The 115,343-nt window shown below is 49.5% G+C and carries 106 protein-coding genes (2 of these 106 cut by a window edge); 63 read left to right on the top strand and 43 right to left on the bottom strand.

The genetic code is table 11. From position 1 onward, the window contains the following. The 6 genes from ACKU4E_RS06395 to ACKU4E_RS06370 all read right to left on the bottom strand — a co-directional run. Nucleotides 1-1,708, bottom strand: the 5' portion of a protein-coding gene (locus tag ACKU4E_RS06395; protein WP_320170246.1) for a PEP/pyruvate-binding domain-containing protein. The gene continues 242 nt to the left of window position 1, outside the view; only the first 1,708 of its 1,950 coding nucleotides appear in the window; the start codon lies at nt 1,706-1,708; its stop codon lies off the left edge, out of view. A gap of 20 nt (nt 1,709-1,728) precedes the next feature. Next, complete coding sequence (locus ACKU4E_RS06390; RefSeq protein WP_320170245.1) at nt 1,729-3,684, bottom strand: ATP-binding protein; 1,956 nt, start codon at nt 3,682-3,684, stop codon at nt 1,729-1,731. Further along, on the bottom strand, nt 3,677-4,639 hold the full coding sequence (locus ACKU4E_RS06385) for a phosphate/phosphite/phosphonate ABC transporter substrate-binding protein (RefSeq protein ID WP_320172621.1): 963 nt from the start codon (nt 4,637-4,639) through the stop codon (nt 3,677-3,679). Before ACKU4E_RS06385 ends, ACKU4E_RS06390 begins: the two co-directional genes overlap by 8 nt. A 58-nt stretch (nt 4,640-4,697) precedes the next feature. Beyond that, nucleotides 4,698-5,330: a hypothetical protein gene (locus tag ACKU4E_RS06380; RefSeq protein WP_320170244.1), complete on the bottom strand. Its 633-nt coding sequence runs from the start codon at nt 5,328-5,330 to the stop codon at nt 4,698-4,700. Between the two features lie 255 nt (nt 5,331-5,585). After that, entirely contained in the window at nt 5,586-6,746 is a 1,161-nt protein-coding gene (locus tag ACKU4E_RS06375; protein ID WP_320170243.1) for a sulfite exporter TauE/SafE family protein, read from the bottom strand. Between the two features lie 167 nt (nt 6,747-6,913). Further along, complete coding sequence (locus ACKU4E_RS06370; RefSeq protein ID WP_320170242.1) at nt 6,914-7,687, bottom strand: DUF169 domain-containing protein; 774 nt, start codon at nt 7,685-7,687, stop codon at nt 6,914-6,916. Nucleotides 7,688-8,122: 435 nt separating this feature from the next. On the opposite strand from ACKU4E_RS06370, the gene ACKU4E_RS06365 reads away from it, so the two are divergent. Both ACKU4E_RS06365 and ACKU4E_RS06360 read left to right on the top strand, forming a co-directional pair. Further along, on the top strand, nt 8,123-8,875 hold the full coding sequence (locus tag ACKU4E_RS06365) for an N-acyl homoserine lactonase family protein (RefSeq protein ID WP_320170241.1): 753 nt from the start codon (nt 8,123-8,125) through the stop codon (nt 8,873-8,875). A 404-nt stretch (nt 8,876-9,279) separates the two neighbouring features. Then, on the top strand, nt 9,280-11,019 hold the full coding sequence (locus ACKU4E_RS06360; RefSeq protein ID WP_320170240.1) for a carbon starvation protein A: 1,740 nt from the start codon (nt 9,280-9,282) through the stop codon (nt 11,017-11,019). A 96-nt stretch (nt 11,020-11,115) separates the two neighbouring features. Here ACKU4E_RS06360 and ACKU4E_RS06355 read toward each other — a convergent pair whose 3' ends face one another. The 6 genes from ACKU4E_RS06355 to ACKU4E_RS06330 form a co-directional block, all read right to left on the bottom strand. Continuing rightward, nucleotides 11,116-11,580 carry a phosphatidylglycerophosphatase A gene (locus tag ACKU4E_RS06355; protein ID WP_320170239.1) on the bottom strand — a complete coding sequence of 155 codons (465 nt, stop codon included), beginning with the start codon at nt 11,578-11,580 and terminating at the stop codon, nt 11,116-11,118. Nucleotides 11,581-11,670: 90 nt separating this feature from the next. Continuing rightward, entirely contained in the window at nt 11,671-11,919 is a 249-nt protein-coding gene (locus ACKU4E_RS06350; protein WP_320170238.1) for a phage regulatory CII family protein, read from the bottom strand. A 174-nt stretch (nt 11,920-12,093) separates the two neighbouring features. Next, a complete protein-coding gene (locus tag ACKU4E_RS06345; protein ID WP_320170237.1) occupies nt 12,094-14,253 on the bottom strand; it encodes an EAL domain-containing protein in 2,160 nt (719 codons plus the stop codon). A 109-nt stretch (nt 14,254-14,362) separates the two neighbouring features. Then, the gene (locus tag ACKU4E_RS06340) at nt 14,363-15,010 is read right to left on the bottom strand and encodes a cyclase family protein (RefSeq protein ID WP_320170236.1); all 648 of its coding nucleotides are present in this window, start codon (nt 15,008-15,010) and stop codon (nt 14,363-14,365) included. Between the two features lie 52 nt (nt 15,011-15,062). Then, a complete protein-coding gene (locus tag ACKU4E_RS06335) occupies nt 15,063-16,238 on the bottom strand; it encodes a GGDEF domain-containing protein (protein WP_320170235.1) in 1,176 nt (391 codons plus the stop codon). Between the two features lie 221 nt (nt 16,239-16,459). Continuing rightward, on the bottom strand, nt 16,460-16,978 hold the full coding sequence (locus tag ACKU4E_RS06330; RefSeq protein WP_320170234.1) for a GNAT family N-acetyltransferase: 519 nt from the start codon (nt 16,976-16,978) through the stop codon (nt 16,460-16,462). Between the two features lie 355 nt (nt 16,979-17,333). On the opposite strand from ACKU4E_RS06330, the gene ACKU4E_RS06325 reads away from it, so the two are divergent. Beyond that, nucleotides 17,334-18,410 carry a choloylglycine hydrolase family protein gene (locus ACKU4E_RS06325; protein WP_320170233.1) on the top strand — a complete coding sequence of 359 codons (1,077 nt, stop codon included), beginning with the start codon at nt 17,334-17,336 and terminating at the stop codon, nt 18,408-18,410. A 134-nt stretch (nt 18,411-18,544) separates the two neighbouring features. Here the strand turns inward: ACKU4E_RS06325 and ACKU4E_RS06320 are convergent, their stop codons facing one another. The 4 genes from ACKU4E_RS06320 to ACKU4E_RS06305 form a co-directional block, all read right to left on the bottom strand. Further along, nucleotides 18,545-19,753 (bottom strand): MFS transporter, encoded by a 1,209-nt coding sequence (locus ACKU4E_RS06320; protein WP_320170232.1) that lies wholly within the window; start codon nt 19,751-19,753, stop codon nt 18,545-18,547. 49 nt (nt 19,754-19,802) lie between these two features. After that, entirely contained in the window at nt 19,803-20,240 is a 438-nt protein-coding gene (locus ACKU4E_RS06315; RefSeq protein ID WP_320170231.1) for a MarR family transcriptional regulator, read from the bottom strand. A gap of 138 nt (nt 20,241-20,378) precedes the next feature. Continuing rightward, nucleotides 20,379-20,834 (bottom strand): GNAT family N-acetyltransferase, encoded by a 456-nt coding sequence (locus ACKU4E_RS06310; protein ID WP_320170230.1) that lies wholly within the window; start codon nt 20,832-20,834, stop codon nt 20,379-20,381. A 75-nt stretch (nt 20,835-20,909) separates the two neighbouring features. Then, complete coding sequence (locus ACKU4E_RS06305; RefSeq protein ID WP_320170229.1) at nt 20,910-21,332, bottom strand: N-acetyltransferase; 423 nt, start codon at nt 21,330-21,332, stop codon at nt 20,910-20,912. Between the two features lie 331 nt (nt 21,333-21,663). Here ACKU4E_RS06305 and ACKU4E_RS06300 point away from each other — a divergent pair, with 331 nt between their 5' ends. From ACKU4E_RS06300 to ACKU4E_RS06290, 3 genes are all read left to right on the top strand, one after another. Beyond that, nucleotides 21,664-23,490 carry an ATP-binding protein gene (locus ACKU4E_RS06300; protein WP_320170228.1) on the top strand — a complete coding sequence of 609 codons (1,827 nt, stop codon included), beginning with the start codon at nt 21,664-21,666 and terminating at the stop codon, nt 23,488-23,490. Nucleotides 23,491-23,693: 203 nt separating this feature from the next. Further along, on the top strand, nt 23,694-24,326 hold the full coding sequence (locus ACKU4E_RS06295) for a CatB-related O-acetyltransferase (protein ID WP_320170227.1): 633 nt from the start codon (nt 23,694-23,696) through the stop codon (nt 24,324-24,326). 377 nt (nt 24,327-24,703) lie between these two features. Next, nucleotides 24,704-25,486, top strand: coding sequence for a transporter substrate-binding domain-containing protein (locus ACKU4E_RS06290; protein WP_320170226.1), 783 nt, complete (start codon nt 24,704-24,706; stop codon nt 25,484-25,486). Nucleotides 25,487-25,654: 168 nt separating this feature from the next. On the opposite strand, the gene ACKU4E_RS06285 is transcribed toward ACKU4E_RS06290, so the two are convergent. From ACKU4E_RS06285 to ACKU4E_RS06275, 3 genes are all read right to left on the bottom strand, one after another. Continuing rightward, a complete protein-coding gene (locus tag ACKU4E_RS06285; protein ID WP_320170225.1) occupies nt 25,655-26,242 on the bottom strand; it encodes a hypothetical protein in 588 nt (195 codons plus the stop codon). A 70-nt stretch (nt 26,243-26,312) separates the two neighbouring features. Next, nucleotides 26,313-26,783, bottom strand: a complete 471-nt coding sequence (locus ACKU4E_RS06280; protein ID WP_320170224.1) for a MarR family winged helix-turn-helix transcriptional regulator — start codon at nt 26,781-26,783, stop codon at nt 26,313-26,315. A gap of 80 nt (nt 26,784-26,863) precedes the next feature. After that, the gene (locus tag ACKU4E_RS06275; protein WP_320170223.1) at nt 26,864-27,283 is read right to left on the bottom strand and encodes a GNAT family N-acetyltransferase; all 420 of its coding nucleotides are present in this window, start codon (nt 27,281-27,283) and stop codon (nt 26,864-26,866) included. A 246-nt stretch (nt 27,284-27,529) separates the two neighbouring features. Here ACKU4E_RS06275 and ACKU4E_RS06270 point away from each other — a divergent pair, with 246 nt between their 5' ends. Then, nucleotides 27,530-27,847, top strand: a complete 318-nt coding sequence (locus ACKU4E_RS06270) for an antibiotic biosynthesis monooxygenase (protein WP_320170222.1) — start codon at nt 27,530-27,532, stop codon at nt 27,845-27,847. A gap of 20 nt (nt 27,848-27,867) precedes the next feature. On the opposite strand, the gene ACKU4E_RS06265 is transcribed toward ACKU4E_RS06270, so the two are convergent. Further along, a complete protein-coding gene (locus tag ACKU4E_RS06265) occupies nt 27,868-28,470 on the bottom strand; it encodes a Maf family protein (protein WP_320170221.1) in 603 nt (200 codons plus the stop codon). A gap of 210 nt (nt 28,471-28,680) precedes the next feature. On the opposite strand from ACKU4E_RS06265, the gene ACKU4E_RS06260 reads away from it, so the two are divergent. The 6 genes from ACKU4E_RS06260 to ACKU4E_RS06235 all read left to right on the top strand — a co-directional run bounded on the left by ACKU4E_RS06260 (nt 28,681) and on the right by ACKU4E_RS06235 (nt 35,111). Next, the gene (locus ACKU4E_RS06260) at nt 28,681-29,637 is read left to right on the top strand and encodes an MBL fold metallo-hydrolase (protein WP_320170220.1); all 957 of its coding nucleotides are present in this window, start codon (nt 28,681-28,683) and stop codon (nt 29,635-29,637) included. A 236-nt stretch (nt 29,638-29,873) separates the two neighbouring features. After that, nucleotides 29,874-30,596, top strand: a complete 723-nt coding sequence (locus tag ACKU4E_RS06255; protein ID WP_320170219.1) for an OmpA family protein — start codon at nt 29,874-29,876, stop codon at nt 30,594-30,596. An 11-nt stretch (nt 30,597-30,607) separates the two neighbouring features. Then, nucleotides 30,608-31,471 (top strand): MotA/TolQ/ExbB proton channel family protein, encoded by an 864-nt coding sequence (locus tag ACKU4E_RS06250; protein WP_320170218.1) that lies wholly within the window; start codon nt 30,608-30,610, stop codon nt 31,469-31,471. A 239-nt stretch (nt 31,472-31,710) separates the two neighbouring features. Then, the gene (locus tag ACKU4E_RS06245; RefSeq protein WP_320170217.1) at nt 31,711-32,664 is read left to right on the top strand and encodes a glucokinase; all 954 of its coding nucleotides are present in this window, start codon (nt 31,711-31,713) and stop codon (nt 32,662-32,664) included. A 239-nt stretch (nt 32,665-32,903) separates the two neighbouring features. Beyond that, nucleotides 32,904-33,707, top strand: coding sequence for a transporter substrate-binding domain-containing protein (locus ACKU4E_RS06240; protein WP_320170216.1), 804 nt, complete (start codon nt 32,904-32,906; stop codon nt 33,705-33,707). Nucleotides 33,708-33,791: 84 nt separating this feature from the next. Continuing rightward, on the top strand, nt 33,792-35,111 hold the full coding sequence (locus ACKU4E_RS06235; protein WP_320170215.1) for a deoxyguanosinetriphosphate triphosphohydrolase: 1,320 nt from the start codon (nt 33,792-33,794) through the stop codon (nt 35,109-35,111). 43 nt (nt 35,112-35,154) lie between these two features. On the opposite strand, the gene ACKU4E_RS06230 is transcribed toward ACKU4E_RS06235, so the two are convergent. Beyond that, a complete protein-coding gene (locus tag ACKU4E_RS06230) occupies nt 35,155-36,234 on the bottom strand; it encodes a GGDEF domain-containing protein (protein WP_320170214.1) in 1,080 nt (359 codons plus the stop codon). 342 nt (nt 36,235-36,576) lie between these two features. On the opposite strand from ACKU4E_RS06230, the gene gpt reads away from it, so the two are divergent. The 6 genes from gpt to ACKU4E_RS06200 all read left to right on the top strand — a co-directional run bounded on the left by gpt (nt 36,577) and on the right by ACKU4E_RS06200 (nt 43,008). After that, nucleotides 36,577-37,050: a xanthine phosphoribosyltransferase gene (gpt, locus tag ACKU4E_RS06225; RefSeq protein WP_407944124.1), complete on the top strand. Its 474-nt coding sequence runs from the start codon at nt 36,577-36,579 to the stop codon at nt 37,048-37,050. Nucleotides 37,051-37,217: 167 nt separating this feature from the next. Then, a complete protein-coding gene (locus ACKU4E_RS06220) occupies nt 37,218-38,294 on the top strand; it encodes a BMP family ABC transporter substrate-binding protein (RefSeq protein WP_320170212.1) in 1,077 nt (358 codons plus the stop codon). Between the two features lie 6 nt (nt 38,295-38,300). Next, a complete protein-coding gene (locus tag ACKU4E_RS06215; protein WP_320170211.1) occupies nt 38,301-39,359 on the top strand; it encodes an ABC transporter permease in 1,059 nt (352 codons plus the stop codon). Nucleotides 39,360-39,403: 44 nt separating this feature from the next. Continuing rightward, nucleotides 39,404-40,324, top strand: coding sequence for an ABC transporter permease (locus ACKU4E_RS06210; protein WP_320170210.1), 921 nt, complete (start codon nt 39,404-39,406; stop codon nt 40,322-40,324). A gap of 9 nt (nt 40,325-40,333) precedes the next feature. After that, a complete protein-coding gene (locus ACKU4E_RS06205; protein ID WP_320170209.1) occupies nt 40,334-41,875 on the top strand; it encodes an ABC transporter ATP-binding protein in 1,542 nt (513 codons plus the stop codon). Between the two features lie 638 nt (nt 41,876-42,513). Beyond that, nucleotides 42,514-43,008 (top strand): cytochrome c3 family protein, encoded by a 495-nt coding sequence (locus ACKU4E_RS06200; protein WP_320170208.1) that lies wholly within the window; start codon nt 42,514-42,516, stop codon nt 43,006-43,008. A 94-nt stretch (nt 43,009-43,102) separates the two neighbouring features. Here ACKU4E_RS06200 and ACKU4E_RS06195 read toward each other — a convergent pair whose 3' ends face one another. The 5 genes from ACKU4E_RS06195 to ACKU4E_RS06175 all read right to left on the bottom strand — a co-directional run bounded on the left by ACKU4E_RS06195 (nt 43,103) and on the right by ACKU4E_RS06175 (nt 48,598). Continuing rightward, a complete protein-coding gene (locus ACKU4E_RS06195) occupies nt 43,103-43,894 on the bottom strand; it encodes an amidohydrolase family protein (RefSeq protein WP_320170207.1) in 792 nt (263 codons plus the stop codon). 453 nt (nt 43,895-44,347) lie between these two features. Then, entirely contained in the window at nt 44,348-44,758 is a 411-nt protein-coding gene (locus ACKU4E_RS06190) for a thioesterase family protein (RefSeq protein ID WP_320170206.1), read from the bottom strand. Between the two features lie 2 nt (nt 44,759-44,760). After that, nucleotides 44,761-45,942: a cofactor-independent phosphoglycerate mutase gene (locus ACKU4E_RS06185; RefSeq protein ID WP_320170205.1), complete on the bottom strand. Its 1,182-nt coding sequence runs from the start codon at nt 45,940-45,942 to the stop codon at nt 44,761-44,763. 9 nt (nt 45,943-45,951) lie between these two features. Continuing rightward, nucleotides 45,952-47,241, bottom strand: coding sequence for a homoserine dehydrogenase (locus ACKU4E_RS06180; protein ID WP_320170204.1), 1,290 nt, complete (start codon nt 47,239-47,241; stop codon nt 45,952-45,954). A 181-nt stretch (nt 47,242-47,422) separates the two neighbouring features. Then, nucleotides 47,423-48,598, bottom strand: a complete 1,176-nt coding sequence (locus ACKU4E_RS06175) for an aminotransferase class I/II-fold pyridoxal phosphate-dependent enzyme (RefSeq protein WP_320170203.1) — start codon at nt 48,596-48,598, stop codon at nt 47,423-47,425. Nucleotides 48,599-48,936: 338 nt separating this feature from the next. On the opposite strand from ACKU4E_RS06175, the gene ACKU4E_RS06170 reads away from it, so the two are divergent. The 6 genes from ACKU4E_RS06170 to ACKU4E_RS06145 all read left to right on the top strand — a co-directional run bounded on the left by ACKU4E_RS06170 (nt 48,937) and on the right by ACKU4E_RS06145 (nt 56,071). Then, nucleotides 48,937-49,245, top strand: coding sequence for an isoamylase early set domain-containing protein (locus tag ACKU4E_RS06170; RefSeq protein WP_320170202.1), 309 nt, complete (start codon nt 48,937-48,939; stop codon nt 49,243-49,245). Nucleotides 49,246-49,488: 243 nt separating this feature from the next. Continuing rightward, the gene (locus tag ACKU4E_RS06165) at nt 49,489-50,412 is read left to right on the top strand and encodes a branched-chain amino acid transaminase (protein ID WP_320170201.1); all 924 of its coding nucleotides are present in this window, start codon (nt 49,489-49,491) and stop codon (nt 50,410-50,412) included. Nucleotides 50,413-50,529: 117 nt separating this feature from the next. Further along, nucleotides 50,530-52,437 (top strand): DNA polymerase III subunit gamma/tau, encoded by a 1,908-nt coding sequence (gene dnaX, locus ACKU4E_RS06160; RefSeq protein ID WP_320170200.1) that lies wholly within the window; start codon nt 50,530-50,532, stop codon nt 52,435-52,437. 54 nt (nt 52,438-52,491) lie between these two features. Then, nucleotides 52,492-52,803, top strand: coding sequence for a YbaB/EbfC family nucleoid-associated protein (locus tag ACKU4E_RS06155; protein ID WP_320170199.1), 312 nt, complete (start codon nt 52,492-52,494; stop codon nt 52,801-52,803). A gap of 343 nt (nt 52,804-53,146) precedes the next feature. Further along, nucleotides 53,147-53,752, top strand: coding sequence for a recombination mediator RecR (recR, locus tag ACKU4E_RS06150; RefSeq protein ID WP_320170198.1), 606 nt, complete (start codon nt 53,147-53,149; stop codon nt 53,750-53,752). Nucleotides 53,753-53,878: 126 nt separating this feature from the next. Then, complete coding sequence (locus ACKU4E_RS06145) at nt 53,879-56,071, top strand: ATP-dependent RecD-like DNA helicase (RefSeq protein WP_320170197.1); 2,193 nt, start codon at nt 53,879-53,881, stop codon at nt 56,069-56,071. 232 nt (nt 56,072-56,303) lie between these two features. On the opposite strand, the gene ACKU4E_RS06140 is transcribed toward ACKU4E_RS06145, so the two are convergent. Next, the gene (locus ACKU4E_RS06140) at nt 56,304-58,574 is read right to left on the bottom strand and encodes a bifunctional diguanylate cyclase/phosphodiesterase (RefSeq protein WP_320170196.1); all 2,271 of its coding nucleotides are present in this window, start codon (nt 58,572-58,574) and stop codon (nt 56,304-56,306) included. Nucleotides 58,575-58,777: 203 nt separating this feature from the next. Here ACKU4E_RS06140 and ACKU4E_RS06135 point away from each other — a divergent pair, with 203 nt between their 5' ends. The 16 genes from ACKU4E_RS06135 (at nt 58,778) to ACKU4E_RS06060 (ending at nt 80,500) form a co-directional block, all read left to right on the top strand. Beyond that, the gene (locus ACKU4E_RS06135; protein ID WP_320170195.1) at nt 58,778-59,875 is read left to right on the top strand and encodes a glycosyltransferase family 4 protein; all 1,098 of its coding nucleotides are present in this window, start codon (nt 58,778-58,780) and stop codon (nt 59,873-59,875) included. Nucleotides 59,876-59,935: 60 nt separating this feature from the next. Next, on the top strand, nt 59,936-61,192 hold the full coding sequence (locus ACKU4E_RS06130) for an O-antigen ligase family protein (protein ID WP_320170194.1): 1,257 nt from the start codon (nt 59,936-59,938) through the stop codon (nt 61,190-61,192). A gap of 157 nt (nt 61,193-61,349) precedes the next feature. Further along, on the top strand, nt 61,350-62,858 hold the full coding sequence (gene xrtD, locus ACKU4E_RS06125) for a VPLPA-CTERM-specific exosortase XrtD (RefSeq protein ID WP_320170193.1): 1,509 nt from the start codon (nt 61,350-61,352) through the stop codon (nt 62,856-62,858). 31 nt (nt 62,859-62,889) lie between these two features. Continuing rightward, entirely contained in the window at nt 62,890-65,265 is a 2,376-nt protein-coding gene (locus tag ACKU4E_RS06120) for a tetratricopeptide repeat protein (RefSeq protein ID WP_320170192.1), read from the top strand. Nucleotides 65,266-65,400: 135 nt separating this feature from the next. Next, nucleotides 65,401-66,789, top strand: a complete 1,389-nt coding sequence (locus ACKU4E_RS06115; RefSeq protein WP_320170191.1) for an undecaprenyl-phosphate glucose phosphotransferase — start codon at nt 65,401-65,403, stop codon at nt 66,787-66,789. Between the two features lie 116 nt (nt 66,790-66,905). Next, entirely contained in the window at nt 66,906-67,481 is a 576-nt protein-coding gene (locus ACKU4E_RS06110) for a polysaccharide biosynthesis/export family protein (protein ID WP_320170190.1), read from the top strand. 51 nt (nt 67,482-67,532) lie between these two features. After that, nucleotides 67,533-69,284 carry a hypothetical protein gene (locus ACKU4E_RS06105; RefSeq protein WP_320170189.1) on the top strand — a complete coding sequence of 584 codons (1,752 nt, stop codon included), beginning with the start codon at nt 67,533-67,535 and terminating at the stop codon, nt 69,282-69,284. A gap of 14 nt (nt 69,285-69,298) precedes the next feature. Continuing rightward, nucleotides 69,299-71,050 carry a lipopolysaccharide biosynthesis protein gene (locus tag ACKU4E_RS06100; protein WP_320170188.1) on the top strand — a complete coding sequence of 584 codons (1,752 nt, stop codon included), beginning with the start codon at nt 69,299-69,301 and terminating at the stop codon, nt 71,048-71,050. Between the two features lie 21 nt (nt 71,051-71,071). Next, entirely contained in the window at nt 71,072-71,950 is an 879-nt protein-coding gene (locus ACKU4E_RS06095) for a polysaccharide biosynthesis tyrosine autokinase (RefSeq protein WP_320170187.1), read from the top strand. 11 nt (nt 71,951-71,961) lie between these two features. Then, nucleotides 71,962-72,945, top strand: coding sequence for an AAA family ATPase (locus ACKU4E_RS06090; RefSeq protein ID WP_320170186.1), 984 nt, complete (start codon nt 71,962-71,964; stop codon nt 72,943-72,945). Between the two features lie 121 nt (nt 72,946-73,066). Next, nucleotides 73,067-75,001 (top strand): DUF4962 domain-containing protein, encoded by a 1,935-nt coding sequence (locus ACKU4E_RS06085; RefSeq protein WP_320170185.1) that lies wholly within the window; start codon nt 73,067-73,069, stop codon nt 74,999-75,001. A gap of 137 nt (nt 75,002-75,138) precedes the next feature. Beyond that, on the top strand, nt 75,139-76,593 hold the full coding sequence (locus tag ACKU4E_RS06080) for a polysaccharide biosynthesis C-terminal domain-containing protein (protein ID WP_320170184.1): 1,455 nt from the start codon (nt 75,139-75,141) through the stop codon (nt 76,591-76,593). A gap of 482 nt (nt 76,594-77,075) precedes the next feature. After that, nucleotides 77,076-77,303, top strand: a complete 228-nt coding sequence (locus ACKU4E_RS06075) for a hypothetical protein (protein WP_320170183.1) — start codon at nt 77,076-77,078, stop codon at nt 77,301-77,303. A 336-nt stretch (nt 77,304-77,639) separates the two neighbouring features. Next, nucleotides 77,640-78,617 carry a tungstate ABC transporter substrate-binding protein WtpA gene (gene wtpA, locus ACKU4E_RS06070; RefSeq protein ID WP_320170182.1) on the top strand — a complete coding sequence of 326 codons (978 nt, stop codon included), beginning with the start codon at nt 77,640-77,642 and terminating at the stop codon, nt 78,615-78,617. A 60-nt stretch (nt 78,618-78,677) separates the two neighbouring features. Further along, nucleotides 78,678-79,466, top strand: a complete 789-nt coding sequence (locus ACKU4E_RS06065; RefSeq protein ID WP_320170181.1) for an ABC transporter permease — start codon at nt 78,678-78,680, stop codon at nt 79,464-79,466. Next, the gene (locus ACKU4E_RS06060) at nt 79,463-80,500 is read left to right on the top strand and encodes an ABC transporter ATP-binding protein (RefSeq protein WP_320170180.1); all 1,038 of its coding nucleotides are present in this window, start codon (nt 79,463-79,465) and stop codon (nt 80,498-80,500) included. The genes ACKU4E_RS06065 and ACKU4E_RS06060 overlap by 4 nt, the downstream gene beginning before the upstream one ends. Nucleotides 80,501-80,517: 17 nt before the next feature. On the opposite strand, the gene ACKU4E_RS06055 is transcribed toward ACKU4E_RS06060, so the two are convergent. Both ACKU4E_RS06055 and ACKU4E_RS06050 read right to left on the bottom strand, forming a co-directional pair. Next, complete coding sequence (locus ACKU4E_RS06055) at nt 80,518-81,405, bottom strand: DMT family transporter (RefSeq protein ID WP_320170179.1); 888 nt, start codon at nt 81,403-81,405, stop codon at nt 80,518-80,520. A gap of 45 nt (nt 81,406-81,450) precedes the next feature. Further along, on the bottom strand, nt 81,451-82,107 hold the full coding sequence (locus tag ACKU4E_RS06050; RefSeq protein ID WP_320170178.1) for a TIGR00730 family Rossman fold protein: 657 nt from the start codon (nt 82,105-82,107) through the stop codon (nt 81,451-81,453). Nucleotides 82,108-82,280: 173 nt separating this feature from the next. Here ACKU4E_RS06050 and ACKU4E_RS06045 point away from each other — a divergent pair, with 173 nt between their 5' ends. The 7 genes from ACKU4E_RS06045 to ACKU4E_RS06015 are packed head-to-tail and all read left to right on the top strand — an operon-like array spanning nt 82,281 to nt 88,504. Then, the gene (locus tag ACKU4E_RS06045; protein WP_320170177.1) at nt 82,281-83,888 is read left to right on the top strand and encodes an MBL fold metallo-hydrolase; all 1,608 of its coding nucleotides are present in this window, start codon (nt 82,281-82,283) and stop codon (nt 83,886-83,888) included. A gap of 4 nt (nt 83,889-83,892) precedes the next feature. Further along, a complete protein-coding gene (gene rsmD / locus ACKU4E_RS06040; protein WP_320170176.1) occupies nt 83,893-84,453 on the top strand; it encodes a 16S rRNA (guanine(966)-N(2))-methyltransferase RsmD in 561 nt (186 codons plus the stop codon). Beyond that, nucleotides 84,441-84,953 carry a pantetheine-phosphate adenylyltransferase gene (coaD, locus tag ACKU4E_RS06035; RefSeq protein ID WP_320170175.1) on the top strand — a complete coding sequence of 171 codons (513 nt, stop codon included), beginning with the start codon at nt 84,441-84,443 and terminating at the stop codon, nt 84,951-84,953. The genes rsmD and coaD overlap by 13 nt, the downstream gene beginning before the upstream one ends. Further along, the gene (miaA, locus tag ACKU4E_RS06030; protein ID WP_320170174.1) at nt 84,946-85,875 is read left to right on the top strand and encodes a tRNA (adenosine(37)-N6)-dimethylallyltransferase MiaA; all 930 of its coding nucleotides are present in this window, start codon (nt 84,946-84,948) and stop codon (nt 85,873-85,875) included. The genes coaD and miaA overlap by 8 nt, the downstream gene beginning before the upstream one ends. A gap of 34 nt (nt 85,876-85,909) precedes the next feature. Beyond that, on the top strand, nt 85,910-86,941 hold the full coding sequence (locus tag ACKU4E_RS06025; protein ID WP_320170173.1) for a hypothetical protein: 1,032 nt from the start codon (nt 85,910-85,912) through the stop codon (nt 86,939-86,941). Between the two features lie 21 nt (nt 86,942-86,962). Further along, nucleotides 86,963-87,925 carry a hypothetical protein gene (locus ACKU4E_RS06020; protein ID WP_320170172.1) on the top strand — a complete coding sequence of 321 codons (963 nt, stop codon included), beginning with the start codon at nt 86,963-86,965 and terminating at the stop codon, nt 87,923-87,925. 12 nt (nt 87,926-87,937) lie between these two features. Then, entirely contained in the window at nt 87,938-88,504 is a 567-nt protein-coding gene (locus ACKU4E_RS06015) for a CDP-alcohol phosphatidyltransferase family protein (protein ID WP_320170171.1), read from the top strand. Between the two features lie 73 nt (nt 88,505-88,577). On the opposite strand, the gene ACKU4E_RS06010 is transcribed toward ACKU4E_RS06015, so the two are convergent. Next, nucleotides 88,578-88,763, bottom strand: coding sequence for a twin-arginine translocase TatA/TatE family subunit (locus tag ACKU4E_RS06010; protein ID WP_320170170.1), 186 nt, complete (start codon nt 88,761-88,763; stop codon nt 88,578-88,580). Between the two features lie 197 nt (nt 88,764-88,960). Between ACKU4E_RS06010 and ACKU4E_RS06005 the strand changes: the two genes are divergently transcribed. From ACKU4E_RS06005 to infA, 12 genes are all read left to right on the top strand, one after another. Further along, complete coding sequence (locus ACKU4E_RS06005) at nt 88,961-89,329, top strand: hypothetical protein (RefSeq protein ID WP_320170169.1); 369 nt, start codon at nt 88,961-88,963, stop codon at nt 89,327-89,329. Between the two features lie 84 nt (nt 89,330-89,413). Beyond that, entirely contained in the window at nt 89,414-90,205 is a 792-nt protein-coding gene (locus ACKU4E_RS06000; RefSeq protein WP_320170168.1) for a hypothetical protein, read from the top strand. Nucleotides 90,206-90,227: 22 nt separating this feature from the next. After that, the gene (locus ACKU4E_RS05995) at nt 90,228-90,911 is read left to right on the top strand and encodes an HAD family hydrolase (RefSeq protein WP_320170167.1); all 684 of its coding nucleotides are present in this window, start codon (nt 90,228-90,230) and stop codon (nt 90,909-90,911) included. Between the two features lie 273 nt (nt 90,912-91,184). After that, the gene (locus tag ACKU4E_RS05990; RefSeq protein ID WP_320170166.1) at nt 91,185-91,475 is read left to right on the top strand and encodes a YggT family protein; all 291 of its coding nucleotides are present in this window, start codon (nt 91,185-91,187) and stop codon (nt 91,473-91,475) included. A 16-nt stretch (nt 91,476-91,491) separates the two neighbouring features. After that, complete coding sequence (locus tag ACKU4E_RS05985) at nt 91,492-91,995, top strand: DivIVA domain-containing protein (RefSeq protein ID WP_320170165.1); 504 nt, start codon at nt 91,492-91,494, stop codon at nt 91,993-91,995. Next, nucleotides 91,992-92,312 carry a DUF167 domain-containing protein gene (locus ACKU4E_RS05980; RefSeq protein WP_320170164.1) on the top strand — a complete coding sequence of 107 codons (321 nt, stop codon included), beginning with the start codon at nt 91,992-91,994 and terminating at the stop codon, nt 92,310-92,312. The genes ACKU4E_RS05985 and ACKU4E_RS05980 overlap by 4 nt, the downstream gene beginning before the upstream one ends. A gap of 28 nt (nt 92,313-92,340) precedes the next feature. Then, a complete protein-coding gene (locus ACKU4E_RS05975; RefSeq protein WP_320170163.1) occupies nt 92,341-92,559 on the top strand; it encodes a DUF465 domain-containing protein in 219 nt (72 codons plus the stop codon). Nucleotides 92,560-92,573: 14 nt separating this feature from the next. Next, on the top strand, nt 92,574-94,265 hold the full coding sequence (gene ilvB, locus ACKU4E_RS05970) for a biosynthetic-type acetolactate synthase large subunit (protein ID WP_320170162.1): 1,692 nt from the start codon (nt 92,574-92,576) through the stop codon (nt 94,263-94,265). Nucleotides 94,266-94,274: 9 nt separating this feature from the next. Continuing rightward, nucleotides 94,275-94,757: an acetolactate synthase small subunit gene (ilvN, locus tag ACKU4E_RS05965; protein WP_320170161.1), complete on the top strand. Its 483-nt coding sequence runs from the start codon at nt 94,275-94,277 to the stop codon at nt 94,755-94,757. Nucleotides 94,758-94,875: 118 nt separating this feature from the next. Then, nucleotides 94,876-95,865, top strand: a complete 990-nt coding sequence (gene ilvC / locus ACKU4E_RS05960; RefSeq protein WP_320170160.1) for a ketol-acid reductoisomerase — start codon at nt 94,876-94,878, stop codon at nt 95,863-95,865. Between the two features lie 288 nt (nt 95,866-96,153). Beyond that, nucleotides 96,154-96,420 carry an RNA-binding protein gene (locus tag ACKU4E_RS05955; RefSeq protein ID WP_320170159.1) on the top strand — a complete coding sequence of 89 codons (267 nt, stop codon included), beginning with the start codon at nt 96,154-96,156 and terminating at the stop codon, nt 96,418-96,420. A gap of 188 nt (nt 96,421-96,608) precedes the next feature. Further along, entirely contained in the window at nt 96,609-96,827 is a 219-nt protein-coding gene (infA, locus tag ACKU4E_RS05950; protein ID WP_320170158.1) for a translation initiation factor IF-1, read from the top strand. Nucleotides 96,828-96,962: 135 nt separating this feature from the next. Here infA and tsaA read toward each other — a convergent pair whose 3' ends face one another. From tsaA to ACKU4E_RS05920, 6 genes are all read right to left on the bottom strand, one after another. Beyond that, nucleotides 96,963-97,349: a tRNA (N6-threonylcarbamoyladenosine(37)-N6)-methyltransferase TrmO gene (tsaA, locus tag ACKU4E_RS05945; protein WP_320170157.1), complete on the bottom strand. Its 387-nt coding sequence runs from the start codon at nt 97,347-97,349 to the stop codon at nt 96,963-96,965. 97 nt (nt 97,350-97,446) lie between these two features. Then, complete coding sequence (thiL, locus tag ACKU4E_RS05940) at nt 97,447-98,421, bottom strand: thiamine-phosphate kinase (protein WP_320170156.1); 975 nt, start codon at nt 98,419-98,421, stop codon at nt 97,447-97,449. Nucleotides 98,422-98,441: 20 nt separating this feature from the next. Continuing rightward, nucleotides 98,442-100,562 carry an ATP-dependent helicase gene (locus tag ACKU4E_RS05935; protein WP_320170155.1) on the bottom strand — a complete coding sequence of 707 codons (2,121 nt, stop codon included), beginning with the start codon at nt 100,560-100,562 and terminating at the stop codon, nt 98,442-98,444. Between the two features lie 224 nt (nt 100,563-100,786). Further along, nucleotides 100,787-102,082, bottom strand: coding sequence for an alkaline phosphatase family protein (locus tag ACKU4E_RS05930; RefSeq protein WP_320170154.1), 1,296 nt, complete (start codon nt 102,080-102,082; stop codon nt 100,787-100,789). Between the two features lie 64 nt (nt 102,083-102,146). Further along, entirely contained in the window at nt 102,147-103,031 is an 885-nt protein-coding gene (locus ACKU4E_RS05925; RefSeq protein ID WP_320170153.1) for a phosphatidylglycerol lysyltransferase domain-containing protein, read from the bottom strand. Next, nucleotides 103,024-104,418, bottom strand: coding sequence for an MATE family efflux transporter (locus ACKU4E_RS05920; RefSeq protein ID WP_320170152.1), 1,395 nt, complete (start codon nt 104,416-104,418; stop codon nt 103,024-103,026). The genes ACKU4E_RS05925 and ACKU4E_RS05920 overlap by 8 nt, the downstream gene beginning before the upstream one ends. 207 nt (nt 104,419-104,625) lie before the next feature. Between ACKU4E_RS05920 and ACKU4E_RS05915 the strand changes: the two genes are divergently transcribed. Further along, a complete protein-coding gene (locus ACKU4E_RS05915) occupies nt 104,626-105,033 on the top strand; it encodes a LysR family transcriptional regulator (protein WP_320170151.1) in 408 nt (135 codons plus the stop codon). Between the two features lie 243 nt (nt 105,034-105,276). Here the strand turns inward: ACKU4E_RS05915 and ACKU4E_RS05910 are convergent, their stop codons facing one another. Next, nucleotides 105,277-105,489: a zinc ribbon domain-containing protein gene (locus ACKU4E_RS05910; RefSeq protein WP_320170150.1), complete on the bottom strand. Its 213-nt coding sequence runs from the start codon at nt 105,487-105,489 to the stop codon at nt 105,277-105,279. 271 nt (nt 105,490-105,760) lie between these two features. Then, the gene (locus ACKU4E_RS05905) at nt 105,761-106,168 is read right to left on the bottom strand and encodes a hypothetical protein (protein ID WP_320170149.1); all 408 of its coding nucleotides are present in this window, start codon (nt 106,166-106,168) and stop codon (nt 105,761-105,763) included. 480 nt (nt 106,169-106,648) lie between these two features. Between ACKU4E_RS05905 and ACKU4E_RS05900 the strand changes: the two genes are divergently transcribed. After that, a complete protein-coding gene (locus tag ACKU4E_RS05900; protein ID WP_320170148.1) occupies nt 106,649-107,818 on the top strand; it encodes a hybrid sensor histidine kinase/response regulator in 1,170 nt (389 codons plus the stop codon). Between the two features lie 19 nt (nt 107,819-107,837). Then, nucleotides 107,838-109,406, top strand: coding sequence for a DUF3369 domain-containing protein (locus ACKU4E_RS05895; RefSeq protein WP_320170147.1), 1,569 nt, complete (start codon nt 107,838-107,840; stop codon nt 109,404-109,406). A 204-nt stretch (nt 109,407-109,610) separates the two neighbouring features. Here ACKU4E_RS05895 and plsY read toward each other — a convergent pair whose 3' ends face one another. The 5 genes from plsY to ACKU4E_RS05870 all read right to left on the bottom strand — a co-directional run. Next, nucleotides 109,611-110,198: a glycerol-3-phosphate 1-O-acyltransferase PlsY gene (plsY, locus tag ACKU4E_RS05890; RefSeq protein WP_320170146.1), complete on the bottom strand. Its 588-nt coding sequence runs from the start codon at nt 110,196-110,198 to the stop codon at nt 109,611-109,613. A gap of 213 nt (nt 110,199-110,411) precedes the next feature. Further along, nucleotides 110,412-112,475: a ribonuclease catalytic domain-containing protein gene (locus ACKU4E_RS05885; RefSeq protein ID WP_320170145.1), complete on the bottom strand. Its 2,064-nt coding sequence runs from the start codon at nt 112,473-112,475 to the stop codon at nt 110,412-110,414. 252 nt (nt 112,476-112,727) lie between these two features. Beyond that, nucleotides 112,728-113,243, bottom strand: a complete 516-nt coding sequence (locus ACKU4E_RS05880; protein WP_320170144.1) for a hypothetical protein — start codon at nt 113,241-113,243, stop codon at nt 112,728-112,730. An 85-nt stretch (nt 113,244-113,328) separates the two neighbouring features. Continuing rightward, nucleotides 113,329-113,946: a TetR family transcriptional regulator C-terminal domain-containing protein gene (locus ACKU4E_RS05875; protein WP_320170143.1), complete on the bottom strand. Its 618-nt coding sequence runs from the start codon at nt 113,944-113,946 to the stop codon at nt 113,329-113,331. Nucleotides 113,947-114,163: 217 nt separating this feature from the next. Then, nucleotides 114,164-115,343, bottom strand: the 3' portion of a protein-coding gene (locus tag ACKU4E_RS05870) for an IMP cyclohydrolase (protein ID WP_320170142.1). It continues 95 nt past the right edge of the window; 1,180 of the gene's 1,275 nt are visible here — the last part of the coding sequence; the start codon falls outside the window, past its right edge; it ends in the stop codon at nt 114,164-114,166.

Here is a 115,343-nt window from a genome sequence, read left to right as displayed (position 1 = left end):
GTGTCCCGCTCCCTCCCTTGAACCGGAAGTGAATGTGGTTGCGGCTGCTTTCCTGATCGCTGACCGCGTCAACTTCAATCAGGTCTTTTTCTGATTTCAGAGTTACGTTCATATACGTTTTGGAGAGGATAGCGTATCCTTCCATGGCATTCTGATCTGTCCATCCCGGCCTGTCTGCACCAAGGCCGAACCAGAGCGCCCACATGGGAGCGGACTCGATATCATCCGGGGAGATATCCAGTTTCCCGGCAGCCGTTGTGAAAAGGGCGTCCGCAAGGTTAAGAACCGTAAGCGATATGGGTTGACGGGCCTTGAGATGCTTTGCTCCGTCCAGCCCCAGTCCCTTTTTGCTGACCAGTGAAAACATTTCCTCTATTCCTTTTTCATTGGCAAAGCGAACCAGATCGTAAATGGACCGGCTTTTTTCCGGTAGAAACATTTCCGTGTTGCGTGGGGAGATATTGAGGCCGGCTATGAACGGCAGTGCCCGTTTGATGCGATTCTGTTCCTTGATTTCCACCGGAGGATGAATAAATGCCGAGGTGATCATAACCCGGTTGCGGGTGTCCAGAATCCATCCGCATTGCAGCGGGGCCTTGAAAATTTCTTCTGCCTGCCTGCCGAGTGCCGCGATTGTCTTGATCGAATGAGAAGACAGCGGTGACGGGTCGGGCTTCTGCAGAATTCTTTGTTTCTCTCTACGTGAGAGGAGGATTTCTCCTTTTATTTTCGAGCAGATGATTGCCGAGCAGCCTGTTTCTTTGTCCTTGGGAGGCAGTTCGGTGTCGGTTGTATATGCGGTTGAAATAGTACCATCGAAGTTACCCCCTCGCGTCGGCTGGATAAGCACGGCCACAGGAGATTCCCGGTCAGAGTATCCTGTTTCGATACGGGCTTTCAAGGAAGCTGGGGTAAATTTGCATAACGCCGCTTTTTTCCATTCCTCAACTATGTCCTGAGCCTGCACCTGGCTTATCGTGCACCTGTTTTCAGGGAGAGGGTGGGTGCTGTCTTCGGGCGTAACACCGGCCGAGAGGGTCAGTGTCCCACTGCCGCGCGAAGCTTCAAGTGCGGCTATTTCGACTTCGTTGGCAATTACCGGGGGCATTATCCCCTTCATGAAGACGTCAATTATGCGTTCGGATGCTGATTTCAGGCATGGCATTTCCGTACTGTCCACCGAAGTCAGTATCTCGTCGATGGCTATTCGCAGGTTGTTTGCCTCAATGAAATAGTTGTAAATGTCGGTACCGAGCACCATTCCGTCCAAGACAGGGACATGCTGCTCTTTCAGTCTGGCAAGGTTTACGGCGAAAGCTCCGGATTTCGCTTCATAATCCGGGGCATCTTCCAGCGCGAAAGTAAAAGGCTTCGAAATTTCCGGGTCAGGGACGGTTACGGACATTCTCAGGTAGAAGTTGATCTTGTTGTAGTAGTCCATGATATCCATGAACTTGACCGGGTTCATTTCCTGAAGCTGTTCAAGCATTGCCCTTGCCTTAAGTCCCAGATCAGCGGAAATCTGTTCCACATGAGTCCAGTCGGTGCGGATTTGCCCGAATCCTATATTTTCAATCTCCGCGATGATGCCGAGACACTCTTCCTCAAGTTCCATAAGTTTTTTGAAGGAGTTGTATCTACGGCGCAACAGTCTTCCCGGAGGAAATGTTTCATAAGTCCAATGATCGAATACGTGACGGAATTTCATGATATTGTAACGATAGCATATTAAGCTGATAAGAAGGAAGAGTCCTGAACTGTGGAAATGGTCTCATCGGACGAATTTTCATCAAGCGGCAGGACGACAGTGAACATGGTTCCCGGGCCGGAATCCTCGGGAAGATCGAATTCTTTGAGAACAGATACGGGCAGGGGGCTGATTACTTCTATGGTGCCGCCATGATCCTTTATTATGCCGAATGATACCGACAGGCCAAGGCCGGTACCTTTGCCTACCGGTTTGGTTGAGAAGAAGGGGTCGAAAATGGCGTTGATATCCTTGGCGGCCACTCCGTGTCCTGTATCGGCGAAAATCGCGGTGATGGTCATGGCTACAGTATCCAGTCTGGTGGAAATATGGATGCCGCCCCTGTCCCTGATTGCTTCCATGGCATTGGAAAGCAGGTTCAGCCAGACCTGCTTGAGCTTTTCCGGGTCCCCGTGGATTATGGGAAAGCGGTCATCAAGGCTGGTGGATATATCTATCTGTTCCAGCTTGAAGGTGTGGCTGACCAGTTGGACAACTTCCATGATGGAATTGTTGAAGCACATGGTTATCTTTTCACTCTCGCTCTGGCGTGAGAATCCGAGCAGGTCGGCCACGATTTTTCTGCACACGCGGGTCTGTTTTTCAATTATACCCAGATCTTTGTAGACCTGATCATCCGGAGAAAAATCGTCCTGCAGCAGTTGGGCATAGCCCAGGATAATTCCAAGGGGGGTGTTTATTTCGTGGGCTACGCCACCTGCCAGCTTGCCCACTGATTCCATTTTCTGCGACTGTATGAGCTGGGCCTGATAGCTCTTGAGTTCGGTAATATCCCTGGCGGTGGAAAGCACCCCGATAATCCGGTTGTTTTCACCATAGACTGGAACGCGAATGGTGTGGAACCAGCGGGATGAAGTTTCAGCAGTTCCCTCTTCGCGGTTTTCCTTATTTATGGGCTGTCCTGTTGCAAGGACAAGACGGGCTTCTTCCGTTTTGAGGGCCGCTTCTTCGGGAGGGTAGAGGTCTTCATCGGTAAGGCCGATTATTTCCTCTTCAGTCCGGCCCAGATGTTCGGCAAAGGTTTTGTTTACGGCCAGGTATGTGAGCTGCGGGCTGAGCAGGGCAACAAAATCCGGTGTTACGTTTATAATTGTCCGCAGCAGTTCCTTCTGCCGAGTAAGATCGGTCTCGGTTATCTGCAGGTCTTCTATGTGGCATTCTAGCGACATAGCCATAGCGTCAAATGTTTCCGTTAGCTGGCTTATTTCATCTCCTTTGCGGAATCCGCGCATGAACCCGCCGGTTTCCGCATCAGAACTGTCAGCCTCAATCGCCGGGCCGAGGTGGGTTCTTACGATGTCCCGGGCATGCTTGCGCAGAGCGCCGAGCTGCATGGTCATACGCCTTGCGAAATGAGTGGAGACCACCACGGCGAGCAGAAGAACTGCACCGGTGAGGGCGCATATGGCGAAGACCAGACTCTGGACCACGGAATGAATCCCGGAACTGGAAAGTCCCAGCCTGACCGTACCGAGCCTTTTGTCACTTATGAATATGGGGGCCGCAAAGTCGAATATGCGTTCGGTCCCGGTATCTATTGTCACTACGTTGATTGATTCGCCGTGCTCGGGGTTGGCATCCTTGAGCTGGATGGGAAATCCATCGCTGAAGGTGTTTGCGATCACTCTGTTGCGGTTGTCCATTATGAAGGCGTAAACGATTTCATCGTCCACCTGATCCAGTTCATTTACCATGGATTCCAGCCGCAGGAGATCCATGGACAGAAGCGGGTCTTCCGCGCGCAGTGCAAGGTTCCCCGAAAGCACTTCGCCCCTTTTGCGCGACTGTTCAATGAGTGCATCCGAAGCCATGCGGATAACGAAAATGGTTATGATAAGCGATGTGAACCCTACTATAAGAGTCAGGCCGATATTTATTTTCGTGCGGAAACGCAGCCTGTTGAGCAGATTAGTCATTCTGCCCTCCCTGCCAGCCATAAAGGTTGCGGAGACCCAGTTCCCGAATGAGACTCCTCACAGAGTCGTAGTCGCTGTCTTTGGCCGGGATTATTCCGCGCATTCCGGCCTGCCGCAGAATCCCGGCCTGAACCGGGTGATCCATTGACAGATTGAACATGGCTTTGGAAATCTTGCGTATCACCTCTTTGTCCAGTCCGCGTCTGGCGGCGTAGACCCAGCCCGGGTAGGATTTTGTCTCGGCCACTATCCTGATCTTGTCGACATTGATTTTATCGCGGACAACATCAAGGGTTCCTTCGCGGATGGAACCGAAATCGTATTTACCGGCATAAACAGCCAGGGCCACCTTTTCCTGTTTGCCTCCGGGGCCGGGGGCAAAAGAAATATCCTTGAAATCCGTGGCATTGATTCCGTTGTCGATAAAAAGACCCAGCGGATACAGGTATCCTCCGGCTGAAAGCTGATCAACGGCAATCCAGCTTTTGCCTATGCAATCCTTCAGTTTGTGGATGTAGCGGTTGTCCCTGCGGGTTATTATCTGTCCCTTGAATGTAGGACTGCCGGAAGGCTCGATTATACGTGCAAAGGCCCGGGCTCCGCTCTGGGCTATCCGGGTGTAGGTCACCGGGTTGGAAAAGGATATGTCTATCTCTCCGCTTTCTACCATGCGCCGGTGTTCCTCGAAAGTATCTGGAAAGACCTGACGGATGGAAAGTCCGGTTGTTTTGGATAGATATTCGATAAGCCTGTTGTGACGCAGGTACGAAATCCTGTGCGAATATTGCGGAAGATATGCGTAAGTTATGGCCGGTTCCGGTTCCGGAACGCGTATCTCAACACGTTTGGACATGTCCACACGCACAACTTCTTCTTCCGGCGGAGGACCGAAAAAATAGAGGGCGATACCCAGTAACAGCAGGACCGCCGGAATTATGAATTTGAGCTTCTGCATGGTTTCCCCGCCGAGAGCGGAAAGGTCGCCGTGCAGCTCGCCACGGTCCGGACCTGAATCAGATCCTGCCGTGGACCGGAGTTTCTTCTGTTCCTGCAACTTCATCATCTGCGTTACCTTGCGGGGCAAGTTCGCTCCAGGAAGTCAGTTCACCGGCCTTTTCGGCATCTTCCGCTCTCATTCCATCAATTTTTTTGAGCACAGGTATGAAATGCCTGATCTTAGAGAAGGTGAATCGTACAATAATATAAGAGGAAATGAAAACAAAAGGATAGCTGAGTGAAAAATCCGTGAAAGGCACAGTGTGAATGGTTATGCCAGCAAAACGCTCCTGCAGCCAGCCCATGGCAAAGGGAACCGGCCACAGCGAGACAGCAAACAGCGCCGCCTGGGAAAAGAAGACCTTGCCGAAATATTCGTTGGCCCAGGTGTTGGCGGATTTGAAGGTTTCCTTTTCCTTGTGCCGGACCGCTTCGACAGAAATATTGTGCATGCGGGTCATTTTGCAGTTGAGATCGGTGTAGTAATCCCGGTTCCAGATATAGACAAGAGTCATGCTCAGTTCGCCGCCAAGTGTGCACCACAGTGCCAGAACTGCAGATCCGAGCCAGAAAGCGGCCACCGCAGGCAACCCCGTGCGGTAAGGCCCTATGAGCAGGGCGTCAACAATCGGGTAAATTGATTCCAGCATTTTATGACTCCGGTAATGTTTGGTCCATGGGCTCTTTCAATTTCCGCCCGTTAAGCCGATCTCGGTGCGGCCTTCCTGATAAATCAGTATCTGCCGCGTTTGTAAATTCCGTCTTTGAAAGTTCAAATGGACGTATCCGTACGTCCTTTCGGGTGCCCGGAACCTTCCTGAGTGGAGTGCGCGGAAGGCCCCGGGACTTTGTAGTGTAATTCCTTCCGCACCGTTGTGGGTCCGGTGCGGAAGGCGTGCGTCGGTTTAGAACGGAGGCAGCAGGCTGTATCCCAGGAATCCCTTGGAGGAGTAACGGATACCTACGTACAGAGCCAGTATTACGAACAGGCGTTTCAGCCAGATGTCCGGGATGTACTTGGAAGTACGGGGTCCGATGAAGGAGCCTACGAGGATACCCAGAAGTTCAATGCCGATCAGGGGCCAGAAAACCGGGGTATCTTTGACTACCATGTAAGTGAAAATGGAGGTGGTCATACCTACCAGAACAGCCAGAGCGGAGGTACCTGCAACGAGGTACATGGGCAGGCCTGCAACACTGGTGAGGAAGGGAACGAGCAGGAAGCCGCCGCCAACACCCAGGAAGGAAGCCAGAGCTGCGATGATGAAACCGCCGACTACCGGAATCAGGGGGTTGAAGGAGAATTCAACGCCGTAGAAGGTGAAAACGCATTTGGACATGGAAAAGCTGATAACTTTTACGCCCATGGCTGCGGTGTCTACCTTTCCGCCTTCTTTTTCTGTTTTGATGGAAGCTTCGAAAGCCTTTGCAGCTTCTTTGGCCTGTTTCTTACCGGCCTGTCCTTTGGGAGTGGTTTCATAGAACAGGTAGCAGCCGAGGCCGAGGACAAAGAGGCCGAAGAAACCGATGTAGGACTTCAGCGAGATTTTTCCGGCGGTGAGCCAGGGAACGAGATATGAACCGGCAATGGAGCCTGCTGCCAGGGAAAGAGCAAGGGGGAGAACCAGGCGGCCCATCTTATAATAGTTGAAGGAGGACATGGCTGCGGAGGTACCGACAAGCCACTGGTTGGATACGCGGATGGAGTCCGTTACCAGCTTGTTCATGACCGGAGAGGTCTTTTTGAAGCTGGAAGCGTAGTTACCGAAACCATAGATGGTAATGTGACCGACACCGGCCATGATTCCGCCGAAAGCTCCGACAGTGGAGAAGATCCAGCCTACCCAGAGGGCCCAGAAAAAGCCGACAACGAGGTTGACGTTGGGAGCGCCGTTGATTCCCAGAAAACCGGTGGCGAGATCAGTGTTGATCTGGCCTGCATCAGGGCCTTTGGGGGTTGAACTGATTGCGTCAGACAGTCTGTCGGCAAAAGCGGGTTGGAAGAACACCGCCACAGCCAGCGCCGCGAGAGCCAGAATCAAAAGGCTTTTGCGTGATTTGAACATTGAGTTACTCCTTGAAGCGAAAGTCAGTTTTGCCGAACCCATCACCTGCTTCCCCTGGCTGTTGCAGCCGCCTGACCCAATCAGGCCGGATCCGGATTCAGCGTCATCATTCATATTTCACGGATTTGCGCTTCTATTTGCGCAAATCCGTTAATTGCGTCGGTTGCTTATTTTTCTTTCTTGAAGATGATCAGCGGACAGTTCTTGCAGACATCCTGACCGGGGAAACCGTCACCGGGCTTGGTGATGGAGGAGCTGGCCAGTTCGATGCGGTCAACAAGTCTCTGAACAACGGCCTTGAACTTTTTGCCGGGGATCATGACGTTGATTTCGCCGCGTTCGGTCTTGCCTGCGTTATAGCTGCCGGAGCAGGCCGGAACCATGTTGAATTCCTGATTCAGGTACGAGAATACGTTTCCTGCACATGCCGAGGAGTTCATGGTGATGTTGGAGCGCAGAGGATGCGTGTCTGTTGCTGCTGCGTAGTCTACTGCCAGGTGGTATGCCTGCATGTTGTCACAGTAGAAGTGTACAGTGTCGGGCTCGAAAATGCCGTCAATGGAACCGAGCGGAGCAACTGCGATGCCTATGAGTCCTTCCGGCAGGCGGGGCTTGCTGAGAACAAATTTCTTGGCCTGTTCCATATCCTTTACATATTTCATATGTCCCTTGATCTCGCCTTCATCAAGTTCCTTCCATGCAAAAGCGTATTTCGCATTGCCGCAACCCAGCCCGTCAACATCAGCGTAAACTGTCTGACCTTTCATGCGTGCTGCAATTTCCCACTGACAGAAGGTCATAGCCTTAACCGGTACGTGGTATTCTGCTTTTTCCTTGAATTCGTCGACTTCGGCCTGATCATAGAAATATTTCACTGCCACGGGATAGTGGTACAGTCTCATTTCCTTCATCAGCAGTTCCTGCATCTCCTTGTAGGTCATCGTGTCCTCCTCGCTTTCCGGGTTAATGATATTTTTGTCACAACCGGGTTTTCCCGGTTAATTTTTAAAGTAACACTTAATTAGAGTGAGGGGGATAATTAAACAATGAAATTTGAGATAAAGAAAAAAATAACTTTTTCACAATTTAAGTTTGTTTAACGAGAGCTATTTTCTGCAAATATTGTGAAATAAATAACAATAATTTTTAAATAAAGAAAAAATTTAACTAGTTAGAAGATATTATTTGATTAAGTAGGAACTGAATTTATTTATTTTAGTTTTAAAATAATGTTACAAGTTTGTGATTGTTTTCTTTTTCACTTATATCAAGTTATATATTCGTAACCAGAAATTTACTTTTGGTCGCATACAGGAGTAATGTCTTGCCTGCTACATATATATACATCAAGTGCAGTTTCAAATTCGGGAGAAACCATGAGCAAGTACAGAATACACCCCATAGTCATGGGGACCAAACGTTTTGACAAGGGCATGATGACTTACCAGCACGGCTACGGAGAGCCTTATATTATCCCAATATACTGCTGGTATCTGGAGGGCGGAGACAAGAACATAATAGTCGATACCGGAGAGATGCAGCCCATCATTTCAGCTGACAGGGAAGCTGATCTCGGCGGTAAGATATATACTTTTGAGGAAGGACTCGGCAGATACGGGCTCAAACCGGAAGACATAGATATTGTTATTCATACCCACCTTCATAACGATCATTGTGAAAACGATTACAAGTGTTCCAATGCCAGATTTTACGTGCATCGCAAGGAACTGGAACATGTCCACAATCCTCATCCTCTGGATTTCCGTTACCTTGAGGACTATGTGGAGGATGTGGAAGAAGCCGGTCAACTGGAGGTGCTGGATGGTGATTTCGAAGTCGTTCCCGGCATACGCATGATGCATACGCCTGTGCATACCGAAGGCGGTATGACTGTGCTGGTGGATACTGAAGGCGGGCTTGCGGCTATTACCGGATTTTGCGTGATTATGGAAAATTTCAACCCGCCGCCGGAAATTACCGGTATGGAGATGGAGGTTATTCCTCCGGGCACACCTGTCAATACTTATGAAGCATACGATATTATGCTCAAGGTGCGGGATATGGCTGATATCCTGATTCCTTTGCATGAGCCGTCCTTTGCAAAGGTTGATGTCGTTGAAGGGACATAGAAATGATGGTGTCGCCTGTTTCAAAATTTAATTATATGACTTAAATTTTCGTGAAATATAGTTTCTGATGCTTTGTTGCAGTAAAAATGTTTTCAGCAGGCGGCATTATTTCGCGTAAAATAAATTTGCCGATAGGTCGTTGCGCAATATTTTAAGTTGAACTGGTAATTTGCGGTAAAATAATATAGGTAGGGCGGACTTAAATGGATTATAGATTCCGTAGATCAGACCGAGGGGTATCGCTGCAGTAAATATTTATATTTACACTGCTTCCGTTAAAAACGGTGCAGTGGGCGGGCTGAAGCGTTAATGGGTCCTGACTGCGGTTTTTATAGCAGTGTGTGGGTTCGGAAACGCTTTGCTTTTCCGCTGTGTGTTGGTTCTTTTTTATCGGAGGTGTTTAGGTGAACTCTCTTGTCATCGCCGGGCTTTGTTTTGTGGGCTACATCATTGCCTACAATACTTATGGGAAATTCCTGGCAAAAAAAATTTTTCAGGTAGATGAACAAAAAGTCTGTCCCAGTTGTGAATTTGAGGACGGAAAGGATTTTGTCCCCACAAAGAAGGAAGTCCTTTTCGGCCATCATTTTACTTCCATAGCCGGGCTTGGACCTATTGTCGGTCCTGCAATTGCCATTATCTGGGGATGGGTTCCTGCCGTTATCTGGGTCTTTTTCGGCGCGATTTTCATGGGTGCTGTGCATGATTTCGGTTCTCTCGTCGTCAGCTTGCGCAATCAGGGGCGGTCCGTAGGGGACCTGGCAGCCGGCCTTATAAACCACCGTGTCCGCACTCTGTTCCTGATAATAATCTTTTTTGAACTGCTGATAGTAATAGCCGTATTCGCGCTTATTATCGCCATTCTCTTCAACATGTATCCGGCTGCGGTAATACCGGTTTGGAGCGAGGTTCCCATTGCCATTGCTCTCGGGTGGATAATGTATACCAAGAAGGCCGACCATACTGTGTGGAGTATTGTGGCGCTTCTGTTAATGTATGCATTTGTTGTCGTGGGTGTTTATGTTCCGGTTAAAATGCCCACAATCATGGGAATGAACCCGATTGTAGTCTGGACCGTGATCATGCTGATCTATGCCTTCATCGCGTCCGTTCTGCCGGTCACTACACTGCTTCAGCCGCGAGATTATATCAACGGCCACCAGCTTCTGGTTGCTTTGGTTCTGCTCGTGGTCGGTGCGGTTGTGGCTCATCCTGTCTTTGTGGCACCGACCATTGATCTTGCTCCTAAGGGGGCTCCGCCGATGTTGCCGTTCCTTTTTGTTATCGTTGCCTGCGGGGCGATCAGCGGATTTCATTCCCTGGTCAGTAGCGGGACTTCCGCCAAGCAGTGTGAAACCGAGCGCGACTCACGCATGATCGGTTATGGTTCCATGCTGATGGAAGCCGCTCTGTCCGTGCTGGTAATCGTTGCTGTCGGTGCCGGAATCGGCATGGGCAAGCACACCCCGGACGGACAGCTGCTTACCGGAACAGTTGCATTCACCACCCATTACGCATCCTGGGCATCTGCCGCAGGTCTGGGGGCAAAGCTGAGTGCTTTTGTCGAAGGCTCCGCCAACCTCATGGCCAGCTACGGCATTCCCGTCAATATTGCTCTGGCTGTCATGGGAGTCTTTCTAGTCAGCTTTGCGGCAACCACTCTTGACAGTGCAACCCGTATTCAGCGGTATGTAGTCAGCGAACTGGCCCAGGCGTACAAGGTGCCTTCGCTGGCCGGTGCTATTCCTGCTACCCTGATATCTGTGGGAACTGCGGCCATACTCTGCTTTAACGGCGGATTCTCAGTGGGCGCATTGAAGAAAGGAGCACTTGCTCTCTGGCCGCTGTTCGGTACTGTGAACCAGCTTCTGGCCGCACTTGCTCTGCTCATCATTACTGTTTATCTCGCTCGCAAACGGGTTAAGGTTATTTATACCGCCATTCCCATGCTTTTCATGGTTGCCATGACCGGATGGGCGATGGTTTTCAACCTCCAGAAATTCTATGCGGGCGAAAAGTGGCTGCTGTTTGTTGTGGGGCTGATTGTTTTTGTTCTTGAAATATGGATGATTGCCGAGACCTATCTCGTAATGAAGAAGGTTTACGGGTGCGATAATCCTGTAACGGCAACTGAAAATGCCTAACAAAACCGAAATATGACGTAAGAATCCCCCGGCAGCGTTGGCTGTCGGGGGATTACTTTTGGTGCTCTTCTAAGCATGAAATTGTTTCATCGAATGTTATGTCAGATAGCGCAGCAGCCACAGGACGAGCATGGCGTATATTCCGGCAAACAGGTCATCTACCATAACTCCGTAACCGTCCTTGAGCCATTTCTCCGAGGCGCGAACCGGCCATGGTTTGAAGATATCGAAGATCCTGAACAGCACGAACCCTGCTATTGCCTGCCAGCCGACTATTCCCGGAAAAGGCAGAAACACGACCCATTGCCCTAATAATTCGTCTATTACCACGCAACCCGGATCTTTCTTCCCCAGTTCTTTTTCAGCGGCAGTGCATGCCTGTGCACCGAAATAGAACAGCAGTCCCAGCACAATTACTCTCAGCGGAATCGGGAGGGGGAAAAAAATGAACGGAGCAACTATCAGCGCAGCTGCTGATCCCCATGTTCCGGGGGCTTTTGGCAGTAATCCGATCGGTCCCAGAGTTGCGATCTGAGTGAGATTTGGTTTTAAATTTTTCATCTCCCCATTATCCAACGATCCTTGAAAAAAGTCCATACCACACTGAAGTGGATACTCCGGTTTATTCCGGCCAGGATGGTCGTGATGCGATTAGTTCGTTCTCGGTTTCAGGGTGTAGCCGATGCTCCGGGCGATGTATTCAAGGGGTTTCACCTCGTTCGTGGCTCTTAGGATATCCATCAGTGTTTCCGCGCCGAGTTTGGCGTTGTCATCAAAGGGATTTATTTCCCTGAGAAGAGTGGAATATGGCTTGCCGATGCTCTTGGCTACTTCTTTTGCCGGCTTGTTTCCTTCGAGGACTATATCCTGAGTAACTTTTGTAATTGATAAAAGATGCATTTAAAACTCCTTCATGTAATGCGTCCTTTCAGGTGATTGTTAATCATCCTTTGAGTTACATTATTGACGGAGTCCAGTATGTTGTAAACGCCATGCTCTTTGTATTTGCAGTGCGTTTACCTGTATATGTAGGTAGGGTTTTTGAGGGTGTTGGGAGGGTTTTGCGGTTTACCCCTACTCCTGGAGAAATATGTTGTCTCTTCTGCCGTTCAGAAAATTCAGAAATTCAGATTTTGAAAGGGGCTTGCTGTAATAGAACCCCTGAATAAGGTCGCAGCCCTGACTTTTGAGCAGTTTCACCTGTTCCGCATCTTCCACCCCTTCTGCCACCACCTTAAGCCCCATATGCTTGGCCATGCTTATAATGGCGCAAACGATAGCCAGATCATTTTTATCTGTCATTATGTCGTTTACGAAGGAACGGTCTATTTTCAAGGTACTGATAGGCAGTTTTTTCAGGTAGCTCAGCGAGGAATAGCCTGTACCGAAATCGTCTATGGAGCAGGAAATACCTGATGAGCATAGAGAATCCAGTATACCGGCATTCTTTTCAACATCCTGCATCAGCAGGGATTCAGTTATTTCAAGATCAAGTTTTTCCTTGGGCAGGTGGCTCTCTTCAAGGATTGCAAAAATATTTTCAGCAAAGGCAGGAGTGTCCAGCTCCTTGGCAGAGACGTTCGCGGAAACAACAAGGTCCGTGTATCCGGCTTCTTCCCAGACAGTCATATCCTTTACGGCCTGCCTTATTATCAGGGTGTCAACTTCATGGATAAGGTTCAGTTCTTCGGCAATAGGTATGAATTCAGATGGTGGAATAATGCTGCCATCAGGCCTGACCCATCTGGCAAGTGCCTCCATTCCCATGACCTTTCCTGTGCTTGTGCTCACTTTGGCCTGATAGAAGGGAACGAATTCTCCGTTTACTATCCCTTTTCTGATTGCAGACTCCATATCTATCTTATGCTGGGCCTGCGTCTTCATCTGTGAGGTATAGAATCTGAAATTGTCGAGGTAACTGCTTTTTACCTGATGCATTGCCGTATCCGCGTGCAGCACCAATTGTTCGGGGCTTGTTGTGTCTTCAGGATAAGTGGCAATTCCGATGCTGGCGTTGATGAATATTTCGTGTCCTTCAATGTGAAACGGACTGGAGAGCTGTTCACCTATTTTCTGGGCGAACGAAATGATATTATTGATTTTCTTATATCCGACCAGAGCGACTGCGAATTCATCACTTCCGAGTCTGGCCAGCGAGTCCTGCTCTCCGAGCATGGGCTTTATGCGTCCGGCCAGTTGTTTCAGGAGCTCGTCACCGACTGTGTATCCAAGCGAGTCATTGACTTTTTTAAAGTCGTCAAGGTCCATGTAAAGCAGAGCTATTTTGACTCCTGTTTTTGCCGATTTTTCAATCTCGCGTCTCAGTCTGTCACTGAAGAGCTTACGGTTTGGAAGGTTGGTCAGCGCATCGTGATAGGAATAGAAGTGTATTTTTTCTTCTTTGCGTTTGAGTTCGCTGATGTCGTTGTTTACACCCACGTAATGAGTGATGTTCCCCTTCTGGTCATATATGGCGCTTATGTTCAGGCGTTGCGGGTAGATTTCTCCGCTTTTACGTCTGTTCCATAGTTCTCCTTCCCAGAATCCCTTACTGGCCAGACTTGCCCACATCTCTTTGTAGAACTCAGCATTATGGTAGTTCGATTTAAGAAAGCGCGGGTTTTCTCCCCGTATTTCATCAAGCGTATAGCCTGTGATCTCGGTAAAGGCGGGGTTGATCTGCAGAGCTTTACCATCCTTGTCGGTAATTATGATTCCATCAAGGGTGTTTTTGAAAACATGACGCATGAATTGAAGGTTTTCATTTGCGTCCCGGAGAATTTCAGCCTGTTCCTTGAATTCCTGTGTCAGCGCATGGTGAGTATCAATGAGTTCCTGTTCCCGCGATTTCAATTGCGAAATATCGGCGGTAAGCACGCCAATGCCCAGCAGGCTTCCGGATTTGTCTCTGATTGGAAATTTGTATGACTTAAGGATAACTGTTTTCCCGCAGGGGATGGTCAGTTCAAATTCCAGCGACAGGTGTTCACCTGCTGCCAGGGTGCAGGCCTTGCGGTCTGTGGAGGCAATTTCAGACAACTGTTTTTCAGACGCTATTCCTGTGAGTATGTCTGCATCTGTTTTTCCCGTGATATCGGAGTCACGGTCCATATCAAGCAGGTCAAAGAATGGTTTGTTTGTATATATGAAGCGGAATAGGGGGTCTTTGATGATTGCAATATGGCTGGCATTGTCCAGGAATCTGGCCAGAATGGCGGAGTGTTCGTCTGTCATATGATTCAATCCGGTCTTTTCTGTATGTATTGGTGAGTTGGGGTCAGACGATAGAAAAATAGCATCGGGCCCGGTAAACTGCAATCCAATTTAGAGCGCATAGCTGCATTTAAGAAGTAAGTAACGCTACAGCCCGGACCGGAGAACCGTCAGCGCCTGCAAATTTGAGAGGCATGCAGGAAAATATGAAATCAAGGCCGATGAGTGCGTTCAGCCCTGTCAGGTTTTCAATGATGATTGTGCCGTTTTCCAGCAGTATGGAATGGACCGGTAAGTCCTGGGAATCGGCCCGGTCAGCAGAAATAGTATCAATGCCGATCCCTTTCAAACCAAAATCAGACAACCATACCGCGGCATCTTCGCTTAAGGCGGGAAATCCGGAATAATATTTTTCAGTCCCCCAAAAGGTGTCCCATCCCGTGTAGAGCAGCAGGAAATCGTTTTCGGAAATTATTTCCTCAAATTCGCGCAGATCGTCGATCTCAATCTGTCTTCCTTCCGTTGCCGGTCTCCTACAGTCAAGCACAGCAGCAGAGCCGAAAAAACAGCCGATGTCCATTTGGTCGAGTGTAAGTCCTTCGTTGAGGATATGGGCAGGGGCGTCTATGTGAGTGCCTGTGTGGGTCGTTATGGAAATGCTGTGTTCCCTGTAGCCTTCGGTCTCAACTGCTGCGATGGGTTGCAGTTTCGGTAGGGGAGATCCCGGAAATACCGGCATGTTTTCAGTTATGGGATGGGTAAGGTCTAGTAGTTTCATGGTGCTACCAGCGAATGCTGCAAAGTTGTGATGAAGATTTTTTTGTAACTATTCAAGTTGTCGGAATAGTCATAACCTTATTGCGGCCGGTTCGTTTAGCCTTATAAAGTGCCGCGTCTGCCCTTGAAAGAAGAGAATTTTCTGTTTTGTCTATCGTATCAAATTCTGCAATGCCGATGCTGGCAGTGCAGTTAAAGGGCATTTTGTCAGGACCATGCATCACAGTCTTGGCAATTTGGGTTCGGATTCTTTCGGCAACATTTCCGGCCTGTTCCAGATTACTGCCTACCAGTAAAATGGAAAACTCTTCCCCTCCAATCCGGGCAACCACATCAATATCCCGTGACAAACGATCACAGATTTCTGCTACACGGCAGATAACTTGATCCCCGGTAGGGTGGCCGTAGCGGTCGTTTATGCTTTTGAAGTCATCTATATCAAGCAGCAGCAAGGACAGATTCTGTTTGGTCCTGGCTGCTCTGCGGGTTTCATGCTCAAGCTGCGGCATGAAATAGCGTCGGTTTCTTATGCCGGTCAAAGGGTCCGTGTTCGATAGATTTTTGAGCTTTTTTTCCAGTCGGTAGCGAAGCAGATAGTTGCGTGAATGTATTGTTTGCGAGATAGCAGCCAGAGCTGCTGCCGGCCAGATCAGCATTGCATAATGCCGGTGGGGGAAACCCTGCACTATCCCGACCATGCCTGCCAGGTGGGGCAGGGCAGAGGAAAGGAGCGTAAATGCATAATTTATCCGCAGTGAAAAGCATTGGAAAAGCAGCACCGCAACCAGCATGCTGTACATGAACCCGGCCAGTCCGTAGACCAGCCCACCATTGAGGCGGGTCAGGATTTCAATAAATACGGCCTCGCTGCTCAGGCTGCCTACTAAAACGAACGAGGCAATCCAACTGTTCAGGTCCTTGCAGATTATGAAAACTACCGAACAGGAACCAATTGCAATAAACAGCAGGCGTAGCCAGAGTGTGTTTGCCGCACCAATCGGGTCAACTGTTATGTCCCAGGCCCACAGGGACGCCCAGATAAGAGAACAGACTGAAATTATGACAAGAGCGTTTAGCCGGTAATCCCTGTATCTTTTGTGTAAAAAATCCTGTGTGGGGAAAAGCAGGTATCGAAGATCCTGGAAAAATCCGGTGGTTGCAGCAGACTCATCAGAGGATGATTGATTTGTCTGGTTATCGAAATCCTGAATCTCGCGCGTTTTTTTCATTTTGCTCTTCTGGGTAAATAAATTCAATCCAGAGAGTTGGATAGCAGTAATTGCGGGCTATATCCAGCGGATTTTCATATCGCCGGATTGATTTATATTCAGCAGTAAAAACGGTATTCCGCTGCGTATTGGTAAAAATTAACCTGTTGTGCTTAATGTTGTCGATATGTTGTATTTAACTGGTCAAATTATAAGAACAAAATCAGTTGTAAGTGTTGGTGTCAGTATACATGCTTAAAGAATAGTGTAGTTCCATGCAGTTTCCCGTTCGGGCTGCATGCATAGTCCGGAATTACACCCGCTTTCTGCCACCCAAGCTTTTCGTAAAGCTTTTCAGCAGAGCTGTTTTCCTGTGTATCAAGTGTGAGTAGAGTCTTTCCTTTTTGGGCAGCCCTTTTTTCGGCTTCAAGCATTAATCTGGTCGCAACCCCATGCCTTCGGTTGCTTTGCAGAACAAATAGTTTTTGTACCTCGCCTCTATGTGCACCATTTTCTTTGGTACAATATACAATCTGAACAGAGCCGACTGTTTGTCCGTTTTTTTCAGCAACAAGAAGGTCGGTTGCTGATTCCAGTTCGGATTCAACTTTGAGCCAGTAGCTTTTGGCCGTGTCCATGGCAATCGGGCTCAGGAAACCAACGGAAGCACCGCCTTCGACGGTATCAATAAGGAGGGTGCACAATTCATTCAGCCGTGAGGTTGAGATGGATTCAAGCTGCCGTATGGTGATATCTGTCATGATCTTGTACTGTCCTTGTTGTGTTCTTCTCTTCTGTTGGAGAAATTTTAGTCGGGAATTTTTTCAATGTAGAGAAAAGCGCTTTTGATATTTCCTGAAAATATATGCGCAGAATGCTCTCGTTTATGGAAATTGTACAGTAATATGCTGCTGTTATAATGAATATGAATTATACTCAGCTGCAGTTGATTATCTTTTTTGCCGAACTCAAAGGAAAGCAGGTGTTTACTGCCTGCTTTCCTTTTTTATGTCATAAAAATGTCTTACTTTCGTGTCGACAACATAAGGTCGGTGGCCTACTCTGGTGCTTAGCTAACCGGTTTATACTGTATCAAAATTTACCTTAGGAGATATCATGTTCCGCATCATAATATTATTCATCCTGACTTTGACATTCTGTGCCGCTCCGGCCATGGCCTGCACCGATTTTGTGGTCAAGGCTGCAGACGGTACCGTGGTTAACGGCCGGTCCATGGATTTTGCCATTGATGACCATGCCCTTGTAACCGTTTATCCGAGAGGTAAACAGTGGGTTTCTGAAGCCCCCGGTAAAAAGAAGGGGCTCAAATGGAAACAGCGTTACGGATTCGTCGGTTTATCCGTTCTCGGACAGGAAAAGTCATCGGACGGAATGAATGAAAAAGGCCTCTCGGCCAAGTTCCTGTGGCTCCCTTCAGTCGGTTATCAGACCGTTCCCAAAGGGAAAGAAGACCGGGCGCTTGATGTAGCCCTTTTGCCGGACTGGATACTGGGCAACTTCAGTTCCGTGGCTGAAGTACGGAAGGCATTACCAACAATTTTCGCCTGGGGAAATGAGCTTCCCGGACTGGGAGGCATTCCGGTTCTGCACGTTGCCGTGCACGATGCCGCAGGCAACAGCATTGTGGCCGAATGGATTGATGGAAAGCTTAATCTTTATGATAATCCACTGGGCATCATGACAAACGAACCGCCCCTGCCCAAGCAGTGGGCCAACCTGCGCAACTACGTCAACCTTTCGCCCATGATTCAGAAAGAACTCAAGCTCGAAGGTATGACCGTTGCCGGCACCGGCAACGGCTCCGGCCTGCTCGGATTGCCGGGCGACTGCACTCCGCCTTCCCGGTTTGTGCGCACTGCCATCCTCAGACAGTTTGCCTACAAGCCTAAGGATTCCGCCGAGGCTGTTGTGTTGGCGCGTCATCTGCTTGAGCAGATATTTGTCATCAAGGGGATCAGTAGAGATAAGACTCCCAAGGGAGAAGAGGCCGATTACACCCAGTGGACCGCTATTGAGGATCTGACCAATCGTGTGCTTTATTTCGCGGACTATAACGATCAGACCCTGCGCACTGTAGACCTCAAGAAACTTGATTTTTCCCGCGCCGATTACAAACCCATCCCTGTTTCAAGGGACACGGGTAACGCGATACTGGATGTGACGCCCCGTTAATCCGCCACAACATGCTTGCTAAAAAACAGTCAACATGGCGTGTCCTTTCCGGTGCTTGCATATGCTTTCATCGGCTGGACTCCATGTTGACTGTTTTAAAGAATGTCCTTTTTACCAATCCGGGGCATGCCCGCTTAGCCGATGGGGTCCGTCAATTGCCGGGTTTTGAGGCCTATTTTCGGTTGACGAATCTTCATCAAAGCAAGCGGCTGGAATAATGCCATAACAATCGCCAGCAACCCGACCCATTGCATATTTATAAGCCGTCCATCCGGACCGATGCTCAGGATTGCAGACGAGAGCAATGCGCCTATGCCGTTTCCTATATGCTGCAGGGAAGAAAACAGTGACATGAAAGCCGCTCTTTCATACGGCTGTGGAAGTTTGGACGCTTCCGTAGTGGCAGAAACATTTCTGAAGCAGACCATCCCCATAAACATAATGAAAATAACAAGGCAGGATGAAAACGGCGGATGCATGAATCCGTCATAGATGAAAGCCACCAGTAGAACTGTGCCCAGTATATTGGTAGGTATAGGGCCGATTTTATCTGAGGCTCTGCCGCCGACCTGCATCAGAATCAAGCTGAAAACCCCGCCGATGAAGTACAGAAAGCTTAACGAAGATCGTTCAAATCCAAGATTGACCTGAAAATAGGCCGAGAAGTTGGGGATTATGGCGAAAGAAGATATCATGGCTGTCACCATCATAAAGAAAGCCAATTGATATTTTCTGTTAGCCAGAATGCGAATGAGTGAAACCGGTTCGCTATGTCCTTCCATATGAGTTTTCATGGGGGGAGTGAAGAACAGGATCATTGAAAGAACGGCAAATCCCAGAATGGCAATAGCATAGAAAGGTGTGCGCCAGGAGCCTATTTCGGCTAATTCCAGTCCGAAAGGGATAGCTGCAATGGAGGAGACAGAAAAACTTCCCATTACAATCCCCATCGCCCGTCCTCTTCTTTCAGGCGGTACAGCATCGCAAACCATCGAAAAAGCAATGGCGGCGGCAGGTCCTCCGAAAAATCCCGCCAGAATTCTCGCGCCGAGCATTGAATATAAATCCCAGCAGAAAGCGGCAGACAGGGTAGCAATCGACAGACCAAGTACCGCCACAATTGCTACGGATTTACGGGCAAACCTATCTAAGAATTTAGCGCAGGCAATTCCTGAGAATCCAACTGCCAGAGTATATACACCGCAAATAAATCCAATATCGGCATTGCTGATAGGCAGGTCCTTCGATATGTCCGGCCCGAGCGGCATCACCATCATAAAGTCTATAAGATTGATAAGCTGGATCAACGCTGCGATCCATACAATTTTATTTTCCTGTTTCATGATTAATCCCTTCTGAACGTATGGTGTCCATACGTTATGGTTAAAAAAATTATAGATGGTCCTCGATCATATCATATGCCTTGGTGAGAAACGTATCCAGAACAGCCTGCTGCTCTTCAGTTAACGACACTATAAACGAGTTCATTTCCGCGTGTTGACGGCTATGAAATTCTACGTGAGCCTTGTATGCGGTCTTACCCTTGTCCGTAAGACTGGCCAGTTGACGGGTGTTGTTCGCTTTGTCGACGATTTTTTCCACCAACCCTTTACCTTCCAGTCTTTTGACTATTTGGGAAACGGTTCCTTTTGTAACACCTATCAAGCGCGATATCTGAGAGATATGGATGCTTCCGCGATCACCTATCAGCTGAATGACGTGGATCTCGCTACGATAAATATTCACATCCGTACCGAATGATTTGTACGCTTTAGTCGTGTTTGAAATCTTTTCAAGCAGCAGCATATATTTTTCTATGACTGGATTCATTCAAACTATATCGTATGGACACCATACGTTTGTCAACTGAAATTTTGAATTCCTTATCTGCAGCCTGACAGAAGATCCACTGCGTGGAGCTTGGAAGGTGAACCTGGTCTCTTTAAATTATTACAGAAGTGCAGAGTGTTACTGACCGGTGGGTAGGTTTTTTCTCAACTTCATGTGCAACAAGGGGAAAGGATTCCCCTGCCCATCCACCGGGGACCTGCCGGTGATTCCAAATCCGATGTGTTCATAGAATCCGACGGCCTGCGGGTTCTGCTCGTTTACGTCTACGGCTGTGACATGCATATTATCAATCACATGGCGGCACAGGGCGGAACCGATACCTTGTCCCCGGCTTTCCGGTGCTATGAACAGCATTTCAAGTTTATTTTCAGTCACCCCGCAGAACCCCGTAATTTTATCCTGATTGTCCCTTGCACATCGTAATTCTACCGCATCAAAGTATTGATTGAGAATCAGCGGTAGCAAAAACACGATATCTTCTTCTTTCAGGAAAAAATGTGTTGCTCGTACGGAAGCTTCCCATATTTTTATCAGTTCAGGGTAATCCCTTTTATCAGCAATTTCGATTTTCATAATACTATGTTTAAATTTGAATAATTGAACATTTTCGGTCGATAACTCGTTTCTGTCACTCAGACCATGACCGTGTCAGGGGAAAATCATCAGCAGTTCCGGATGCCCTGTGTGCTCATCAATCTGTTCTTTTGCCACTCTGAAACCGCATTTCCGGTAAAATCTGATGCCGTTTGAGTTTGCCTTGTAGACTGTAAGATTCAAGTTTGGAATCATACTCTTGGCCTCCTCCAGCAGTTGTGTGCCGATACCTTGTCTCTGGCTGTCCGGTGAAACGAATAAAGCGGCTACAGTGTTATGGTGGAGTGCTATGAATCCTTTGACTGTTCCATCTGCTTCATACACATACGTTTCGCTGTTTGGAATGTATATATTTCGCATATCCGATACTTTTGACTCCCAGAAGTCACGTGATATGAAACAATGTGCCTGAATGGAGGCTTCAAGCCAGATGTTGAGGACCATGTCCATATCCTGAATATTGAATTTGCGTATCACTCTCCGGCATCCTTTTTCCTATTATACATTTTTACAATGTGTACGATATTGAACGCTTTTCACAGCCTAGTCGCGGCACAGGTTTTTCCAGTCAATCACTAGTTGCAGAGTGCTCAAATGATACACCTGCATGCTTATAGGATTATTTTTAATAATAGTCTGGTTGTCAACCTGCTGCAAGTCTTATCTATCTAAAATAGTTGTCTTTTAAAGCTGTAACCTGTGATATAAACAGTTTTATTATGGATTTTGTTGCCTATAGTAAAACGCTTGGGGTAGAGTAATAGAATGGTGTCAGGCAATGCGTGCAGGCTTTGATCATGGAGGAGTGATGAGTTCCATAATATCCGGTAAATCGTATCAGGAAATCCTCGTTGTTTCTGATGGAATTCTTGAGCGTTGGCAGTCAATAGTTGATCTTCTTGCCGAATTTTCAAATGTACCGGCCGCACTCATCATGCGCGTTGGAGAAGGATTGATTGAGGTTTTCCGGACCAGTGCATCCGAAGGTAATCCATATCCACTCGGCGCGACCGAGCATTATTACCAGAAATGCGGATTGTACTGCGAGCACGTCATAAGGACGGATCGAAAGCTGCTGGTTCCCAATGCTCTGGAAGATCCTGATTGGAAGGACAATCCGGATGTTGCTCTGAACATGATTTCTTACCTCGGCTTCCCAATCCTGTACCCGGATTCCACTCCCTTTGGAACGATCTGTGTATTGGACAACAAATTCAATGCCTATTCTCCGAAGATTGAGAACCTGATGATTCAGTTTCGCGATATTATCGAGTTTCAGCTTGCTCAGCTTTGTCATTGTGTAAATCTGGAAACGGAGCTTGAGGGATTCAGAATTTCAGAACGTTTCGATATGACTTTTCCGGAAGAGTCTTCAACTGATCCGCAGGAAAGACTGCAGGGGCTTACGGGGGCGCTGGTGCAGGCCAACAGGCAATTGCAGGATGAAATCCAGATGCGCATGCAGGTGGAGAGAGAATTGAAGCGGGCGCAGCAGGGAGCTGTTGCCGCAAGCAAGGCAAAAAGTGAATTTCTGGCTAACATGAGCCACGAAATCAGGACCCCTCTCAATGGAATTATGGGAATGCTTCAACTTCTGCAGCATTCGGAACTTGATGACGAGCAAAAACTGTATGCAACGAACGCGGCTGAAGCCACAATCCGATTGACAGCATTACTCTCAGATATTCTGGATTTATCACGCGTTGAAGCCGGTAAACTGGTAATACGGTCCGCCCCCATGAATCTCCGGGATTGTATTTCGGCTGTGGAAACAATTTTCAGACCTACTGCCATGGGCAAGAATGTAGTTCTGACATTTGACGTGAGCCCGGACATTCCTGAAACCATTTTGGGTGATGCCACCAGGGTGCAGCAGATATTGAGCAATCTTCTTGGAAATGCAGTGAAATTTACGGACAAGGGGGGCATAAATATTGATGTTCATCCTTTACCTGTTCGAAAGGATGGCAGGCTTTGGGTTTTATTTACCGTTGCTGATACCGGCATTGGGATTTGTGAAGATAAGCTGGATAGAATTTTCAGTGCCTTTGAGCAGCAGGCCGAAGGATATCAGCGGAAAAAACAGGGGGCAGGGCTCGGTCTGGCAATCTGCAAGAAGCTGCTGGGCCTGATGGGTGGAACCATGTCGGTGGAAAGTATCGAGAATAAGGGTTCAACATTTTATTGCTGCCTTCCTTTTCAACTGGCCGGGGAATCCGAAGAAGTAGCCCCTCCTGAGCCTGTGAAGAATAAAGGTAAGGCATCTGTCCTGTTGGTAGAAGATGACTGCCTGTCGAGGCTTGCAGTGCATAAGTATATACAATCCATCGGGCTGGATGTGCAGATGGCCGGCAACGGAAAAGAGGCCCTTGAAATTTTATTGAAACACAGTTTTGATTTGATTCTTATGGATATACAGATGCCGAAAATGGACGGTGTTTCCGCGACCAGAGCCATACGCAGCGGCAAGGCGGGAAGAAGGAATATGAATATCCCCATAGTTGCTCTGACGGCATACGCAATGGCAGGGGATAAGGATAAGTTCCTCGCATCCGGTTTCAACGGATATCTGGAAAAGCCATTCACAATGGAAGATCTTGGGGAAGAGGTTCAGCACTTCCTCGCCAGTGCTTAGGGGAAGTCTCCGGAAAAACACAGCAATAAGATTTTATGAAATTCGGGCAATGGTAATCGGATACATAGGATGTTGATCGATGTGGAGTGGGTGGCAAGGCAACCGGTTATCTTGATTGGTGCCGGAGCTTAACCTGCTTGGTCGGTTGTAAAGAGGTTACTGTTTGTGTTGCGGGGCTCCAGAATCTGCCCTAAAGAAAAGCCATGAACGGACCACATCCTGAAACAAAGCACCCCATGGAAGGATTCCCTCAGGTTTCCTTTATAAAAAATTATTGCACCAACCCCAATGTCATCATCGGAGATTACACATATTATGATGATCCTGATGGCCCTGAGCGTTTCTTTGAAAACATACTCTACCATTTCGATTTTATCGGGGACAAACTCATCATAGGGCGGTATTGCTCAATAGCCAGGAAGACCACGTTTATCATGAACGGCGGTAACCATGCGTTAAGCTCTTTTTCAACGTATCCGTTTTTTATTTTCGGCTCCGGGTGGGAGAACGGCAGGCCTGAAGATGATCTTTTTCCAGCGGTAAAAGACACACACATCGGTAATGATGTCTGGATCGGTTACGACGCGACAATTCTTCCCGGTGTGAATATAGGGCATGGTTGCGTTATTGGAGCCAAGTCTGTGGTCACCGGGGATTTCCCACCGTACAGCATCATTGCAGGCAACCCTGCACGGCTGATCCACCCCAGATTCGATGAACTTGTCATTGAAAAACTTTTGGAGATTGCCTGGTGGAACTGGTCACCTGAAAAAGTTACCCGTAATTTGAAGGCAATTACCGGTTGCGATCTGGCCGCTCTCGCCAGCCCAAGATGATGTCTAATCCTGCTATGGGTGTAATTCTAGCGTGTGCGGGAGGGACGAAACCCTCCCGTTTGAACTATCGGTTTTTGTTTTTCAGAAACATGCAGATTCGGTCCAATGCCTGAGAAGGTCAGCATTCGAAGGTTCAATCCACTCAGCAGGCAGCAGGTCTACCTCCACCCGGCGTGATGATACCCCCTTGGGAAGTGTTCCTAAAAATCGGGCTGTTGTGATATTGTTTCTCTCTGGAGTATGCTAGGAGAATGGATAAAACATAATTGCAGCAACCATATTTAAATTGTGAAAGAAATTCGCCCAGCATTTTGGAGTTGTCGACGAAATACCTTTCAAGATGTTACGATTTTTATTTAATTCACTGAAGGGGAAAAATGCGAATAATAATTGTAGCTCTCATGTCGATTTTCTTGTTTACGGCAAGTTCTTTGCCTCCTCGTTCAGGCAGGACAATCGTATTTTCCTTGGCTGATCATGGCAATCAGGAACTGGTTAATTTTATTCAAAAACTATACTCCGAAGCCTTTAAAAAAATTGGGTGTAAGTTCGAATTGCAGGTAGTTCCCTGGGAACGCGCACTATTGATGGCGAATGCAGGAATTGTTGACGGCGATGCGGCCAGAGTTGACCTGCATAAGTACTATCCATTCCAATATCAGAATCTCATAAAGGTGCCTGTTCCTATTTTGGATGACTATGTGGCTGTCTTTGCGAGTAAATTGGCCGTGCAAAATGGAAGTGTTCCGGTCAGCAGCATTGAAAATTGGGCTGATCTGGCACCGTTGCGGGTAGGTTATATTCGTGGACATAAACTGGTTGAAGCAAAATTAAAAAATAACGTTCCAAACATAAGAACTATGTCTGCAACTTCTATAGAGCAGGGACTGCGGATGCTTTTTTCAGAAAGGTTTGATGTTTTTGTGTCGTCATATCATTCTGTAATGACTATTTTAAATCAGAATAAAAAAATAAAATTTGATATTGTTAAAATCGGTATCCTTGATGATGCCTGCTCTTATCCCTGGATAAGTGTTAAGTATGGAAATCTAGTGGCAAAATTAGCCGACATACTTACTGAAATGAAGAAAGACGGGACTTATGACAAAATTTTCGGAGAAACTTTGGGTAAGAAATCTCCTGTGCTGAAATCTCCGTAAAACTTATGGCGTTTTGATTTAAGGAGGCTGCTTTCAATGCAACCCCCTTAGTCCTCTTATTGGTCGTTATAAGATGGATTACCTTGTGAACAGATTCAATCAGGGGAAACAGTTTAAGTGGATGTGGAGAATATCCAGCTGAAATCAAACGTATTTATATGCCGGCGGTCACGCTACAGTTTTGCTGGCCTGTATGGAGGGCTCGATTGATTTGATCAGCCCTTTTACTTTTTCAGCGATGGAAGCCAGATCGTTCTCATTAGGGCGGTTACTTATGTCCCCCAGTCTTCCCTGGGTATTGTGGTGGTGCAGTTTTGGAACGTGGTACGCGCCCGGTACATACCATTCTGCGGCATTGGTAAAACCCAGGTGATCGAACAGCTGCCCCATATACTTCACTGCCGGAACGGCTTCATTTATTCCGGTGTGGCTTCCTCCATACGTGCAGTATACCGCAACGTATTTTCCAGTCAGGCGAGGCGATCCGGGCTTGAATAGACCCGACCCTCCGAATTCTTTCATATTTTCCTTTGCGCGCTCACCCAGCCATTCAATCATGGCTTTGCCAGGGAGCCAGCCGTAAACACCCGAGCCGATAAAAATCAAATCAAAATCGAGTAGCTGCACCGGTTCTGCCCCCGGCTTCGCCTGCATGGTTTTGACCTCGCAACCAGCACTCTTTGCCGCCTGTTCAATTGTTTCCGCTACCTTCAATGTGTTTTGTGTCTGTGAATGGTAAAGGCTCAATACTTTCATGTCAGTTCTCCTCTTTTTTTGTTAGCATACCTAACAAATGGTTCAAAAAAAACTCAAACGGGTTCTGGTTTCAGCCCTTTTTGCAACTGAATTCTACTGCGAGTTCGCGCATTTCTTTAAATGCGAAAGAAAATTTACGCAGCACAGCTTCCGCGTCATCTCCGTATTTCCCCACGAACAGATCGAACATCTGCTGGTGGTGATCCGCATGACCTTTATAGGCTGCATTGCCGGATTCGGTGAGGCACAGCGGCACAGCCTTGGCATCGCCTGCCTTGGTTCCCTTGCTGACAAGTCCTTTCCGGGATAGTTTGTTGATGCGTTCAGATATGGTGGGTTTGGATACTCCCATACGTTCCGCCAATCTGGTTACAGTAATTTCCGGCGAATCACCGATGGCCTCAATGGTGTGAATCTCTGCGGGATACAACCTGTGGCCTGTGCCGAAATCCACCCCTCCCTTATGTTGATCGTTGATGGTATCAATCAAATCCATCAGGGAGCACTGCACTGCTTCAAAACGTTCTTTCAGTTCATTCATGGATTTATTGTAAGGTTTCCTAACAAAAGGTCAAGAGGAATTATAATCTTTTCCTTATGCCGGCCAACAAGCGTGGGCCATTAAATAAAGCCCTTGTTGTGCATGGTATTTTCATCGATAAATCTTGCCATGCCCGTCTTCATTTGTTTGAATCCGTGTTTTACGTAGAAACCTTCTTTTCCCGGAGCCGCATAAAGAAGGACATTACACCCTTCAAGTTGTTTCAGAATGTGCGTCATTATCAGGGAACCGACCTTCTGTCCCTGATACTCGGGAATAACTGCGCAATCATATATGGCAGCCTGATATGCTCCATCCGAGATTGCTCTGCCGAAACCGATCATTTTATCCTTATCGAATATAAATACTGTCGTATGGCTTGCCTCGAAGGCTTTTGCGTGAATTTCAGGTTTATAGTGAGCCATTCCGACTGTTTTGAGTATGCTGGCTACGAGGTTCCAGTCTATTCCACTACAGCTATATTTTACTTCAAAGTTCATTTTTTGTTCCTTTTTTTACGTGGTCATACATACCACCAGCCATGCCTGTTTATTAGAATTTATCTAATGTGTAATATGGTATGAATAATATACTATTTTATTGGGTTATGTTCTAGAGTGGGTTTTTCATACACATCCAGATGGACTGGACATTACGTATTCGGGATAATAAGTTATATCCATGTTACGGTATATTGAGTAAATATTATAATCAAACTATGTCTTTATAGAAAAGGATGGCCTGAAATGGGAGTGATAGCGAAAACTCCGGCTCCTCCATATTACGCTGTGATCTTCACTTCACTGCGTACGCAGGGAGATAATGGATACAGTTCTATGGCAGAAGAAATGGTTGATCTGGCGGTTGAGCAACCTGGATTTCTCGGCGTAGAGTCGGTTAGAGAGGAACTGGGCATAACTATTTCCTATTGGAAGGATATGGAGTCCATTGTTCAATGGAAAAATGATCCGCGGCACCAAAAAGCACAGCAGCTTGGCCGTTCAAAATGGTATGGTTCTTTTAAAGTACGGGTAGTCAAGGTGGAACGGGATAGCGAATTTTAATATGTTACGTTTATAGTGGTTTATTCATCCCCCGGAACAACCACACCCCACTGAACCAGTGTCTCAATTACCCGCGCCAGCGGCAACCCCACAACATTCGTATACGACCCGCAAATCCCTTTGACCAGAAAGGCTCCAAGTCCCTGAATGGCGTATGCCCCGGCCTTGTCGTCCGGTTCTCCTGTTGTGACGTAGGCCCGGATGCATTTCTCTTCGAAATCTATGAATTCCACATCGGTTGAGACGGAGAAGTTTACGGAATTACCGTCCGGCCCAATCAGCGCGCAGCCGGTGATGACTTTATGGGACCTTCCGCACAGGCTTTTGAGCATCCCGAAAGCTTCGTCCTGATCTGCCGGTTTACCGAGTATATCCATGTCCCGCACAACTATCGTGTCTGCACCCAGAACATAGTTTCCCGGATGTGCTTCGGAAACTTCCAGAGCCTTCAGCAGTGCGGTCTTTTTTGCGTACTCTTCCGGATTCTGGCCGGGTAGCGGTTTGGGTTCTTCGCCGCAGGCAGGCTGTATTTTGAATTCAATGCCTGCCGAACCGAGAAGGTCTTTTCTTCTTGGGGAAGCTGAACCCAGGATCAGCGGTTTGGTTGTGGTGTATATTTTCATTTATATATCCTTTTGTGTAAGTGAATTCCGTATTACGTATTGCGGTATTTGCCTTTTCTATGTGCAAAGGTCAACGTATAGGTGTTCTTCACAGTGTTAACGATGCGTGTTTTTGTTTTGTTCTTTTACCGATTATTTATATACAGAATTGTTGCCCTTTAATGGAACTAACGGTAATGATAATCGAGAAAATCAGAACAGGAGTTTTTAATGAAGGTATGCATCTGGGGGGCACGAGGGTCCCTGCCGGCCACGTTCAATGCAGAGAGGGCCAGGGACAAGGTCAAGGCGGCTCTGGAAATTGCTGTGGCTAAAGGGATAGATTCCACTACCGATCTGGATTCTTTCATTGATAATGAGCTTCCGTTTCCTGTAAGGGGGTCATACGGGACCAACACGCCCTGTATTCAGATAGAAGGGCGGGGTGATGAGTACATTATCTGCGACTGCGGTACAGGGCTCCGTGATCTGGGCAATAAAGTCATGCAGGAGCGTCAGGGTAAGAACGGTGCTCATTTCCATATTTTTATGTCGCATCTGCACTGGGATCACCTTCAGGGATTTCCTTTTTTCGTTCCGGCATACATTCCTGGAAACAGAGTCACCTTTTACGGCGGGCATCCCAACATTGAAGCTGCATTGCGTACGCAGCAGAGTGAACCCGGTTTTCCTGTGCATTTCGACAATCTCGGATCAGAAATAGATTTCGTGCGGCTGAAAAACGGTCAGGAACTGGAATTGTGCGGGGTCACTATCCGGGTCAAGGCTCAGTATCATCCCGGCGGCTCATTCGGATACCGTTTCGAAAAGGACGGCAAAGCGGCCGTCTATTCAACGGATTGTGAACACAAGAGCGCCACAGCCCTTACGGATGAGGGATTTGTTGATTTTTTCAGGGATGCGGACCTGCTTATCATGGATGCCCAGTATTCGTTTGCGGAAGCAAATTCCATAAAAGAGGACTGGGGCCATTCCAATAATATAATCGCTGTTGAAATGTCGGGTATGGCCGGCGTAAAGACCTTGTGTCTGTTTCATCAGGAACCGGTCCTTGACGATTTTCAGCTTCAGAAATTTCTTGATGACACCATCGAGTTTGCCGGGTTTGTGGAGAAAAAGCCGGGGAACATCATCATGGCTCAGGACGGTCTTGTTCTGGATCTGTAATAGCTTAGTGAAATATTTGTGCTTTTCCATATGCCCGCCTTACCGGCGGGCTTTTTTGTGCCCGGCGTTTATGTCTTCTTTTTGACTTTTTCAATTTTTATCATTTCCGATAGTCGGCTTAATGCTTGTTAATTCCTTTAATATACACTTTTTTGGGGATTGGCATTACCCTTGCTTCCATGTCGGGTGAATATTCCGGGCAAATATCCCGGTGCATCTGAATCATGGAGCGGCGTATGAAATTTGACGACTTGAAAGAAGAACTGGGGCTCATGGATTTTGAGTCTGGAAGTTCCGATACATCCGGGATGAACGGCTGGTCCGTGCCCTGGGCGGACCTGATGATGGTCATGTTCGTCCTGTTTGTGGTTCTGTTTATCTACAGCCAGTCCAAGGAAAATATCAAAGTCATTTTCAGCGGCAATGCCCGCAGTCAGGTTTCCGTCAGTCCGGCGGACGATCTTATCGATATGATTTCCTTTCATAGAGATGCCATGAGCGGATCAGCCAAAGTGCTGCTTACTCCGGAGGATACCCTTTACCGGAGCACAGACGGTGCCGTCAGCATGAAAGAGGAAAACGGCGAGCTCAAAATTGTCATGCGCGGGGATGCTTTTTTTGCGCCGGGAGAAAGCAGGCTGGAAGAAAAAACCAGACAGTATCTGGCCGAAGTGGCCGATGTTTTGAAAACAAATACACATGCCATCCATGTTGTGGGGCATGTGGATGATAAGGATGTGGCAAAAATCGGGCAGAGTGCAGCCTTTGAACTGTCCACTGCCAGAGCTGCCCGTGTGGCTCGATACCTGTCATATGAAAAAGCGATTGATCCTGTGCGTATCATCGTCAGCGGGCGCGGAAATTACGCCCCTGAGCTTCCGGATGATATGGGCAAGGTCAGCGGAAACAACCGAAGGGTTGAAATCGTCGTTATAAATACCGACATCAATGCCGAGTAAGGAGGTCTGTTATGAATAAGAAGAATCTGGCGGGCGTAATTGTCGCTTCAGCAGTATTTTTGGCCAGTTTCTGGGTCAGCGGCGGAATAGCGCTGTACTGGAATGCGGCCGCATTGGTCATAGTGCTTTCCGGTCTTGCCGTTGCGGTCCTGCTCAGCTATCCGGTCGAGCAGCTTCGTGACGCTTTCAAGGTTGTCCATGAAACTTATTCCGGCAGGCTTACCACTCATGAGGAGATTGTCGACACCCTGCTTGATCTGAGTGTGCGCTCCAGGATGGACGGTATGCTTTCTCTGGAAAAGGCCAATGAAAAAACCACCATATCATTTCTGCGCAATTCGCTTACTCTGCTGGTGGATAACTTTGAGGAAGACGAAATAAAGGACTGCCTCAAGACCGAAATGTCTTTTTTTCATATGCGCAGGAGTGAATCGGAAAGAATATTCCTCTCCATGGCCCGTTACGCACCCGCTTTCGGTGTTGCCGGTTCGGTTATCGGGCTGATCGGCCTGCTCATGGGAATAGACAATCCCGAAGTGATCCTGAAGCATATCCCCGTGGCGTTCATTTCAACTCTTTACGGTGTTATTCTCAGCAACATGATTTTTGCGCCCATGGCCGAAACCGTTCGGGCCAGAACCCGCAACGAACTTATAAACCACAAGATGATCATGGACGGGGTCATAGCCATCAAAAAAGAGCAGAACCCCTATAAGCTTGAAAGAAAGCTGGTGGCCTTCCTCAGCCCGGAAGATCGTGAAGCCAAGACAGAAGAACTCAGGAATATCACCCGCAAGTACATAAAGATGCGTAAGCAGGAGCGTCTTGCCAAGGATAAGATTCTGCACGAGGTGCCGCTGGTCAAAGCTTCCTGATACGAAAAATCTGTTTTCAGGCATTGAATTACCGGGGCTGTTCCGCTTGTAGCGCGGACAGCTCCGGTTTTTTGTGTCTTTTTTTTGACACTGCGTATCATTTGACAAAAATAATCTGTTACAGCTTTACGTTGGCCGGGGGATTGTTTTACTTTTAATAGACGTTAGTAATGCGGATATTGTTCGAATTAGATTAAACCAATCAGCCGTTTTACGGGCTGCTTTTCAAGGACGGATTTATGGGACTTATTCTGGCGGTTGATATTGGCGGGACAAACAGCAGGTTCGCGGCGTTCGAAACCGGTCCGGGAGGGCAGCCGGTAATGAAGGAAACCGTCTGGCTTTCCAGCAAGAATGCGGGAAGCTTTGCTCATTTGCTGGAAATGCTGGCGGAAAGCGAATTTCCGTATTCTCCGCAGGATTTTGATGTGACAGTGCTGGCCCCTGCAGGACCTATAATCCGGGGTGTGTACTGCAATGTCACCAATGTGGACTGGGATGTTGATTTCAGGGACGGGTATGAAAAATACGGTTTCCGGCGGGCCGTTCTTATCAACGACTTTGTCGCACAGGCTTATGCCTGCCGTACCAAGGCCGTGGAAGGATGCAGGGTCATACATGATATCGAGGTTTCGCCGACCGGCACACTGGGAGTCATCGGAGCGGGAACGGGATTGGGACATTGCGCCCTTGTTCCGCTGCCCGGTTGCGGCTTTGCTCCGGTGCCTTCCGAGGCCGGACATATTTCGTTTCCGGCAGAGACTGTGGAGGAACTTGATTTCTGCCGTTATGTTATGGATCGCAGAGGAATTACCTACTGCTGCGGCGATGAAGTGCTGACCGGAAGGGGGCTTACCATTCTGCATCGCTATCTGACCGGAGAAGAGCTGGAAGCCGGAGAAGTTGCAGCCCGGATGAAGGAAGGCGGAAAGACTCTTGAATGGTACTCGAAGTTTACCGCCAGATGCTGTCGGAATTATGCCCTGACCGTCTGCGCTACCGGAGGGCTGTATATCTCCGGAGGAATCGTAGCAAAGAATCCTTTTGTTGTGGATCAACCAGTGTTCATGGAAGAGTTTCTGCGTTCTTCGTCCATGGAAGATCTGCTTAAGCGTATTCCGGTATTTCTGAACGATAATCAGGACAGCGGACTTTACGGTGCGGCGTTACGAGGAGTGTGGCAACTGAATTGAGTTCATATATCGTTTTTAGAATTCACCGCCAAATACTGATTTGTTTTCAGCAGTGGTCACAGGGCCTGTCCTGCCGGGATGAATGTTTCCGGAGTTTGTTTTGTCTTTATAGAAATGAGTGATTGGTCGGACTTGATTCTATTGGGTTTGACTATTGACAGATTGTAGTAAAAAGCAATTTGTTTTTTAAAAGAATATGCCTATGATGAGGACAGAGATTTTTTTGTTGCAGGTCCTTTATGAAGATAAAATTTCAAGTCGTAACAGTGATACTATTCTTGGTACTGCTTGTCTGTTCTGCAGAGGCGGGAACCTACACGCTTGTTTCTCTGGATTATCCTCCTTACGGATATCTGGAGAACGGAGTTGCGAGCGGTTGCGACGTTGAAATAATACAGGAAGCTTTCCGCCGTATGGGTGAAGAGGTGGAGTTCAAATTCTTTCCATGGAAGAGAGCGCTCGCCATGGCCAGCCATGGGCTGGCAGACGGAATGTTCCTGCTGCTTAAAACTCCTGAGCGTTGTGAGTACATGGAATACAGCGATCCTGTTCGCTTGGAATCCATGGCCTTTTTTGTCCGTAGTGATTCAACAATTGATTTCAACGGTGATCTTGCTTCGCTTGATGAATACAGCTTCGGAGTCATAAAGGATTTTCTCTACGGCAAGGAAATTGATAAATATATAAAGGATAAATTGTGGCACAGGGTTGAGACCGCCGATTCCGTGCAGACCAACCTCAGCAAGCTCATAAAAGGCCGGTTTGATATATTTATTTCCGATGACCTGTCGACATTCTATACAGCCCGCAAGATCGGGGTTTTATCCGGGATTCGCAGGCTGCTACCAACCGTGGGGCAGAATCCTGTATATGTTTCGTTCTGCAAGAAAAATAATACCGCATTGTTGCGTGACCGGTTCAACAAGGCATTGAAATCCATGAAGGATGACGGTACATGGGAAGCTGTGATTCAGAAATACAGAAATCGGTACATAAATGATTTCCCCAACGAAACTTTCATCATGAACGGCGGGGCGCACTGACGCTGCTATCTAGGAATTTAGCAGGTCGAAGGCCGAATGTCGCCCGTATGGGGCCGTTTTTACATGATGTGTTCAGGATAAACGATGCAGTGGGACAAGCTATTAGGCAAGCAGAGAATCGGTAAGACACTTGCCGCGGAAGCCAACCGCGACAGAAGTGAATTTCAAAAAGATTTCGACCGTATTATCTTTTCTTCCGCATTCCGGCGGTTGCAGGATAAGACTCAGGTTTTTCCTCTTTCCAGAAGCGACTACGTGCGCACGCGGCTGACACACAGCCTTGAGACCTCGTCTGTTGGGCGTTCTCTGGGATACATGGTCGGAAGCAGGCTTATTGATAAACACGGCCTTGATCTCATGCCCGCGGAGCCTGCCACTGTAGTGGCCACCGCCTGCCTCATGCATGATATCGGCAACCCTCCGTTCGGCCATTCCGGCGAGGATGCAATCCGGGACTGGTTCGAGTGTTCCTCTATAGGCAGTGATCTCTGTACCTGGATAGGCAGGAAGAAGAGGGATGATTTCCGGCTGTTCGAAGGCAATGCTCAGGGATTGCGAAATGTGCTGGCCCTGCAGCGGCCCAACAATCCCGGCGGTATGCAGCTGACCTGCGCAACCCTTGCCGCTTTTACCAAGTATCCGTTTACTTCCGAATATGCCGGAAGCAAAAAGAAATTCGGAATTTTCCTGACTGAAGTTGCTACTTATGCGGAGCTGGCAGAATACCTGGGACTTTCCAAGAAGGAAGGAAACCGGTGGGCCCGCCATCCTTTTGCCTACCTTGTGGAAGCTGCCGACGACATCTGTTATCACGTAGTGGATTTGGAAGACGGCTACCGGTTGGGGCTGGTTTCCTTTGATGATATCCGGGCCATGTTCATGGATGTGCTGGATCATGATCCGGCTGTGGCCAAGCGGATCGATTCCATGGGTGAGGATAAGGAAAAGGTCGAGTTTCTGAGGGCCACGGCCATAAATGCGCTTGTGACCAGTTCCTGTGAAGTCTTTCTTGCCAACGAGGACGCCATACTGGAAGGCGCGTTTGAGTCCAGCCTTACCGAATGTATTGAAAAGTCGCATGAGTTCAGCATGCTCAAGAAAGTGGCAATAGAGAAGGTCTACAATTCTACCGAAGTGATTGATACGGAGGCCGCTGCGTATGAGGTGCTCTGGAAGATTCTTGATTTTTTCGGTCAGATAGTGTGCGAACTTCACACCGGGGAAAAACTCGGAGCGAAAAGTCGAAAATCAATCAAACTCCTGCCGGATCATTACAAACCTTCGGAAGATCTGTCCGTGTATGAAAATACTCAGAAGGTAGTGGATTATGTCTCCGGCATGACCGATGCCTTTGCCGTGCGCACATTCAATAAGATTACAGGGATATCGCTTATGCGCAGATGATCAGCCTGTATTGCGGTTGTGATCCTCTGTGTGAACTTCCCGGTCAGGCGGAACAGACCGAGCCCGGTCCGTCCTGTTTTGCCTTTTTCAAGGCGGCGTCCACCTTTTCAAGCAGTGTTTCCGCAGTGTCTTCAGCTGTGCAGGCAGCTATTCCCGTATTCAGGCTGAAGGGTATTTTCAGCAATGCCCGGTCGGTTTTTATGATCCGGTCTATTTTTTCGGCCAGATTGAGGGCGTTTTTCACCGTAGTGTGCGGTGCCAGAATGATGAATTTATCGCCGCCGACGCGGAAGAAGCTGTCCGGCCTGCGCAGGTGTTTACGGACTGTACGGGCGAATCCGGCCAGCAGTTTGTCTCCCGCTTTCTGGCCGTGCTTTAAATTTATGTCCTTGAAGTTGCTTATATCCATCTTGATGAGAGTAAGGTCTGACCCGTAACGCGCGGCAGATGAAATTTCCCGTTCGGATTCCTCATAAAATTTCATGCGGCCCGGCAGGTTGGTCAGGGTATCCCTTTCCGCCAGCTTGCGGATGGTGGAATTGCAGATTTCCTTTTCCCGCAGGCTGCGGAGAAGTTCGTTGCGCATCGGCTTATCAACAAGCATGAAATGAACCACGGCAAATACGCAGATCAGGAAGAGCAGGCCATATTCTATTTTGACTCGTGAGCCTGTCTCGGCTTTGAATTTTTTCCCGGACTCAAGCAGAATTCTGTCTATAATCCGATCCAGTGTTTTTGCGGAGCCTGAAACAGTGTCCTTGTCTCCGGATTCGGTTGCCTGCATGAATTGCTGAGCAGCCTGAAAAAAATCCTCCGCCGTGTTTTCGGGAAACAGTTGTTCTTTGCGATTGTCCGGGTAGTTTTCAAATTCATTCACCAGCCCTTTCAGCCGGTGCAGATCGTAGCCGGTTGCAGAATCACTGAAAGCAGTCTCGTATGTGTTTAGTTTGATTTCAAGTAGACCGGACCTCAGGGAAGAGTAGTTTCTGCCATCAATTATGATGGTGTGGAACAGATAGACCGCCGCAAGTGACATGATAATGATAAGGGGAAGTGTCAGCTTGTACCTGATGCCGTTGATTTTCTTCTGTCTCATTTCCTGGGCCTTGAAGTTTTCATTCATTATTTTCCGGACATTTATTTTTTCATTTTATCCTGCGGCGGGCTTTCTGTAAAATTATAATTATACAAAAGGAATCGGCCTCTGTCCTTCCCGTTGATTGCTTCAGCAGGGTAGACGGTGGAAAAGATAAACTGTAATAGATGTTGTTACAAAATAAATATGCGGTTTCATGCGTTCCCTGTCAGAGGTCGGGAAGGGTATATAACAGTGATTGCCTGCCCTTGGTCCGGGGATGATTGATTTTTTATGTTGCCCTTGTACACTCCTTGAGCTAGGGAAACCGCGTACGCGCAAGGAAATTCAAGGAGAATGAAATTGTCCAAGGCAGACAGATATTCTAAAATGTATCCCATATCGTGGGAACAACTCCAGCGTGATTGCAGGGCTCTGTCCTGGCGACTGCTGGATAAAGGGCCGTTTGAGGGAATTCTTGCAATCACTCGCGGGGGTCTTGTTCCCGCCGCTATTCTGGCCCGAGAACTGGAAATAAGGCTCATCGACACTGTGTGTATTTCCACATATGATTGGAAGGTGCAGGAAAAGAGAGCCACAGTGCTTAAAGGTTTCAATGGAGACGGCGAGGGCTGGCTTCTTGTTGACGACCTGGTTGATACCGGCGGCACGGCAAGGCTGGTACGTGAAATGGTCCCCAAAGCTCATTTCGCCACCATATATGCCAAACCGGAGGGGCGTCCGCTGGTTGATACATATATTACTGAAGTGAGCCAGGATACCTGGATTCTCTTTCCATGGGACAGTGCAACCCAGTTTGCCCAGCCCATTGTGAAGGTTTCTCAGGAAAATCAGGATGATTAAGGCCTGAGTTCAGGCTTTAAAAAAGCAGGACCTGAAACGGGGGATTTGCCGCCGGAACGTTTGACCGGGCAGGTTCCTTTTTCAGCTTCTGTGTATTTTATGTTTTGATGGAAGACTATAGGTACGGAATTTCATTGACTGTTCAAAATTGAATCAAGGAGTGGATGATGCGTAAAATTCTGCTTATGCTCATAGTTGCGGCCATGTCCGTAATGATGGCATCCGTTGCTTTCGCCGGAGCTAAAAAAGAAAAGGTCAAAGTCGGTTTTGTCTACATTTCACCCATCGGTGACGAAGGTTATTCCTTTGCTCAGGATCAGGGACGTAAAGCCATCGATGCCCTTCCCTGGGTTGAAACAACCGCTATCGAGTCTGTTCCCGAAGGTCCCGACTCCGAGCGCGTAGTGCTTAACCTTGCCCGCAAGGGATATGATGTTATTTTCGGAACCAGCTTCGGCTACATGGACCCCATGGTCAAGGTTTCCAAAAAATTTCCCAAAGTTGCGTTCATGCACTGTTCCGGTTTCAAAACCACCCCGAACATGAGCAACTATTTCGGTCGTATGTACCAGGCCAGATATCTTACCGGTATCGTAGCAGGTATGATGACCAAGTCGAACGTTATCGGTTATGTTGCCGCTTTCCCCATTCCTGAAGTTATCCGCGGCATCAACGCCTTCACCCTTGGTGTTCGTTCCGTAAATCCCGCAGCCACTGTCCGCGTTGTCTGGACCAAGACCTGGTATGATCCTGCTCTGGAAAAAGACGCCGCCATCTCCCTGCTCGACATGAAGGCTGATATCATCACCCAGCATCAGGATTCTCCCGGACCTCTCGAAGCTGCTCACGAACGCGGAAAATACGCTATCGCTTACAACTCCGATATGTCCAAAATGGCTCCCGATACCCAGCTTACTTCCGCTGTATGGAACTGGGCACCCCTTTTCAAGAATACCGTGGAACAGGTTCGCGACGGTGTCTGGCAGGGTAACGAAGCACTGTGGTGGGGCATGGATCAGGGTGTTGTGGACATCGCTCCCTTCGGCCCCATGGTCCCGCAGGACGTAAAGGACAAGGTCGCTGCCGCAAAGCAGGATATTATCAGCGGCAATAACGCTGTTTTCGTAGGTCCCATCAACGATCAGAACGGTAAGGAAGTTGTCCCGGCCGGTAAAACCATGTCCGATCCCGATATGCTGGGCATGAACTGGTTTGTTGAAGGCGTAATCGGAAATACCAAGTAATTATTTATGTTGGGTTATCGCTTACAAAAGCGCGACGAACCCTGGAACTGGGGCGCCCCGATTATTATCGCGGGCGCTCTGGTTCTTTCTTTCGGGATCAGCGCGCTCCTGCTGGAACTGCAGGGTAAATCCGCCGTTCAAGGACTCCTCGTGCTCTGGCAGGGGTCTTTTGGAGCTTCATGGGCGCTGGAAGACGCTCTCCTGAAAGCCATCCCCATTTTTCTGTGCGCCCTCGGCGTGGCCGTGGCGTTTCGCATGCAGGTCTGGAATATCGGTGCCGAAGGTCAGTTTGCTCTCGGTGCCATCGGTGCAACCTGGGCAGCGCTTACTTTTCCTGATCTGCCCGGTATTCTGCTCATGCCGCTGATGTTTATCTGTGCGGCCCTGTTCGGCGCGTTCTGGGCGTTCATTCCGGCGATACTGCGCCTCAAGCTGCAGGTGAACGAAATCATATCCACCCTGATGCTCAACTATATCGCCATACTCCTGCTGGAATATCTGGTGTTCGGAGTCTGGAAGGATCCGTCCAGTTTCGGTTTTCCGGTTACCCCGGAGTTTTCACCAAGCGCCATTATCGGCCAGATAGGTGATAGCCGGCTGCATTGGGGCGTGGTTGTCTGCATCGGTGCCGGAGTGGCCATGTGGGCCTTTTTGCGTTTCACCCGTCTCGGATTCGAGATAAGGGTTGCCGGAGAAGGGGCAAGAGTAGCCATGTACTCCCGCCTGCCTTACGGAATGCTGACCATACTGGTTATGGCTATTTCCGGCGCGCTGGCCGGTTGGGCAGGGTGCATCGAGGCTTCCGCCACCATTAACAGGCTTCAGGCAAGCATCATGGTCGGCTACGGATACACGGCTATTGTCGTGGCCTGGCTGGCAAGGCTGCATCCCCTTTATATAGGTATTTCCGCCTATCTGCTGGCCGCTTTGCGGGTAGGGGTGGAAAACATGCAGCTTGAACTGCAGACCCCGGCTTCTTTCGGTTCCATAATGGAAGGTCTGATTCTTCTGTCCGTACTGGCCGGTCAGATGCTGGTTACTTATAAGATCGTTAAGAAAAATTAGGCGTCCGCATTTGTTGCGGACTGTCGTTTTTTCGGGTGGTAGAGATGTTGGAAAGCTTTATAGTCCCCCTGCTGGCTGCTACGGTTCAATCCGGTACGCCGATTCTTTACGCCACGCTCGGTGAAATACTCACCGAAAAAGGCGGAGTGCTCAACCTCGGTGTAGAGGGTATGATGAGCATGGCCGCTTTTGCGGCGTTTTTCGTCACCATGACTACCGGCAATCCATGGCTTGGATTTGTCTGCGGCGGGCTTGCCGGCAGCTGCATGGCCGCTATGCACGGACTGGTCTGCATCACCTGCCTCGGCAATCAGGTTGTTTCAGGGCTGGCCCTGACCATTCTCGGCACCGGGCTGTGCAACTTTCTGGGCACTCCATACATCGGTGTGGCCACGGACGGATTCGATAAGTTCAGTTTTCCGATTCTGTCGTCCATACCTTATCTGGGTGATATTCTCTTCAAGCAGGACGCTCTGGTTTATGTCTCGTTCGTTGTTCCGTTTCTGCTTATGGTTTTCCTGAACAGAACCAGTCTCGGATTGGCAATAACCGCCGTGGGTGAAAAGCCTTCGGCCGCGGCAGCAGTCGGGCTGAAAGCCATTCGGCTGCGCTGGATCGCACTTCTCGGCGGCGGATTTCTGATCGGTCTGGGCGGAGGCTATCTGTCGCTTGCGTATACCCATCTCTGGGCCAACGGTCTTTCCGGCGGACGCGGCTGGATAGCTGTTGCGCTGGTAATTTTCGCTTTCTGGAGACCCGGCAGGGCCGTTTTCGGAGCCTATCTTTTCGGGGGAGTCATGGCATTTCAGCTCAGGTTGCAGGCCGTCGGAACCCACATCCCTTCATCTCTTCTGCTTATGCTGCCGTATGCCCTGACCATTCTGGTGCTCATTTTTTCTGCCGTGCGCGGACGCAGCGGTGCGGCTCCCGCACATCTGGGAATCAACATAGAACCGGAAGGATAGGTTTCTGGCATGAGTTCGCAAACAGATTTTACCCGCCCGGAATGCCGGAAGGCCAAAGGATTTGAAGGCTGCCCTCCAATTATCTCACTCAAGGGCATCACCAAGCGGTTCGGCAAGGTTGTTGCCAACAACGATATTTCACTGGATCTTTACCCCGGGCGCATCAAGGCGCTTCTTGGCGAAAACGGTGCGGGTAAAAGTACGCTTATGTCCATGCTGGCAGGGAGGTTCCGCCCGGACGAAGGGCATATTGAAGTGGATGGACAGCCGGTTGATTTTTCCAACTCCAAGGACGCCATCAGGGCCGGAGTCGGGATGGTTTATCAGCATTTTATGCTTGTTGATACCATGACCGTGGCCCAGAACGTCCTGCTCGGACAGGAGGGCGGCTTCTTCGTCAACCCTGCGGAGATGGAGGAGCGGGTCCGGAAACTTGCTGCGGATTACGAGCTGGACATTGATCCTTCCGCGAAAGTGGCCAACCTGTCCATGGGCGAGAAGCAGCGGGTTGAGATCCTGAAGCTGCTGTATCGTGAAAGCCGGGTGCTGATTTTTGATGAACCTACGGCCGTTTTGACTCCTCGCGAGGCGTTCCGTCTGTTTGAGGCGCTCTGGGCAATGACCCGTCAGGGCAAATCAGTTGTTTTCATCAGCCACAAGCTGGAAGAGGTCATGGCCATTGCGGACGAAGTCGCAATCCTGCGCCGCGGTAATATCGATGCCGAAGTTCCGCGGGATAAGATTGTTTCAAAGGCCGATCTGGCCTGCCGGATGGTCGGCAAGGAAATAATTCTGGAAGTTGACCGGAAGGAAGTGGAGATCGGCGAAAAGGTTCTTGAGATAAAGAACATGACCGGCATCGGTCTGCGCGGAATTAACCTTGATGTTCGCCGCGGGGAAGTCGTGGCAATAGTAGGGGTGGCCGGTAACGGACAGCAGGAACTTGTCGAAGGGGTCTGCGGTCTGCGCAAGCCGCCCAAGGACACGATTTTCATCATGGGCAAGCCGTGGAGAACTTTTTTTGCGGAAATGACCTGGAACAATTCCATGTCCTACATTCCCGAAGACCGGCTTGACCTTGCCACCGCCCGCAATCTTGATCTGGTGGACAATCTACTGCTGACCACAAGGCAGGGATTTTCGTCCGGGCCCATATTGAAAAGGGAAAAGGCCGCATCCGTGGCTCGTGAGCTTGTCCGGGACTATGATGTCCGGCCGGGACGCGTTCAGGCGCTTGCCTGGCAGCTTTCAGGCGGCAACCTCCAGAAAATGGTGCTGGCTCGTGAGCTTTACCGGCAGCCTCACCTGATTGTTGCCGAGCAGCCGACTCAGGGGCTGGATATTTCAGCCACAGAGGAAGTCTGGTACAGACTGCTGGATGCCCGTAAAATGGCCGGTGTGCTGCTTGTGACAGGTGATCTCGGTGAAGCCCTGCAACTGGCCGACCGTGTTGCGGTTATGTACTGCGGCCAGATAATGGATGAATTCCCGGTCTGCGATAAGGCCAAGGTTGATAATATCGGCCTGCTCATGGCCGGGGTTCGTGAATAGATCTTTCATGAATTTCTGGGTCGAACTGCGGGCGTCATAATCGGCCCTTCATTGTTTTTCAACAGCAAGGCCGTGGTATCGGATTTCGATATCACGGTTTTTGATTTTTTAGCTCAGATTTATGTTGTAGGGGCTTTTGCAGACGGATTTTTACATCAAAGTTTATTCTACATAATTGTATGTTATTTTGAATTTAATTTTAAATTTTACAGTTATGTATAAGTTGAGGGTAGTATTTTCTATTTGGTAGGGCTGTTTTGCTTCCTGGCTGTAAAGATTTGCGCCTATGTAGAAAAAAATAAAGTTTTTAAAAACGTATTCTGATTAAATAAGTCTTTTGTTTTTGAGTGTCTAATGTATTTTTTATAGTAAAATTAGATAAAATTGCCAGTCTGTAATACAATTTTGCTTGCTTGAATAATCCTAAAACATCTTACTGCGCTGTTCGGTGTCCCTATTGTGTGGTTTTGGAGTGTAGTAATAGATTTTGAATCTGTGTGAAATTTTTCTCAATGTGCCTTCTGTAGTTTGTCCAAATGTTGTCGAGTTTAGTTGCAGAGCATATACATCTACGTATTTTTATTGAAATAATCGTGGATTTTTATTAGTTAAAAACGACTTTCATGAGGAGGAATAGAATGAAGACTAATTTTCTGTATGTAGGAATGGCAGTAGTTTTTGCCGTTCTCGTAATTATTTACGCAACCACCACCAGCAATCTTAGCGAGGAGATTGCTAACATTTCTGACAGCAAGCCTGAAATTGTTAAGGAAGAACTGGTTGTCCGTTTTCCGATCAACCTTGAATTTCAGCGTCCCGAGGTGCTGAATCAGGTGCGTTTCACCCCGGTTAAATTTTCCCATTTCGACCATCAGGATGAAAACTGTTCCAAGTGTCACCACACCTGGGACGGCAAATCCCAGATCAAGAACTGTGCTTCCGCCGGATGTCACGATGATCTGAAACACAAGGGACGTCCCCACTCCTACTTCAAGGCATTCCACACTCTGTCCAGCGACAGAAGCTGCCGTGGCTGCCATGTAAAGTTGAACAAGGAAGGACAGACCGATATCGCGACAGCTCCCTGTGCGAACAACGCTTGCCACCCCAAACGGGAAAGAGCGCACAACTAGACTGTCTTCATAGTTTTTGGTTACACGCAAAAGCCGCCTGTGGTTGCCCGCAGGCGGCTTTTCTTATGTCGCCGTAATATTTATCAGAACCAGTCTACAGTTCTGCGAAGAGTTGTTCCGCCGCGCTGAGATGGACTTCAAGTTCCGAGTCCTTGAGGTTCAGCGCCTGCTGCAGGTCTTTCATTGTCTGACCCGGATCGAACAGCGGATAATCGCTGCCGAAAAGTATCCGTTCCCGGGGATGCTTGTTCATTATTTCCCTTAATACCTGTTTGTCCATGAACGGAATTGCGCTGGAGGTATCCATGTACACGTTGTATCCGGCCAGTTGTTCCGAGGCCCACTGCCAGTGGCAGTAGCCGCCCATGTGTGCTGCAATGCAGGTCAGTTTCGGAAAGTTTTCCAATATTTTTCTGAGTTTTATCGGGCAGGATGGATTTTTCTCCGGAGGCAGTTTGTCCCCTACATGAAACATTACAACAAATCGGCCCTGAACCATTTCGAGAAGGCGGTAGAATTTGGGCTCGTCCATGAAAAATCCCTGAAAGTCGGGATGAAATTTCAGCCCCTTGATCCCGTGACGTTCTAGTCTTTCAAATTCCTTTTCAGGGTCTTTGTAGTCCGGGTGCATGGTGCCGAAGGTGATTATCCGCTCATCTGATGCGGCCAGTTCCAGAGACCAGTTGTTGGCCGGGATGACCTGATCCGGTGTTGTTGCGGCTGTATGAACTATTACACGGTCTATGCCTGCTCTGGTTGCTCTTTGGAGCAGGTCGTCAGTGCGTCCGTTTCCGACAATTTCTATTCCGTAGTGGCCGTGCAGTTGTTCCAGAACTTTGTCTGCAATTTTGGGATGAAATGCGTGAGTGTGAACGTCGTAGTACATGATGTGCCTGATTTTGTCCGCAGGAATGCAGTGCTGTCACCCTGCCGGTTTGTGGTTGACTCGTGTGTCCGGATTCTTTCTATGGAAAGAGTGGACCACGCTGAAGCTGTCAGAAGACAAGGTTGCTTCTGACGGTCAAGTTGTCTGGTTATCGGTCTGGGTGTTCTCGGTAAATTTTATTGTTGTGTGGCCGGGACACTCTGGTCGATTCTATCCCGCCGGTCTAATCCGGGCGGTGCATGCCTTTATATGGAGGCAGTCCCTGTGTGACGCGCTGAGCGGCTTGATGCTTGGTGGAATAACAGGCGTCCTGAACAGGACAAAAGATTAAATCAAATGAAAATGATGTCAACCTTCATTCCAACTGGCCCGGCATTGGATTGTCCGGTCATGCACAGAAGTCGACGAGTGTTGTCCTTGTGGAAAGCGCGAAGCGCATCAAATGGAACTGGCTTAAAATATTTCCTTGAGCCAGTCCGGAACCCTTACAGGGCGCCCGTCTGCGTTTACGCAGGCATGCTCGGTGAATCCGCTGGCAACCAGTTTCGTTCTGTTGTCCTTGAAAATATCGTAGACGAATATGACTGATGCACGTTTCCATTCGCTTATGCCGACATGTATGTTCAGCAGGTCGTCATAGTGAGCCGAAATGCGGTATCTGCAGGAAGCTTCGCGCACGGGCAGAAAGATGCCCCGTTCTTCAACTTCATTGTAGCTCATGCCGCGCTCGCGTATGTAGTGCGAGCGCGATCTTTCGAAAAAATGCAGGTATTCGGCGTAATAGACTACGCCCATGGCATCTGTTTCGCCATAGGATACGCTGTGGTCCAGCCATGCGTCCGGTGTGGGGAATTCCTTGCTCATGTCTATCCTATCTTGTCCAGCACCCACTGCATGAATTCATGGCCTTCCGGGATGATTATACCGGCGCGGTCCGCAGTTTCCTCGGTAAATGACGTTACGCCGGATGCAATGCAGCGGGGTGAAGTCATGAGAAACGGAACCGGGGTGGCGTCATGGGTCCTGATTTCTATCGGAGTAAAATGATCGCAGGTGATTACGTAGCTTGCCTGATCCAGAGGGTATTTCTCCAGCAGCGGGGCAACTATGCGCGAATCGAATCTTTCTATGGATTTAATCTTGTCCTCGACACTGCCCATGTGTCCGGATTCGTCCGGGCCTTCAAGGTGCACGTAAACAAAGTCGCCGTGTTCAAGAAAATCCAGTGCGGCCTGCACCTTGCCTTCGTAGTTGGTGTCCACAAGACCGGTGGCCCCTTCAATGTCGATAACCTTCATGCCCGAAGCATTGCCGAGTCCCTTGATGAGATCAACCGCCGAAATCACGGCTCCTTTCATGCCGAATTTCTCTTCGAAGGGCGGCAGGATCAGCGGCCTGCCCTGACCCCACGGCCAGATGGAGACTGCTTTTGTACCGTTCCCGGCCAGAACTTTCTCCGCATCGCGCATGAGTTTGTCCATAAGCGGGCTTCTGGCGAATTCCTTTACGTCTGCAGCAATGGGCTTGTCGGTAATGTCGTGCGGCGGCCGGATATTCAGTCCGCTTTCCATTTTTGCGGCACCGCCCTTGTGAACCAGCAGGTGCCGGTACTGGATACCGGGATAAAATGAAAATTCATCGTTGCCGAGTTCGGCCTGAAGCTTTTCAACCAGCGGAACGGACTTGTCTGTGCCTATGTGTCCGGATGAATAGTCGTACATTGTTCCGTCTTCGGTGAAACCGGAGATGTTGACCAGATTCATGCGCCAGACAAGGTCATCCGGATCAAGCTTGAGTCCCTGCGCTGCCGCTTCAATGGGCCCGCGTCCGGTATGATAGGTGGCCGGGTCGAAGCCCAGCAGGGACATGTTCGCTACATCGGAGCCCGGAGCCATCCCCTTGGGGACGGTCCGGCAGGTTCCGAGCAGTCCCTTTGAGGCCAGCATGTCCATGTTCGGTGTATTTGCGGCGGCCATCGTGGTTTTGCCGTCGAGTTCATCCAGGGGCCATCCGCCCATTCCGTCTGCTACTAGAAAAAGAAGTTTCATCGTTGGATATTATCCCTTTAAAATGCGCATTGATACGGTCTTGCGGGCAATGAAGGGCATTTTGTCAATCTCTTCAAGGGCCGCTTTGACATCTTTGGTGCTTGCGGTGTGGGTGGTGAATACGACCGGTATGTCCCTGTCGTCCGGGTTGCCTTTCTGTACTGCCTGGGCAATGGAAATATTGTGTTCAGCCAGACATTTGGACAGGGCAGCCATTACCCCGGCCTTGTCCTGCACCGTGAAACGGAAGTAGTATTCCGAGGTGGTCAGTTCCGGGGGCAGTATGTCCGCTTTGGGTATGGGAGCGTTGCAGAATCCTGTGTTGTCCGGGACTTCGGTCCGGGCAAGGGCCATTATGTCGGCCAGCACGGCGCTTCCCGTGGGCAGCGATCCGGCTCCCTGTCCGTGAAAAAATGCGGGACCAACGGCATTCCCTTCCACGCGTACGGCATTGTAGTTGCCGCCCACCCGGGCCAGCAGCAGCGTGTATTTGACCAGAGCCGGGAAAACCCCCGCTTCCAGCTTTCCGCCTACATCGCAGACCTGCCCGATGAGTTTGATGCGGTAGCCGAATTCTCTGGCGAACCTGATGTCCTGTCCTTCCACCTTGGTGATGCCTTCCACCGGCAGTTCGGAGAGGGGGTAGTCCTTTCCGTATGCTATGCGGGTCAGTACGCAGACCTTGTGCGCGGTATCTATGCCTTCAATGTCGAAGGTCGGGTCCGCTTCTGCGTATCCCAGGTCCTGAGCCTGCTGAAGGGCTGTTTCGAATTCCAGGCTGTTGGTGGACATTTCCGAAAGAATATAGTTGGCGGTCCCGTTCAGAATACCCACTATGGACTTGATACGGTTTCCGGCCAGTGATTCCTTGATGGACTGAATGATCGGAATACCACCGGCAACGCTTGACTCGTAAAAGAGGCCGACTTTTTTTCTGGCGGCGATTTCGAAAAGTTCTATGCCGTGTTCTGCCAGAAGGTGCTTGTTGGCGGTGACTACGTGCTTGCCTGATTCAAGAGCCTTGACGACGATTTCCCTGGCAACGGTTGTGCCGCCCATGAGTTCGACGACAATGTCAACGTCCGGGCTGGAGGTGAATTCTTCGGGATCGGCGGTGAACTTTACTCCCGGGCCGGGCAGGTAATCCCTTTTCTTGTTGACGTCACGGACGAGTACGGTTGTCAGAACGAATTTCTTGCCGCTGCGGGCGCGAATAATTTCTTCGTTATCTTCCAGAATCCGGGCCAGTCCGGTTCCGACCGTGCCGAATCCGGCAATGGCAAGCTTTACAGTCTGCATCTGAACCTCATTTGACCGGTTGAGAGGGGAGTTGCGCATCGGCCGGGAAAACCGGCATCTTTAATCCGCTGGCGCGGTGCGGTTGTCTGTCCTGCTGCCCGGTCTTTAAAATCATATTCGGGGCCAAAAAACCAACAGGCTGCGTTATACCGCAGCCTGTCAGAAATTTGAACTGTAATTTTTATCCTTTGGCGAAAAGATCTTTCATGCCGCGTATGGCCTGATTGATTCTCTGCCTGTTTTCCACAAGAGCCATGCGGACGTGGTCGTCCCCGTAGCTGCCGAAGCCGAGACCCGGCGAGACCGCCACCTTGCATTCGCGCAGCAGCATCTTGGAGAATTCCACGGAACCCATATCCTTGAATTCATCAGGAATTTCCGCCCAGAGGAACTGGGTGGCCTTCGGGGGAGTCACATCCCAGCCTATGCGCTGCAATCCTTCGCAAAGGGCGTCGCGGCGGTCCTGATAGATGTCCATGATTTCGCGGACACATTCCTGAGGACCGGAAAGAGCGTGGCAGGCTGCAATCTGGATCGGCTGAAAGAGTCCGTAATCAAGATAGCTTTTGATGCGGGTCAGAGCCTGAACCATTTCCCTGTTTCCGCAGCAGAATCCCACACGCCATCCGGGCATGGAATAGCTTTTGGACAGGGAGAAGAATTCCACCCCTACATCCATGGCGCCCCTGGCCTGCAGGAAGCTGGGTGCTTCGTATCCATCAAAGGTGAAGTCGGCATAAGCAAGGTCGTGGATGACCAGCAGGTCGTTTTCCTTGCAGAAGTCGACAATTTTTTCAAAGAACGGGATATCCGCAGTTACTCCGGTGGGGTTGTGCGGATAGTTGAGTATCAGCAGTTTCGGACGCGGCCAGGTCTGACGCATAGCCAGTTCCAGGTCTTCGATGAAGTCGCGGTTCGCCCCGATGGGGATGCGCCGCACATCCGCTCCTGCGATGATGCTTGCGTACGGGTGTATGGGATAGGACGGGTCCGGCGCGAAAACAACATCGCCCGGAGAAAGCATGACCAGCGCCAGGTGCGCCAGCCCCTCTTTGGCGCCCATGGTAACGACCACTTCCTGATCATAATCCAGTTCAACGCCATACCTTCTCTTGTACCAGAGTGCCATTTCCCTACGCAGACCCTTGATTCCGCGTGACGCGCTGTAACGATGGTTCGCGGGCTTCTGCGCCGCTTCCACCAGCTTGTCCACGATATGTTGCGGGGTCGGCAGATCCGGGTTTCCCATTCCCAGATCAATGATGTCTTCGCCTTGATGGCGCAGTTGCATCTTCAATTCGTTCACCTGGGCAAACACATAGGGGGGCAGCCGGTGAACTCTTGGAAATTTGTCCATGGTCGTTACTCCTAACTTATAAAATAAACTTGGTATTCGGTTGTAACCGTGGCAACTGTTGCTGTCAAAACTATTATTTTCATGTTTGTCGTTATGTATACGGTATAAAAGAATGTGTTTGTTTGTGCATTGCGCAGAATATTCGGCTTAAAGTTGCATTTATATGAATATATAATTCGGTGTGTTGTTTTTACTAAAATTTTCGTCAGTCAGAACCGGTGACGGTTGCATGTATTTTTTACGCCGATGTTGACATTAAAAAAAAATCACGATTAATTGGTCGTAAGAATTTTATTATCACGGATGTTTTTTTTTTATTCAAACAGCAGGAGGCTATCATGGCAATCTCCAAGAAATTTCTGAAAAGCAAGCCTATTTGCAAGGTCAAGTTCGACGTTGATAAAGATCAGATCGAAAACGGCGAGATAATTTACCTTGTGGGCGATTTCAACGATTGGAATGAAAAATCCACTCCCATGAAAAAACTCAAGAGCGGGAAGTATACCGTAACAGTGGATCTTGAAACCGGGCGCGATTACAGATTCAGATATCTGGCCGGAGAGGACATCTGGTTCAATGACAACGAACCCGACCGGACCGAGACCACTCCTTACGGGGATGCCGAAAATTCGGTTGTAAGCTGCTGATTGTCCTGCCTGTGATTGTTGCATATAGCCAGGCGGAAGGACGAACTGTTTCTTCCGTCTTACTATAGCTGCGCTTTTTGCCCTTCCTTTCATTCTCCGCTCAGCGTTCTTATGAAGTGATCTTCGCGTTCCTTCTTGACCTCGGACCCTCTTTTTTTTAGCTTCTTTCATTCTGTTGTCAAAAAGGCTCTTCCTTTTGAAAAGAAGAGCTTATTATATTTATGAAGAAATCAGGGGGACATAATGGTTCAAAAAGCAGAAAAAATTTGGTTTGACGGAGAATTGGTCAACTGGGATGATGCCCAGGTACATGTTCTTACCCATACTCTCCATTACGGAGCAGGTGTATTTGAAGGCATCAGAGCCTATGTGACCGTGGACGGAAAATCCGCTGTATTCAGGTTGCGTGAGCATGTTGTCAGACTTTTCGATTCCGCCAAGATTCTTGGAATAGCCATTCCTTTTACTGTAGAGGAAATTGAGAAAGCTATTATCGATACCCTCAAGGTAAACGGACTCAAGGAAGGCTACATCCGTCCGCTGGTATTCATCGGTGACGGTGCCATGGGCGTTTTCCCCGGAAACAACCCCATCAGGGTGTGCATCGCCACCTGGCCCTGGGGTGCATATCTCGGTGAGGAAGCCCTTGAGAAGGGTATCCGGGTGAAGACTTCTTCCTTCAACCGCCATCATGTTAACGCCATGATGACCAAGGCCAAGGCCTGCGGCAACTACGTAAACTCCATTCTTGCCAAGGTTGAGGCTGTCAAGGACGGGTATGATGAGGCACTCATGCTTGATACCGCCGGATTCGTTTCCGAAGCCACAGGTGAGAATATCTTCATCGTCCGTGACGGACTTCTCAAGACCACTCCGCTGACTTCAGTTCTGCCGGGCATCACCCGCAACAGCCTGATGACCGTTGCCCGCGATCTCGGATATCAGGTCGTCGAGCAGCAGTTCACCCGCGACGAGCTCTACATTGCGGACGAGGCCTTCTTCTGCGGTACCGCAGCCGAAGTCACCCCCATCCGTGAAGTGGACAACCGCGTTATCGGTGAAGGACGGCGCGGTCCTGTTGCCACCCTGCTGCAGAAGGAATACTTCAATGCGGTCAAGGGCGGTAATGAAAAGTACAAGTCCTGGCTCGACTGTTACGAAATCTGATCAGATAGCCCCTGCGGGGCGTCATCATAATAGAATCACGGCAGATCCGGGATATGCGGTTCCGGGCCCGGATCTGCCTTTATTAAAAACGGAACCCGCATGGGCTTGCCTTAAGTAATGAGTTCATCCAATCTGACAGCAAAATACCGTCCGCAGACCTTCGGGGATGTTGCCGGACAGGATGCGGTCAAGACAATCCTTTCCCGTGCCGCTGCCCAGGACAAGGTCGCTCCGGCATACCTTTTCAGTGGAACACGCGGTGTAGGCAAGACCACTATTGCCCGAATTTTCGCCAAGGCGCTTAACTGCAAGAACGCACCTACCGCCGAACCCTGCAATGTCTGTGACAACTGTCGGCAGATAACTGCCGGGGTCGGTGTGGACGTGGTCGAGATAGACGCCGCTTCCCACGGCAAGGTCGATGATGCCCGGCGTTTGAAGGAAGATATCGGCTATGCTCCTATCGAGTTCCGCTACAAGGTCTTCATCATTGACGAGGCTCACATGCTCACCGTGCAGGCCTTTAACGCCCTGCTGAAGACTCTGGAAGAGCCGCCGCCGCACGCCACGTTCATAATGGCCACCACGGAAACGCACAAATTTCCGGCCACTATCATCAGCCGGTGCCAGCATTACGCGTTCAAGATGCTCAGCGCATCCGAGCTGACAGACCATCTTTCCAATATCCTGAACAAGGAAGGCGTGCAGTTTGAACCGTCCGCTCTGGACCTGATTGCAAAGCGCGGGGCCGGAAGCGTTCGTGATTCCATGTCGCTGCTGGGGCAGGTGCTGGCTCTGGGCAGCGATAAGCTGCTTGAAGAGGATGTGCGCTCCATACTTGGGCTTGCCGGGCGCGATGTGTTTTTCTCCCTCATGCAGGCCATCCATTCCCGCGACCTTGTGTCTGTAGGGGAAATCGTGCAGCAGGTGCTTGGGCGCGGTCTGGATCTCGGCTTTTTTATCCGCGAACTGGGCAACTGCTGGCGCAACATGTTTCTGCTCAACCAGTCCGGTGAAAGGGCGGTTCCGCTGCTGGGGCTTTCTTCGGCCGAGGCTTCCGAGTTCATGCACTGGGCCGGAACATTCGACCGTGCTTTCATCCACGCCTGCTGGCAGATGACCGTGGACGGACAGCGTCGGGTCATGTCCAGTCTGGAACCGGCCATGGCGCTGGAACTGCTGCTTCTGAACATGGCCAGCCTTACCGACCTTATTTCCGTAGAGCGTGCAGGAGCACTTGCTTCTTCTGCAGCCGGTTCCGGTGCGCAGCCTCAGTCCAGACCTGCTCCGGGCCAGAACCAGGGACGGCGTCCTCCCGCAGGCAATCCTCCGTGGCAGCAGGGCGGGCAGCCTTCCGCACAGGGCGTGGCCCCCCGGCAGCCGATGCAGCAGGGTGGACAGATGAATGCTTCCGGCGGGCGTCCCATGGGCCGCACGGAAGGAAGCGCATCAGGAAATCATCCAGCCTCGGAAGACGGCTCTGATGATTCCTCCCTGCCTGACGCGGCAGCTCCGCAATCGGATAATAATTTTCAGCCGGCAGCTGACAGCGCGGAAAACCGGCCTGCCTACAGTGGCGAGCAGTACAACCCGCAGCCTGTAGCGGGTGGCGAAGATATGATCCCGGAACGCTCTGAGCCGGAAAGAGTATCTTCCCCAGGACCTTCAGGCCCCCGCAATTTTCAGGGCTTTCTGGATTACGTGGAATCCTGCGGCGCCAATGGTTCCGTCTCAGGCCTGAGCAAGTGCAAGGGTGAATTTACGGATGGAAATCTGGTCCTGACCTGCGCCAACCCTTTTCACGAGAGTCAGGTGAATGACCGTGAGGTACGTGGAACCGTCTCCCGTCTGGCCTGCGAATATTTCGGGCCCGATACTGGTCTTGAAGTGCGGATAAGTAAAAGGGGCCAGGGCAAGAGCAGGCAGCAATTGCGCGATGAAGTCGAGTCGCACCCCGATGTCATGCGGGTTATTGACTCCTTTTCCGCCAGCATTATTTCTGTGGACCCGCGCAAGGACGGCTGATACCAAGATGCGGATCAGTTGTGAAAATGATAACCGACCAAAAGGAGTAATATAATGAAAGGTATGAACGATCTCGTACGCCAGGCCCAGATCATGCAGCGCAAAATGACCGCGTTGCAGGAAGAGCTGAAAACCCGCGAAGTTGAGAGTTCCGCAGGCGGTGGAATGGTTAACGTTAAGGTTAACGGTTCCTCTGAAGTTCTTGAAATCAAGATCGATCCTGCCATTGTTGAGGCCGGTGACGTGGAAATGATTCAGGATCTGGTACTTGCCGCAGTCAATGACGCCAATAAGAAAGCCAAGGCCATGATGGAATCCGAAATGTCTCAGATTACCGGCGGAATGAATCTCCCCGGTATGTTCTAAGTCGCAGAATTTATATAAATAACGACAGGTAGAGAGGGGAAACCTTGCCGCTCTGCCTGTCGTCTTTAAAGTTAAGCACCCCGTTCTTAATGGTTCGGGGCTTTTTAAATATACGGCTATTGCCTTAGTTCTGCAAAAGTTGTGATTTGAATGACGAATTTCAAGGCAACAGGTTTAAATTATGAGGGATTCCAAAGGGGATTATCCCCTTTGGCCGCCGGCGGCAAAATCAAATTGCCAAAAGCGCGAAGCACATCTAGTTCAATCTCTTAAATGCCTTTTGGCAGAGTTAAGGGAAATAGGCACGAATTTTGGGAATTCTTTCATCCCAGCAGGCATAAATATGGATAATTTACCGGAACCGTTGAGGGTTGTGGCCCAGGAACTGGCAAAGCTGCCGGGGCTGGGGCCGAAATCCGCGCTCAGGATTGCGCTCACCATGCTGAAAATGCCCAAGGAAAAGGTGGTCGGCATTGGTCAGAGTGTTATCGACCTGCGTGAAAAGCTGTGCATCTGTGAACAGTGCGCAAGCATAACCGATACCTGTCCCTGCCGGATATGCTCCGATCCGGGGCGTGAGAAAGAGAAGCTTTGCCTTGTCTCCGAGTGGGATTCCCTGCTGGCGATTGAGGAGATGGGATTGTACAAGGGGTATTACCTTGTTCTGGGCGGTCTCCTGTCTCCGCTCGACGGTGTTACTCCGCAGCATCTGGAATTCGCCAAGCTTGAGGACCGCTTGAACAAGGGCGAGGTGCGGGAGTTGATTCTCGCTCTTGGGGCAACCGTTGACGCTGAAGCCACAGCTTCCTACATCAAAAATATGATTGAAACCCGTTTTCCGGATGTTGAACTGAGCCGTCTGGCTCAGGGGATTCCTATCGGATCGGAAGTGAAATACACGGATAAGGAAACGCTGCGGCAATCTCTGGAATATCGCCAGAAGCTTTAATTCATATCACCACGGGATGGGCTCATTTCGCCGAAATGGCGTTCCTGACCTTACAGGATAATGCTCAGCCGCATCAGCCCGTCTGAAGGCTGGCATTCCCGGCACAATTTTTATCAGGACCTAATAATGTCGGACACTCTCACAGGCGAAGTTCGTACTGTTGTTTATCATAACGAGGAGAACGGGTACATCGTGGCCCGGGTCTCGTCAAAGGACGAACCGTCTCAGGTGACAGTTGTCGGAGTTCTGGGAGCGCTTACGCCCGGGGAATCCGCCGAATTTCACGGACGTTGGAAGCAGCACGCCAAGTTCGGCCGTCAGTTCGAGGCCGATTTTCATGAAAGAATACGTCCCGCTACCGAGGCCGGTGTCATCCGTTTCCTCAAGTCTTCCTCCATCAAGGGGGTCGGCGAGGCCATTGCAACAGATATGGTCAAGGAATTCGGTGTAGAGGTTTTGGATGTTCTTGATGAGGAGCCGGAAAAACTGCTCAAGATCAAGGGTATTTCAAAGAAGAAACTGGAAGACATCAAGGAGTCGTGGCAGTCCCAGCGCGAGATCAAGAATTTGATTCTGTTCTTGCACACCCACGATGTTCCTCCCACCTACGCAGCCAAAATATTCAATCTATACGGTGCGCAGTCGGTGAGCAGGATCAGTGAAAACCCGTACGAACTGGCTTACGAAGTCCGGGGCATAGGTTTCAAGACAGCCGATGCCATGGCCTTGAAACTCGGATTTGCGCCGGATTCCCCGCAGCGCATTGAGGCCGCTGTAATCTATTCCCTTTTTTCGGTGAGCGAGCGGGGCGGACACATGTTCTGTCCGCGTGAGAAACTGGTTGAAGACGTGGCCAGAATGCTTGGTGGTGTTGAGCTTGATCTTATCAGCGAAGGTATCCGTTCGCTTGAAGAACGCAAGCGGGTGCGGGTGGAGAACCTGCCGGAGCAGGATATTGAGGAAGCGGTTTTCCTGATGCATTTTTTCCGGTTTGAGAGGGAGATCTGTAAGCGGCTCTACGGCCTGATCAGCCACCCCTCGCCGGTAAGCCGCGAGAAGGTGGAGGAAGTTCTGCCCGAGGTTGAATCGCAACTTGGATTCAGCCTTTCGGAAGAACAGCGCGAGGCTGTTTTCGAGGCCTGTGTAAATAAATTTTTCATAATCACCGGCGGACCGGGCACCGGAAAAACCACCATCACCAGAGCCGTGGTCACCACATTGCGTGAATTGGGATTAAAGGTAAAGCTTGCCGCCCCCACCGGGCGCGCAGCCAAACGCCTTTCCGAGGCCACGGGCAGGCATGCGTCCACAATACACCGCATGCTGCAGTATACTCCCGACAGCGGCGGTTTTTACTATAACGAGGATCAGAAGCTGAAGGCTGACGTGCTGGTGGTGGACGAAGCTTCCATGCTTGATGCCCAGTTGTGTCTTGCCGTGTTGCGCGCAGTCCCCTTGACCTGCCGGGTTATTTTTGTGGGTGATGTGAACCAGCTTCCGTCCGTAGGTCCGGGCAACGTGCTGGCCGACCTGCTGCAGAGCGGCAAGATTCCGAGCGCCGTGCTGAGTCATATTTTCCGGCAGGCTCAGGAAAGCTATATCGTTGTTAATGCCCACCGCATCAATGACGGGCAGTTTCCCCTCGGGCATCCCGCCGATGCTCCGGAAGCTGATTTCTACTGGATTCCTCAGGAAGACCCGCTGAAAGTTCAGGAACTGATTGCCCAGACTGTTTGCGAGCGTATCCCGGAGCGTTACGGGCTTGACCCCATGACTGATATTCAGGTGCTGACCCCGATGCACAAGGGGGATGTGGGAACCATGAAACTGAACGCCATGCTGCAGGAAAGGCTTAATCCTTCGACCGGAAAAGGGCTTAAGCGCGGCTTTGTGGAATACCGGGTCGGAGACAGGGTGCTGCAGTTGCGTAACAACTACGAAAAGGAAGTTTTCAACGGCGACCTTGGACGGGTCATGTATGTGGATACAGCCGAAAACGAGCTGACAGCCGAATTTGACGGTAACATCGTCCACTATGAACTTTCCGATCTTGATGAATTGACTCTCGCCTACGCGGTCAGCGTACACAAGTCGCAGGGCAGTGAGTATCCGGCGGTGGTCATGCCGATCGTTTCACAGCATTTTCTGCTGCTGCAGCGCAACCTGCTCTATACCGGGCTTACGAGAGCCCGCAGGCTGGCCGTTCTTATCGGCAGCAAGCGGGCTTTTCATATCGGGCTTGGCAACGTTACTGCCGGAAAGCGTTTTACCAATCTGCGCTATCGCATTCGTAATATTTTCGAAGAGAATCTGCTTTAAACACTATTCCTTAGGTGGTTGTTTTCTTAACTTTGCAAAAAAACTTTGATTTAAGTTGCCTCTTTTAATGCAGCCTACTCCAGCAACCAGGGATTCCAAAGGGGATTATCCCCTTTGGCTGCCAGCGGCGAATCCGTTTGTCAAAAGCGCTAGGCGCATCAAATCCAGTGTCTTAAGTCTGTTTTTGCGGAGTAAAGGAAAATAGCCACGTTTATCTATGTAGAAGCTCCCGTTATCTCCTGCGGCGTTCGCGCACCCAGCAGTTCCCTTCAATAGACTTGGCCCATTTTTTCAATGATGCCGCCTGTTCCCCTATTGCCATCAGAGTCTGTTCCGGTTCGCAGTCCAGTATGGCCATGGAAACGGAAACAAGAGGAAATCTTGATACCGAGCCGTTGCGTCCCTTCCCTTCGATCCAGCCGTTTTGCGCGTCGTTTTCGTTGTAATTCTGCTTTGCCAGCCGTTTGAAGCAGCGGGTTGTTCCCTGGCAGACTCTTTCGGCTTTTTCCGGGGTGGTCACAATCACGAAGTCGTCTCCGCCGATGTGTCCGACAAAGTCATTGCCTGCTCCGTGCCTTTTGGCCGCCCAGGTGAGCAGCTTGCTGATCTGGAGTAATATCTTGTCCCCGTTCTTGAATCCGTATGTGTCGTTGTAGACTTTGAAGTTGTCCAGATCGGCGTAGATGATGCTGTACTTTTCCATTGTCTTCATGCGCCGCTCAATTTCCTTTTCTATGCCCAGATTGCCGGGCAGACCGGTCAGGGGGTTTGTTCCCTTGGCCATTTCCACCTGTGCTGAAGCAAGGGTATCCAGCATGCGCTGGACCGATATCGTGCCCATCAACTGTCCGTGCCAGGTGATTATCACATCATCGTATGCTTTCTTGCGATTGCGGGCCATGGCCAGCTGGGAAACCTTTTCCACCGTGGTTTCAAGGTCCACTATCAACGGGTTGTCATCCATGACCGAGGTAATTGGCTTGTTGGAGTAGAGCGCGACACCGTATTTCCCGGATAGATGCTTGTTGAGGTCATATTCCATCACCAGCCCGCATGGAATTTTGTTTTTTACCACCACAACGCAGTTGATGGAGTTCTTTTCTTCGAAAAGTTCCTGCACCAGCGGAACCGGGGTGTCTGATTCCACTGATTCAACCTTGTTGATCAGATTTTTGACCGGGATCCCGTATACAGAGTTTTCATAAAGAGACGGGGTAGCCATTTTCAGGGTCATGGCCGCGTCCGTAAGTTCGGGTTTATCTTTTTGAGGTCTGGCCAGAAAAAAACCCTGACCCAGATGAACACCCATATCAATGGCGGCAAGGGTCTGGGTCTGTGTTTCAAGCCCCTCCACGATTAGTTTGCCGCCGATTTTTTCCGCAAAATCGGTAAAGGTATCTATGATTGCCCGGTTGACCTGATTGATCTCAATATCCTTGATGAACGCCTTGTCCATTTTTATGTAGTCGGGTTTAATTTCGGCGATGGAAGTAAGACCGGAGTATCCGGTTCCGGCATCGTCGATTGCGACCATGTAGCCCTGATTACGGTAGTGGTCGAGGGTCTGGCGGAATGTTTTGAAGTCCTTGACGCTGTGCCTTTCAGTTATTTCGAACACTATGTTTCCGGGTTTCAGTCCGAACCTCTCGAGCAGGATTTTGGTCTGTCCGGTGGTGAAGTTTGGGTCTACTATGGTCCGGGGATGAATGTTCAGGAAGAGTTTGTGTTGCGGGCGGTGTTCCCCGAAATTACGTATCGCAGATTCTCTGCAGACTTTTTCAAGCTGAAACAGCTTTCCAAGTTTTTCGGCCATATCGAAAAGAGTCAGGGGAGATCGAAAGGGGGAATTCAGCGGACCTCTGGCCAGGGCTTCCCATCCGTGTATGCTCTTGTCACTTAAGTTGACTATGGGCTGGTAGTGACAGCGGATTTCCCCTCCGGTGAGGATTTCACAGAATTCATTGGAGAGTTCCAGATTTGATATATCCAGGCTTTTCTGTGCTTCCAGCCGGGCTTCTCCGATGGCGGAGAGGAATCCTGACCAGAGTTTGTTTGTGGAGTGCGCGGCGAGAAAAAGAGAATAGCCGCTGTTGATGGTCACGCTGTTTCCTGTGCGGCTTATCTGGTCCGTTTTCAGCTTGTTTTCTATGTTCACCTTGAATTGATAGGCCAGTTCCTGCAACTGCAGTTTGTCCATCTTCTCGGAAGGATCAAGCAGGAAGAATTCACCGGCATTAAAGGAAAATATATGAAATTCGTTATGGCTGAGGTTTGCTTCTCCTTCGTCTGAAAGTGCAGCGCGGATGTCGGTTTCTATTTTCTCAGCCCATTCCGGTCCGTACATGGCGGAGAGGGTGGGGAAGTCCTGAATGGCGAAGTAAAGGATATTGAGCTGCCCGACATTCTGGATAAGACTTCCGATTCCGGGTCCCTCCATACAATCCGCACTATTGCCGGAATTTTCTATAAACAGTTCGGCTTTTTTCTTGAGAAGTTGCAGCATGGATTCATGCTCCCGGATATTGTTGCAGGTTCATTTAATTATTATTTGCTGATCTCTGGATGAAATCTGTACGCATAGATACTCGCGTAATGTTTCTTTCCCGTTACATTCTTGTTTAAAGAATGTCGTTTTGAAGCCTGTCCGCGGTCTGGATCAAATTCTGTGTTTAGAGTAGTCAGAGATAAGGAATTATCGGAGGATGAGTGGAAAAAAAAGTTGTCAAGGTTCTGGTTTCAGCTCCCGATCCTGAGCTTATGGGCGGGGTTTCGGAAACAGTGAAGCTTCTTGTGCGGGAGCTTGAAGGATCAGCGGATGTCCTTTACGCGCCTTTCGGCAGGAGGAAGGGGCAGGCAGGCGTTGCGGGATACGCCATGCCGTTTCTGGACCTGTTCCGTTTTGCGTTTATGCTCTGCCGCGAACGTTTCGACGTAATCCATATGAATCCTTCGCTTAATCCCCGCTCGGTCCTCAAGGAATTTTTTCTGTTTGTCGTATTCTGTCTGTTCGGATACTCCGGCAGGATACTGCTGCTCATTCATGGGTGGGAGCAGGATTTTTTCGAGCGCATTGCCTCGCGCCCTTTTGCCCTTTTTGTATTGCGCAAGGTGATGAAACGCGCCGGGGCCGTTCTGGTCCTCGCCGGAGAGTTTCGGGATTCGCTTATCGGAGCAGGTGTTGACGGAGGCAGTATCGGAGTTGTCACCACCATGGTTGATATGTCGAACATCCCTACGGAACCTCGTCCGCAGCGGGATTGCCTGACCATTCTCTCGCTTTCCCGTCTGGTCAGGAACAAGGGTGTTTACGAAATAATTGACGCATTCGGGTATTTGAACAGAAAATATGATAATCTTGAGCTTATTATGGCCGGAGAAGGGCCTGAACGTTCCGGTCTGGAGAAAGCGGTTTCAGATAAGGATCTCAGTAACGTTCATTTTCCCGGCTATGTCCGCGGCAGGGATAAGTATCAGATTCTGGAGAAATCCTGTATTTTCCTGCTGCCGTCCCGTCGCGAAGGGTGTCCTGTGTCCCTGCTGGAAGCAATGGCAGCCGGTCTTGCTCCAGTGGTAACTGATGTGGGCGGGATAAAGGATGTTATACAGCCCGGCAGAACTGCTGTGCTGCTGCGGGAGGTCAGCAGTGCTGAAATTTCAGGGGCGGTGGAATCGCTTTTGGCCGATAATGATTTCAGACTGCGGATTTGCGCGGATGCGGCCCGCTATGCGGCCGAACATTTCGGTTCCGGCATGGTGACACAAGCCATACTGAGATGGTATGAAGATATCTGTTCATCCCGATAATCAATGCGGAGAGATTTATCTGTCCCAAATCAATAAAGCTAGCTTACCAATCAGGTTGACATGACTGCATTACTTTCGCTTTTCTTTTTTTTCCGCCCGATCATGTTCATTGATATCGGCTGGACAATTTTCGGTCTTAATATCAGTGAGGCGTTTGCCATCATGGCAACCGGAATACTGAGCATAGCTTTCGTTCTTTACATCATCACAGCCAAGAAACTTAATGTCTCGGTTGTTGATTTTTTTCTGTTCGCCTTTGTTATCTGGGTACTCTTCATTTATGTTCTGTATATTGATCGTTCGTCTTTCAAGAAGGCCGCCAAATTCGTACTGCCATTCATAACTTATTTTATTCTCAAGAACGTCATAAGCGATACAAGGCGTTATGCGAAGCTGATCAAGGTCATGATGATAGGTTACGCCGTACCAATTCTGGGAAGTACATTTCTTATAATTCAGGGAAAGAGTCTTTATACTGTTCTGTATTGGAATAACCTGGCAAGGTTCAAGGGGGTATACGTTAATTGCCATGACCTTGCGCATTGCATGACTCTGTTCTGTATGCTTATTGTCCTATACTGGGTGCTCTGCGCCTGTGATGAAGAACTTACTCCGCTGCCCAAACAGCGTCTTTTTTTTGTGTTTGTACTTACATTAAGCGTTTTTGCCGCGTACTGTCTGTGGAAGAGCTATGTGCGTACATGTATTCTCGGATTGATGATCTATCTTTATTATTATCTGTTCCGGGTCAATAAACGTCTACTGGTTATTCTTACAGCGATTTTTGCTGTTGTGGGGATTCTTTTTGCCGCCATGCTGTATACTATTTTTTACGATATGGTCGATTCGGCCAGCGGTAAGGAAGGATTGGAGAATTTCGGTTCCGGGCGTCCGATCATCTGGAAATACAATATCACGGAATTTTCCAAGCAGCCCATAGACGGAATTCTGGCCGGGGTAGGTGTCGGAAACACCTGGTCTGATATTAGCGGAAAGCCCAGTTTTGTGGATATGTTGAACAGTCATAACGACTTTCTGGACGTGCTGGTCCAGACAGGTGCTGTGGGACTGGTGCTTTTTCTGGCATTTCAGTACTGCCTGTTTCGAAAGGTGCTCGCTCTGGAAGGAAGGGTGCGCTATATTTTCATGGCGCTGTTTTTTGCCGTCTGCATGATGAACTTTGCAAGCAACAGTTATATTTCCCGGTTCGGCCTTGGGCAGATGTTTTACTCAATTCTCTGTTATATTGAGCTCCCGGGCGCCAAAACAAATGGCTCGGATAAACCTGCTGAGGAAGTTGATTCCGGAGTCGGGTGATTGCTGTTATCTGCAGGCACGCGTTGCTGGTAATTATTTTTAAGCTCGGACTGTTTGCTGTTTCTGGTCAGTTGTTTTTTTGTTATGTTTCGAAGAATTTGTGTTGAAGAAGTATTCTGGATAAAAATATCGGTCTGTTTCGGGGAGTTTTATTCGGGTGACTGTTGTTTTTTCTTTTATATCCGTTCTGGCGGCTTGGGTTGTCCTGTATCTGGATACATTTCCAATCCTTCTGAACCGCTGGAACAGCGGCGATTATTCATATTGCTGGCTGGTTGTGCCGCTGGCTGCTTATGTCGCCTGGCAGCGTAGATCTCTTCTGCCCGAATCAAGCAGACCTGCCGTAAAATCCGGTTATCTGATGCTGCTGTTTGTGGCGGTTCTTTTCTTTCTGGGCAAGGCCTCTGCGGTTGATGCACTGGTCTTTGTTTCCATGTGGTTATGTGTTGTAGCTGTTCTGCTTTTCGTCCGGGGCTGGAAGGCCATGAAGGCCATGTTTTTCCCGCTGTTGATTTTGGCTTTTGCCATTCCCCCTCCGCCGTTCATCAACCGCATGCTCACTTTTCGTCTGCGGCTGATTTCATCGGATTTGTCCGTAAGGATAATGCAGTTTATAGACATCCCGGTCTTTCGGGAGGGAAATATAATAGACCTTGGGATGATTAAACTGCACGTGGTTGATGCCTGCAGCGGGCTCCGCTACCTTTTTCCGACTGTCCTGCTGGGAATTATAATGGCCTACTGGTTTAATTCCCGCGCCTGGCAGCGATTTGTGGTAATACTGGCCACGATTCCGACAGCCATCGCCTCCAATGCGGTTCGTATAGCGATTGTCGGGTATATTGCACGCAATATTTCGCTGGAAACAGCAGAGAACTTTTTTCACGATGCTTCCGGAATAGTAATTTATCTGCTTTCCATAGTTATGCTGGTGACATTGAGCCTGTTGCTTAATCTGTTTGACAGAGGGGTAAAGAGAGCTGATCTGGCCGACAGGACCTATTACGGGCAGGCAGCTACCAATGCTCCCCTGCACCTCATAATTATGGCTGTTTTTCTTGCCGGGATGTTCGTGCTATATATAAATGCAGTTGCCGGGCGGGTTGTCCCGGAACGTCCTTCCTTTGAATCATTTCCGATGACGTTTTCGGACTTTGAAGGGCGTCGCGAGTTTTTTTCCGAGGAGATAGTCGAGTCTCTGGGGGCTGATGATTATCTTTCGGGAGTATTCAGGGATAAGGTTACCGGCCGTGATATCCTGCTGCTTGTGTCGTATTACGATTATCAGGAGCCGCAGCGCGCGGCACATAATCCGATAAGCTGCCTGCTTGGCGGAGGGGGGTGGGATTTATCGTCCACCACCGAGCTTGCCCCGGACAAGGCAGCAGGAAGACCGTTCAAAGTCGAACGGCTTATACTGAGCAAGCCCGGAGCCAGACTGCTTGCTCTCTACTGGTTTCAGCAGCGCGGTCGGATAATTACGAATGAATACCTTAACAAGGCCTATCTGGCTCTTGATTCAATGAGCAGGCAGCGTACGGATGGCGCCCTTGTCCGTATTGAGCTTATGCTTGCAGATGGAGAAACTGTAGAAAACGGTCAAAAGATACTCGACCGGTTCATAAATAGTTTCAGTTCAATTTTAGCCCCGTATGTTCCCGATTAATTCGGCAGGACATACCCCTGCAGAGGATAGGATGCGCAGATCAATAATATCGGTGATACTTGTAGTTTTTGTCTCTCTTCTTTTTACCGGCTGTGAAAAGAGACGCGAAGAATTCTACGGAAAAGCTGTCGAGTACTACAAGCAGAAGAAATATACTGAATCACGGCTTGAACTGATGAACGCACTGGCAATAGACCCGGAGTGCGCTGAATGCAGGCTGCTTTTCGGCAGGCTGGCGCTTGAGGAGGGTAATTTTCAGACAGCATTTGTCAACTTCCGCTATGCCGTGGATTTTGATCCCAAGCTGGTGGACGCCAAAGTTGAGCTGGGCAAACTCTATCTGCTGGCCGGAGAGTTCGACAATGCTGGCGATATGGCCCGCAAGGCGCTTAACGAAGATTCCGGCAACATAGATGCCCGGCTTGTGCTCGCTTCTGTTCTGGCCGAGAACAAAAAATATGAAGAGTCTGAACACATGCTCGATATTGCCAGGAATGAGGACCCCGGAAATCCGAATGTCTACCTTACCCTGAGCAGTGTCTATATACGCCAGAAAAAGATGGCCGAGGCTGAGAAAGTACTGCAGGACGGAGTCAGCCGTATTCCCTCTGATACAGGGCTGTTAATGAAGCTTGCCATGCTTTATCGGCAGGCTGGAGATACAGACAAGGCTCGTCCTTATGTTGATAAACTTCTTGAAGTGTCGGAAGGGAAGCCTCGTTTTGTTGTTTTTGCTTCGGAGTATTTTTCCGGCATCGGCGAGAAGGATAGAGCGGAATCCCTGCTGGCTGATCTTGTAAGCCGTTTTCCAGATGAGGATAAGTACAGGGTTCTGTATGCAAATATGCTTTCTTCCAATGATAAAAAGGAAGAAGCCGAGAAAGTGCTGAAAGCCGGCCTTGCCATCGATAAAGCCTCGCTGGAAGTCCGTGTGGCCCTGTCCGCATTATATGTTTCTCAGGGGCGGCAGGAAGAGGCCGTTGATGTTTTGAGAAAGGGAATAGCCCTGGATGCAGAAAGTGCTGATAATGTGATTTACCGCAAACAGTTGGCTACGTTGTATCTTGATATGAACGATTCCGAAAAGGCGCTTGAACAGCTTAATGAGGTAATTGACCGTAACCCCAAGGATTCGGAAGCTCATTATCTGCGTGGACAGATATATCTGCTGGACGGCAAAGGGCAGAACGCTGTTGCCGAATTTCGTCAGGTTGTACGGGATAACCCCACCAGTGCTCCGGCTTATGTGTTGCTGGCCAAGGGGCACCTCGCCAACGATGAAACCAGCATTGCCGTAGAGAATCTGAAAGAGGCGATATCTCTAGACCCCGGATACGGTCCGGCTCGTGAAGCCCTTATCAATACCTATCTGGACCGTAAGGATTGGCATCAGGCTATTCTTGAGTTGCAGCGGCTGCGAGAAAAACGTCCGGATGATATCAACATAATGGCTGCAATAGGTGATGTGTATGCCATCAAGGGGGATACCAACCTCGCGATTCACGCCTACACCGAGATTGCCAAGAAGTTTCCCGATTCTCCTGTCGGACCGCTCAAACTGGCCGAGCTTGCCCGTCGAGACAACAAAAGTGCCGAGGCAGAAAAATATTATTCCGAAGTTCTTGATATAGCACCGGATTCTCTTGTCGCAATTCAGGGCAAGGTGGAGACGATGCTGGACCAGAACAAGTACACGGCCGCAGTCAATTTTTGTAACAGGCTGCTTGAAAAGTATCCCGATAACGCACGCATATATGAGATCATGGGACGTATCCATGCCAAAAGAGGGGATTTTGAAAAGGCCGAAGCGGATTTTTCAAAGGCGGTATCTATTGCGCCGCAGTGGATGCTTCCATACATGCGTATAGGTGATCTCTATGTTGGTGCAGATAAAATAAAAGACGGTATTGCCAAATTCTCTGCCGAAGTTAAGCAGAATCCGGAGAATCCCGGTCCCTGGTTTATTCTGGGACTGCTCTACGAGCAGGACGGTAATTTTGCCAAGGCGCGTGAAGTTTATTCAGATCTGCTAAAAGCAAAACCCGGATTTCAGCTTGCAGCCAACAATCTTGCGTATCTTCTTGCGACAAAATTCTCCGATAACGGCAAGGACATGAAAGAAGCCTTAAAGCTGGCAAGGGTTGCGGCAAGCAGCCAGAGTCCGGAGGCCTTGGATACACTCGGCTTTGTTCTTTTCCTGAATGGAGAGTATGTGCAGGCAATTCACGCATTGAACTCTGCACTGCAGATTTCTCCGGAATTTTCTTCCGCATTGTACCATAAGGCACTGGTTTATTTCCGCGAGGATAAAACAGTTGAGGCAAAAGATATTTTGACCAAGCTTCTTAAATCAAAGGATGATTTCCCGGAAAAGAAGGATGCTCTTAATTTGATGAACAGGTTATAATTAATTTCGTTTTATAATTGTGATCTATTAAAGAGGCTGTCTTGTGCAGCCTCTTTATTTTTTTAAGCATTCTATATAAATTGAATTTATGGTTCAATAACGATACATTGCGGAGAATACGCATGTGGAGGTTATATGAGAAGTTTTTTTAAAATTCCTGCCGGGATGCTTGGGACGTTTCACAAGACCATTGATGTTTTGCTTGGTGTTGGAATTTTAATTCTTCTTTATTACATTTTTTCTCCTACATCCCTTGTCTCAAATTTTTTCCTTTTGATGTTGCTGTGTATTTCTGTAGCTGTTCTTACCATAGTCTGCTTTCATGTTGCAGGAGTGTACAGGGATTGGTCCGGAGCGGATATTGTTTCGGAGTGCAACAGAATTGTTGTGTCTGTTCTGGCTGTATTCGGTAGCCTGCTTATACTTGGATATATATTTAAAATTTCCAGTGTGTACTCCAGACTTGTCGTTTTGACATGGGTTTTCGCATGGCCTTTTTTACTTTGCGTAGAACGCGTGATTATCAGGAAATTCTTTTTCAACTTCTTTTTTGAGTCAAGCCTGAACCGCAAGGCTGTAATCGCAGGGACAGGAAAGCTGGGGTCTTCGCTTGCCGAGTGGTTTGAAGATAACCCATGGGTAGGTGTACGGGTTGAGGGTTTTTTCGGTCTGTCGGATTTTTGTGACGGGATGCAGCCGTGTCTGGGGGAACTCAGCTCCCTGCCTGGTTATGTCCGGGAGCATGATATTCAACTTGTGTACATCGCTCTGCCGATGCGGGCACAGGGCGTGATAGAAGAGTTGCTGGCCGAACTGGAGGACTCAACCGTACAGATTTATTTTTTTCCAGACATGTCCATCTTCAGGAGATTGATCGGCGGTGATGTAGCTCATGTTGCCGGACAGGCGGCCATTGTTCTGCGCTCTTCTCCGTTTGTAGGAATGAACGGGTTTATAAAAAGGGTCGAAGATCTGGTTCTTGGATCAATAATACTTATCTTAATCTCTCCGGTAATGATAATCATAGCGTTGGGGATAAAATTGTCTTCGAAAGGTCCTGTGTTTTTTAAACAGTGGAGGTACGGTCTTGGCGGGGAGCCGTTCCGGATTCTCAAGTTCAGGACAATGAAAGTGCTTGAAGACGGCTACGACTTTGCCCCGGCTACGCAGGGCGATCCCCGTATTACCCGGTTCGGGCGGTTTTTGCGCAGAAACAGTCTTGATGAACTGCCGCAGTTCTTAAATGTTGTGCTTGGAAGCATGTCTATTGTCGGTCCGCGGCCGCATGCCGTTAAAATGAACGAGGAATACCGTACTCTTGTTTCAGGGTACATGCTCAGACATATTTCAAAGCCGGGCATAACAGGGCTGGCTCAGATTAACGGATGCAGGGGCGAAGTCCAGTCTCATGAAGATATGGTGCGGAGAATTTCATACGATATCGAGTATCTCCAGCGCTGGTCGGTTTTTCTGGACTTTGAAATTGTTTTCAAGACGGTTTTCAAATTCGCATGGCGCCAGTAGCCGGTGAGCAGTATTGGATCGTGGTAGTGGGTTTATTCAGTCAATATTTTGAAATTTAAGTATAAATAACGGTGTATTTCCGCCGGACAACAAAATTTGCTGATAGAGGTGTTGCTGTGAAGTTGCCGAAATTTTTGTTTTTTTTGCTGATGTGCACAGTTGTTGCTTTAGCGTCCACTGGAGCTTTCGCACAGAAAGAGGATAAAGGCGGCTACAAGCTGGGTCCTGAGGATGTTGTAGAAATTTCTGTGTGGGGCGATGAAGAGTTGGCCCGGGAAGTCGTGGTCCGGCCTGACGGAGGGGTTTCATTTCCTCTTGTCGGTGATTTGAAGGCCGGAGGCCTTACGGTCGCCCAGCTCAGGGAAGAAGTCAGAAAGCGTATTGTGGAGTATGTGCCGGATGCGGCAGTCTCGGTCATTCTGCGCAAGGTGGAAAATCCCAAGATTTACATCATGGGTAAAGTGCAGAGTCCGAGAATGGCTGTAATGGGGCAGAAAATGACAGTGGTGCAGGCCCTGTCCCTTGCCGGCGGGTTGAGTAACTTTGCTGACTCCGGGAATATAATCGTTGTGCGTCAGTTCCCGGACGGTAAGCAGAAAGTCTTTGAATTTGATTACGATAAGTTTGCAGACGGGGATAATCTGGAGCAGAACATTCAGTTGCAGCCCGGAGATACAATTGTTGTACCCTGATGTAACATGCAGACGCAGCACTTTTTGGGTTGACTTTGACAGGGGAGTCGGATGTCCAGGTCACATTACAGGTTTTTTGGCATACTTCTGTGCGCCGTATTACTGGTGCCGGTATGCGTTGTACTTGCCGGGGAAGGTGTTTCCTGGCGAGTTTTTATGCCTGTGATAAGACCTCTTGATTTTTCCGCAAACGGTCCCTGCAGAGGTTCTGTTCAAATTGCCGGACTTAAAAGACCGGTGAGTAATGTGGTTATCAGTGCCGGGAGCGATTCCGGTGCGGGGCGTGTTATAAGACAGAATACCCCGTCTTCGGACAGCTCTTTAGGTATCTCGCTTGTTTCTTCCGGCGGAGAACTGCGCAGGGCAGAAAGGGAAGCTGCTATTTCCATAGATGAAGGTCTTCCTTCGGAAATGCAGGTTTCAGCTGGAAGCGGTACAAAAGGCCGCACAGCTTCTAGTCATGTAGATTCCGGTTCTAAAGGAACCGGGAATAATCTCATGCTTGCATCATCGGAGGGAACTCTGGGTGGTAAAGATGATCCCAGACTTGTCAGTACGCAAAAAGTGGACAGCTATGATCGGTATATGGCTCCGTCTGTTTCTCTTGTCCCTTCCGACAGCGCCGAAGAAAAGCAGTGGAAGTCTTCGACAAACGGTATGTTTTTTACCACGCCCAAACGGTTTCTGGGGCTTGGGGGAACTTTGATCAAAGCGGTCCCGTCACTCAGTATCATGGAAACGTATGATTCCAATATCGATGCCACCGATATTGCCGATCTGGTTACTGAAGTAACTCCGGGTTTGAGTTTTGATGTGTACGGAGAAAAGGCCGTCCTTAAGTTCAACGGAAATTTCATTTATCGGGACTATCTGGAAAACAGCAAGTTCGACCGTTACGATTACAATGTTGATCTTGCAGGGAAATATAAATTTTCACCGACAGTTGAAGGCGGTTTGAGCCTTTCCCACAAACGTTTCCATAATCTGGATCAGAATACGTATGAATCCGGAGGGGTGCAGCTGGATCCTTCAATCATACTGAGCACCACAGCCACTCCGGAAGTTACATGGCTGATAACCGAGCGAGACTCCATCCGGTTTTCAAACTACGTGGATAAGACCGATTACGAGCGCGCATCGGATTCCGATTACATTACAAATGTCTTCAGCACCGTATGGGGACATCAACTGCCTAACGAAGTTACCAGCCTGTTTCTGGGACAGATGAGTACTTATACCCATTTCAGCCGCGAAGTGGATAATCTTAACAGTGACCAGGTTTCTTTTCAGGCCATAGTCGGTATAGACCATCAGTTTTCACCTGCCTGGAAAATTTCATTAAAGGGTGGACCAGGTACGACTTTTTCCAATTATGCAAGCGAATATACTCATGGCAAGAGTGAGGATTTTCTTTATCAGGTCCGCGCGGAGCTCGGATACAGGACGTTGAAGTTTGCGCTTGTACCGGCTTTGGAACGAATTGTCCGTCCCGGACGTTACGGTGAAAACGAAGTGCTCGACCAGGCTGAAATCTATTCCGGCTACGCATTCAGCGAGTTTTTCAAGTACGAAACAATCAACACTGTCTGGCTCAACGAGACTGAAGGCACAAACGGCGGTCAGAAACACAAGGGGCTGGGAGTGTTCACCCAGCATGTACTGCGCTGGCAGTTTGCCGAAGACTGGGCCTGGATCGGCGGTTTGAACTACAACTGGGGTAGAGACGAACTGACCGGCTCATCCAGCGAAAGATTCAAGACATGGATGGGATTTACTTATTCCTATCCGACCGAGATAAATTAAGGGGTCAATGCAAAATGCAACAGAGTTCGGACATTGCATATTATCTTGATGTGCTGCGCAGAAGGAAATACCAGTTTCTTCTGCCCGCCGGTTTTCTCTTTATGCTGGTTGTAATTTTGGCGTTTATTCTTGCTCCGGTGTATAAATCGACGGCCACGATTCTGATTGAGGATCAGGATATTCCTCAGGATCTTGTTCAGACTACGGTTACCGGTTTTGTTGAAGAACGGCTTCAATCCATTTCACAGGTTGTTCTCAGCCACGGCAACCTCCTCAACATAATCAAGGAATTCGACCTGTATCCTGACCTGATAGGTAAATACACAACCGAGGAAATTATCGCCAAAATGCGCGATGATATTAAGCTTGAACCTATTACGGCTGAAGTCACCAACCAGTATTCGGGCCGTCCTTCAAGTGCCACGGTTGCCTTCACCCTGTCTTACGAAGGTCGCAGGCCGCAGAAGGTCGCTCAGGTTGCAAACGTTCTTACCTCCCTATATCTCAAGGAAAACCTTAAAGAGCGCGAAGAAAAGGCCAAATCTACATTTGAATTTCTTGAGTTGCAGTTGGCGGAGTTGCGCTCGGAGATTCTGGAGCTTGAATCTCAGATAGCCAATTTCAAGGAAAGCCATGTTAACGAGCTGCCTGAGCTCCTCGTTCATAATATGAATTCCATGGAGCGTCTCCAGCGGGAGATGGACAAATCTCAGGAGCAGATTGCTTCTCTCAAGAACCGTAAGGTTTATCTTGAGGGCCAGAGAGCAAGCATTGATCCTCATCTGAAGATTGTTTCCAACGATGGGTCCCGGTTTTCAACGGCCAAGGAAGACCTTGAAAAATTGCGCCGCGAATATATCACTTTGACTTCAAAGTATTCGGACAAGCATCCGTCTGTTCTGGCAATGAAGCGTCAGATTGATTCCCTTGAAGAAAAAGTTGATGCCGTACAAAGCTATGAAATGGTGAAAAGGGAGCTGAAACGGAAGGAAGAAGAGCTTGAGGTGCTGCTCAAAAAGTACTCGGATAAACATCCTGATGTTGTGCAGCTTAAGCATGAAGTTGACGCTCTCAATGAACGTCTGGGCGAAGTTTCACTGCAGGACGGTATGTTCGAAACTTCAATGGAACTGCCTGACAATCCCGGCTATATACAGATTGAAACGCAGATAGCCTCTACCGAATTGGAAATAAACGAAGCGGAGCGGGTTTATGCTGAGCTTCAGGCCCAGTACCGGAGATATCAGCGCAGGGTGGTGAATACTCCGCAGGTCGAGCAGGAATACAAGATTCTTTTGCGCGACTATGAGAACGCTCAGGCAAAGTACAGGGATATCAATACACGCCTTCTTGCCGCACGTGAGGCCAAAGGGCTGGAGCAGAGTCAGCTGGCGGAACGTTTTACGTTGATCGATCCGCCTATAGTACCGGAAAAACCCATTCGCCCGAACAGACTGGCTCTTATTCTGGTAGGGTTCGTATTGTCCATGGGTATCGGGATAGGCGTGGGTGTTTTTCTCGAATTCATGGATAGGTCGATACGCAGGCCGGACGAACTTTCGGAGATCGTCAAGTATCCGGTGCTGGCGATAGTACCCTATTGGGAGACAGAAATAGAGGCTCAGCGAAAGATTAAACGAAAGCGGGTGGTGGCTTTGTCTATAGTCGGTGTCGTAATCGCCGCTGTAGTGGGAGTGCATTTCCTTTACATGCCTCTTGATATCATTGCGATCAAGTTAGTCAGAAAACTGGCTATAAATTTCTAATGCAGGAAGAACGGAGAAACCATGAGCAAGCTTCTCAAGGCTGTTGAGAAAGCCAAACGCAACAAGCGAGAACAGGATTTGCGTAACGGGTCGGGGCAGAGTGCGCCAGCCCCCGGTCCTGTTGTGGAGAAAGCCGCTGCGGACACAGCTCAGAATGCAGATTCGGCTTCGGCAAAGGAAAATGGCAAATCCTGCAGCATGCCCAAAAGCTACTTTACCGAGGACCTTGTTCTTGATGAGTTGAATCTGGCTAAAAACAGAATACTGACCAGCCACAGCAGCGCATCCTTTACCGACATATATAACCTGCTGCGTACCCAGATTCTGCACAGGACCAAGAAAAAAGGGCATAACGTGATTATGGTCACGAGTGCCATGCCCGGTGAAGGCAAAACCATTACTTCCATTAACCTGGCTATAAGTATAGCTCGTGAAGTGGACCAGTTTGCCCTGCTGGTGGATACGGACATGCGCAAACCGAGTATTCATAAATATCTGGGCATAGAGGCGGAAAGAGGGCTGAGTGATCATCTCCTGCACGATATTCCGGTCCATGAACTGCTGATCAAGCCGGGAATCCAGAAATTATCGTACCTCCCGGCCGGTGAGCCCATAAAAGGGTCTACCGAGATACTGGGGTCGCCCAAACTGCAGGAACTGATAATTGAAATGAAGGCGAGGTATCCTGACCGGTATGTTATTTTTGACTGCCCGGACCTTTTACATGCGCCTGATGCTCTGGTATTTTCAAGTTACGTTGACGGGATAGTGTTTGTTATCGAGGCCGGAAAAACTTCCCGCGAGCATGTCCAGAAGGCTCTTCGGCTGCTTGATGGCAGTAATATTGTCGGAGTCGTATTGAATAAGACTGAAATTGAAAGTCTGAACGTTGCGCCCTAGGTGGTAAAATTATGTATCTAGAATTTTTCGGATTAACGGAAAAGCCTTTCAATATCCTGCCGGACCCGGATTTTTTCTACCTAAGCCAATGGCATCAGCAGGCTCTTACTCATATTGAATACGGGCTCATGAACGGTGACAGCCTCATTCTGCTTACCGGGGATGCCGGAACGGGAAAGACTTCTCTCATCTACAAGCTGGTGCAGGACCGCAGCGAGGATACTATTGTCGGGGTTATTTTCAATAGCGCAGTGGGCGGAGACCATATTGTTGAAATGATCCTTACCGAGCTTGAGGTGGAACTGCCGGAAAAATCCACTCCTGCCTCCTGTCTGGATGCGTTGCATCAGTTTCTGCTTGATGTTTATTCCAAGGGAGAAAAAAAGGTTCTGTTGATTATGGATGAAGCGCAGAACCTGAGCGATGATGCCCTGGAGCAGTTGCGTATGATTTCGAATCTGCAGGCCGGCAAGGAAAATCTTATTTCAATACTGATGGTCGGCCAGTCCGGATTCAGATCCAGACTGCGGAAAGCCCGCTACAGCCAGATTGTGCAGAGGATTGTTGTCAGTGCGCATCTTTCAAGGCTGCGGGATCAGGAAGTCACCGAGTACATTCATTACCGGCTGCGGCAGGGCGGTGCTGCAGACCCGCAGAGCATTTTAACAGATGAGGCCGTCGGGGCAGTCAATTCTTTTTCTTACGGTATTCCGCGCAACATCAATGTGATCTGTGAAGGTGCGTTGATTTATGGCTTTGCCGATGATATCCGGCCTGTGACAGCTGAGGTTGTAGAAACTTTTGCTCGTGAGCGAATAGATGAGGGCTTACTTACAGTCCCTGAATCATCCTGCGATATAGCCGAGGAAGCTCAATCGCAATATATAAAGGAACTGGAGATGCGGATTGCAAGCCTCGAAGCTTCCATGGGGATAGTCAAGCGCACGCTGGTCAAAATAATAAAGGCCGTTAAGCGGAACAACGGGAAAGGATAGCCCGCCTGCCGGTAACCGGAACCGACTGTGAGTTTAGTGCGGGCTCCTGATGTTTTTGGATTTAGGCATTTCCTGTGTCTCCGGTCTGCACTAGGGTAATTTTTAAATCCGGAGATTCGTTATGCGGTTTAAACAATTTCTACTGATAATCAGCTCAATTCTATTTGTTCTATCCGCCTCAGTTGAGAGCAGAGCCGCAGCAGACTATTCGGTTTTCAACAAGCGCCCGCGCCTGTATTTCAACAGTACCCGGCTGGAGGAACTGCGGTCGCTGAAGGACCAGAAACCTTACTCCGATTTTCTGAAAATAGTCCGAAAGCGCGGTAGAAACGAGGTCGGGAGCCGGGTTCCCAATAACCTGCTGCTGTTTGATGCCAGCACCATCCGCCGTCCTGCCGATGGCCTTCTGGACATATCTTTTTATTACCTCATCACTGGCGAGCCTTCCTTTTTTCATATCATAGAAGACCTTCTGCACCTGTTCAGCACCAATCCTGATTGGGCCGGGAACAGCGATATGGGGCCGGCTCATGTCCTTTTTTCCATGTCTCTGGCCTATGACTGGTTTTATGACAAACTTTCTCCGGGGCTCCGGTTGCTGGTGCGGGATGCCATAGCCGAGCATGCAGAAAATTTTTATGACCTTACCCACAATAAAAAAATCTGGTGGTCTCAGGACAGGGGGCTGCTCCAGAACCATAATTATGTGAATGTGGCGTCCATGGCTATTGCCGGCATTGCCCTCTACGGAGAGGATAAAAGGGCCGTGAAATGGCTGGATGAAGCGGAGCGTAATTTTGACGCCGTTCTCGGGCTGCTTTCTCCTGACGGAGCCAGTCATGAAGGGGTAAGCTATTGGAGTTACGGAACTCTCTGGCTCCTGAATTACTACATGGCGCTGGTCCCGGCACAAGGACTGGATAAGGTAAGGGAAAGCGGGTTCTTCAGGAATACAGCCAGATACAGGCTTTATGCATCGCTGCCGGGATTCCTGTACAACGTTGATTATGCGGATTCCCTGATTATAGATTACTACGGTCCGGGATGTTTTCTGCGTTGTCTGGCGTCAATTTTCAAGGATGGTCATGCGCAGTGGCTGGCTTCCAAAGTCGAGCGGGAGCGCAGGCGAAGAACTGTTCTCTGGCAGGATTACCTCTGGTATGATCCTTCCGTGGAGCCGGAGTCGCCGGACAATCTGCCGCTGTTCGGATGGTTCGACAATCTGGGAATACTGCTTTCGCGATCGTCATGGGGAAAGGATGCCAGCCTTGTCATGTTCAAGGCCGGTCCTCCGCAGGGATATCTTGCCCTCTCAAAGGGGAACTATCCCGGATCGCACATCCATCCCGATGAAGGTTCTTTCTGTGTATGGCAGGGCAGAAAAGGACTCGTCATGGATGACGGTTATGTTCTCAAGAAGCTTTCTTCAAGCCATAACCTGCTGACATTCGGCAAGTTCGGTCAGTTAGGTGAAGGCGGAACATGGTTCATTCAGGAAGACTTCAGGAAATCCGGAGGCAGGGTCAGCAGGCCCAGGTTTGTAAGCGGAAACGGTCTGCAGGCTGTTGAGATTGAACTGGCATGGCTCTATCCTCCGGCAGTGCGTCCTAAATCATGGAAAAGGGCCTTTGTTGTACTGGATGGTGCCGATGTTTTCATTCGGGATAAGGTCGTGCCGTCCGGGAACAGGGATATTGAATATTATGCCCACCTTTCACGCGAGGCGCGCAGATCGGCCAGCGGAATATGCCTTGATTACGGAAGCGGCTATTCTTTTGATTTTATGGGGAAGGGTTTTTCCTCCTCACTCAGACGCTATTCTCTGCCCACCCAGAGCATGGGTAAGAGCATTCCGCGTATCGGCATGCTTTATACCGCCACCTCCAGCAGCTCTGCCCCGGTTTTTATACTCAGTTCTGTGGCGCGTGCCGAGGGAGGGTGTACTTCTTCAGGTGTGATAAAATCCTATGATCAGGCTTCGGATATTGCTGAAGTGGAAACAGCTGCAGGCCGCTATCGTATAGATTTTTCCTCGCTGTCTGTAACCGGCAATTGAGAGGCTGACTGAATTGAAGGATGAATCCCGATTATTTGTGTTTTACGCAGGAAATAAAGATAATTCACGGCCAGACAGCCGGTGCGGAACAATATCCGGGCCGGTTCTGGTAAATACGCTTACAAAGGTTGAATGCCTTGAGTAACAATCTGCCGACCCTGTACAAGATTTTCTGGGTCTTCATAACCAAAATGGGCAGGGGGGTCGGCGGTCTGCTGTTGACCTGGGTTCTTGCCCGCAAATACGGGGCCTACGGGTCCGGCCTTTTTTTCATCCCCTATACATTTGCTTTTCTGGGAGCCCTGGTTTCGCAACTGGGTCTTGGCAACGCCTGCATGAAGTTTGCGCCCGTTCTGAAAAAGGACGATCCGGCCAACCTTTCATTTCTCTGGACTTTTACACTGCTGGCTGTGGGCGCTTTTTCCGTCGCCTTCATGGTGCTTGTCTACATTGCCCCGGAATTCTTTTCAGAGCTTGTATTCAAGAACCCGGACAGAACTGAGTATATCATGTGCGCAGCCCCGATTATCTTTTTCTGGGCGCTTACCTGTCTCATCATATATTTTCGCCAGAGTCTGGGGGATGTTTCAGGCATCACCGTTATTGAAAATACGGTGCAGCCGTGGGCAATGCTTCTCCTTGCCCTGTCAACATTTGTGATAGGAATAGATGTTCTTGATTTTCTTCTCAGCATCACAGTGCTTTTCGGGGTCATTTTTGTATACGCCTTTATCTCTACTCGGAGCAGATACAGGCTGCGTTTTTCACTTCGCCTGAACAGTTCATTAAAAGTGCGGGATATTGCCGCTTACTGTCTGCCTCTCCTTGTGCTGGCTTTTGCACAGAATTCGCTTGTCTGGATAAATACCCTTATTTTGGGCGGCATCGGATCGGTTGATGATTCCGCCATTTTTGTGTCCGGCATGCGGGTAGCCATGAGCATTACCATTCTGCTTTATACCTTCAACAGCGTATATGTCCCGCATATTTCTTCGGCATATTCGCGGAATGATTTGAAGATGATCGGAGAGTTGTACAGGGATATCACCTGCTCCCTTTCCTTGTTCTCATTTGTGATTCTGGTGCTGTCGGTTATGTATTCCGATCTGATCATGGCCGCTTTCGGCTCGGACTACGGTGCCGGCCGGGGATGTCTTGTTTATCTTATTCTGGGCAATGTATTCAACTGCTACACCGGTCCGGTGGGGTATGTTCTGCTCATGGCCGGAAGGTCTAGGCTGGAGGCTTTTAATACTGTTACAGCGCTTTGTGTAAATGGTGTGCTATGTCTTGTTCTTTATCGGAGTATGGGCGTGGCTGGAGCCGGGGCGGCCTTTTTCTGGTCTTTTGTACTGGTGAATACGGCCCGGTATTTACAGTGCCGCAAGATACTGGGCTTGCGTTGGCTTAACCCCATGCAGGCAAGAATAATGGGGATACAGGCTGTTTTTGCCATCGCTCTGGTGTTAGCATGGAATACGGGCGTAAACCGCGAACTGACTGCCGGAGCATTTCTGGGGCTTTACGCACTTGTCAATTTGAAATCTATCCGCGTATTGGCGGGGTCAATGATGGTTAACCATGAAATCTAGATGAACTGGTTTTTTGAGAATTTAAGCTGCAAAATACAAAAGGACCGGGCTGGAGGCTTCCCGGTCCTTTTGTATTTTAGGAGTGTGATGAGGAATGATGACTGTATGTTATTCTGCTGTGGTTAGAGGGAGATGCAGGGGAACATCTTCTTCAACCTGTGTTGTTTTTCATTAAGCAGCAAGTGTGCCAAAATTAAAAGTCATTAAAAAACAACGGCTTATTTGAAATGGCTTGAGCCGTGAAAAATATACCTGCACAAACATTTTGCACATATGTGCAAATAACTGTTTTGCACACTGCACAAGTTGTACAAGCATGGTTCGGGCTGTATGAAAAAAACGCAACATTCAGGTTAATTTGCAAGTTCCCCCTGTACATGGATTATGAAAAATACTATTCTCAAGTCGTAAATAAAAGAACTGAACAAGAACGTAATGAGAAATTACGTAAAACACTTATCGAATTCTATTAGGAGGAGCCTATGCAGAAAAGGCTTTCAGACGTGTATTTGAATCCGGAACTTAATGATCGTATTGAGGAAGCCTGCCATAAGCTGGGCATAAACAAAAGCCTGTTCCTGAATGTCCTGCTGGGAGAACTGTTCAGCAAGGCCGGACCGGAAGATCTGTTCTACAACCGGGTAAAATTATGCGAGGCCAATGAGAAAATAGTGGCAGCAGCCAAAGGCGGGGAACAAGTAACCCAGTAGCAGCTGGCGCTTAACATGAACGTGTTTTAGGATAAAAATCAGCCAGCCTCGCCAGACAGTCGGCCGGAATCTCTGTACGGATAAGTACGAGTTGATTCCGGCTTTTTTGTTTATTTTTTATAGGTTACATGCGCTTGATTGATGCTTCCAGCCGAGGGGATCTCTGCCGAATTTTATTCTGGTTTCAGATTTTCAAATGTTCAGCAGAAGTTGTTTGGTGTCAATATGGTGTTAATATGTAAGTAAATAATTCTACGTTGACATAAAACCCCTATAGAATATACGGGTATTATAAATATGTTTTATTAAACTGATTAAAACCAATTGGAGAGAGTGATGCGTATTCTGATTTTCTGCGCTGTGCTTGCAGCGCTTTCCGTTCTGTTCGTGGCTCCGGTTTCAGCCGCAGATAAACTCAGCGGTGATGTGATAATATTCCATGCAGGCAGTCTTTCCGTCCCCTTTGCGAAGATGGAAAAGGAATTTGAGGCCATGCACCCCGGCGTAGACATCAAGCGCGAGTCTGGAGGGTCCACCAAGATGGCCCGCATGATTTCCGAAGTCGGTAAACCTGCGGACATCATGGCTTCCGCCGACTATGTTGTCATCGACAAGAACCTTATCCCGAAATTTGCCAATTTCAATATCCGTTTCGCCACCAACCAGCTTGTGCTCTGCTACACAGGCAAGAGCAAGTTTGCTTCGGAAATCAATGCTAACAACTGGTATGATATCCTGTTGAAGCCCGGTGTTGTCTGGGGGCATTCCGATCCCAACCTTGACCCCTGCGGTTACCGCAGCGTTATGGTTATGCAGCTGGCTGAAAAATTCTACAATAAACCCGGTCTGTTCGATAAACTTATTGCCAAGCGCAAAGACGAGTGGGTACGCCCCAAATCCGTTGAGCTTATTTCCCTGCTCAAGACCGGTAATATGGACTATGCCTGGGAATACCTTTCCGTTGCGGTACAGCACGGCCTCAAGTACGTAACCCTCGACAAACACATCAACCTGTCTGATTATAAGTACAACGATTTCTACAAGCAGGCCAAAGTCACCGTAAGCGGCAAAAAGCCCGGTACCACCATTGATCGAATCGGTAAATCCATCACCTACGGAATTACCGAGCTCAAGGATGCACCCAATAAGGATGCCGCCACCGCATTCCTCGCCTACATGCTTTCACCTCAGGGTGGACTTAAGATCCTTAAGGAAATGGGACAGCCTCCCTTTGAACCGGCCATTGTTCCTGATGAAGCAATGGTCAGGGAAATGCCGCTTCAGTTGCGTCATCTGGTAAAAGTACAAAAATAATCCTTCCTGATAAAACGGAACGTCGGGCAATTATACTGTCCGGCGTTCCTCTCTTGTTTCATGAAAAAAAATCACGATTTTTCCGTCAGCCGTATTGTTTCTACCGTACTCGTGCTGGGATTCATCCTTTTGCCCTTAAGCCAGTTGATTATGGGTTCAAGTCTGGCCGAGCTGAAGGAAACATTTCTGGATAATGATGTACGGGCTTCCATCATCCGCAGCATGTTCTGTTCCGGTCTTGCAGCTATCATCGCCTTTGCCATAGGAACTCCTTTCGCCTTTCTGCTGGCCCGCAAGGAATTTCGGGGCAAGGGGCTGATCGAATCCATCATTGATATGCCGATAATGATTCCGCATCCGGTCATAGGTATCGCGCTGCTTTCCATTGCCGGGCGTAATCACTGGATAGGGCAGATGCTGCTTGATGCCGGAATACGTATAATGGGTACTTCCACCGGGATTGTCGCGGTGTTGCTGTTCGTGGGGTTGCCGTTTTATATAAACGCGGCTCGTGACGGATTTGCGAGTGTCCCGGAACGGCTTGAAAAAGCGGCGAGAACTCTGGGGGCGGGCAGGAGCCAGACATTTGTCCGGGTTACACTTCCGCTGGCCTGGCGCTCGCTGCTTACCGGCATGATCATGTGCATGGCCCGCGCACTCAGTGAATTCGGAGCCGTGGTAATCGTCGCCTATCACCCGATGGTGGCACCGGTGCTCATGTACGAGCGTTTCACCGCCTACGGCCTTGCTTATTCCCGACCGGTGGCGATCTGGCTTATTTTTCTCGCGCTGCTTCTTTTTGCCGCTTTGCGTGTTCTCTCACGGGGACTGAGGAGGGACGAACTGTGATTTCCATTGAGCATCTCAACGTGCGGCTGCCTTCGTTCGCGCTGGACGATATAAATCTTCATGTGCCTGAAGGTGATTTTTTCACATTGCTCGGACCTACCGGCTCCGGCAAGTCCGTCCTGCTGGAAACAATAGCCGGACTCGTGCCGGTGGAATCCGGTTCAATCAGTATTGCCGGTCGCGATATTACGGCTCTGCCGCCGGAAAAGCGCGGGTTGTCCATCGTTTATCAGGACTATGCACTTTTTCCTCATCTGAGTGTCAGGAGCAACATCATATTCGGGGCCCGCTACAAAGGGATAAGCTCTTCGGATGCGGAAGCCAGAGCCGGAAAACTGGCTGAAATGCTCAATATCGGTCATCTGCTGGAACGCACTCCGAGGCACCTCTCCGGTGGGGAGCGCCAGCGGACAGCCATTGCCAGAGCCCTGCTGGTGGACCCTTCGGTTCTTCTGCTGGATGAACCTCTTTCCGCGCTGGACCCCGCTTTCCGGCAGGAGGTGCAGGACCTGCTCAAATCCATCCACCGGGAAACGGGGATAACCTTTGTCATGGTTACCCACGATTTTGACGAGGCGCTTTATCTGGCCGGAAATGGCGCAATCATTAAAGACGGTAAAATTATTCGCAAAGGCGCCATTCGGGATATTTTCAACAGTCCGGGGTCAAAATTCGTGGCTGATTTTGTGGGTATGACCAATATTTACGCCTGTTCCCTTGAAGACGGATGCATACGGTTCGGCAGCATGCTGCTGCATTGCGGCGACTCGTTGGACGGCACTGCCTGCACGCTGGCATTTCGTCCCGAGGAAGTTCTGATGGGTGGCGAGCTATCTGATTCAGGACAGCAGAATGAGTTCGGAGCAACTGTAAAAAATGTAACGCCCGGCGGTTTTTATGCCCGTGTAACCCTTGATTACGAAGGGCTCGAAATCAACGCTCTTGTCCCCCGCAAGCAGTTGGCCGATGGAAGCCTTGAGCCGGGAACAAATCTGCGTGCTTCCATCCCGCCCCGGAGTATTCATTTATTTTAATGGCTGTCCGGATTTATTCAGCCCTTTTTCCGGCCCAACTGCTGGATAATGTTTCCTGCCACAATGAAGATCAGGCCCACAAGAGTTGAGGTCAGTATTTCTTCTCCCACAATAAAGTGAATCAGGATCAGTGACATGAACGGGGACAGGAAAATCAGGTTGCTTATTCTGGCCGTGTTTTCGGTGAGTTTCATGGCATTCAGCCATAAGGCGAAGGTTATGCCCATTTCGAACAGGCCGACATATGCTGCGGAAATAACAGCCGGAAAGTTGAATGGAGGCAGCCCGGAAAAAACAAGCATGGCGATTGTGATGGGAATAAGCCCGAAGCAGAAATTCAGGAAAAGCCCCACCAGCGGATCAGTCCCGCTTTTGGTGTTGTATATCCAGTACGCAGCCCAGATTATGGTGCTGAACAGGGCCAGCAACACCCCGTATCCATTGCTGAACTGAACATCGAGCAGGTTGCCGTGGGTGGATATGACCACCACACCGAGATAGCTGATGAAAATGGCCGCCAATTCCCGCGCGGTAATTTTCTGGCCCAGAAAAGGAATTGAGAGCAGCGAGAGCGTTATGGCCCATGTGTAGTTCAGCGGTTGGGCCTCCTGCGCCGGAAGCAGGGCATAGGCCTTGAACAGTACTACATAATAAAGAAAGGGGTTGAGAAGTCCGGCCAGCATGCAGCCGGACATCTCTTTGCGGGTCATTTTGCATATTTCGCCTGTTTTTTTCTGTATTTTAAGAATTGCCAGAAGTGAACAGGCCGAAAATGCGGCAGCATAGAACAGCAGGTGCAGCGGTTCCATGTGCGAAAGGGCAATCTTGAATGCGGATGCCACTGTAGACCAGATCAGGACAGCCCCGAGGCCGAACATGTAGGCTTTTTTCTGGTCTTTAACCATTTTAATCACTTTCCTTTATTAAAACCGATAATTTTGATGCCCGGGCTAGATGATCACATGTTTTTTAATGTGCGCAACAGCTTCTTCCGGCGAGTCGGTGAGCAGAAACAGGTTGAGATCTTCTTCCTTGCAGAACCCGTCCATAACCATGCGGTTTTTTATCCAGTCCACAAGCCCGGACCAGAATTCCGTGCCCATGAGGATTATGGGAAAGGGCTTAATGCGTTTGGTCTGTATGAGTACAAGCGCTTCACTCAGTTCATCCAGAGTGCCGTAGCCTCCGGGCATGGCAATGTAGGCCAGCGCGTATTTTACGAACATGAGTTTGCGGATGAAGAAGTAGTTATAGTCGCTTTTGATGTTCAGGTAGGGGTTGGAATGCTGTTCGAAGGGCAGATGAATGTGCAGGCCTATGGATTCGCCGCCGGATTCGAAGGCTCCCTTGTTGCCTGCCTCCATCAGCCCCGGACCTCCGCCGGTTATGACCGAATATCCGGCCTGTGAAAGCAGTCCTGCGAGCTGCTCGGTCTGCTGGTAGAGCGGGCTTCCTTCCGCGACTCTTGCCGAGCCGAAGATCGATACGGCCGGTCCCACATCATTGAGGGTGTCGAAGCCGTCAACGATTTCCGCCATTATTTTGAACAGTCTCCACGATTCTTTCATGGACAGGTCGTCGATGACATACTGTCTTGATTTCTGCATCTGTGCCTCTCTGATTATTCTGTCTCCGGTAACGGACTACGGTGTTGCCTGAATTCCATAATTGGTGCATGTAACAGTGCATTCGAACTATCAAAAAATTAATGATAATGATAGCCTGAAAAGCCCCGTTTCGTATTCGGGGGTCGGGTCTCAGCCATATCATCGGAGGATGAATGAAAATCACATTTATGGGGGCGGCCAAGACCGTTACCGGTTCCTGTTATATCCTTGAAACTGAAAACGTCCGGTTCGCAGTTGATTGCGGGCTGCATCAGGGAAACGCCGAGATTGAAAAGCGTAACCGCGGGATAAGTGACTACAGGCCGGGGGAGTTGGATTTTATTCTGATAACCCACGCCCATATTGATCATTCCGGTCTTCTGCCCGCGGCCGTCAGGGCCGGTTTCAAAGGCCCTATCTACATGACCCAGCCTACCCGCGATCTGCTGGAAATCATGCTGCTGGACAGTGCTTATATCCAGGAAATGGAAACCGAATGGGCCAACCGCAAAAGGCTGCGCAAGGGATTGGTTCCGATCAAACCCATCTACGAGCAGGAAGATGCGATAAATACGACTCCGCTGATGCGCACTGTACATTACGGCGCGACTTTTGAACCTGCTGAGGGAATCACCGTCAACTTCAGGGACGCCGGTCATATTCTGGGCTCTGCTTTTATCGAACTTTGGGTGAAGGAGGCCGGGGAGACCACCAAGGTCGTCTTTTCCGGCGATCTGGGACATAAGGACCAGTTGCTGGTGCGAAATCCCAGCATCATTGAAAAGGCTGATTACCTGCTCATGGAATCCACTTACGGCGACCGCAACCACAAGGATTCATCCAACAGCCTGAACGAACTGGCCGAGGCCATAAACTGGAGCTACACACAGGGCGGCAAGGTAGTAATTCCCGCCTTTGCCGTGGAACGTTCCCAGCAGCTCCTTTACACCCTGCACCTGCTTTCCAAGGACGGAAGGCTGCCCGCTGACATGCCTGTCTATCTGGACAGTCCGCTGGCCATCAAGGCTACGGAGGTGTTTCGGAGCCATCCCGAATTTTTTGATATGGATACTGCGGAGATGCTGCACAACGGGGAAGACCCGCTGTCTCTGCCCAATCTGAAATTCACTTTGGACACCCAGTCTTCACAGGCAATCAACAATACCGATGGTCCGGCTATAATCATTTCGGCCAGCGGCATGGCCAACGCGGGACGCATAAAGCATCACCTGCGGCATAATATCTGGAAAAAGGAATCCGCGGTTGTCTTTGTCGGTTATCAGGGAGTGGGAACTCCCGGCCGCAGGCTGGTGAACGGTGCGGACAACATCACCATTTTCGGCGAAAAGCTCAAAGTGGAGGCCCGTATCTTCACTATCAACGGTTTTTCCGGACATGCCGGGCAGAGCGAAATGATCGATTGGCTTAAAAACTTTGACAGTCCGGGTATGAAAGTCATATTGACCCACGGCGAGGCCAAGGGCCAGAAGGTCCTTTCGGCCCTGATCAAGCAGGAACTGGGGTACAAGGTCCATATTGCCGATTATCGTGAAGAACTGATCCTTGTGCCCGGCGGCGAAATGCAGCCTGTTGTGAAGGAAAAGGTTGCTGCCCCGCAGGTTGACTGGGAATTCCTTCTCAAGGATTCCGAAAAACTTTTTACCGAATTCCGTTCCCGGTTGGGCAAGGTTCGGTCACAGCCTTTCATCAGCCAGACCGAATTGCGCGACAAGCTGCTTGATATTAACAGACAGGTGGTTGAACTGATTTCGGAATTATAGAATTATGAGACTTATCAGCGGAAAATATGGCGGCAGGGTGATCAGGACTGCGGAAGGTCCCGGATATCGCCCGGCCACCTCCAAGGTGCGGCAGGCGGTTTTCTCCATGCTGGAGTCCCGTGGAATATGCTGGGACGGACTGCGCGTGGCGGATATGTTTGCCGGGAGCGGGGCTCTTGCAATAGAAGCCCTGAGCCGTGGAGCCGCGTTTGCATATTTTGTGGAAAAGAACGGGCGGGCCGCCTCTCTCATCAGCGGCAACCTTAAAGATCTGGGAGTATCTCCCTCGGAATACAGGGTGGCCAAGGCGGATCTTTTCAAGGTCCTGTCAAAGTCTCCCGACAAACCTTATGACCTCATTTTTATCGATCCTCCCTACGGGTACAACCTGCTTCCCGGAGCCCTGGACGCGGTTTTGGATAAGGGCTGGCTGGCCGAAGACGGTTTTGTGCTGGCGGAAGTGGAGGACAGGGCCGGGCTGCCGCAATCGGAGCATGCGCAGAGCCTCGACCTGCTGGTAAATAAACTTTACGGTCAGACAAGGATATTGCTATGGCAGAAGTAAAACCGGTAACAGCTGTTTTTCCCGGCACTTTCGATCCATTTACCCGCGGACATTTCTCGCTGGTAATGCGCGGGATAAAGACGTTTCATAAAGTTATTGTGGCAGTGGCCGGCAGCACCTCCAAGCGCTGCAAGTTCACTCTGGAAGAAAGGGTGGACATGGCAAAAAGAATTTTTGCACACCATCCGCAGGTCGAGGTCGAGTCCTTTGACGGACTTCTGGTTCACTATGTGGAGCAGAGCCCCGCAAATGTGATCATGCGCGGTCTTCGGGCTGTGTCCGATTTTGAATATGAATTCCAGATGGCTCTCATGAACCGTCGACTCGATAATGATATACAGACCGTATTTCTTATGACCGACTACAAGTGGATGTATCTCAGTTCAACCATCATAAAGGATGTGGCTGTCAACGGCGGAGATATCAGCGGACTGGTGCCCAGACAGATTTATGACGAAGTGGTCGAAAGACTTGCGCCTCCGGAAAAGAGGAATGTCTAAACGTCCCGTCATCTGCATTCTCGGTCCGACAGGCGCCGGAAAGACTGCCGCCGCTCTGGGCTTGGCAGAAGTTTTCGGGGTCAGGGTAATTAATTTTGATTCCCGGCAGGTCTATGAGGATTTTCCTATAATCACGGCTCAGCCGAGCCCTGAGGAACAGGCCGTATGTCCTCATGAACTGTACGGCTTTCTGCCTACTTCCGAAGCAATAACCGCTGCCGCATTCGTCCGTATGGCGGAAGAGCGCATTGATGCGGCTGCCGGGGATGAACTCCCGGTGCTGGTGGGCGGTACTGGAATGTATCTGCAGAGTCTGACTTCCGGCCTTGCTCCCATCCCGGATATTCCGGCCGAAATAAGGGAACGCATACGCGGAAGGGCTGAACTGGAAGGCGGACCGGCGCTTTATGCCGAGCTTGAAAAGGTCGACCCCGAGTACTGCAAGCGGACCCATCCGAACAACCGCCAGCGGAATGCCCGCGCTCTGGAGGTCTACGAGGCCACCGGAAAGACTTTTACGTGGTGGCACAATCGGGAGGTCCCCCCCTCTCCCTATGAATTTTTGAAGATAGGTATAGGCATTGAACTTGCCGAGCTTACTCCGCTGCTTGGTCTGCGCATAGAAAAGATGCTGGAGGCCGGAGCCGTGGACGAGGCTCGCAGCGCCTGGGAAAAATGCCCGGATGAGAGAGCGCCCGGCTGGAGCGGAATCGGCTGCAGTGAGCTGCTCAGCTTTATCCGGGGCGGTGCGGATATGGAGGAAACCGTCCGTGCATGGGCCGGAAACACTAGGGCTTACGCCAAAAGGCAGTTAACCTGGTTCAAACGGGAAAAGGATATCAACTGGTTCGCTCCCGATGAACACCGGGCGGCAGTTGATTTTGTAAGGCGGTGGCTTGCGGATTGCAGCCGGGCAGGATAGAACTGTCCAGAAAAGTTTATCAAACGGGTATGTGATGCAAATAAAAAAATATTTCGTTTTTACGTTATTCATGCTGCTGGCATTTTCGTTTGCCTCTTTCGCGCAGGCTTCCTCTGTTGATAACGGAACCGGTTTCGGCGGTTTTGTGTCCGGAAAGGTCGCAGGCAGCGTAAACTGGGGAAACGGCCTTGTTTCCGCTACTTCTGTAGTGTGCCCCATGCAGGACACTGTCGATCCCCAGCGCACCCGTGCGCTTGCCTTGCGACAGGGCGGGGTTGAAGCGCGCCGCATGTTGCTGAAAACCGTGCTGAATATCACTTTGGACGGGGGCAGAACTGTTTCCGATATCCTGAAAGATGATTTGAAGACCATGAACACATTGCGCGGGTTCATACAGAATTCATTGTTGAAAACTACTGTTTCCGATGACGGTTCGGTTGAAGTTACAGCTTTCGTCAATCTGTGGGACGGACTTTCTTCGATCATTATTCCCCCGACCATTCCTTTTCTCTCAGGCATTGCTCCTACCATAGCAGGTAATAAGCGTTCTGAAGTGGTTGTCGAGTCCGGGCAGAAAGAGGATGGCGGAGTTGATGGTCGCGAGGCCGAAGTTCACAGTGGAATTGTGATTGATGCCAGGGGATTCAATCTGAATCCGGTTCTGCTCCCGATAGTGTATGATGGACATGGCGTAGGCGTGTACGGCGCTTTTGCGGTCAGCCGTGATTCCGTGATGAAACACGGACTGGTGGCATACATGGTTGACGGGAATTCCGAAAATTTTAAATCCAGAGTCGGAAGTTTTCCGCTTACGGTAAAACCGGTGAACACGCAGGGGTCCGGGAGGTCCGACTTTATTGTGTCCCTTGAAGACGGAGCAGGCATCCGGGCTGTTTTAAAGCGCAAGTCTGTTGGCGAGAATTGCGCCGTTGTCATACTGATGGACCGGGACACGGCGGTGCCGGCGGAGACTGTGGCGAAAGATGAATCCGGTGCTCCTGTAAATGAAGCCGGAATTGTAGAAGAATCACTGCAGGACAGCGGAACCGTTCCTGACCGGCAGTAAGAAAATATCGGAGCTGTCAAATTGAGTTTGTCAATTGATATAAAAAAAATGTACGCAGTCGTCCTGGCTGTGTTGATTCTGGGATGCGCCATACCCGCTCAGGCGGTAAAAGTGCAGATTTTGAAACAGGCCGACCCGGAAAAGGATGTTCCAGTCCGTGTTCTGCGGGAAGAGGCTATGTCACAGGCATTCGCGCAGGCTATTTTGTCCGAATCTGGCCGTATGACCGGTGAACTTCCCAAGGAAAGAAGTGAAGCCCTGAAATGGTTGTTCGGGAAACATTATGAAGATTTCATAACCGGATACAAGGATCTGAATGTAAAGCAGGAAGAAGCCGGTGTGTCTGTGAGCGTCGATGTTAATGTCAACCGCAAGGTTCTGCGGGAGACGCTGCTCAGGATGGGCCTTCTTGCCGCCGATCCGAAGCCGGTGGATGCCGTGCTCAATATTTCCAACGGAAAATTCGCGCTCAGCGCCGAGCAGCAGGCGGAGCAGAATGATGATCTGGCAAAGCTCATGGCTATTTACGCGGTCCGCAATGCTACTGCCGGTGCTGTCAACGGAACTTCTGCAGCCGATTTTAAAGTCACCCGCGTGAGCAAAAGCAGGTGGAGAGGTGAACTTCAAGCCGGAGGGACCAACTGGGCCGGTTCCGGGCCGGATATGGAATCCGTATGGCGCCAGCTCTGGGAAAAATATTATGGAGCCAACAGTTCCGAAATATTGAGCACCCCCAAGGCCGTGCTTGTTGTAAGCGGATGGTTTAATCCTGAAGGTGTCCGTGAGTTTGATCGTAAACTCAAATCATGGGATTCCGCAGTGCAGGAAGTGCTGCTGCAGGATGTGGAAATGAAGCCCACCGCAGTGTCCGCAAGCTGGTCGCTTGATGTTTCTGATCAGTGGGTGCTGAAAAGTTATCTCAATGATTACCTTCCTCCCCGCGGTTTGAGTTTCAGCCTGAAGGGTCTTGAAGGGGATAAGTAGAAGGGCGTTGCCGTGTCGCGGCAGAATATTCTGACCATACCCAATATCATTACATTCCTGCGGATATTGTTTACACCGCTGTTTGTAGGAGCTTTTCTCGGGCGTGATTTTGTTGCAGCCTGGTGGTTTTTCGTGCTGGCCGGAATTTCCGACGGTTTTGACGGTTTTCTTGCCAGACTGCTTGATCAGAGGTCGGAATTCGGGGCTGTGCTCGATCCGTTGGCAGATAAGTTTCTGCTTGTGGCTTCGTTCCTCTGTCTTACCGCTTACGGCCTTGTTCCGTTATGGCTAGCGGTTCTGGCTGTTCTGAGGGATACAGTCATTGTCGGAGGTCTTGTTTTGCTCCGGATTCGCGGTCTTGCTGTGGAAAAAAGAATTGACCCTCTGTGGAGCAGTAAGATAACAACCGCTCTTCAGATCCTGCTGGTCTTCTGTGTTCTGTGCGATCTGGCTTTTGATGTTGATCCGGGTGTTTTCAAAGCCTTGCTGGTGTGGTGTGTCGCAGCGTTTACTCTTTTTTCGGGGGCCAGTTACCTGAGGCTGGGGCTGGGCATGTTTGCCGAGACCGCAAAAAAATAAAATCCCCGGCCTGATTAAACAGACCGGGGTTCGGCATACAGCCTAAGCTGTTCTACAGGTCCCCTCGAACCGATTAAGCATCCTTGTCCTTGTCTTTTGACGGTGTCACGTCAATTTCTTCGGACTCACTGCTTGCTTTCTTGAAATTCTGGATGGCGCGGCCCAGTCCACTTCCGATTTCGGGAAGTTTTTTTGCCCCGAAAATCAATATGATGATGACCACAATTAAAAGTATTTCCGTTATTCCTAAACCGAACATCTTCTTCCTCCAATGCTAGACGGTTACGCACTTTTACACGGGCGGGGCAGTAAGGTCAAGAATGTCTTCCTTTCACGGAACGGCATGTAAAATATACATTTTTAGGCTTTACAAACCGGCAATGCGTGCATAGTTCTTGCGCTGAACCGCAACATGGACACAGATATGCTTCAGCCGGGGTGTCCGGAGGATTCATTTTGGCGAAAGTTACTAAAATGCCCGGGCGCAATTGCCGCTATTACCTCAAAGGAAAGTGTGCCTACGAGGAAATGCTGAATCCCGGCTACAACAGGGACTGGCGCTGCAGGGTCATTATGGATCTGGAAGGGGAATATGACCGCCTTCTGCGTCAGGCCGAAGCATTCCGGCTGGATGAACTGGCTTTCGCTGAACTCTGGGAGCAAAGGATCGAAGAACACTTGAAATCAACTGTGGTGTGTCGCAGAATGATCCCTCGGGAAGAGGAGGGATTTCCTTTCTGTGCAGCGTTGCAGGATGAAATCTGTCTTTTTGAACTTGATGACTGCGAAGGTGTCTGCGAGAGGTTTTCGTCCGGCAATGAATGAATCAAGGACAGAGCCGGACTGCCGGGCTGTTTTATCTGATCATGATATGCTGCTCACCTGTTAAATACATAATGGAGTTGTGTCATGCTGGTATATTTTCCGCAATTGCATGAAGAATTAGTCTCTGCGAAAGTGGAAGGGGCTGCTCTTTTCGATCCCGGAATAGATCGCGAACAGAAGGGGGATATCCCCGTGTTCCGTCCGGAAGATTTACCTGTTGAACCGTCTGTGTGCCGCCGTATGGTGGATGATTTTGTCAGTTACGGTGAAAGTCTGGGCAGTATGTTCAAGACAATCTGCAATACCGGATCGAATGACAGTGATCAGTTCGGAGAAAGAACTTCAGCCATACAGAGAGCTCTTCTTGCCGGTCTTGATCAGAAGCCGGCCGATAAAGTGGATACGGAATCCGCAAGAGCACAGAATCAGATCGTGTTGGCGCTGGTCTACGCGTACGAGGAAAAGCATCTTGAGCTCAAGGGGCTGCAGGACAGTCTGAATCAGAAATGGTCCGGCTTCGGCGATACCCTGGGGCTTGATATAGAAGATGATGACGACCGCAAGGCCATGGCTCTGGGGGGGCTTGTAGCAAACCTGCCCGGACTGGGGGGCGGAGATGTGCAGCTTCCCTGGCAGAAGGTTCTGGAAGGATTCGCCATGCTGCTGCCTGAAAACACGGTTCTTGTAACTTCGGATGCGGACGCAGTCTCTTTCTGGCGTGATCGCGAGTTCGAATTTTATGAAAAGGAAGGACTTCTGCCGGGCAAGGCTACAGTCCTGTGTGAAGAAACATGGAAGCTGCTCGGCCTTTCCTCGCTGCCGGAAGGCAAACTATGGCTTGAGCGCAAATTTACAGTCGCACTTGCGGCGGAATAGAAAATCCGGAGACATCTGTATAATGGAGTCAATTTACATAAGTGACGTTACCCCTCCCGATGTAGTGAAAAAGATCAAGGGAGTTATTTTCGATTGCGACGGGGTTCTGATAAATTCATTTGAGTCAAACAAGTGGTACTACAACTGGTTTAAGAAAAAGTTCGGCCTTGATCCCATGACTGCCGATGAAGAAAAGTTCGTACACGCCCATACCCACCTTGAATCTCTGAAACATATACTTCCTGATGATGATCATGAAGAGGCTCTGGAACTATGTTCTCTGCCCGAACTTCAGGAAGGGATGAAATACGTCAAGATTGAGGACGGATTGATTCGTTTGCTCGAATGGCTGCGTATGCAGAACGTGATCATGGGGATTAATACGAACAGAACCGATACCCTGCCTGCAATCCTTGAAATGTTCGGTATAGATGATTTCTTTTCACTGGCAGTGACTTCCACCACTCTTCCGGTTACCAAGCCTCATCCTGCCGGAGTACATTATATTCTGGACAAATGGTCCCTCAAGCGGGAAGAGGTTGTATATATAGGTGATACCTGGGTGGATGAAAGGTGCGCCGAGCAGGCCGGGGTGGAATTCTGGGCCTATCGCAGCCCGACGCTGAATGCCCGTCTGCATATCAACAGCTACTGGACTCTGTGTAATCTGCTTGAGAAAGCACGGCTCAGCGTTTGGAACGGTTGATGTTATAGTATGAAGTAACCGGACTTTCTGTCCGCACGACAAGGGAATTTCGGTAAGCCGTGATTTCCTTTCTCGTAATGGAACCGTGCAGTAGATTTACATGTTTTCCGGGTTGTTGCGTTTGTTTGGCCTGTGCCGTTCTTTTTTGTTATTAATACGACCATAATTTGCGCAAAAGGGCTAAAAACAGTTGATTCTTGGACCCTGCTGTGACAGTTTAAAGTCAAGACTGGAGGTGTTGCCCTCCTGTCCAGTCCGTAAGGAGTTAGTCAGATGGATTACGTGATTCTTGCCGTGGCGAAGGTCCTTTCGCTTGTACTCAACCTGTACATGTGGGTGGTAATCATTTCCGCCCTGATCACCTGGGTTAACCCCGATCCCTACAACCCGATTGTCCGTTTCCTGCGTAGTGTTACCGAGCCTGTTTTTGCCAAGGTAAGGCGTTATCTTCCGTTTGTTTTCATCGGCGGATTCGACCTTTCTCCTATCGTTGTGCTCCTGATCATTCAGGTGCTTGATATTGCCTTGGTCGGCAACCTGACCAGACTGGCATATGGAATGTAGATCCCCGGAGGTGGGAATGACACTTTCTAAGATCGACCTGCTCAATAAAAAGTTTTCCGGCAGTCTTTTCGGATACTCCAAGGGCGAGGTGGACCAACTGATGGCAGAGCTCGCAGAGGTCCTCGGAACCATTGCTGACGAGAAGAAGCAGCTCCTCAAAAAGGTCGGGCGGCGCGACAATACCATCGCGGAATTCCGTCAGCGTGAGGAAACTCTGCGCGATACGCTTATGACTACCCAGAAAATGGTGGATGACCTCAAGGCCACGGCCAGAAAAGAGGCCGAAGTTATAATCAACGAGGCTCATACCAGAGCCGAAGGTATCCTGCAGCAGGCCCACAACAGACTGGCCCAGATACATGAAGACATCAACGAACTCAAAAGGCAGAGAACAAGGTTTGAGGTAGAACTGAAGGCTTTGCTTGAATCACATCTGAAGACTCTTGAAATAGGTGATCCGGAACTTGAGAAGGTTGAGGCTCTGGAGTCAAAACTTAAATTTTTTAAAAAAGCCAAGTGACCGAAGTCAGTAGAGATCTGCCGGATTATATTAAGCCGTGCGGAAAACAGTCGTGGAAGGTTTCGGTATGGGTTCAGCCCGGAGCCAAGAGCGAAGAGGTTGTTGGGGAATATCAGGACAGCGTTCGTGTCCGGATAAGCGCCCCGGCTGTGGACAACAAGGCCAACAAGGCCCTTGCCCGGTTTGTAGCTTCCCGACTGGGTCTTAAGGCACGTAATATTTCCATTGCATCAGGACAGACCAACCGTAAAAAGGTTTTACTGGTTGAGTCCGATGTTGAACCGCGCTGGGACGGGATTATTCCACCCTGCGCCTGAATTGCAAACCCTTGCAAAGGAGTTTCAAATGGAACAGAGAGAGATTGAGATGATTGAGCAGCTAGCGGCTAAGGACAGCCAGGTCAACGCCCTATGGAGCCAGCACAACGAATACGAGAAACTCATTACCAAGATGGAATCCAAGAACTATCTGAGCGAAACTGAAGCTCAGGAAGTAAAAGAACTGAAAAAGAAAAAACTGGCTGGCAAGACAAAGCTGCAGGCTTTGATCGACCAGCAAAAATAGAAGGGAGAGTAGCCATGGAGCTCACCGGAGCTCAGATATTTCTCGAATGTCTGAAAAAGGAGGGTGTTGACGTCGTATTCGGATTCCCTGGCGGAGCCGTGATTGATATATACGACGAACTGCCCAATTATCCGTTCAAGCACATACTCGTAAGGCACGAACAGGGTGCTATCCATGCTGCGGACGGCTATGCCCGCGCAACTGGCGAAGTCGGGGTCTGCCTCGTCACTTCCGGACCCGGAGCAACAAATACGGTCACGGGAATAGCCACAGCGTACATGGATTCGATTCCGGTAGTTATTTTTACCGGGCAGGTTCCTACTCCTCTGATCGGAAACGATGCTTTTCAGGAAGTGGACATAGTGGGGATTACAAGGCCCTGTACAAAACATAACTACCTGGTGAAGGACATCAAGGATCTTGCCTATACTGTCCGGCAGGCCTTTTATCTGGCCCGTTCCGGCCGGCCCGGTCCGGTTCTGGTGGACCTTCCCAAGGATATCATGCAGACGAAACATAAATTCGTCTGGCCCGAGGATGTGTCTCTCAGGAGCTACAACCCGAACCTCAAGCCGCACCTGCGACAGATCAAGAAAGTCGCAAAATTGATCGAGAAGGCTGAAAGACCCTTGATTTATGCAGGCGGAGGGGTTATCAGTTCCGGAGCCGAGGATGAGTTGACCTGGCTTGCCAGCAGTCTGAACATTCCGGTGACCGCTACTCTGATGGGGCTGGGCGCCTTTCCCGGTACAGACCCGCTCTGGTTGGGTATGCTCGGGATGCACGGCACCTATGCCGCAAACATGGCCATAAATAACGCGGACCTCGTCCTGGCTATCGGGGCGAGGTTCGATGACCGTGTAACTGGAAAAGTCAGCACGTTTGCCCCTAAAGCCACTCTGGTTCATATCGATATCGATCCCACTTCAATACAAAAGAACGTAGCAGTACATGTGCCGCTGGTTGCCGATTGTAAAAGCGCGCTTTCCGCGTTGAAGAAGCAGATTGAGCCTGATCTGGATAAGGTGAACTGGGAAGAATCCCACGCTGTATGGGTCCGGCAGGTGCAGGAATGGAACGAAATGCATCCTCTGCGGTACAAGAAAGGCGGCAAATTCATCAAACCCCAGTACGTTGTGGAAAAGGTTTATGAAATCAGCAACGGGGACGCGATTGTAGCTACAGAAGTCGGCCAGAATCAGATGTGGGCCGCACAGTTTTACAAGTTCAAGAGCTCAAAGACCTTTCTTTCGTCCGGCGGATTGGGAACCATGGGATACGGATTTCCCGCCGCTATCGGCGCACAGATGGCCTTTCCGGACAAACTGGTCGTTAACATAGCCGGTGACGGTTCCATTCAGATGAATATCCAGGAAATGATGACGGCCGTGTGCAACAATCTGCCCGTTAAAGTGGTCATTCTCAACAATGGCTATCTGGGGATGGTTCGCCAGTGGCAGGAGCTCTTTTACAACCGTAATTACTGCGAAACCTGTATGGATGCCCAGCCTGATTTTGTTAAACTTGCTGAGGCATACGGAGCCGCGGGATTCAGGGTTACTGAAGAGAAGGATGTCGAACCGGTACTGAGAGAGGCGTTCGCGCTTAACAAACCGGTTATTGTCGATGTCCGAGTTGATCCGGAAGAGAACGTATATCCAATGGTTCCCGCCGGTGCTTCTTTAACCGATATGCTGCTCGTTTAGGAGGATGTAATGAGACATACATTATCCGTAACAGTGGAAAACGAGCCCGGAGTTCTTTCCAGAGTCGCAGGGTTGTTCAGTGGGCGCGGATTCAATATTGAATCCCTTAACGTTGCCCCGGCGCTTGAAGAAGGTGTTTCCCACATGACCATTACCACTGTGGGTGATCAGCAGATTGTGGAGCAGATAGTCAAGCAGCTGCGCAAACTGGTTACCGTCATAAAAGTGGTCGATCTTGTTGAACACAAGGCCGTGGAAAGGGAAATGGCTCTGATCAAAGTCAATGCCGAAGATGCCAAGCGTGCTGAAATTCTGCGCATAGTTGATATCTTTCGCTGCAAGGTCGTTGATGTGAGCGTGGATGAGTTATCCATTGAAGTCACCGGGGACCACGGTAAGATCGAAGCCATACAGAACCTTCTGAGCCGTTTCGGGATAAAGGAAATCGCCCGTACCGGAACAGTAGCAATGAAAAGAGCCATTCAGGGTTAATTGAATTTCAAATAAATCGGCACAGATTACGCTACGGACGGCCCTGTTACATATGGGCTGCCCGGGAAACCCAATTTGTGTTTCGTGTCCGAGCCGAAGAGAAAATCAGGAGAAAGCAATGAAAGTTTATTATGAAAATGACGCCGATCTGGGTCTTCTTAAAGACAAGACCGTAGCGATCATCGGTTACGGCAGCCAGGGCCATGCCCACGCACAGAACCTCCGCGATTCCGGTGTCAAGGTTGTTGTTGGACAGCGCCCCGGCGGTCCCAACTACGAACTGGCCAAGGAACACGGCTTTGAACCCGTCAGCGCTGCAGAAGCTGCCGCACAGGGCGATCTGATCATGATCCTCCTGCCCGACCAGGTTCAGGCCGCTGTCTACAAAAATGACATCGCTCCCAACCTGAAGCCCGGCAACATCCTTGCCTTCGGTCATGGTTTCAATATTCACTTTGAACAGATTGTTCCCACTCCCGATGTTGACGTCATCATGGCTGCTCCCAAGGGACCCGGTCACATGGTTCGCCGCACTTACACCGAGGGCGGAGGCGTTCCCGCAATCGTAGCAGTTTACCAGAATGCTTCCGGAAAAGCTTTCGATATCGCTCTTGCTTATGCAAAAGGTATCGGCGGAACCCGCTCCGGTGTACTGGAAACCACCTTCCGTGAAGAAACCGAAACAGACCTTTTCGGTGAACAGGCTGTTCTCTGCGGCGGTCTTTCCGAACTGATCAAAGCCGGTTTCGAAACTCTGGTTGAAGCAGGTTACAAACCTGAAATGGCTTACTTCGAATGCCTGCACGAGATGAAACTCATCATCGACCTGATCTACGAAGGCGGCCTTGCCAACATGCGTTACTCCATTTCCGATACTGCCGAATACGGCGACCTTACTCGCGGTCCCCGTGTTATAAACGCAGAAAGCCGCAAGGAAATGAAAAAGATCCTCTCCGAAATTCAGCAGGGTGAATTCGCTAAGGAATTCATCGTAGAAAATATGTCCGGAAAGGCTCATTTCAGTGCAATGCGCAGAATCAACCGTGAACACCAGATTGAAAAAGTCGGTGGTGAACTCCGTAAGATGATGAGCTGGCTCAAGAAATAATGAACAGCTTTTTGTGATATTTAATAGGGCCGTACAAATTTAAGTTTTAATTATTGAGACTTTTTTTTGTGCGGTCCTATTGCTCTTTTATTCCGATTGGGGTAAGGGGCTAAATAGGAAACCGGATTTCAGCCGAATATCATAGATTGTCTTTATGGGTATTTAGTTGAATTGCCCATGGCTCTGGACTGCCCTCTGGGTCAGGGTAAAAGTGTGGTGGCGAATTAAGTGATTCGAGCCGGCTGTCTGGGTTGTTTTAAGCATTAACGTTTTATGGAGTTTTTTGAAATGTCGAAGAACATTTACGTGGGAAATCTTCCCTGGAATTCTTCCGAGGAAGATGTACGGGCTGCTTTTGAAGAGTTTGGTGAAGTAATTTCTGTCAAACTCATCAATGATCGTGAAACTGGCCGCCCCCGCGGATTCGGCTTTGTTGAAATGGAAGATGAAGGTGCTGTACAGGCTATCGAAAATCTCGATGGCAGCGTATTCGGCGGCCGTAATCTCAAGGTCAACGAAGCTCGTCCCCGTGAACCACGTCCCAGACGCTGGTAATTTGTCACATTTTGGGATAAAGCCCCTTTGGGCGCGGTGAGGACGACGGGTCCTTGCCTGAACCAATTTGTACCTAAAGACAGTCTCGATGTTTTCCGGGTTCCGGAAAAGGTCAAAAGTTAAGCCCGCTGTCGCTTTTGCGTAGCGGGCTTTCTGTGATTTCTACCTAATAATCAAGAGGATTAGTTTTGGCTAAAGAAGAAGGCATTTCTGTAAATGGTGTCGTGGAGGAAGCTCTCCCGAATGCAATGTTCCGTGTGGAACTTGAAAACGGCCATGAAGTTCTGGCACATATTTCCGGCAAGATGCGTAAATTTCGCATTAGAGTCATGCCCGGAGATAAGGTCACAGTAGAACTTTCGCCCTATGATCTGACTCGCGGCAGAATTACCTACCGTCCCCGGTAGTCGACTGTTTCTGCCTCCACGATATTCCATACAATGGAATACCCCATGCGGGGTCGGCTTGCCGGCCCCGTGGGATGGCGGTATTTTTTATTCCTTAAGAACTGCCGCAATAAGCCTGCCTGTCTGTTTTTCAATTCAGGCTATTTTTATGTCTATCAGGGGTGTACCGTCTATTGCTTCAAGCGGATGCACCTTAACTTTCAACCCTTCTATCCCGGTCACTGTTACCGGATGCAGGCCTATCGGGTTGGGACGGTCTGGTGAACGTGTAGCAAAGACCCCTCTTTTGGGCCTGTTTACGTCTCCGCGCGGATGAACCCGCAGATAGGTCCTGTCCGACTGATGCAGCCATGTCAGTAGAATTATCCGTGATCCTTCCTTAAGGCCGTCGAGAGCATCGGCATATTCCTCGTTTATTTCGATTACCGCCTCAACATCACCCTCGGTTCCCTGTTTAGGAGCCTCACTTCTAGTTTTAATGCTGGAGTAGATGTGGCCGATTATTTTCAACGTGGTATCCATATTGGTCTCCCTTGTTGATTTATACTGTTATAGGTAGCGGGCAGTCAGTATGAAAATTAACTGTATGTTAAGCAACTATCCATTCAGCATTGAATCCCTATTTTGAAAAATGGTCAAACCCTGAAGCGGAAAAATTGTTGCCGTTCAAAAGCAGACTGCGGTCTTCCGTTACTGTTCCGATCGCCTGCAGGCCCGGAATGGTGCCTACAAGTTCGGCAAAGCCCTCCGGTTCGGCAGCCCCGAGCAGGGCATAGTCCTCGCCGCCAAGAAATGCGTGTTCTGACGGGGAAATACTTTTTGCCTGCGCGTAAGTAATTATTTCCTGATGCAGGGTATGCTCCGGTATTTCTATCTTTGCGCCGGGACTACCTTCGCAGCAGCCCAGAAAACGGGGCAGGTCTCGGGCCAGACCGTCCGAGACATCCATCAGCCCCCGTACGCAGGAGGCTGCAGCAAGCTGCTGGCCGGCCTGAATTCTCATTTCGGGCCTAAGGTGCGCATTTACACTGTCCTTATATTTTACACTTGCGGCAGGACCTTCTTCTTCCAGAGCCAAAAGCCCGGTACGCGCAAGTCCTACGGGGCCGTGAAGGAACAGGATATCTCCGGGGAAAGCATTTCCTCGAGTGAGAAAACGGTTTCCATTTCCGTATTCGCCCCATACGGTCACGGAAATACCCAGAATGCTGCCGCCGGAAAGATCTCCGCCTGCAAGTACAAGTCCGTTTTGCGCAGCCAGTTCCGCCATTGATTGAAAAAACTGATCCCAGAATCCGTATTCAAGTCCGGAGGGAATAATCAGTCCAAGGGCAAAACCGCGTGGAGAACCGCCCATGGCAGCGATATCACTGATATTTACCGCAAGCGCTTTGTAGCCGATATCACCCGGCGAGAAGTAGGAACGGCGGAAGTGCACATCCTCCAGAAAAAGATCCTTGCTTATGCAGAGTTCACTTTCGGCGTGGAGTATTGAGCAGTCGTCACCGCGTCCGAGGGTGACATGCCCGTTAACGGCAGGAAAATATCTGTCTATCAGGGACAGGAAATCCTGTTCGGAGCCTGGTCCGGTCATTCTTTGATCCTTCCTAAAAATTACAACAGCTCGACGTAGTCCTCGACAATGACCTTGGGGCCGAAGCCGGGAAAATTTATGCGCAGTTTATTCGGTTCAATGCGTTCAATTATCTTTCCGCGACCAAATATTTTGTGTTTGCAAAAGCCCATTTTTACGGGAGCAGCCGTTTTCTGTTCAGGAGTGCTGCTTGCCTTCTCTTCATTGAAATTCGGTTCGGGATCAGCTTTTTTCATTACCATCCCGCCTGAATACGATTCCTGAAGCACATCAAAAAGGAGCGAATTCAGTTCTCGGATAAAGGGACTGGGTATAGCCGGTTCTGAAAAATCAGTGTTCCTGCGATTTATGGAAGCCGGGGCGGAGAGAATTAGTTCTTCCTTTGCTCTGGTGCAGGCCACGTAGAGCAGACGGCGTTCTTCCTCGTATTCGTTAGGTTTCTGCATTGATTTGCGGGAAGGGAAACGGTCTTCCACAAGATCGAGAATTATTACGGCTTTCCATTCCAGTCCCTTTGCGGAGTGGATTGTGGATAAGGTGAGCGCGTTTTCCTTTTTTTCCTCTTCGCTGTGCTGATCAGGGTCAAGGCACAGGTCGGCGAGAAATGTTTCCACCTCATTGTAATTGGAAGCAATCTGGCCCAACTGTTCTATTCCGGCTTCGCGGCGCGGGTAGTCATCCGGGTATTCTGCTACAAGAATAGGCTTGTAGAGCGGGACTATGACTTCCAGACAGGTGGCGGGTGATGAATTTTTCCTGCGCAGCCCGTCAAGGTCGGAGAGTATTTCTTTAAGCAGGGGATATTTACTCGTATATTTCGAAACTTTTTTGGAGTCTGCGGCCATCACGGTTTCGGCAATTTTGATGGCCGTCTTCGGACCGACACCCTTGATGTGGCCGAGAGTGCGCTGCCAGGCGATTATATCCGCCGGGTTGCTGACCAGCCGCATGAAAGCCAGCACGTCCTTGATGTGCGCCGCCTCGTTGAACTTAAGACCGCCGTATTTTTTGAAATCAACACCAAGTCGTTTGAGGGCCACTTCCAGACCGTAACTCTGGTATCCGGCTCTGAACAACACAGCAACTTCATCTGGGCCGTATTTTTTCTGGAGTTCGATTACCCGGTCCAGAACTCGGCCGGACTGGCTGAAGTCGCTTAGGGGGATCATCAGCTTCGGCTTATCGCCCCAGGTGCGGTCGGTGAACAGTTTCTTGTCGAATTTTGTTTCCGCGCCATCAAGTATGGCGTTGGTCAGGTCCAGAATGGGCTGGATGGAGCGGTAGTTCTGCTCAAGTCTGACTATTTTTACGCCATCAAATATTTCCGGAAATTTTAGTATGTTGCTTACGTCCGCACCCCTGAAGGAATATATGGACTGGGCATCATCGCCCACTGCCATGACATTTCCTTTCTCTCCGGCCAGCAGTTTGACTATACGCGCCTGAACAAGGTTGGTGTCCTGATATTCATCCACCATTATGTACTGGTAGCGGCTGCGCAGCGAATTACGCAGGAAACTGTCTGTTTCCAGCAGGGTTTCAAGATGGAAGAGCAGATCATCGTAGTCCATGAGACCGTGCTGCTTTTTGTAAACTGCGTATGCCTTGGCGATTTCTTCCATTTCCTGCGCATAAGGGGCCAGATGGTAGGCTTCGGAACTGATCAGCGTATCGATTGATACTTCCTTGTTGCGTGATTTGCTGATCATATCCAGCAGGGTGGATTTCTTTGGATAGGACCGGTCCTTTTTACCGAACCCGAGGCCGTCCTTAACTTCCTTTACCGCGCCTTCGCTGTCGCTTCTGTCCATCAGCGAAAATCCGTTCGGAAATCCTATCTCAGCGGCATTCTGGCGAAGCACGGAAAATGCGAACGCGTGAAAGGTTCCGCCGTTTGTCCCGTGCAGCGGTCTGCCCAGAATCTGCTCCGTCCTGTTGAGCATTTCCAGAGCAGCCTTGCGGGTGAAGGTCATCAGCAGGATGGATTCCGGCGGAATTCCCTGCTCCGCAAGCCATGCAAGTCTGTAGACAATGGTGCGCGTCTTGCCGCTGCCTGCGCCTGCTATAACCAGCACAGGACCCTGAGGATGGGTGGCGGCTTCATATTGTGCCGGATTCAGTTCTTTTTCAAAATCTATCATGTTGATTCTTGTTCGGGTTCGGCCTTGGAGGCGGAAATTTAAATACTCGGCAGTCGGGCAATCAGGATTCCGACATTCAGAAAATCAGGAACCATTGGTATCCTTTTCCGTTCCGGCAAGTCAAATGCAAGTAGGGCGTTCATGGGGGGCGTGTCTTGCCCATGATTTGATATGTTAAAACAGGGTCCTCTATTGCTGGAACCGAAACGGATATGTTTGGCAGGTCAGGGCAGGGGTATTCCGAACCAATCGAGGAGCATCCGCCCTGTCTGGTGCATGAATTCAATCTGTTCGTCGTCCGAACTGTAGAAAAAAGCATCTTCGCGTGTGTGGGTCCCCGTCCGGCCGTGAAATCCGAAGACCTCGCTGCGGTCGAATTTGGCCTTGAGGTCGAATCCCGGCTTAGCGATGCAGATCAGGTCCGGCGGCATTCCTTCAGGATCGGTTCCGTAAGCTTCTGTACGCAGCAGCACCTTGTCCATAACCTTGACTCCGTTGAACTCCAGCTTCATGAGTCTGTCACGCAGTTGCGAGGAGAGTTCGGTGATCCTGTCCGGTGAAATATTTCCCCGCGAAAAACGATCCGGGGTATGAATATAAATTCTTCCGGGATCAAGGGCGAAGGCAGCGGAATCGGAGCTGATGACAGAGGAATCCCATTGATCGGATGGTGGAGTGCTGTAGCGCAGGTATCCGTTGCGGACAAGGAATGCGTTCAGGTCTACCTCTGTTTCAAGGGAAGTGAAACCGTGGTCGGCAAAGGCGATGAGTTTTTTGGGGCCGGGCAGGGCGTCGAATTTGTCCAGCACGGTTCCGAGCGCTTTGTCCCACTTGTGCATGAATTCTGCTGCGCGTCCATACTGGGGGTGATCCCTGTCTTCGAAAGCCGGATAAAAGAAGTGAAACAAACGGTCCGTCTCGGTAAAAACAATGGTGAACAGGTCCCAGGCCAGATCGTTCCAGAGGAGTTCCAGAGCCTTCAGTCTGCCTGCAAGGGTCATGGAGACCTGTTCGAAAAGATAATCCGGGTCCATTATTCCCCGTGAAGTATCCGCTTCAAGCACGTAGCCTGCTTCCCGGAGAGGGCCTAGCAGAAAAGGGGGATAAACCGCTTTTTCCATTGTCTCGGATACGAATCCGGAGACCAGCATCCCGCGGAGTTGTTTTGCGGGGTAGGTGTTCGGCAGGTTGACAATCTTGCTGACCAGTCCTTTCCGCCCCAGGAGGTCGAACACGGTCGGGCAGAGCACCTGACTGAAATTGTTTATGGAAAGGGTGTAGCTTTCGGGGTGGATGGAGGTAAACCCGTATACCCCGTGTTTCTGCGGAGGTTCGGCGGTAAAGAAGGAAGTCCAGTTCACCGGCGAGAGTTCCGGGATTTCGGCCGTGAGCGGTTCACATTTTCCTGCAATGCGGGCCAGGTTCGGGAGTCTGTCCGCCCATTTAATGGCCAGTGAGGCCGGAAGACCATCCAGCCCCACCACCACAAATCTTTCTCTTTCCGGTGAAGTAAAAAGCAATTCAATCCCCCGCCTTGTTATGACCGGAATTCAGTAATTTCAATCTGCGGCTTTCAGACCGACATCAGAGAACGGTGATTTCGTATTTTTTCATGAAGTCAATCGGATTGTAGGACATTTTAGCCTTGCGCAGTCCTTCTTCACCAAGGTCCTGTTCGCGGTTGACAAATTTTTTGTCGCTGGCGTTATTTTCCAGAAACATCTGGTTGATAGCCTGATATACGCCCTTGAAGTAGGTGTTACCCTTCTCGAAATGGATGACGATGGTGTCTTCGCCCAGAGGTTCCGCAATGGTGTATGCGATTATGCGATTGCCGATGCGCAGCGTGCCGCCGGTGAGATTCTTGATTGTGTCCATCTCCTTGAGCACTTTTGCGATGGCCTCGTTTTCCGCCTCCAGTGCGTCGGAACTGTTGTTTTCCTCCTGCCAGCGGTACCATTCAAGCTGCATTTCAAGGACTTCTTCGACGCAGTCTGCTGTTATTTCGCGGTATTCATAGTCATACTTTTTCATGAACTGGCGGAGCAGGTTCTTTTTTTTGTGAAATTTGTTGCCTCGCAGTTCAATCAGTTCCTGCACTGAATAGACATAATCGAAATGACCGCGGTTTTCTTCAATCTGCAGTCTGTTTCCGAAGATTCCCTCCAGGTGCAGGGCAAGTTTCTCCGGCACGCGGGTAAATTTTGTGCCCGGAGTATTCATGAGACTGCATTTGGCCCAGTCCACGTTGAACCAGTCTCCTATTGGCGCCCAGTTGACTGTTTCCGGTTTTGTCTGGCGGACGTGGATCAGATTTTCTTCTCCGCATTTGAGTTCCAGACCGTAGTAATCGGTCCAGCCCCAGATGTTGGAGAATGTGTAATCCGAGGTGTGTTGCGGGCATACAGCCAGCGCTTTATCAAATTTATCCTGACATTCAAGTGTGATCGGCTTGAATTCGTTATGCATTTGCAATCCTTTTATGATTTTTCTTTTTAATCATGCTGAACTTCTGCCAATTACGGCACGCGAAAGTGTAAAAAATGATAGCTGCCTGCAATCCCTGCGAAATAAGCATGGCCATCCAGATGCCGGTTGCGGAATGCATAATCTCGTGCCCCAGCATGTAGGCCAGCGGCAGCCTGCATCCCCACACGGTGATGCCGAAGATGAACAGGTTGTAGAGCGTGGCTCCGGCTCCGTTCAGAGCACCGGCCATGATCATTGTGGTCAGTGTGAAGGGAATCGCAAGCATATTATAATACAGATAGTTTACAGCTTCATCAAGGACCACCTGTTCCGGAGCTATGATCGAGGTAACCGGATAGATTACCTGCCAGAGCAACAGGGCGGTTATGCTCAGAAATCCTATGGCCAGAAAGAGAATTCTGAACCCGAATTTTTTTGCTTCTTCCGGTTTACCGTCCCCCAGATAGTGGCCGATAATGATAGATGCGGTCATGTTGAACGCAAATGCCGGCAGAAAAAGGATGGATTCGATCCTTATCCCTGCGGTCATGCCGGCAAGGGCGATGATGTTGTTCTCCGGCAGGGTTGCGGTTATGGAGTAAAGCACCATGTACCCGGAATGCCAGACCAGTTGCATCAACCCGCTGGGCCAGGCCACTTTGAACAGATACGGAAATGCCTTTTTCATCCAGCGAAGCGGGGCCAGGCATCTGCGGCGCAGATATCCCGTCCTGTAGAGTACTGCCAGGTTGAAAAGTGCCCCGGCGGTTATGGAGCCGAAAGTCGCCCAGGCCAGCCCCATGTAGCCCATGTCCGGAAAACCCCACAGCCCCATCCCAAGCCCCAGGTCTCCGATAGTGTTCAGAGTTGTGACTATGATCATGCTGTACAGAGGCATCATAACTTTTTTTTGCGCCCTGAAAACGGCGTTGGTTATGATGAGCATGTAATAGATGGGCACGAGAAACAGGAATACCTGAATAAAATATTCCATTATTGAGCGCAGCTCTCCGGGGACCCTTAATATGGAAAGTATGCCGTTGCGGAAAGGGTATCCTGCTGTGAAAATTACAAGACCGGTTATGGCGCCAAGTATACAGCATAATCCTACGTATCGTTTGGCCCTCAGATTTTTCCCGGCCCCAAGGGACTGGCTGATGGCGGCGACAGCTCCGTTGGCCGTGGCAACGGCAATGACCATGAAGAATACCAGCGATTGGCTGATCATCCCCATGGAAGCCTGAATTTCTCTTCCAAGTTTGGATGCCACCCATACGTCGACCAAGCCTATCGTAAGGTGGAAAAACATCATTAATATTTGAGGCCATGACAGATTCCATATTGTTCTGTACGGGGCGTTTGTCATGTCCGCGGTGCTCATGTTCATACTGTGAAAAGTACTCCGGATTCCTTATTTGCTGAAATTCAGCATATATTGGATAACTTGTTGATTAAATCGGAATAAAGTCTGATTTTGCGCAGGGGCTTTAACTTAATTACGGTTTCAATAAATGCAAGGGTTGTTTTCAGTCGTGTGAATTTATGTTATGAAAAACATACATGCTGATTACGAAATGTATCTGGAGGACTGCTGATGTCGGATGAAGAAGAATTCTGCCCGCGGGTTAGACTTAACCTCTGGTTGGAAACAGAAGAAGGAATGCTGTTCGGTCTTGGAAGAGCACAACTTCTGGAGCAGATAGAAAAACAGGGGTCGCTTAACAAGGCGGCCAAGGCACTGGGTATGTCTTATCGGGCGGCCTGGGGCCGTCTGAAAAATACTGAAGATGTTCTGGGCGAATCTTTAGTCCTTAAAACCAGAGGGCGTAAAGGGTGCAGCCTCACTCCTCTTGGTGAAAGGATTCTTGAGGATTACCGTCAGTGGGCGCAGGAGGTCGAAAATTTTGCAGTGATGACTGCGCGTAAATCTTTTCCATGGAAAATTGCCTCCTTTGAGGAGGATATGGAACGTATCAGAAATGCTGAAAAAGATTCAGAGTAGAGATTCTGATAACAACGTGTCTTTTTATAATCTGTTTTTGTAGCATCCGGTCTGTCCTGATCACAGGGGCTGGACATTCTCCGCTGATCATGGAGTTACACTCTAGCCGGCCTGCCGGGAATGTGCCTGCAAGGCACAAGAAAAAGCATGAAACGAAACGTATATGACATACGCCCGGTTTCATGCTTTTTTCATTAACGCAGCAGACAGCGCTTCATCGGCAGCCTGCGTGAAGAAGAGAGGTTATTTGGAACCGCCACACCCTTTGCAGGCAGGGGCACGATATCCGCCTTTTCCCTTGGGTATTCCGTTGGGGCGCACATTTCCCATGGAAACAAGTTTTTCACATTGGTCGCTGCCGCATTCCGGGCAGACCGCTTCAATTCCCTTGCCGGGCATGATCAGTTCGTCAAATTCCTTGCCGCATTTGGAACATTTGAATTCATAAATAGGCATTTATAACTCCTGCAAAGCTTCAGTTCTTTTAAAGACAACCTATTCAGGTTGAGGTCTAGGGGTAAGAAAATTCAGCGGGCATTTCAAGGAAAAATATAGCATCTGCATTTTAGATTGTTGCCGGGCCTCGGTAAGGAAACTGAATTGACTCCTTGTTAAGACCTATGCTGCTGCCACATGAATTTTTTTTATCCGGGCTGTTCCGAGGCGAATAAAAAAGCTTCGCAACAGTACATCGCGAAGCTTTTTGAGATATTTGAATCAAATATTTTTATCTTAATTTCATTTTTTTTGCTTTTTCGTAGGTGTCCACAGTAATCATGTTCAGCGTCAGCAGGGCTGATATCATATCAAGATTTTTTTCCTTGGCGTATCTTTCCGCCTTTTTGTACTGGCCCATTCCCACCAGTTCCGTATCTATCAACCAGTCCTGCAGGGATGAGGGGGCAGACGGGGCTGTGTCCTTTCTGGTATTGTTGCTTTTCAAGTCTCTCTTCAGGTTTTCAAGCTCTCTCTTGAGTTCCCGTCTTCTCAGGCGCAGTTCTTTCTGTTCCTCGTTCAAGGATTTTTCCATTTCAGTTATCATTTCGTTTTTGGTGTCAAAACCTGCAGAAATGGATTTGCATACGAGAACAGTTCCAACTGCCCCTACAGCTATCAGCAGCAATACGATAATCATCAGAAGTCCATAAAAATGAGTATGGTTACCCGGCGTTATCCGGAAAAATCGTCAAGTTCTTCAAACCGGTTACGTACAGAGTGGATTTCTTTTTCCAGAAGAGAAATTTCGGTGCGGATCATATCCATGGATTTATTCATGTGCGCTTCTTTAATCTCATATGCTTTTTTGCGTTGAGCAAATTTTTCATTCCTTGAAGAATAAGTGGAAAAAATTATAAAAGCGAATATGATAAATGAAATCAATATAGTGACTATTTCCAACATTGATCCGTCCTTTATTTAAAAACATCCGAACTTTAATTTATCCTGATGAATTACTCAAGGAAAATAACTATAACTGAAGCTGTAACACACTTTATGAGGACGTCCGGGTACAGTTAGTCTTATTTTTTGTGTCAGTCATATTTATATTTCAGGTGAAGTAGGGTAGCATGTGACCTGAGTTTATTAGACTAAAATGATCGCGGCAGGGAGTTTAATGCAGAATTCAAAGATGTTTGAAGACGATGAGCTTCTTTTTTCCGGAGAGGAATCGGAAGAGTCCGGTCTTGAGCCTGTTGAGCCGTGGCGCGTGCTTATTGTCGACGATGAACCGGATGTTCACTCAATGACCAGAATGGTTCTTGGAGATTTCATTTTCGAAGGAAGGAATCTTGAATTCAGCAGTGCATACAGTGGCGAGGAATCCTTAAAAATACTGGAGAAGGAACTCGATTTTGCGGTCATTCTTCTCGATGTTGTCATGGAAAGCAACACTGCGGGGTTGGATGTTGCCTTACGCATTCGCGAGATGCTTAACAACAGGTTTATAAGAATAATTCTGCGTACCGGCCAGCCCGGTTTTGCTCCGGAGCATAAGGTCATAACAGAGTTGGATATCAATGATTACTGGCAGAAGGCGGAGGTTACATCGCAGAGGCTGGCAACATCCATGACAACGGCTCTGCGGTCCTACAGGGATTTGCTCAAGATAGAGAGCAACCGTACCAGTCTGGCCCGTATGGCCATGTCCGTGGCCCATCAGATAAGAAACCGGACAATGACAATCAATGGTTTTGCCAATCTTGCCTCCAGAAAACTTGAGGACAGGCCGGACACCCTGAAATATCTGGAAACCATTTCCGAGGAGACCGGAAGGCTTGAAAGGATTGTGGACAGTGTTTCCGATTTTGCGGCCATAAGTTATTGCGACCATTCCGAAACAGACATCGAAGCTGCTGTTTCTGAAGTCTTTGAAAATATAAGGAGCTTTGCTGCCGATTCGGGCCGTGATGTTAATTTTGATATTTCTGTTGAAAAAGTGTCCATTGACGCGAAAACTGATCTTTTCAAAAAAGTAGTTGAAGAGTTGTTGAAAAATGCGGTGTTTTTTTGCAACAGGGAAAATCCTCAGGTGGGCTTGTCCGTCAGGGTGGAGAAGACTGTATGCTGCATCGAAGTAAGTGACAACGGACAGGGGGTGGATGCGGACGACCTGCCGTTCCTCTTTGACCCGTTTTTTACCAAAAGACCGGATGCTGTGGGAATGGGACTCAGCATCGTCGACCGTATTGTCTCCGGATACAATTGGGGAGTTGCTGTCGGCAGGTCTGACTCCGGCGGGACTGTTTTCAGTGTCAACATCCCGATGAAAAATATGCGAACATGAATTTAAGAGGTACCAGAGAATGACTGCTGACGAAAAAATGTTCGATGAAGATGAACTCCTTTTTGCGGAAGAGAATCCGGAGGATGATAACGGAGTACTGAGAGAGAAGAACTGGAAGATTCTTATCGTGGATGACGAGGAGGATGTTCACAGTACCACACGTCTGGTCCTTGATGATTTTGAATTCGAAGGCGCCGGCCTTGAGTTCCTGAGCGCATATACGGCAGAAGAAGCTCTGCAGATAATAAAAAATGAACCGGATATCGCAGTTATTCTTCTGGATGTGGTTATGGAGACAAACCATGCCGGGCTTGAACTTGTGCGTACCATCCGCGGGGAACTGAAGAATACCATGGTCAGGATTATCCTGCGTACCGGGCAACCGGGGCAGGCCCCTGAACGCAAGGTTATAATCGAATACGACATCAATGATTACAAGCACAAGGCGGAGTTGACCGCACAGAGACTTTTCACGTCCGTGCTCTCCGCGCTGCGTTCATACCGCGATATTCAGATCATTGAGCAGAACCGCAAGGGGCTCAAGCACATTATCGAAGCATCAGGCGACCTGTTCAAGGAAAAGTCCGTAAACAAGCTGGCGCAGGGGGTCCTGACACAGGTTATTTCCCTCATGGGGCTTCGAGATTCGGTATACATGGAAGGTAACGGTGTGGCGGTTTCCAGTGCGGACCACAAGGATATGCAGGTAATTGCCTCCACCGGAAGGTATGCTTTCTGCAAAAGTTCCGTGGATGACTGCAAGGAACTGAACGAAGAAACGCGTGCCAGATTCAAGGAAATCTGCAGAATCGGGCATGGCTGTTTTATGGGCAACGATTATATCGGCTATCTTCCAACCAGGATGAAAGGTTCCCATCTTTTGTATGTGGAAGGTGAAGGTCGCAGTTTTTCCGAGCAGGATGAGGATCTGCTACGAATTTTTTCCGACAATGTCGGTGTTGCATTCGATAATATTTATCTCAATCAGGAGATTCTCGATACCCAGAAGGAAATAGTGCGCATGCTCGGTGAAGTAGTGGAGTTCCGTTCCAAGGAAACAGCTTTTCACGTCATCAGGGTTTCCGAAATAGTTCGTATTTTAGGACTGGCCATGGGGCTGGATCAGATGGAGGTTGATGAACTCTATTATGCTTCTCCCATGCATGATGTAGGAAAGATAGGCATTCCGGATTCAATCCTGCTCAAACCCGGCAAACTGACCCCGGAAGAACTGGCTATTATGCGCACGCATACAGAGATCGGTTACAGCATCCTGCGAGCCAGCAACAGGAAGCTGTTGAAAACTGCTGCTACCATCGCTCACGAGCATCACGAATACTGGGATGGATCCGGTTATCCGCAGAAGTTGCAGAAGGATGAAATAAGCATTGCCGGACGCATACTCTGCATAACTGATGTTTTCGATGCTCTTTGCAGTGAGCGTGTCTATAAGAAGGCGTGGCCTGTGGATCAGGCTTTGGATTATCTGAAGCAGAACAGGGAGAAGATGTTCGACCCTGATCTTGTGGATTTGTTTTTTGATAATCTGGACAAGATCATGGAGGTCCGTAAAAAGTATCAGGATTGATATTCCGGCTTGTCGCTGGATAAGTATCTTTTCTTTTTTCTTGTTATGCCCAGCGGTGCCGCATAAGAAATCCCCCGAATAGATTCGGGGGATTTTGTTTGAGCGGTGAGTGCCTCTGTTGAAAACGTCCATCTGTTTCCAGTGCGTAGGAAACGTCTTCGGCAGTGTCAGGGGCCTTTTCTGTATATAATCGCTTATTCTGACTTATTTGTTTTTCTTCCAGGAAATTTCTTCTCCCTTGGCGAGACGGTGTATATTGGCCCGGTGCGTCCAGAAGATCAGAAGAGTTACTCCGCAGGCCAGCGGAACCATTCCCACAGACCCCGTAAGCAGACAGAAGATAGGCAGGGCTATGGCCATTGTCAGAGAGCCCATGGAAACAAATCCGGACAGCAGGATGACAATCAGCAGGCAGATGAGTGAATAGAACAGCGCTGCAGGTGCAAGCGCCAGGAATACTCCAATGACAGTCGCCACTGCCTTGCCCCCTTTCATGTCCAGAAACATTGAAAAGACATGTCCCAGAACTGCTGCGGCGGCAACAAGAGAGATAAACAGCCAGTTGTGGCTGTACTGGGCAGCCATGATTACCGGAACAAAGCCTTTGGCCACATCCAGTATCAGGGCTGCAACTCCGTATTTGAATCCGCACAGGCGGGCCACGTTGGTTGCCCCTGTGCTTCTGCTGCCTTCATTGCGGATATCTATTCCGCTGCAGATTTTACCGATAAAGAGCCCGAAGGGGATTGACCCCAGAAAATATGCGAAAACCAGCCAGAATATCCAGAGCATTCTCTAACTCCTTTCAGTTTTTGCGTTTCCGGTCTGAATAATCATAAGGACCGTCCCATAGCCTCCGCGGACCGGGCCTTATTCTCAGCCGTGAATTAGTTTTTACGTTGTAATCATGAACGGCGGATTTACGCCGTTACAATCTGCAATACCGAGTTACACATATGCCAAATTTAGTCAAAATAACAGTCTGAAATTCAAGGACTGCAGCTCTTATTCCTCAAGGGCTTCCGCGACCCGCAACTCATTTGTGAGCGGGTCTATTCTGCTGAAGCGGATCTGAAACATCTGCCCCGGATAGAGTTTGTCACCGAGCATGGGTTTGGGCACCCTCACGTTGATCTGTATATGGGGCATTGCCAGCGTTGCCAGCGGTCCGCTGGCATCCACAAGAACGGAATGCTGCCAGGCTTTTTTGTTCTGGAGCAGGTAGAGCAGTTTCCAGTATCTCGGCCTGAATCTCTGGATTTTGAGTACTGGTTGCAACCGGAGTTGCAGGGACTCTGCCAGATCCATCAGTTCTTCCTCTGTCCATTTTGCCTTTCCGTTGCTCAGGTAGGCGCAGAGTTGAGCCATATTCAGAAAATCCGCATAACGGCGCAGAGGGGATGTGATGGGGCTGTAGCCTGAAACAGCCAGTGTTGCGTGTTTTTTGGGATTGGTATCCATCTGGGGCGGGATCATCTGACGAACACGCTCGTAAATTTCGTGCGGCTCAGTAACAATGCCGCTTAGATCGGACGGCAAAACAATTTCCTGGGTCCGGTAAAGAAGCGGGAACCCATGGTCTTTCGCAAACCGGCCAAGCCCGGAATTGCACAGGATCATGAATTCGCTGATAATCTGGTCTGCACGTGTAGTTGGGTCTTTTTCATCAATGACCACTTTCACCTGCTGCGGCCAGCCTTCAAGTGCCAGTTCCGGTTCCGGTCTGCGGATAACCACGGCACCGTTTTTTATGCGATTGGCCAAAAGTTTTTCGGACAGCTCATAGGCTGCGGCCATTTCTGCATCGCTTCCGTTCTCGAGCATCTGCTCCACAGCCAGGTAAGTGGAGTTGTCCGTAAGTTTCACCCATCCGGTTGCAGGGGTCACGGAATCCAGATTGCCGCAACTGTCCAACTCGAAAGTTGTGATCAGGGCCGGCCTGATTTCCCCCTCGAACAGGCTGAAAGCCCCGATTCCGAGACTTTCCGGCATCATGTGGCTGGTGCCTTCCGGAAGGTAGATGCTGGTTCCCCGGTACATTACCGCCTGATCCAGTGCGTTGCCGAATTCCCAGCCCATGCACGGTCTGGCCAGGGCAATGGTCAGGGTGTAGCCGCCGTCATCCCGTTTGACCAGATTGAAGGCATCGTCAATATCACGTGTTGTTGCGGAGTCTATGCTGCGCATGGGCAGGGGGCAGGGTGTCCCGGCTTCCCGGAGTACGCTGTCCACAAGCCGGTCTATTTCTTCGCGGTGTTCTTCCGCCCATGAATCGTCAAAAACATAGTCTGCTTCATTAAGCAGGTAATTGTGGTGGGGGTGGACAATGCCCCATCCCTGTGCCAGCAGCAATGGAAGGTGCGGGTGATCCGGGAGTCCTTTTTTGAGGATCGTCCACATTTTGTTTGATTTTTCATCGTCTTTCCCCGCAATGCGGTTCAAGAGAAAAATTTTGAGTCCCTCGGCGATTTCAGCAGGCATTTCTGGGATTCTATCCGGAGTGAGTTTTCCACCGGTATCCCTTGCCGTCCATATTCTTTTGAAAAGTTCCTGCCCGGCATTTAGAATTTCTTCGTAAGCTTTCTCCTCAGCCTGTCGCTGGAGCCGTTCCTGAACTTTTTCTTCGGTGTATATGATAAAATCAGGCTGCTGATACTTGAAGTGCGTTTTCGCCGCGATCATTGCCCTTCCGAGAGCGGAAATACGATCAGGATCAGGAGTTTCCCACAGCAGTCCTGCGAACCATTCCAGTGGAGCCTTTTCCAGTTCTCCCTGAGCCAGTTCCCATATTTCCATGGTATCAAGCCCGGCCTGCAGTTCTCCGCGCTTTTCCTGATGAGAAACCATTAAATCCAGCATTTCCTGCCGGGATGCCGACTGTGAATATTGAGGACCGACCCAGGGCAGGATTCTGGCCGCAGGCATTTTTACTTCGCGCTTGTTGATGGTGTAAAGCTTCAGTTTACCGGACTGCTCTTCCATCACGAAAGCAAGCTGCGGCTGGTTGCCGTGCATGAATTCTACAATATTTCCTGGCGCAACGTACCGCCCTTCCTTGAATAGGGACATGTAATTCCTTCCGGGAGAGTTTCTCTCCCGTACTCCGCAGATTTTCTCCGGGCGGAGGGTGTTTTGACTGATATGAATACAAATAATAACTATACCGGATGCCGATACGACATCCGAGAATCAGTAACATAAATGTTCAACTATTGAAATGCGCTGAATGGAGCAAAAATCAAATCACATAGTGCCCGGCGGATTGGATGCTATTTATTGCAGCCGAAGGCCGCCCGATGTTTTCGGACGGCCTGTGTTTATTTATTCGGTAAATGCTTTTGAAAGAGTTCCGGCTATGTCCATGCTGGCAGCGTGGTAGAGCGCATCAACAAGGTCCTCTTCGGTCCAGCCTTCATCCTTCAGAGCCTGGAGATCTTCCCTGTTGATTGTTTCCGGCGAGAGTATTCCCTTCCGTACAAAGCCCAGCAGCAGACATTCCTTCTTTTCAAAGGGTGCCTGAAGAGGGTTGTTTACAATGGTTTCCAGTTCCGCTTCTTCGAGCCCTGCGGATATGAGCAGTTTGGAGTTGAAGTCTATGCAGGGGGTGTATCCCTTAAGACTGGCAGCCATGTATCTGATTGAAGCTAGGATCGGGAACTCCAGATTTTCATGGTTGCCGAAGTACTCAATAATTCCGGCATGCCGCTCAAATATCCCGGCACTTGCGGACATTACCTGAACAGGTGTGGGTATATCCAGCGATTCGGGTATGCGGGCGTAGAATTCACCTGTTTTCCCTTCAGCATTTTCACGGGTAGCGCAGTTAATCATCAACATTTGGAATTCCTCGTTTGTGTTTGTAATAGACCGGTCGTCTATAGGGAGTGTAAAAAAAGTACCCGAAAAATTCAGGTACTGTCCGCTATCTTACCAATAAGTTTTCGAAGACAATCTGTTCAAAATTATCAAGGGGGGCAGAGCATTTATGTACCTTCATCTGCAGAATTGCTCCGTGCCATGAAGCAACGATAAAGCCTGCGGTGCGTTCCGGGTCGATAGTGCCGGAAATCTGCCCGGCATCTGCCGCTTCCCTGATGACCGGGGCAATCGCCCTGACCATCCCATTGACTATCTGCGAGAGCTCAAGCTGCAACGGGCCGGACAGGTCGCCCATTTCCTGAGCCAGATTGCCGATGGGGCAGCCTCGGGACCAGCCCTGCTTCTCGAAATAGTCACGGAAGAACCGGAAGAAGTTTTTCAGCCTTTCGAGCGGAGTATATGATTTGTCCCTGAGCAGCGGACCGGCTGTTTCTCCAAGCCGGGATGAAAAATACCTGGCAACAGCAACTCCGAATGCTTCCTTGGATTCGAAGTAGTAATAAAAAGACCCCTTCGGAACCCCGCAAGCCTTGAGAATCTCCTGAATGCCGGTGTTGTTGAACCCTTTGCGGTGGATGATGTCCGCCCCGACGGCGATAATCTTCTGCTTGGTGTCTTCGCTCATGGAAAAAGAAATAGACCAGTCGTCTAGTAGGGTCAAGCTTATTTCGTTGAAAACAAGCCCCTACCCGTTTTTCAACCAGATTGGCTGGATGCATCAGGTGCGTTAAACAGAATAAACTCTGCTCTATCTAAATGGATCACGGCATCTCACCGCACAAAACGGCGAAGCCTTATTGAAGGTTTTTGAAGGGGGAGTCCAGAGGGGGAAACTTTTTACAAAAAGTTTCCCCCTCTGGCCGTCGGAGACTTCTTAATTAGTGCTTGAACGATCTCTGTCCGGTGAAGACCATGGCTACCTGCGGGGTGGCTTCGTTCACGGCCTGAATTACTTCGTGGTCGCGAATGGAGCCGCCGGGCTGGGCAATGGCGGTGATGCCCTGAGCCATGCAGAGGTCCACGCCGTCACGGAAGGGGAAGAAACCGTCGGAAACTAGGACGGATCCTTTGAGACCGGCCTTGTCTTCAACTGCTTTCTGTTCGATTTCAGCGAGATCCTTGGCAGCCTGTGCGTCCTTGAGAGCCTTGAGCTTCAGTTCGAACAGGGACATCTTGAATTTATCAAAGCAGATGCCGTCTGCGTACTTGGTGCGGGCTTTGGTTACTGCGAGTTCGACGCAGCCAACGCGGTCCTGCTCACCGGTGCCGATGGCAGTGGTTACACCGTCTTTGGCAAAAATAACCGAGTTGGAGGTAACGCCGGCTTCAACGGCCCAGGCGAAGAGCAGGTCGTCTGCTTCCTGCTTTGTCGGTGTCCTTGCGGAATAGCTGGAGCCGTCTTTTTCAGCTGTGGCGGGAATGAAATCTTCTGCGCTGAGAATGCGGTTTCTGAAAGAGAACTGTACAACCATTCCTCCGTCCATGAGCGACTTGATGTCGAGGAAGGGCTGGCCCAGAAATCTTTCCAGTCCTACTATTCCGGGAATCTGGAGAATTCTCAGGTTCTTGCGTTTGCGGAGCACATCAAGGGTGCCTTCTTCGAAAGAAGGAGCGGCGACAACTTCGAAATATGCGCTGTCTATTACTTCTGCGGCTTCCATGGTCAGGGGGCGGTTGACAACGATGGCTCCGCCGAACGCGGCAATGCGGTCGGCATTGAATGCGTTGCGCAGAGCGGTTCCGATGCCTTCGTCAGTCCATGCAGCGCCGCAGGGGTTGTTGTGCTTGAGGATGACTGCCGCAGGCTTGGCGGTAAGGTACTGCAGGATGTTGATCGCGTTATCCACATCCGTGAGGTTGGTTTTGCCGGGATGTTTGCCTGCCTGGATCATGTGTTCTTCGGTGAGAGCGGAAACAAGACCCTGGCCTTCGCCGCGAAATTTGATGCCGTCGTACTCCAGTCCGCCGGAAACCAGTTCGTAGAGTGCTGCGGGCTGGTCGGGGTTTTCTCCGTAGCGCAGTCCCTTGGTTTCGCCGTCGAGTTCCCAGGTCCTTTTT

Origin of the sequence: Maridesulfovibrio sp., from assembly GCF_963677005.1 — a bacterium.
Lineage (GTDB): Bacteria > Desulfobacterota > Desulfovibrionia > Desulfovibrionales > Desulfovibrionaceae > Maridesulfovibrio.
Note: the sequence above shows the minus strand (reverse complement) of the source record. Positions and strands in the feature narration are given on the sequence as shown.

Excerpts from the sequence above, each read along its gene's own strand:
- ACKU4E_RS06390 (WP_320170245.1), bottom strand. The coding sequence starts at position 3,684 with ATGACTAATCTGCTCAACAGGCTGCGTTTCCGCACGAAAATAAATATC.
- ACKU4E_RS06385 (WP_320172621.1), bottom strand. The coding sequence starts at position 4,639 with ATGCAGAAGCTCAAATTCATAATTCCGGCGGTCCTGCTGTTACTGGGT.
- ACKU4E_RS06380 (WP_320170244.1), bottom strand. The coding sequence starts at position 5,330 with ATGCTGGAATCAATTTACCCGATTGTTGACGCCCTGCTCATAGGGCCT.
- ACKU4E_RS06375 (WP_320170243.1), bottom strand. The coding sequence starts at position 6,746 with ATGTTCAAATCACGCAAAAGCCTTTTGATTCTGGCTCTCGCGGCGCTG.
- ACKU4E_RS06370 (WP_320170242.1), bottom strand. The coding sequence starts at position 7,687 with ATGACCTACAAGGAGATGCAGGAACTGCTGATGAAGGAAATGAGACTG.
- ACKU4E_RS06365 (WP_320170241.1), top strand. The coding sequence starts at position 8,123 with ATGAGCAAGTACAGAATACACCCCATAGTCATGGGGACCAAACGTTTT.
- ACKU4E_RS06355 (WP_320170239.1), bottom strand. The coding sequence starts at position 11,580 with ATGAAAAATTTAAAACCAAATCTCACTCAGATCGCAACTCTGGGACCG.
- ACKU4E_RS06350 (WP_320170238.1), bottom strand. The coding sequence starts at position 11,919 with ATGCATCTTTTATCAATTACAAAAGTTACTCAGGATATAGTCCTCGAA.
- ACKU4E_RS06345 (WP_320170237.1), bottom strand. The coding sequence starts at position 14,253 with ATGACAGACGAACACTCCGCCATTCTGGCCAGATTCCTGGACAATGCC.
- ACKU4E_RS06340 (WP_320170236.1), bottom strand. The coding sequence starts at position 15,010 with ATGAAACTACTAGACCTTACCCATCCCATAACTGAAAACATGCCGGTA.
- ACKU4E_RS06335 (WP_320170235.1), bottom strand. The coding sequence starts at position 16,238 with ATGAAAAAAACGCGCGAGATTCAGGATTTCGATAACCAGACAAATCAA.
- ACKU4E_RS06330 (WP_320170234.1), bottom strand. The coding sequence starts at position 16,978 with ATGACAGATATCACCATACGGCAGCTTGAATCCATCTCAACCTCACGG.
- ACKU4E_RS06325 (WP_320170233.1), top strand. The coding sequence starts at position 17,334 with ATGTTCCGCATCATAATATTATTCATCCTGACTTTGACATTCTGTGCC.
- ACKU4E_RS06320 (WP_320170232.1), bottom strand. The coding sequence starts at position 19,753 with ATGAAACAGGAAAATAAAATTGTATGGATCGCAGCGTTGATCCAGCTT.
- ACKU4E_RS06315 (WP_320170231.1), bottom strand. The coding sequence starts at position 20,240 with ATGAATCCAGTCATAGAAAAATATATGCTGCTGCTTGAAAAGATTTCA.
- ACKU4E_RS06310 (WP_320170230.1), bottom strand. The coding sequence starts at position 20,834 with ATGAAAATCGAAATTGCTGATAAAAGGGATTACCCTGAACTGATAAAA.
- ACKU4E_RS06300 (WP_320170228.1), top strand. The coding sequence starts at position 21,664 with ATGAGTTCCATAATATCCGGTAAATCGTATCAGGAAATCCTCGTTGTT.
- ACKU4E_RS06295 (WP_320170227.1), top strand. The coding sequence starts at position 23,694 with ATGAACGGACCACATCCTGAAACAAAGCACCCCATGGAAGGATTCCCT.
- ACKU4E_RS06290 (WP_320170226.1), top strand. The coding sequence starts at position 24,704 with ATGCGAATAATAATTGTAGCTCTCATGTCGATTTTCTTGTTTACGGCA.
- ACKU4E_RS06285 (WP_320170225.1), bottom strand. The coding sequence starts at position 26,242 with ATGAAAGTATTGAGCCTTTACCATTCACAGACACAAAACACATTGAAG.
- ACKU4E_RS06280 (WP_320170224.1), bottom strand. The coding sequence starts at position 26,783 with ATGAATGAACTGAAAGAACGTTTTGAAGCAGTGCAGTGCTCCCTGATG.
- ACKU4E_RS06275 (WP_320170223.1), bottom strand. The coding sequence starts at position 27,283 with ATGAACTTTGAAGTAAAATATAGCTGTAGTGGAATAGACTGGAACCTC.
- ACKU4E_RS06270 (WP_320170222.1), top strand. The coding sequence starts at position 27,530 with ATGGGAGTGATAGCGAAAACTCCGGCTCCTCCATATTACGCTGTGATC.
- ACKU4E_RS06265 (WP_320170221.1), bottom strand. The coding sequence starts at position 28,470 with ATGAAAATATACACCACAACCAAACCGCTGATCCTGGGTTCAGCTTCC.
- ACKU4E_RS06260 (WP_320170220.1), top strand. The coding sequence starts at position 28,681 with ATGAAGGTATGCATCTGGGGGGCACGAGGGTCCCTGCCGGCCACGTTC.
- ACKU4E_RS06255 (WP_320170219.1), top strand. The coding sequence starts at position 29,874 with ATGAAATTTGACGACTTGAAAGAAGAACTGGGGCTCATGGATTTTGAG.
- ACKU4E_RS06250 (WP_320170218.1), top strand. The coding sequence starts at position 30,608 with ATGAATAAGAAGAATCTGGCGGGCGTAATTGTCGCTTCAGCAGTATTT.
- ACKU4E_RS06245 (WP_320170217.1), top strand. The coding sequence starts at position 31,711 with ATGGGACTTATTCTGGCGGTTGATATTGGCGGGACAAACAGCAGGTTC.
- ACKU4E_RS06240 (WP_320170216.1), top strand. The coding sequence starts at position 32,904 with ATGAAGATAAAATTTCAAGTCGTAACAGTGATACTATTCTTGGTACTG.
- ACKU4E_RS06235 (WP_320170215.1), top strand. The coding sequence starts at position 33,792 with ATGCAGTGGGACAAGCTATTAGGCAAGCAGAGAATCGGTAAGACACTT.
- ACKU4E_RS06230 (WP_320170214.1), bottom strand. The coding sequence starts at position 36,234 with ATGAATGAAAACTTCAAGGCCCAGGAAATGAGACAGAAGAAAATCAAC.
- gpt (WP_407944124.1), top strand. The coding sequence starts at position 36,577 with ATGTATCCCATATCGTGGGAACAACTCCAGCGTGATTGCAGGGCTCTG.
- ACKU4E_RS06220 (WP_320170212.1), top strand. The coding sequence starts at position 37,218 with ATGCGTAAAATTCTGCTTATGCTCATAGTTGCGGCCATGTCCGTAATG.
- ACKU4E_RS06215 (WP_320170211.1), top strand. The coding sequence starts at position 38,301 with ATGTTGGGTTATCGCTTACAAAAGCGCGACGAACCCTGGAACTGGGGC.
- ACKU4E_RS06210 (WP_320170210.1), top strand. The coding sequence starts at position 39,404 with ATGTTGGAAAGCTTTATAGTCCCCCTGCTGGCTGCTACGGTTCAATCC.
- ACKU4E_RS06205 (WP_320170209.1), top strand. The coding sequence starts at position 40,334 with ATGAGTTCGCAAACAGATTTTACCCGCCCGGAATGCCGGAAGGCCAAA.
- ACKU4E_RS06200 (WP_320170208.1), top strand. The coding sequence starts at position 42,514 with ATGAAGACTAATTTTCTGTATGTAGGAATGGCAGTAGTTTTTGCCGTT.
- ACKU4E_RS06195 (WP_320170207.1), bottom strand. The coding sequence starts at position 43,894 with ATGTACTACGACGTTCACACTCACGCATTTCATCCCAAAATTGCAGAC.
- ACKU4E_RS06190 (WP_320170206.1), bottom strand. The coding sequence starts at position 44,758 with ATGAGCAAGGAATTCCCCACACCGGACGCATGGCTGGACCACAGCGTA.
- ACKU4E_RS06185 (WP_320170205.1), bottom strand. The coding sequence starts at position 45,942 with ATGAAACTTCTTTTTCTAGTAGCAGACGGAATGGGCGGATGGCCCCTG.
- ACKU4E_RS06180 (WP_320170204.1), bottom strand. The coding sequence starts at position 47,241 with ATGCAGACTGTAAAGCTTGCCATTGCCGGATTCGGCACGGTCGGAACC.
- ACKU4E_RS06175 (WP_320170203.1), bottom strand. The coding sequence starts at position 48,598 with ATGGACAAATTTCCAAGAGTTCACCGGCTGCCCCCCTATGTGTTTGCC.
- ACKU4E_RS06170 (WP_320170202.1), top strand. The coding sequence starts at position 48,937 with ATGGCAATCTCCAAGAAATTTCTGAAAAGCAAGCCTATTTGCAAGGTC.
- ACKU4E_RS06165 (WP_320170201.1), top strand. The coding sequence starts at position 49,489 with ATGGTTCAAAAAGCAGAAAAAATTTGGTTTGACGGAGAATTGGTCAAC.
- dnaX (WP_320170200.1), top strand. The coding sequence starts at position 50,530 with ATGAGTTCATCCAATCTGACAGCAAAATACCGTCCGCAGACCTTCGGG.
- ACKU4E_RS06155 (WP_320170199.1), top strand. The coding sequence starts at position 52,492 with ATGAAAGGTATGAACGATCTCGTACGCCAGGCCCAGATCATGCAGCGC.
- recR (WP_320170198.1), top strand. The coding sequence starts at position 53,147 with ATGGATAATTTACCGGAACCGTTGAGGGTTGTGGCCCAGGAACTGGCA.
- ACKU4E_RS06145 (WP_320170197.1), top strand. The coding sequence starts at position 53,879 with ATGTCGGACACTCTCACAGGCGAAGTTCGTACTGTTGTTTATCATAAC.
- ACKU4E_RS06140 (WP_320170196.1), bottom strand. The coding sequence starts at position 58,574 with ATGCTGCAACTTCTCAAGAAAAAAGCCGAACTGTTTATAGAAAATTCC.
- ACKU4E_RS06130 (WP_320170194.1), top strand. The coding sequence starts at position 59,936 with ATGACTGCATTACTTTCGCTTTTCTTTTTTTTCCGCCCGATCATGTTC.
- ACKU4E_RS06120 (WP_320170192.1), top strand. The coding sequence starts at position 62,890 with ATGCGCAGATCAATAATATCGGTGATACTTGTAGTTTTTGTCTCTCTT.
- ACKU4E_RS06115 (WP_320170191.1), top strand. The coding sequence starts at position 65,401 with ATGAGAAGTTTTTTTAAAATTCCTGCCGGGATGCTTGGGACGTTTCAC.
- ACKU4E_RS06105 (WP_320170189.1), top strand. The coding sequence starts at position 67,533 with ATGTCCAGGTCACATTACAGGTTTTTTGGCATACTTCTGTGCGCCGTA.
- ACKU4E_RS06100 (WP_320170188.1), top strand. The coding sequence starts at position 69,299 with ATGCAACAGAGTTCGGACATTGCATATTATCTTGATGTGCTGCGCAGA.
- ACKU4E_RS06095 (WP_320170187.1), top strand. The coding sequence starts at position 71,072 with ATGAGCAAGCTTCTCAAGGCTGTTGAGAAAGCCAAACGCAACAAGCGA.
- ACKU4E_RS06090 (WP_320170186.1), top strand. The coding sequence starts at position 71,962 with ATGTATCTAGAATTTTTCGGATTAACGGAAAAGCCTTTCAATATCCTG.
- ACKU4E_RS06085 (WP_320170185.1), top strand. The coding sequence starts at position 73,067 with ATGCGGTTTAAACAATTTCTACTGATAATCAGCTCAATTCTATTTGTT.
- ACKU4E_RS06075 (WP_320170183.1), top strand. The coding sequence starts at position 77,076 with ATGCAGAAAAGGCTTTCAGACGTGTATTTGAATCCGGAACTTAATGAT.
- wtpA (WP_320170182.1), top strand. The coding sequence starts at position 77,640 with ATGCGTATTCTGATTTTCTGCGCTGTGCTTGCAGCGCTTTCCGTTCTG.
- ACKU4E_RS06065 (WP_320170181.1), top strand. The coding sequence starts at position 78,678 with ATGAAAAAAAATCACGATTTTTCCGTCAGCCGTATTGTTTCTACCGTA.
- ACKU4E_RS06055 (WP_320170179.1), bottom strand. The coding sequence starts at position 81,405 with ATGGTTAAAGACCAGAAAAAAGCCTACATGTTCGGCCTCGGGGCTGTC.
- ACKU4E_RS06050 (WP_320170178.1), bottom strand. The coding sequence starts at position 82,107 with ATGCAGAAATCAAGACAGTATGTCATCGACGACCTGTCCATGAAAGAA.
- ACKU4E_RS06045 (WP_320170177.1), top strand. The coding sequence starts at position 82,281 with ATGAAAATCACATTTATGGGGGCGGCCAAGACCGTTACCGGTTCCTGT.
- rsmD (WP_320170176.1), top strand. The coding sequence starts at position 83,893 with ATGAGACTTATCAGCGGAAAATATGGCGGCAGGGTGATCAGGACTGCG.
- coaD (WP_320170175.1), top strand. The coding sequence starts at position 84,441 with ATGGCAGAAGTAAAACCGGTAACAGCTGTTTTTCCCGGCACTTTCGAT.
- miaA (WP_320170174.1), top strand. The coding sequence starts at position 84,946 with ATGTCTAAACGTCCCGTCATCTGCATTCTCGGTCCGACAGGCGCCGGA.
- ACKU4E_RS06025 (WP_320170173.1), top strand. The coding sequence starts at position 85,910 with ATGCAAATAAAAAAATATTTCGTTTTTACGTTATTCATGCTGCTGGCA.
- ACKU4E_RS06010 (WP_320170170.1), bottom strand. The coding sequence starts at position 88,763 with ATGTTCGGTTTAGGAATAACGGAAATACTTTTAATTGTGGTCATCATC.
- ACKU4E_RS06000 (WP_320170168.1), top strand. The coding sequence starts at position 89,414 with ATGCTGGTATATTTTCCGCAATTGCATGAAGAATTAGTCTCTGCGAAA.
- ACKU4E_RS05995 (WP_320170167.1), top strand. The coding sequence starts at position 90,228 with ATGGAGTCAATTTACATAAGTGACGTTACCCCTCCCGATGTAGTGAAA.
- ACKU4E_RS05990 (WP_320170166.1), top strand. The coding sequence starts at position 91,185 with ATGGATTACGTGATTCTTGCCGTGGCGAAGGTCCTTTCGCTTGTACTC.
- ACKU4E_RS05985 (WP_320170165.1), top strand. The coding sequence starts at position 91,492 with ATGACACTTTCTAAGATCGACCTGCTCAATAAAAAGTTTTCCGGCAGT.
- ACKU4E_RS05975 (WP_320170163.1), top strand. The coding sequence starts at position 92,341 with ATGGAACAGAGAGAGATTGAGATGATTGAGCAGCTAGCGGCTAAGGAC.
- ilvB (WP_320170162.1), top strand. The coding sequence starts at position 92,574 with ATGGAGCTCACCGGAGCTCAGATATTTCTCGAATGTCTGAAAAAGGAG.
- ilvN (WP_320170161.1), top strand. The coding sequence starts at position 94,275 with ATGAGACATACATTATCCGTAACAGTGGAAAACGAGCCCGGAGTTCTT.
- ilvC (WP_320170160.1), top strand. The coding sequence starts at position 94,876 with ATGAAAGTTTATTATGAAAATGACGCCGATCTGGGTCTTCTTAAAGAC.
- ACKU4E_RS05955 (WP_320170159.1), top strand. The coding sequence starts at position 96,154 with ATGTCGAAGAACATTTACGTGGGAAATCTTCCCTGGAATTCTTCCGAG.
- tsaA (WP_320170157.1), bottom strand. The coding sequence starts at position 97,349 with ATGGATACCACGTTGAAAATAATCGGCCACATCTACTCCAGCATTAAA.
- thiL (WP_320170156.1), bottom strand. The coding sequence starts at position 98,421 with ATGACCGGACCAGGCTCCGAACAGGATTTCCTGTCCCTGATAGACAGA.
- ACKU4E_RS05935 (WP_320170155.1), bottom strand. The coding sequence starts at position 100,562 with ATGATAGATTTTGAAAAAGAACTGAATCCGGCACAATATGAAGCCGCC.
- ACKU4E_RS05925 (WP_320170153.1), bottom strand. The coding sequence starts at position 103,031 with ATGCATAACGAATTCAAGCCGATCACACTTGAATGTCAGGATAAATTT.
- ACKU4E_RS05920 (WP_320170152.1), bottom strand. The coding sequence starts at position 104,418 with ATGAACATGAGCACCGCGGACATGACAAACGCCCCGTACAGAACAATA.
- ACKU4E_RS05915 (WP_320170151.1), top strand. The coding sequence starts at position 104,626 with ATGTCGGATGAAGAAGAATTCTGCCCGCGGGTTAGACTTAACCTCTGG.
- ACKU4E_RS05910 (WP_320170150.1), bottom strand. The coding sequence starts at position 105,489 with ATGCCTATTTATGAATTCAAATGTTCCAAATGCGGCAAGGAATTTGAC.
- ACKU4E_RS05905 (WP_320170149.1), bottom strand. The coding sequence starts at position 106,168 with ATGATTATCGTATTGCTGCTGATAGCTGTAGGGGCAGTTGGAACTGTT.
- ACKU4E_RS05900 (WP_320170148.1), top strand. The coding sequence starts at position 106,649 with ATGCAGAATTCAAAGATGTTTGAAGACGATGAGCTTCTTTTTTCCGGA.
- ACKU4E_RS05895 (WP_320170147.1), top strand. The coding sequence starts at position 107,838 with ATGACTGCTGACGAAAAAATGTTCGATGAAGATGAACTCCTTTTTGCG.
- plsY (WP_320170146.1), bottom strand. The coding sequence starts at position 110,198 with ATGCTCTGGATATTCTGGCTGGTTTTCGCATATTTTCTGGGGTCAATC.
- ACKU4E_RS05885 (WP_320170145.1), bottom strand. The coding sequence starts at position 112,475 with ATGTCCCTATTCAAGGAAGGGCGGTACGTTGCGCCAGGAAATATTGTA.
- ACKU4E_RS05880 (WP_320170144.1), bottom strand. The coding sequence starts at position 113,243 with ATGTTGATGATTAACTGCGCTACCCGTGAAAATGCTGAAGGGAAAACA.